This window comes from Ensifer meliloti (assembly GCF_030064585.1).
GTDB classification, from domain to species: domain Bacteria; phylum Pseudomonadota; class Alphaproteobacteria; order Rhizobiales; family Rhizobiaceae; genus Sinorhizobium; species Sinorhizobium meliloti.
In genome coordinates this window covers 796657-909299 of record NZ_CP120366.1, presented here as the reverse complement: position 1 = coordinate 909299, position 112643 = coordinate 796657, and the positions used below count along the sequence as shown (strand labels likewise).

110 protein-coding genes and 7 pseudogenes (2 of these 117 only partly in view) are annotated in these 112643 nt (G+C 61.1%); 45 read left to right on the top strand and 72 right to left on the bottom strand.

Features of this window, described 5'->3' with window-relative positions; all coding sequences use genetic code 11:
• The 7 genes from PZL22_RS28905 to PZL22_RS28875 form a co-directional block, all read right to left on the bottom strand.
• Positions 1–456: the 5' portion of a DUF2161 domain-containing phosphodiesterase gene (locus PZL22_RS28905; RefSeq protein ID WP_010967136.1), read on the bottom strand. The gene continues 225 nt to the left of window position 1, outside the view; the window shows 456 of its 681 coding nt (coding positions 1–456); it begins with the start codon at positions 454–456; its stop codon lies off the left edge, out of view.
• A gap of 163 nt (positions 457–619) precedes the next feature.
• Positions 620–1624: a TRAP transporter substrate-binding protein gene (locus tag PZL22_RS28900; protein ID WP_013845082.1), complete on the bottom strand. Its 1005-nt coding sequence runs from the start codon at positions 1622–1624 to the stop codon at positions 620–622.
• A 51-nt stretch (positions 1625–1675) separates the two neighbouring features.
• Positions 1676–2953, bottom strand: a complete 1278-nt coding sequence (locus PZL22_RS28895) for a TRAP transporter large permease (RefSeq protein ID WP_013845083.1) — start codon at positions 2951–2953, stop codon at positions 1676–1678.
• Positions 2953–3486, bottom strand: coding sequence for a TRAP transporter small permease (locus PZL22_RS28890; protein WP_003535253.1), 534 nt, complete (start codon positions 3484–3486; stop codon positions 2953–2955). The genes PZL22_RS28895 and PZL22_RS28890 overlap by 1 nt, the downstream gene beginning before the upstream one ends.
• A gap of 18 nt (positions 3487–3504) precedes the next feature.
• Positions 3505–4683 carry a fumarylacetoacetate hydrolase family protein gene (locus PZL22_RS28885; RefSeq protein WP_013845084.1) on the bottom strand — a complete coding sequence of 393 codons (1179 nt, stop codon included), beginning with the start codon at positions 4681–4683 and terminating at the stop codon, positions 3505–3507.
• A 155-nt stretch (positions 4684–4838) separates the two neighbouring features.
• Positions 4839–5564 (bottom strand): FadR/GntR family transcriptional regulator, encoded by a 726-nt coding sequence (locus PZL22_RS28880; protein ID WP_284718727.1) that lies wholly within the window; start codon positions 5562–5564, stop codon positions 4839–4841.
• 14 nt (positions 5565–5578) lie between these two features.
• Positions 5579–7024, bottom strand: coding sequence for an FAD-binding oxidoreductase (locus tag PZL22_RS28875; protein WP_127641160.1), 1446 nt, complete (start codon positions 7022–7024; stop codon positions 5579–5581).
• 194 nt (positions 7025–7218) lie between these two features.
• Between PZL22_RS28875 and denD the strand changes: the two genes are divergently transcribed.
• The 4 genes from denD to otsA all read left to right on the top strand — a co-directional run bounded on the left by denD (position 7219) and on the right by otsA (position 12673).
• Positions 7219–8202, top strand: a complete 984-nt coding sequence (denD, locus tag PZL22_RS28870; RefSeq protein ID WP_013845087.1) for a D-erythronate dehydrogenase — start codon at positions 7219–7221, stop codon at positions 8200–8202.
• The gene (locus tag PZL22_RS28865) at positions 8199–9080 is read left to right on the top strand and encodes an NAD(P)-dependent oxidoreductase (protein ID WP_014532061.1); all 882 of its coding nucleotides are present in this window, start codon (positions 8199–8201) and stop codon (positions 9078–9080) included. The genes denD and PZL22_RS28865 overlap by 4 nt, the downstream gene beginning before the upstream one ends.
• Before the next feature lie 8 nt (positions 9081–9088).
• Positions 9089–10867 (top strand): IlvD/Edd family dehydratase, encoded by a 1779-nt coding sequence (locus tag PZL22_RS28860; protein ID WP_127700924.1) that lies wholly within the window; start codon positions 9089–9091, stop codon positions 10865–10867.
• A gap of 414 nt (positions 10868–11281) precedes the next feature.
• Positions 11282–12673 carry an alpha,alpha-trehalose-phosphate synthase (UDP-forming) gene (gene otsA / locus PZL22_RS28855; RefSeq protein WP_013845090.1) on the top strand — a complete coding sequence of 464 codons (1392 nt, stop codon included), beginning with the start codon at positions 11282–11284 and terminating at the stop codon, positions 12671–12673.
• Positions 12674–12694: 21 nt separating this feature from the next.
• On the opposite strand, the gene PZL22_RS28850 is transcribed toward otsA, so the two are convergent.
• The 5 genes from PZL22_RS28850 to PZL22_RS28830 form a co-directional block, all read right to left on the bottom strand.
• The gene (locus tag PZL22_RS28850; protein ID WP_164843027.1) at positions 12695–13216 is read right to left on the bottom strand and encodes a GreA/GreB family elongation factor; all 522 of its coding nucleotides are present in this window, start codon (positions 13214–13216) and stop codon (positions 12695–12697) included.
• Between the two features lie 249 nt (positions 13217–13465).
• A complete protein-coding gene (locus PZL22_RS28845) occupies positions 13466–13798 on the bottom strand; it encodes a GreA/GreB family elongation factor (protein ID WP_324280230.1) in 333 nt (110 codons plus the stop codon).
• A 408-nt stretch (positions 13799–14206) separates the two neighbouring features.
• Positions 14207–15553 (bottom strand): NADP-specific glutamate dehydrogenase, encoded by a 1347-nt coding sequence (gene gdhA, locus PZL22_RS28840; RefSeq protein ID WP_010967123.1) that lies wholly within the window; start codon positions 15551–15553, stop codon positions 14207–14209.
• A 166-nt stretch (positions 15554–15719) separates the two neighbouring features.
• On the bottom strand, positions 15720–16712 hold the full coding sequence (locus PZL22_RS28835) for a PQQ-dependent sugar dehydrogenase (RefSeq protein WP_127700928.1): 993 nt from the start codon (positions 16710–16712) through the stop codon (positions 15720–15722).
• A gap of 199 nt (positions 16713–16911) precedes the next feature.
• On the bottom strand, positions 16912–18378 hold the full coding sequence (locus PZL22_RS28830) for an MFS transporter (RefSeq protein ID WP_013845095.1): 1467 nt from the start codon (positions 18376–18378) through the stop codon (positions 16912–16914).
• Between the two features lie 128 nt (positions 18379–18506).
• On the opposite strand from PZL22_RS28830, the gene PZL22_RS28825 reads away from it, so the two are divergent.
• The gene (locus PZL22_RS28825) at positions 18507–19121 is read left to right on the top strand and encodes a TetR/AcrR family transcriptional regulator (RefSeq protein ID WP_164843028.1); all 615 of its coding nucleotides are present in this window, start codon (positions 18507–18509) and stop codon (positions 19119–19121) included.
• A 73-nt stretch (positions 19122–19194) separates the two neighbouring features.
• On the opposite strand, the gene PZL22_RS28820 is transcribed toward PZL22_RS28825, so the two are convergent.
• Entirely contained in the window at positions 19195–19896 is a 702-nt protein-coding gene (locus PZL22_RS28820) for a GntR family transcriptional regulator (RefSeq protein ID WP_013845097.1), read from the bottom strand.
• Between the two features lie 118 nt (positions 19897–20014).
• On the opposite strand from PZL22_RS28820, the gene PZL22_RS28815 reads away from it, so the two are divergent.
• From PZL22_RS28815 to PZL22_RS28785, 7 genes and pseudogenes are all read left to right on the top strand, one after another.
• Positions 20015–21529 carry an aldehyde dehydrogenase family protein gene (locus PZL22_RS28815; RefSeq protein ID WP_014528221.1) on the top strand — a complete coding sequence of 505 codons (1515 nt, stop codon included), beginning with the start codon at positions 20015–20017 and terminating at the stop codon, positions 21527–21529.
• Between the two features lie 120 nt (positions 21530–21649).
• Positions 21650–22600: a sugar ABC transporter substrate-binding protein gene (locus PZL22_RS28810; protein WP_014528220.1), complete on the top strand. Its 951-nt coding sequence runs from the start codon at positions 21650–21652 to the stop codon at positions 22598–22600.
• A 69-nt stretch (positions 22601–22669) separates the two neighbouring features.
• Entirely contained in the window at positions 22670–23689 is a 1020-nt protein-coding gene (locus PZL22_RS28805) for an ABC transporter permease (RefSeq protein ID WP_013845100.1), read from the top strand.
• Positions 23689–24426 (top strand): ATP-binding cassette domain-containing protein, encoded by a 738-nt coding sequence (locus tag PZL22_RS28800; RefSeq protein WP_003525223.1) that lies wholly within the window; start codon positions 23689–23691, stop codon positions 24424–24426. Before PZL22_RS28805 ends, PZL22_RS28800 begins: the two co-directional genes overlap by 1 nt.
• A 31-nt stretch (positions 24427–24457) precedes the next feature.
• Positions 24458–25299: pseudogene (kduI, locus tag PZL22_RS28795) on the top strand (5-dehydro-4-deoxy-D-glucuronate isomerase).
• A gap of 235 nt (positions 25300–25534) precedes the next feature.
• Positions 25535–25711 carry a hypothetical protein gene (locus PZL22_RS28790; RefSeq protein ID WP_013845102.1) on the top strand — a complete coding sequence of 59 codons (177 nt, stop codon included), beginning with the start codon at positions 25535–25537 and terminating at the stop codon, positions 25709–25711.
• 142 nt (positions 25712–25853) lie between these two features.
• Complete coding sequence (locus tag PZL22_RS28785; protein WP_010967112.1) at positions 25854–26120, top strand: hypothetical protein; 267 nt, start codon at positions 25854–25856, stop codon at positions 26118–26120.
• Between the two features lie 95 nt (positions 26121–26215).
• Here PZL22_RS28785 and PZL22_RS28780 read toward each other — a convergent pair whose 3' ends face one another.
• The 3 genes from PZL22_RS28780 to PZL22_RS28770 all read right to left on the bottom strand — a co-directional run bounded on the left by PZL22_RS28780 (position 26216) and on the right by PZL22_RS28770 (position 29390).
• Positions 26216–27301, bottom strand: coding sequence for a nucleotidyltransferase family protein (locus tag PZL22_RS28780; protein WP_164820602.1), 1086 nt, complete (start codon positions 27299–27301; stop codon positions 26216–26218).
• Positions 27302–27423: 122 nt separating this feature from the next.
• Positions 27424–28146: a response regulator transcription factor gene (locus PZL22_RS28775; RefSeq protein WP_014528217.1), complete on the bottom strand. Its 723-nt coding sequence runs from the start codon at positions 28144–28146 to the stop codon at positions 27424–27426.
• Entirely contained in the window at positions 28143–29390 is a 1248-nt protein-coding gene (locus PZL22_RS28770) for a GAF domain-containing sensor histidine kinase (protein ID WP_010967109.1), read from the bottom strand. The genes PZL22_RS28775 and PZL22_RS28770 overlap by 4 nt, the downstream gene beginning before the upstream one ends.
• A 273-nt stretch (positions 29391–29663) precedes the next feature.
• Here PZL22_RS28770 and PZL22_RS28765 point away from each other — a divergent pair, with 273 nt between their 5' ends.
• The 8 genes from PZL22_RS28765 (at position 29664) to PZL22_RS28730 (ending at position 36549) form a co-directional block, all read left to right on the top strand.
• Positions 29664–30680, top strand: a complete 1017-nt coding sequence (locus PZL22_RS28765; protein ID WP_010967108.1) for an ABC transporter substrate-binding protein — start codon at positions 29664–29666, stop codon at positions 30678–30680.
• Between the two features lie 62 nt (positions 30681–30742).
• Positions 30743–32203, top strand: coding sequence for a sugar ABC transporter ATP-binding protein (locus PZL22_RS28760; RefSeq protein ID WP_164780862.1), 1461 nt, complete (start codon positions 30743–30745; stop codon positions 32201–32203).
• The gene (locus tag PZL22_RS28755) at positions 32200–33147 is read left to right on the top strand and encodes an ABC transporter permease (RefSeq protein ID WP_014528214.1); all 948 of its coding nucleotides are present in this window, start codon (positions 32200–32202) and stop codon (positions 33145–33147) included. The genes PZL22_RS28760 and PZL22_RS28755 overlap by 4 nt, the downstream gene beginning before the upstream one ends.
• On the top strand, positions 33144–34091 hold the full coding sequence (locus PZL22_RS28750) for an ABC transporter permease (RefSeq protein WP_014528213.1): 948 nt from the start codon (positions 33144–33146) through the stop codon (positions 34089–34091). Before PZL22_RS28755 ends, PZL22_RS28750 begins: the two co-directional genes overlap by 4 nt.
• Before the next feature lie 14 nt (positions 34092–34105).
• Positions 34106–35020 carry an SMP-30/gluconolactonase/LRE family protein gene (locus PZL22_RS28745; RefSeq protein ID WP_014528212.1) on the top strand — a complete coding sequence of 305 codons (915 nt, stop codon included), beginning with the start codon at positions 34106–34108 and terminating at the stop codon, positions 35018–35020.
• A gap of 297 nt (positions 35021–35317) precedes the next feature.
• Complete coding sequence (locus PZL22_RS28740; RefSeq protein WP_003525245.1) at positions 35318–35644, top strand: ArsR/SmtB family transcription factor; 327 nt, start codon at positions 35318–35320, stop codon at positions 35642–35644.
• The gene (locus PZL22_RS28735) at positions 35641–36171 is read left to right on the top strand and encodes an SRPBCC family protein (RefSeq protein ID WP_014990344.1); all 531 of its coding nucleotides are present in this window, start codon (positions 35641–35643) and stop codon (positions 36169–36171) included. The genes PZL22_RS28740 and PZL22_RS28735 overlap by 4 nt, the downstream gene beginning before the upstream one ends.
• A gap of 72 nt (positions 36172–36243) precedes the next feature.
• A complete protein-coding gene (locus PZL22_RS28730) occupies positions 36244–36549 on the top strand; it encodes an SRPBCC domain-containing protein (protein ID WP_201271826.1) in 306 nt (101 codons plus the stop codon).
• A gap of 239 nt (positions 36550–36788) precedes the next feature.
• Here the strand turns inward: PZL22_RS28730 and PZL22_RS28725 are convergent, their stop codons facing one another.
• From PZL22_RS28725 to PZL22_RS28710, 4 genes are all read right to left on the bottom strand, one after another.
• The gene (locus tag PZL22_RS28725; protein WP_014528210.1) at positions 36789–37418 is read right to left on the bottom strand and encodes a TetR/AcrR family transcriptional regulator; all 630 of its coding nucleotides are present in this window, start codon (positions 37416–37418) and stop codon (positions 36789–36791) included.
• A gap of 88 nt (positions 37419–37506) precedes the next feature.
• A complete protein-coding gene (locus tag PZL22_RS28720) occupies positions 37507–37950 on the bottom strand; it encodes a hypothetical protein (RefSeq protein ID WP_010967100.1) in 444 nt (147 codons plus the stop codon).
• Between the two features lie 426 nt (positions 37951–38376).
• Positions 38377–39330, bottom strand: a complete 954-nt coding sequence (locus PZL22_RS28715) for an SDR family oxidoreductase (RefSeq protein ID WP_010967099.1) — start codon at positions 39328–39330, stop codon at positions 38377–38379.
• A gap of 140 nt (positions 39331–39470) precedes the next feature.
• Positions 39471–41015 carry an MFS transporter gene (locus tag PZL22_RS28710; RefSeq protein ID WP_014990345.1) on the bottom strand — a complete coding sequence of 515 codons (1545 nt, stop codon included), beginning with the start codon at positions 41013–41015 and terminating at the stop codon, positions 39471–39473.
• A 255-nt stretch (positions 41016–41270) separates the two neighbouring features.
• On the opposite strand from PZL22_RS28710, the gene PZL22_RS28705 reads away from it, so the two are divergent.
• Together PZL22_RS28705 and PZL22_RS28700 are read left to right on the top strand one after the other, a co-directional pair.
• A complete protein-coding gene (locus tag PZL22_RS28705; RefSeq protein ID WP_010967097.1) occupies positions 41271–41474 on the top strand; it encodes a cold-shock protein in 204 nt (67 codons plus the stop codon).
• 280 nt (positions 41475–41754) lie between these two features.
• Positions 41755–42588, top strand: coding sequence for an IS5-like element ISRm4-1 family transposase (locus tag PZL22_RS28700; protein ID WP_013851057.1), 834 nt, complete (start codon positions 41755–41757; stop codon positions 42586–42588).
• A 19-nt stretch (positions 42589–42607) separates the two neighbouring features.
• On the opposite strand, the gene PZL22_RS28695 is transcribed toward PZL22_RS28700, so the two are convergent.
• Positions 42608–43480, bottom strand: coding sequence for a PhzF family protein (locus PZL22_RS28695; protein ID WP_127508545.1), 873 nt, complete (start codon positions 43478–43480; stop codon positions 42608–42610).
• Positions 43481–43597: 117 nt separating this feature from the next.
• Between PZL22_RS28695 and PZL22_RS28690 the strand changes: the two genes are divergently transcribed.
• Entirely contained in the window at positions 43598–44515 is a 918-nt protein-coding gene (locus PZL22_RS28690) for a LysR substrate-binding domain-containing protein (RefSeq protein WP_127524818.1), read from the top strand.
• 24 nt (positions 44516–44539) lie between these two features.
• Here the strand turns inward: PZL22_RS28690 and PZL22_RS28685 are convergent, their stop codons facing one another.
• Complete coding sequence (locus PZL22_RS28685) at positions 44540–45082, bottom strand: c-type cytochrome (protein WP_028005041.1); 543 nt, start codon at positions 45080–45082, stop codon at positions 44540–44542.
• A gap of 173 nt (positions 45083–45255) precedes the next feature.
• Here PZL22_RS28685 and PZL22_RS28680 point away from each other — a divergent pair, with 173 nt between their 5' ends.
• Positions 45256–47100: an adenylate/guanylate cyclase domain-containing protein gene (locus PZL22_RS28680; RefSeq protein ID WP_127641163.1), complete on the top strand. Its 1845-nt coding sequence runs from the start codon at positions 45256–45258 to the stop codon at positions 47098–47100.
• A gap of 120 nt (positions 47101–47220) precedes the next feature.
• Here the strand turns inward: PZL22_RS28680 and PZL22_RS28675 are convergent, their stop codons facing one another.
• Positions 47221–47547, bottom strand: coding sequence for a GYD domain-containing protein (locus PZL22_RS28675; protein WP_014528207.1), 327 nt, complete (start codon positions 47545–47547; stop codon positions 47221–47223).
• 384 nt (positions 47548–47931) lie between these two features.
• Here PZL22_RS28675 and PZL22_RS28670 point away from each other — a divergent pair, with 384 nt between their 5' ends.
• Positions 47932–49011, top strand: a complete 1080-nt coding sequence (locus PZL22_RS28670) for a mechanosensitive ion channel domain-containing protein (protein WP_127641164.1) — start codon at positions 47932–47934, stop codon at positions 49009–49011.
• Positions 49012–49406: 395 nt separating this feature from the next.
• Here the strand turns inward: PZL22_RS28670 and ppk2 are convergent, their stop codons facing one another.
• A complete protein-coding gene (gene ppk2 / locus PZL22_RS28665) occupies positions 49407–50327 on the bottom strand; it encodes a polyphosphate kinase 2 (RefSeq protein ID WP_010967093.1) in 921 nt (306 codons plus the stop codon).
• A 215-nt stretch (positions 50328–50542) separates the two neighbouring features.
• On the opposite strand from ppk2, the gene PZL22_RS28660 reads away from it, so the two are divergent.
• Positions 50543–51379, top strand: a complete 837-nt coding sequence (locus PZL22_RS28660; protein ID WP_014532083.1) for an alpha/beta hydrolase — start codon at positions 50543–50545, stop codon at positions 51377–51379.
• A gap of 107 nt (positions 51380–51486) precedes the next feature.
• Here PZL22_RS28660 and PZL22_RS28655 read toward each other — a convergent pair.
• From PZL22_RS28655 to PZL22_RS28615, 9 genes and pseudogenes are all read right to left on the bottom strand, one after another.
• Positions 51487–51666, bottom strand: a pseudogene (locus tag PZL22_RS28655) (methyltransferase); the annotation flags it as partial.
• A 127-nt stretch (positions 51667–51793) separates the two neighbouring features.
• A complete protein-coding gene (gene istB, locus PZL22_RS28650; RefSeq protein WP_010967560.1) occupies positions 51794–52531 on the bottom strand; it encodes an IS21-like element helper ATPase IstB in 738 nt (245 codons plus the stop codon).
• A gap of 12 nt (positions 52532–52543) precedes the next feature.
• A complete protein-coding gene (istA, locus tag PZL22_RS28645) occupies positions 52544–54073 on the bottom strand; it encodes an IS21 family transposase (RefSeq protein ID WP_284718813.1) in 1530 nt (509 codons plus the stop codon).
• Between the two features lie 192 nt (positions 54074–54265).
• A pseudogene (locus tag PZL22_RS28640) lies at positions 54266–54877 on the bottom strand (class I SAM-dependent methyltransferase); the annotation flags it as partial.
• Between the two features lie 60 nt (positions 54878–54937).
• Positions 54938–55750 (bottom strand): class I SAM-dependent methyltransferase, encoded by an 813-nt coding sequence (locus PZL22_RS28635; protein WP_010967090.1) that lies wholly within the window; start codon positions 55748–55750, stop codon positions 54938–54940.
• 83 nt (positions 55751–55833) lie between these two features.
• Positions 55834–56364, bottom strand: a complete 531-nt coding sequence (locus tag PZL22_RS28630) for a tetratricopeptide repeat protein (RefSeq protein WP_010967089.1) — start codon at positions 56362–56364, stop codon at positions 55834–55836.
• Positions 56365–56385: 21 nt separating this feature from the next.
• Positions 56386–56682, bottom strand: coding sequence for a hypothetical protein (locus tag PZL22_RS28625; protein ID WP_127637470.1), 297 nt, complete (start codon positions 56680–56682; stop codon positions 56386–56388).
• Positions 56679–58079, bottom strand: a complete 1401-nt coding sequence (locus PZL22_RS28620) for a type II and III secretion system protein family protein (RefSeq protein ID WP_010967087.1) — start codon at positions 58077–58079, stop codon at positions 56679–56681. Before PZL22_RS28620 ends, PZL22_RS28625 begins: the two co-directional genes overlap by 4 nt.
• A 233-nt stretch (positions 58080–58312) precedes the next feature.
• Entirely contained in the window at positions 58313–58987 is a 675-nt protein-coding gene (locus PZL22_RS28615) for a GntR family transcriptional regulator (RefSeq protein ID WP_010967085.1), read from the bottom strand.
• 128 nt (positions 58988–59115) lie between these two features.
• Between PZL22_RS28615 and PZL22_RS28610 the strand changes: the two genes are divergently transcribed.
• The 5 genes from PZL22_RS28610 to PZL22_RS28590 all read left to right on the top strand — a co-directional run bounded on the left by PZL22_RS28610 (position 59116) and on the right by PZL22_RS28590 (position 65028).
• Positions 59116–60120 carry a TRAP transporter substrate-binding protein gene (locus PZL22_RS28610; protein WP_010967084.1) on the top strand — a complete coding sequence of 335 codons (1005 nt, stop codon included), beginning with the start codon at positions 59116–59118 and terminating at the stop codon, positions 60118–60120.
• A gap of 66 nt (positions 60121–60186) precedes the next feature.
• On the top strand, positions 60187–60756 hold the full coding sequence (locus PZL22_RS28605) for a TRAP transporter small permease subunit (protein WP_010967083.1): 570 nt from the start codon (positions 60187–60189) through the stop codon (positions 60754–60756).
• Entirely contained in the window at positions 60753–62069 is a 1317-nt protein-coding gene (locus PZL22_RS28600; protein WP_013845125.1) for a TRAP transporter large permease, read from the top strand. Before PZL22_RS28605 ends, PZL22_RS28600 begins: the two co-directional genes overlap by 4 nt.
• The gene (locus PZL22_RS28595; RefSeq protein ID WP_013845126.1) at positions 62066–63505 is read left to right on the top strand and encodes a malonyl-CoA decarboxylase; all 1440 of its coding nucleotides are present in this window, start codon (positions 62066–62068) and stop codon (positions 63503–63505) included. Before PZL22_RS28600 ends, PZL22_RS28595 begins: the two co-directional genes overlap by 4 nt.
• Positions 63502–65028 (top strand): malonate--CoA ligase, encoded by a 1527-nt coding sequence (locus PZL22_RS28590; protein WP_010967081.1) that lies wholly within the window; start codon positions 63502–63504, stop codon positions 65026–65028. Before PZL22_RS28595 ends, PZL22_RS28590 begins: the two co-directional genes overlap by 4 nt.
• A 33-nt stretch (positions 65029–65061) precedes the next feature.
• Here the strand turns inward: PZL22_RS28590 and greA are convergent, their stop codons facing one another.
• On the bottom strand, positions 65062–65544 hold the full coding sequence (gene greA, locus PZL22_RS28585; RefSeq protein WP_010967080.1) for a transcription elongation factor GreA: 483 nt from the start codon (positions 65542–65544) through the stop codon (positions 65062–65064).
• A 183-nt stretch (positions 65545–65727) separates the two neighbouring features.
• Here greA and PZL22_RS28580 point away from each other — a divergent pair.
• Both PZL22_RS28580 and PZL22_RS28575 read left to right on the top strand, forming a co-directional pair.
• Positions 65728–66440 (top strand): annotated as a pseudogene (locus PZL22_RS28580) (DUF6065 family protein).
• A 251-nt stretch (positions 66441–66691) separates the two neighbouring features.
• Positions 66692–67081 (top strand): hypothetical protein, encoded by a 390-nt coding sequence (locus tag PZL22_RS28575; RefSeq protein WP_015242659.1) that lies wholly within the window; start codon positions 66692–66694, stop codon positions 67079–67081.
• 5 nt (positions 67082–67086) lie between these two features.
• On the opposite strand, the gene PZL22_RS28570 is transcribed toward PZL22_RS28575, so the two are convergent.
• Together PZL22_RS28570 and PZL22_RS28565 are read right to left on the bottom strand one after the other, a co-directional pair.
• Positions 67087–67872 carry an anti-sigma factor family protein gene (locus tag PZL22_RS28570; RefSeq protein ID WP_010967077.1) on the bottom strand — a complete coding sequence of 262 codons (786 nt, stop codon included), beginning with the start codon at positions 67870–67872 and terminating at the stop codon, positions 67087–67089.
• Positions 67869–68411, bottom strand: coding sequence for an RNA polymerase sigma factor (locus PZL22_RS28565; protein ID WP_010967076.1), 543 nt, complete (start codon positions 68409–68411; stop codon positions 67869–67871). The genes PZL22_RS28570 and PZL22_RS28565 overlap by 4 nt, the downstream gene beginning before the upstream one ends.
• A gap of 142 nt (positions 68412–68553) precedes the next feature.
• Here PZL22_RS28565 and PZL22_RS28560 point away from each other — a divergent pair, with 142 nt between their 5' ends.
• The gene (locus tag PZL22_RS28560; protein ID WP_127701467.1) at positions 68554–69954 is read left to right on the top strand and encodes a S8 family serine peptidase; all 1401 of its coding nucleotides are present in this window, start codon (positions 68554–68556) and stop codon (positions 69952–69954) included.
• A gap of 279 nt (positions 69955–70233) precedes the next feature.
• A pseudogene (locus PZL22_RS28555) lies at positions 70234–70721 on the top strand (VOC family protein).
• A 75-nt stretch (positions 70722–70796) separates the two neighbouring features.
• Here PZL22_RS28555 and PZL22_RS28550 read toward each other — a convergent pair.
• Both PZL22_RS28550 and PZL22_RS28545 read right to left on the bottom strand, forming a co-directional pair.
• The gene (locus PZL22_RS28550; RefSeq protein WP_284718812.1) at positions 70797–72998 is read right to left on the bottom strand and encodes a putative bifunctional diguanylate cyclase/phosphodiesterase; all 2202 of its coding nucleotides are present in this window, start codon (positions 72996–72998) and stop codon (positions 70797–70799) included.
• A gap of 91 nt (positions 72999–73089) precedes the next feature.
• Positions 73090–75102, bottom strand: coding sequence for an AI-2E family transporter (locus tag PZL22_RS28545; protein ID WP_010967072.1), 2013 nt, complete (start codon positions 75100–75102; stop codon positions 73090–73092).
• Positions 75103–75349: 247 nt separating this feature from the next.
• On the opposite strand from PZL22_RS28545, the gene PZL22_RS28540 reads away from it, so the two are divergent.
• Complete coding sequence (locus tag PZL22_RS28540) at positions 75350–75664, top strand: PepSY domain-containing protein (protein WP_010967071.1); 315 nt, start codon at positions 75350–75352, stop codon at positions 75662–75664.
• 40 nt (positions 75665–75704) lie between these two features.
• Positions 75705–76310 (top strand): general stress protein, encoded by a 606-nt coding sequence (locus tag PZL22_RS28535; RefSeq protein WP_010967070.1) that lies wholly within the window; start codon positions 75705–75707, stop codon positions 76308–76310.
• Positions 76311–76419: 109 nt separating this feature from the next.
• Here PZL22_RS28535 and PZL22_RS28530 read toward each other — a convergent pair whose 3' ends face one another.
• The 4 genes from PZL22_RS28530 to PZL22_RS28515 form a co-directional block, all read right to left on the bottom strand.
• Positions 76420–76707 carry a hypothetical protein gene (locus tag PZL22_RS28530; protein WP_003525305.1) on the bottom strand — a complete coding sequence of 96 codons (288 nt, stop codon included), beginning with the start codon at positions 76705–76707 and terminating at the stop codon, positions 76420–76422.
• Positions 76707–77774 (bottom strand): fatty acid desaturase, encoded by a 1068-nt coding sequence (locus PZL22_RS28525; RefSeq protein WP_010967069.1) that lies wholly within the window; start codon positions 77772–77774, stop codon positions 76707–76709. The genes PZL22_RS28530 and PZL22_RS28525 overlap by 1 nt, the downstream gene beginning before the upstream one ends.
• A gap of 85 nt (positions 77775–77859) precedes the next feature.
• Positions 77860–78240 carry a DUF6481 family protein gene (locus tag PZL22_RS28520; RefSeq protein ID WP_013845131.1) on the bottom strand — a complete coding sequence of 127 codons (381 nt, stop codon included), beginning with the start codon at positions 78238–78240 and terminating at the stop codon, positions 77860–77862.
• A gap of 120 nt (positions 78241–78360) precedes the next feature.
• On the bottom strand, positions 78361–78570 hold the full coding sequence (locus tag PZL22_RS28515; protein ID WP_010967067.1) for a cold-shock protein: 210 nt from the start codon (positions 78568–78570) through the stop codon (positions 78361–78363).
• A 613-nt stretch (positions 78571–79183) separates the two neighbouring features.
• Between PZL22_RS28515 and PZL22_RS28510 the strand changes: the two genes are divergently transcribed.
• The 5 genes from PZL22_RS28510 to PZL22_RS28490 all read left to right on the top strand — a co-directional run bounded on the left by PZL22_RS28510 (position 79184) and on the right by PZL22_RS28490 (position 82117).
• Positions 79184–79501, top strand: coding sequence for a co-chaperone GroES (locus PZL22_RS28510; RefSeq protein ID WP_010967066.1), 318 nt, complete (start codon positions 79184–79186; stop codon positions 79499–79501).
• Positions 79502–79548: 47 nt separating this feature from the next.
• Positions 79549–81183 carry a chaperonin GroEL gene (groL, locus tag PZL22_RS28505; RefSeq protein WP_010967065.1) on the top strand — a complete coding sequence of 545 codons (1635 nt, stop codon included), beginning with the start codon at positions 79549–79551 and terminating at the stop codon, positions 81181–81183.
• Positions 81184–81262: 79 nt separating this feature from the next.
• The gene (locus PZL22_RS28500; RefSeq protein ID WP_010967064.1) at positions 81263–81646 is read left to right on the top strand and encodes a hypothetical protein; all 384 of its coding nucleotides are present in this window, start codon (positions 81263–81265) and stop codon (positions 81644–81646) included.
• 70 nt (positions 81647–81716) lie between these two features.
• A complete protein-coding gene (locus PZL22_RS28495; protein WP_010967063.1) occupies positions 81717–81884 on the top strand; it encodes a hypothetical protein in 168 nt (55 codons plus the stop codon).
• Positions 81885–81973: 89 nt separating this feature from the next.
• Positions 81974–82117 (top strand): hypothetical protein, encoded by a 144-nt coding sequence (locus tag PZL22_RS28490; RefSeq protein ID WP_003525318.1) that lies wholly within the window; start codon positions 81974–81976, stop codon positions 82115–82117.
• A 51-nt stretch (positions 82118–82168) separates the two neighbouring features.
• Here the strand turns inward: PZL22_RS28490 and PZL22_RS28485 are convergent, their stop codons facing one another.
• From PZL22_RS28485 to PZL22_RS28475, 3 genes are all read right to left on the bottom strand, one after another.
• Positions 82169–82696 carry a c-type cytochrome gene (locus PZL22_RS28485; RefSeq protein WP_284718726.1) on the bottom strand — a complete coding sequence of 176 codons (528 nt, stop codon included), beginning with the start codon at positions 82694–82696 and terminating at the stop codon, positions 82169–82171.
• Positions 82697–82922: 226 nt separating this feature from the next.
• Positions 82923–83261 carry a chaperone modulator CbpM gene (locus tag PZL22_RS28480; RefSeq protein WP_010967061.1) on the bottom strand — a complete coding sequence of 113 codons (339 nt, stop codon included), beginning with the start codon at positions 83259–83261 and terminating at the stop codon, positions 82923–82925.
• Positions 83258–84175: a DnaJ C-terminal domain-containing protein gene (locus tag PZL22_RS28475; RefSeq protein ID WP_010967060.1), complete on the bottom strand. Its 918-nt coding sequence runs from the start codon at positions 84173–84175 to the stop codon at positions 83258–83260. Before PZL22_RS28475 ends, PZL22_RS28480 begins: the two co-directional genes overlap by 4 nt.
• Before the next feature lie 198 nt (positions 84176–84373).
• Between PZL22_RS28475 and PZL22_RS31705 the strand changes: the two are divergent.
• Positions 84374–84585 (top strand): annotated as a pseudogene (locus PZL22_RS31705) (serine endoprotease DegQ); the annotation flags it as partial.
• A 135-nt stretch (positions 84586–84720) separates the two neighbouring features.
• On the opposite strand, the gene PZL22_RS28470 reads toward PZL22_RS31705, so the two are convergent.
• Both PZL22_RS28470 and PZL22_RS28465 read right to left on the bottom strand, forming a co-directional pair.
• Positions 84721–85083, bottom strand: coding sequence for a response regulator (locus PZL22_RS28470; protein WP_010967059.1), 363 nt, complete (start codon positions 85081–85083; stop codon positions 84721–84723).
• 27 nt (positions 85084–85110) lie between these two features.
• The gene (locus PZL22_RS28465) at positions 85111–87645 is read right to left on the bottom strand and encodes a PAS domain-containing sensor histidine kinase (RefSeq protein ID WP_014528201.1); all 2535 of its coding nucleotides are present in this window, start codon (positions 87643–87645) and stop codon (positions 85111–85113) included.
• Positions 87646–88161: 516 nt separating this feature from the next.
• Between PZL22_RS28465 and PZL22_RS28460 the strand changes: the two genes are divergently transcribed.
• Positions 88162–88572 carry a GFA family protein gene (locus tag PZL22_RS28460; protein WP_013845134.1) on the top strand — a complete coding sequence of 137 codons (411 nt, stop codon included), beginning with the start codon at positions 88162–88164 and terminating at the stop codon, positions 88570–88572.
• A gap of 170 nt (positions 88573–88742) precedes the next feature.
• Here PZL22_RS28460 and PZL22_RS28455 read toward each other — a convergent pair.
• The 7 genes and pseudogenes from PZL22_RS28455 to PZL22_RS28425 all read right to left on the bottom strand — a co-directional run.
• Positions 88743–89035 (bottom strand): annotated as a pseudogene (locus PZL22_RS28455) (PIN domain-containing protein); the annotation flags it as partial.
• Between the two features lie 83 nt (positions 89036–89118).
• Positions 89119–90081 (bottom strand): ATP-binding cassette domain-containing protein, encoded by a 963-nt coding sequence (locus tag PZL22_RS28450; protein WP_010967055.1) that lies wholly within the window; start codon positions 90079–90081, stop codon positions 89119–89121.
• Positions 90078–90992, bottom strand: a complete 915-nt coding sequence (locus PZL22_RS28445) for an ABC transporter ATP-binding protein (protein ID WP_013845136.1) — start codon at positions 90990–90992, stop codon at positions 90078–90080. The genes PZL22_RS28450 and PZL22_RS28445 overlap by 4 nt, the downstream gene beginning before the upstream one ends.
• Positions 90989–91810 (bottom strand): ABC transporter permease, encoded by an 822-nt coding sequence (locus PZL22_RS28440; RefSeq protein WP_010967053.1) that lies wholly within the window; start codon positions 91808–91810, stop codon positions 90989–90991. Before PZL22_RS28440 ends, PZL22_RS28445 begins: the two co-directional genes overlap by 4 nt.
• Positions 91811–91815: 5 nt before the next feature.
• Entirely contained in the window at positions 91816–92751 is a 936-nt protein-coding gene (locus PZL22_RS28435) for an ABC transporter permease (RefSeq protein WP_010967052.1), read from the bottom strand.
• A gap of 87 nt (positions 92752–92838) precedes the next feature.
• Positions 92839–94431: an ABC transporter substrate-binding protein gene (locus PZL22_RS28430; protein ID WP_013845137.1), complete on the bottom strand. Its 1593-nt coding sequence runs from the start codon at positions 94429–94431 to the stop codon at positions 92839–92841.
• Between the two features lie 56 nt (positions 94432–94487).
• Positions 94488–96113, bottom strand: coding sequence for an amidohydrolase (locus tag PZL22_RS28425; protein ID WP_013845138.1), 1626 nt, complete (start codon positions 96111–96113; stop codon positions 94488–94490).
• Between the two features lie 181 nt (positions 96114–96294).
• Here PZL22_RS28425 and PZL22_RS28420 point away from each other — a divergent pair, with 181 nt between their 5' ends.
• The gene (locus PZL22_RS28420) at positions 96295–97236 is read left to right on the top strand and encodes a LysR family transcriptional regulator (protein ID WP_127702026.1); all 942 of its coding nucleotides are present in this window, start codon (positions 96295–96297) and stop codon (positions 97234–97236) included.
• Positions 97237–97252: 16 nt separating this feature from the next.
• Here PZL22_RS28420 and PZL22_RS28415 read toward each other — a convergent pair whose 3' ends face one another.
• The 18 genes from PZL22_RS28415 to PZL22_RS28330 all read right to left on the bottom strand — a co-directional run.
• Positions 97253–98290, bottom strand: coding sequence for a DmpA family aminopeptidase (locus PZL22_RS28415; RefSeq protein ID WP_127702025.1), 1038 nt, complete (start codon positions 98288–98290; stop codon positions 97253–97255).
• Positions 98291–98340: 50 nt separating this feature from the next.
• On the bottom strand, positions 98341–99192 hold the full coding sequence (locus PZL22_RS28410; protein ID WP_013845141.1) for a D-amino-acid transaminase: 852 nt from the start codon (positions 99190–99192) through the stop codon (positions 98341–98343).
• A 257-nt stretch (positions 99193–99449) separates the two neighbouring features.
• Positions 99450–100145 carry a BA14K family protein gene (locus PZL22_RS28405; protein ID WP_014532115.1) on the bottom strand — a complete coding sequence of 232 codons (696 nt, stop codon included), beginning with the start codon at positions 100143–100145 and terminating at the stop codon, positions 99450–99452.
• 126 nt (positions 100146–100271) lie between these two features.
• Complete coding sequence (locus PZL22_RS28400) at positions 100272–100670, bottom strand: RidA family protein (protein ID WP_003525348.1); 399 nt, start codon at positions 100668–100670, stop codon at positions 100272–100274.
• 304 nt (positions 100671–100974) lie between these two features.
• Positions 100975–101307, bottom strand: coding sequence for a putative antibiotic biosynthesis monooxygenase (locus PZL22_RS28395; RefSeq protein ID WP_127641176.1), 333 nt, complete (start codon positions 101305–101307; stop codon positions 100975–100977).
• A 16-nt stretch (positions 101308–101323) separates the two neighbouring features.
• Complete coding sequence (locus tag PZL22_RS28390) at positions 101324–102232, bottom strand: 2-hydroxyacid dehydrogenase (protein ID WP_164833649.1); 909 nt, start codon at positions 102230–102232, stop codon at positions 101324–101326.
• 62 nt (positions 102233–102294) lie between these two features.
• A complete protein-coding gene (locus PZL22_RS28385; RefSeq protein ID WP_127641177.1) occupies positions 102295–103074 on the bottom strand; it encodes an amino acid ABC transporter ATP-binding protein in 780 nt (259 codons plus the stop codon).
• A gap of 15 nt (positions 103075–103089) precedes the next feature.
• Entirely contained in the window at positions 103090–103887 is a 798-nt protein-coding gene (locus PZL22_RS28380) for a transporter substrate-binding domain-containing protein (protein WP_041169943.1), read from the bottom strand.
• A gap of 47 nt (positions 103888–103934) precedes the next feature.
• Positions 103935–104591: an amino acid ABC transporter permease gene (locus tag PZL22_RS28375; RefSeq protein ID WP_010967040.1), complete on the bottom strand. Its 657-nt coding sequence runs from the start codon at positions 104589–104591 to the stop codon at positions 103935–103937.
• Between the two features lie 10 nt (positions 104592–104601).
• Positions 104602–105270 carry an amino acid ABC transporter permease gene (locus PZL22_RS28370; RefSeq protein ID WP_127641178.1) on the bottom strand — a complete coding sequence of 223 codons (669 nt, stop codon included), beginning with the start codon at positions 105268–105270 and terminating at the stop codon, positions 104602–104604.
• Positions 105271–105394: 124 nt separating this feature from the next.
• Positions 105395–106417, bottom strand: a complete 1023-nt coding sequence (locus PZL22_RS28365; RefSeq protein ID WP_127641179.1) for a LacI family DNA-binding transcriptional regulator — start codon at positions 106415–106417, stop codon at positions 105395–105397.
• A 241-nt stretch (positions 106418–106658) separates the two neighbouring features.
• Positions 106659–107546 carry an aldose 1-epimerase gene (locus PZL22_RS28360; protein WP_010967037.1) on the bottom strand — a complete coding sequence of 296 codons (888 nt, stop codon included), beginning with the start codon at positions 107544–107546 and terminating at the stop codon, positions 106659–106661.
• The gene (locus PZL22_RS28355; RefSeq protein WP_284718725.1) at positions 107546–108307 is read right to left on the bottom strand and encodes an SDR family oxidoreductase; all 762 of its coding nucleotides are present in this window, start codon (positions 108305–108307) and stop codon (positions 107546–107548) included. The genes PZL22_RS28360 and PZL22_RS28355 overlap by 1 nt, the downstream gene beginning before the upstream one ends.
• 7 nt (positions 108308–108314) lie before the next feature.
• Complete coding sequence (locus PZL22_RS28350; protein WP_014528188.1) at positions 108315–109046, bottom strand: ATP-binding cassette domain-containing protein; 732 nt, start codon at positions 109044–109046, stop codon at positions 108315–108317.
• Positions 109043–110026 carry an ABC transporter permease gene (locus tag PZL22_RS28345; RefSeq protein WP_127701662.1) on the bottom strand — a complete coding sequence of 328 codons (984 nt, stop codon included), beginning with the start codon at positions 110024–110026 and terminating at the stop codon, positions 109043–109045. The genes PZL22_RS28350 and PZL22_RS28345 overlap by 4 nt, the downstream gene beginning before the upstream one ends.
• Positions 110027–110211: 185 nt before the next feature.
• Positions 110212–111186: a sugar ABC transporter substrate-binding protein gene (locus PZL22_RS28340; protein WP_127701661.1), complete on the bottom strand. Its 975-nt coding sequence runs from the start codon at positions 111184–111186 to the stop codon at positions 110212–110214.
• A 45-nt stretch (positions 111187–111231) separates the two neighbouring features.
• Complete coding sequence (locus PZL22_RS28335) at positions 111232–111924, bottom strand: GntR family transcriptional regulator (RefSeq protein WP_014532122.1); 693 nt, start codon at positions 111922–111924, stop codon at positions 111232–111234.
• A gap of 73 nt (positions 111925–111997) precedes the next feature.
• Positions 111998–112643, bottom strand: partial view of a mandelate racemase/muconate lactonizing enzyme family protein gene (locus tag PZL22_RS28330; protein ID WP_014532123.1) — the 3' portion only. It continues 545 nt past the right edge of the window; only the last 646 of its 1191 coding nucleotides appear in the window; the start codon falls outside the window, past its right edge; it ends in the stop codon at positions 111998–112000.

Sequence of the window (112643 nt, the reverse complement as noted above, 5' to 3'; positions counted from 1 at the left end):
GTACGCCGTCATGACAGGCGCGCGTGTGCTCCCGCCTATTGCGGGATCGCCGCGTCGCCTCCGGTGTTCGCGCATGAGCTTCGAACGCCGTTTCGGATTGGTTCGCGGCATCGGCGTCACGGAGCCGACGATCACGCTGACGTCGCCGGCGTCGGAAATGCCGAGCATGCCGACCCCGAGCCTGCGACAGAGATCGCGGTAGCGTTTGTCGGCCTCCCGACCCTTTCCCTTGGCCGAAACTCGCGCCGCGATCCAGACCTCGTCCGCGACAGCGGCGCGATCTACGGCCTGCAGTATGAGCTCCAGATTGAAGCGCAGCTTCAGCTCGCAGATCACGACCACGGGCGGATCGTCGTCGCTCAGGCCGACGAGATCGCAGCCGTCAACCTCGCCCTTGACGACGTAACCTGCCTTTTCGAGAAAGCCTTTGACGGGGAGATAAAGCGACGTTTCCATGTGCCTGCAGGTTTAAGCGAAGAATCGCTGTGTAAACTATCTCGATCCGCCCGTAGGAGACAATCGTCCTACGGAATCGATAAAAGCCCACGGCCGGTCGACCGTGGGCTTCCTGGAAGGCATAGAGCATGGCCACGTTCCGTGACCTAGCCAGTTCTTTTGTTTACTTGCGGATCTCTTCCAGCTTGGCGAGAATGGCGTCTACCACCTCGGCACCGATCTCAGCCTTGTGCTTTTCATAGACGACCATGGACTTCTCGCGGATGCGAGCCTGTTCTTCAGCAGACAGGGTGTTCACTTCGAGACCAGCTTCCTTGATTTTCTCCAGCGACTTCTTGTTGAGGTCCTGGATGACCTTACGCTCCTCGTCGCGACCGACGACTGCGCATTCACGCAGTGCTGCCTGCTCTTCCGGCGTATAGCTGTCGAAGATCGGCTTCGAGAACAGGAAGAGGAAGGGCGTGTAAGCGTGGTTCGTCTCGGTCACGTACTTCTGCACTTCGAAGAACTTCGACGTATCGATCGTCACATAGGGGTTTTCCTGCGCGTCGATCGCCTTGGTTTCGAGTGCCGAGAAGACTTCGCCGAAAGCCATCGGAGTGGCGTTGGCGCCGAGGTTCTGGAAGGTGTCGAGGAAGATGTTGTTCTGCATCACGCGAACCTTCATTCCTTCGAAGTCTTCCCACTTGGTGACCGGACGAACCGAGTTCGACAGGTTACGGAAGCCGTTTTCCCAATAGGCGAGATTGACCAGGCCGGCAGCTTCCAGCTTCTCGTTCATCATGTCGCCGAAATCGCCATCGAGCACCGTGTAGGCTTCCTGAGCGTTGGCGAAGAGGAACGGCAGGTCGAATACGCCGAGTGCCGGGATGATGCCGACGAGCGGCGAGGACGACGTGACGACGGCCTCCTGTACGCCGGAGCGCAGGGCCTGCGTCGCCTGAAGGTCGCCGCCAAGCGCGCCGCCCCAGAAAGCGGTGAGCTTTAGCTTGCCACCGGATTTCTGATCGAGACAGGCCTGCATCGCCTTGATGCCGTTACCGACCGGATGGTCTTCGTTGATGCCGTTCGACACGCGGATGTTGCGGTCGTTGAACTCGGCGAAAGCCGGCGCCGCGGCCGAATAACCGAAAGCGATGGCAGTCGTGGCAAGAAGCAGTTTTCTCACGGGGTATCCTCCCTTGGATTTGTTGGTGAGGGGTTGCGGGTTAAAGCCCTTCTAATGCAGCCAGCGTGCGGGCACGATGACGATGTCCGGAAACAGGACCAGAAGGAAAAGCACGAGAATCTGGGCCACCAGGAATGGTGTCACGCCGACAATTACCTTCCCAAGCGGAACCCGGCCGACGCCGCTGACGACGTTCAGTACGACGCCGACAGGGGGGGTCAGCAGCCCTATGCAGGTATTCATGATGAACAGGACACCGAAATAGACAGGATCGATTCCGGCTTGCTTGATAATCGGCATGAGCACTGGCGTCAGGATCAGGATCGTGGGCGTAAGGTCGAGTGCTGTGCCCACCACCAATACGACCAGCATGATGACGAACATCAGAAGCGTCGGGCGGTCGATCAGCGGAGAGATGAAGCCGGTGATTTCCGCTGGTATATTCGCTGCAGTTATCAGCCACGAGGAAACAAGCGCAGCGCAAACGAGGAACATGATCACAGCGGTGGTCTTCGCCGCCTGGAGGATGACACCCGGCAGGTCACGCGGCTTGAGTTCTCGATAAATGACCATGCCGACGAAGAGTGCATAGACTGCGGCGACCACAGCGGCTTCGGTCGGCGTCACGACACCGGCCTTGATGCCGCCGAGGATGATCACCGGCATGCCAAGAGCCCAAAGCGCCCGCCCGGTGGCGCCGACCCGCTCCTTCATCGGCGTGCGTGGAAGCGGCTGGATATCATCCTTCCGCACGACCAGCAGCCACGTTGCGACAAGGGCAATACCCATGATGAGGCCGGGCACGATGCCTGCCATGAAGAGCTGCGTAATCGAGACGTTTGCCGCCACCCCGAACACAATGAAGGCCATGGATGGCGGAATTACGGGGGCGATGATACCACCCGCAGCGATAAGGCCCGCGGACCGGGGAACGTTGTAGCCAGCCTTCGCCATCATCGGGATCAGGATTGCCGCAAGTGCCGCGGTGTCGGCTGCCGCCGAACCCGAGATACTTGCCATGATCACGGCCGCCATGATGGCAACGATGCCGAGGCCGCCGCGTATATGACCGACACAGGCGATTGCGAAATCGATGATGCGACGCGACAGTCCGCCGGCATTCATCAACTCACCGGCTAAAATGAAGAACGGAATGGCGAGGAGCGTGAAGGTATCGGCGCCCGCGATCATGTTTTGAGCGATGATCTGGGTATTGAACATGCCCATGTACCACATGAGTATGACGCCGCAGAACATCAGCGAGAAGGCAACCGGCACGCCGATTGCCATGGCGCCAAGCAGCGAAACGATGAAGACGACAAGGGTCATTAAGTGCGCTCCGCCAGCTGCTCGAGAGACATGTTTTCACCGGCGAAGGCGGCGATTTCTTCTTCCGTGACGCGCCCCGTCAGCAAGCGGAAAAGGCGCTCGAGCGCGATCAGGACCACGCCCGCTCCGGTGAAGAACCCGATCCCGTAGACCCACAGCATCGAGATGCCGGTGACCGGTGCGGCCATCGAGGCGTTGATCGGCGACTGCTTCCAGGTGCCCCAGAAGAAGATCGCCGAGACGGCGATGACGACGATATTGGAGAGGATCATACAGATGATGCGGCCCTTGCGGCCGAACAACGTGACCAAGGTCTCGACCCCGACATGCGAATTTTCGCGGAAGGTGACAACCGCACCGATGAAGGTGAGCCACACGAAGAAATACCGCGACATCTCGTCTGACACGTTGATGCCGGAGTTGAAGCCGTAGCGCATCACGACGTTCAGGAACACCATCACGGCCATGCCTGCGAGCAGCACGATCAAGAGCAGCTCGAGCAGTTTGTAGAAAGTATCGATCGCTTTTTGCATCTATCCCTCCCGTTTCGCCTACAAGAGCCCACGCTCGGCCAGGTTTTTCATCAGAGCGCCGAGGCCGAAGCTCCATTTCGGGCAGCGGTCGCTATGATCGACCCAATTTACGAGGCGTCCGAGGCGCGGCGTCGAGATCTCGACCCGGTCTCCAATTTCATGCGTGAAGCCGAGCCCGGTGCCCCTACGGTCCTTGACTGGCGCAAACATCGTTCCGAGGAAGAAGACCACGCCATCCGGATACTGGTGGTTGTCGTTGAGAAGCTGCGAGACGAGGTCTTCCGGGCTGCGGCTGATCGCCGACATCGGGCTGATGCCGGTCATCCTGAAACCTTCTTTGCCGTCGACGACGAGCGAGACTTCCGCCTGCTTCACGTCCTCGATCGTGAAAGCACCGTCGAAGAGCCGGATGAACGGGCCGATCGAGCATGACGCATTATTGTCCTTCGCCTTGCTGAGAAGCAGTGCGGAGCGGCCTTCGAAGTCCCGAAGATTGACGTCGTTGCCGAGCGTCGCACCGACGATCTTGCCCTTCGACGTGACGGCCAGCACCACTTCCGGCTCCGGATTGTTCCAGTCGGATTTGGGATGGATGCCGATATAGGCACCACAACCGACCGAAGACATGGGCTGCGCCTTGGTGAAGATTTCAGCATCCGGACCGATGCCCACTTCGAGGTACTGCGACCAAAGACCGAGCTCCTGGAGCAGCTTCTTGACCTCGGCCGCCTTGTCGGAGCCGGCGACGAGGCCTTTGAGATTGTCGCCGAGGACGGGGGCCAGCCGGCCGCGAATTTCCTGCGCGCGCAGCGGATCGCCCTTGGCCTGCTCCTCGATCACGCGCTCCAGCATGCTGTCCGCAAAGGTGACGCCGGCCGCCTTGACGGCCTGCAGATCGGCAGGCGCCAGAAGATCGCCCGCCTCGCCACGGAGGAATGCATCGAGAGAGCCGAGACTTGCAAAGCGCGACGGGTCGCGCAAAGCGTCGACAAGGCCGTCGATCTCAAGAAGCGCGGAAATCGTTGCCGCGAGCGGGGTCAGGTCGAAGACCTCTCCTTCCGAGATCAGGACCGGGCAAGGTCCGCCGGCGGTTTTGGACCAGACGCGCCCGACGAGCATCGCGCTGGATGCATCCGCGGGTTGGATTGATTCGGCGCTTAGTGCCTGTTCGAAACTCACGAGAAATCCTCCGCTCATCTCGTACCTCGAAGGTACGGGTCCTCTATTGTCAGGATGTCTGACAACGAGATGACCTGCTTCTAGTATGACTTTTTGGCCATGTCTAGGCCGTCGGTAAGTAAAGTCTGATACGCCACCAAGACCTCACAGGCTGCGCCGTCCGACCCGAAAATTCAGGACGAGAAGCTTTCGATCGTCAGGTCCAGGCGGGCCGCCGCCCCGTTCAGATGATGGCGCATCGCCTCCTCGGCCTTGACCGGATCTCGCGCCGCCACGCCATTTCGGATGGAGACATGTTCCGCAATCGTGACTTCGACGATCTCCTCCAGTATTGCAGCGGCGCGTGCCGCGTTGATCGCCAGGCTGATCCGCTCCGCGATGAATCCGATGAAAAGCAGGAAATATTCGTTATGGGTGGCCGCCGCAATCGCGCGATGAAAAGCGAGGTCGGCGACGATCCCCTGCTCCGTCCATTTTTCCGCGCCGGTCATATGCTGCAACGCCTCGTCGATCTTGCCCAAATCCTGCGGTGTATGATGGATCGCCGCAAGTCGAGCCGCCTCCACCTCAAGCGGAATACGGAGTTGAAACAAATCACGGAAACTTCCGCGATTAGCGAGATCTCCCTGCTCTATCCGGAGCGATTGCCGTCGCTCGATTTCCGTGGCGAAGGCGCCGACGCCCTGGCGGGTTTCCACCAGGCCTTCATTTCGCAATTGAGCTATAGCCTCCCGCACCACCGAGCGGCTGACCCCGAAGGTCGTGGCGAGCAGATGCTCCGTCGGTAGTTTCTCTCCGGGGGCGATACGTCCTTCGGTGATCTCCCTGCCGATCTTCGCCGCGATGCGCGCGGGCAAATGCTCGCTCCTGCTGATCTGGCCGAAATCCATTGTCGCCAAGATTGCACTCCCTTTTAGAATCTCAGTTGACAACCAGGATTCATGATCATTTCCGGGTCAACGGCATGCTTGAGCGCCGTCAACAGTTTTCGGCGGGTCGCGGGCAGCCTGGCGTCGAAATCCGGTCGCTTCAAGCGCCCAATGCCGTGCTCGGCGCTGATGCTTCCGGTATAGCGATCGAGCACCTCGTTCACGACCGTCTTGGCCCTGTAGATCAATTGGATCCGCTCCTCGGGCGTACTGCCGGCCGGCGGCAGGACGTTAAGATGCACATTGCCGTCGCCGACATGGCCATAGGAAACGCTGACGGCGCCCGGAAGCGCCTCGGAGACTGCCTTTTCCGCCTCCTCTACGAAGGAGGCCAGCTGTGAGAGCGGTACGGAGATATCGGTGCGCATATGAGTGCCGCGTTTCGCCTGACCTTCGTTCATGCCCTCGCGGATCAACCAAAGATTGCGCGCCTGCGTCTGCGAGGCGGCGATCGTTCCGTCAAGGACCAGCCCTTCCTCCATCACACCTTCAAGGAAGCGCTGCATCAGATCGTCGACATCGACGAGGCCGGAGCCGGAAATCTCCATCAGCACATAGGCCGGATATTCCGCCGAGATCGGGATCGGCAGATCGGGCATCGCCTCCTGCGCCAGGGTGAAGGCGAGCGGCGGCATGAATTCGAAAGCCGACATCAGGTCGCAGCAGTCCCGACGCGCCCGGCGATAGAGCTTGATGGCATCTTCCAGGGAGGCAAGACCGAGCAGCGCCGTGGCTACGTGGTCGGGATAGGGCGTCAGCTTGACGGAGACGGCGGTGATGATGCCGAGCGTGCCTTCTGCACCGATGAACAGCTGCTTCAGGTCGATGCCGCGATTGTCCTTTCTCAACGTCGACAGGCCTTCGAGGATGCTGCCGTCCGGGAGGACCACTTCAAGGCCCAGCACCAGTTCGCGGGTCATGCCGTAGCGGAGCACATTGACGCCGCCGGCATTCGTCGAAACATTTCCCCCGATCTGACAGCTTCCCTGCGCGCCGAGCGCAAGCGGAAAGAACATGCCCATCTTCGCTATCGCGTCCTTGAGCTCGGACAGGATGCAGCCGGACTCGACAACCGCCGAAAAATCGGCCGGATCGATCTTGCGGATGCGGTTCATGCGGGAGAGAGAAAGCACGACCTGCCTCTCCGGAGCATCGGGGATCGCGCCGAGCACGAGGCCGGTATTGCCGCCCTGCGGCACGATCGAAAGCCCAAGTTCCCGGCAGGCTTTCACGGCCGCCGCCACCTGCTGCGTCGAGCGCGGGCGAATCACCGCCACGGTGCCGCTGGTTACGTCGCCATGCCAGTCGCGGCAGAAACGGAGCAATTCCTCCGTTTCGCTCAGCACGATATCTTCACCAAGCATCTGACGTAGCGCCAGGCGCTGTTCCGCAGGGCCTTTCGCATCCTCTATCGTGCCTGCGCTCGTCATGCTGCTTGCCCCTCCTCGCGCGCCTCTCAGAAAGCGCCCGCCATGCCTGCACGCGACCGAGAATCTTTCGCTCGAACCGCCACTATCCTGTTTTCAATCGGACCATATAAGGTTATCAGACAACCGTACAAGACAAAATTTCGACCCGCATGAAGACCTGATCGCATGCGGCCTCACTCAAGGAGGAGACATTCATGCATATCCTGATCATCGGCGCTGCCGGCATGGTCGGCCGCAAGCTCACGCAGCGGCTCGTCAAGGACGGCACTCTCGGCGGAAACCGGGTGGAGAAGCTGACGCTCGTGGACGTAGTGGCGCCGGAAAGGCCGCAGGGCTTTGCCGGAACGGCCGTTGCACGCGAAGGCGACCTTTCCGCTTCCGGCGAAGCCGAGAAGCTCGTCGAGGGGCGCCCGGATGTCATCTTCCATCTGGCGGCAATCGTCTCCGGTGAAGCCGAACTGGATTTCGACAAGGGCTACCGGATCAATCTCGACGGCACGCGCTATCTCTTCGATGCGATCCGCCTTGCTCACGATCAGGACGGCTACAAGCCTCGCCTTGTCTTCACCTCATCGATCGCCGTGGTCGGAGCGCCGCTCCCCTTCCCCATCCCGGACGATTATCATCTTACTCCGCTTACGAGCTACGGCACCCAGAAAGCGATCTGCGAGCTGCTGCTCTCCGACTACAGCCGCCGCGGCTTCTTCGATGGCATCGGCATCCGCCTGCCGACGATCTGCATCCGCCCCGGCAAGCCCAACAAGGCGGCTTCCGGCTTCTTCTCCAATATCCTGCGCGAGCCGCTGGTCGGCCAGGAAGCCGTGCTGCCTGTTTCGGAGGATGTCCGCCACTGGCACACCTCGCCGCGCTCGGCGGTCGGCTTCCTCATCCATGGCGCGACCATCGACCTTGAAAAAGTTGGCCCGCGTCGCAACCTTTCCATGCCGGGTCTCAGTGCCACCGTGGGCGAGCAGATCGAAGCGCTGCGCCGCGTTGCCGGCGAAAAGGCCGTGCAGCTGATCCGCCGCGAACCCGACGAGATGATCATGAAGATGGTCGCCGGCTGGGCGCCGGGCTTCGAGGCCAAACGCGCCACCGAACTTGGCTTCACTGCCGAAAAGAGCTTCGACGAGATCATCCGCGTTCACATCGAGGATGAACTGGGAGGGAAGCTGTGAGCGGGAAGACGAAGATTGCCTTTCTCGGCACGGGCTTGATGGGGGCACCGATGGCGCGGCGCCTGCTCGGTGCCGGTTTTTCGGTTACGGTGTGGAACCGTGACGCCGCCAAAGCCGAGCCGCTGGTCGCCGACGGTGCTGACATCGCTGCCTCGCCGGCCGATGCTGTTGCCGGCGCAGCTATCGTCTTCACCATGCTGACCAACGGCCAGGCCGTATCCGAGGTCCTGTTCGAGCGCGGCGTCGCCGATAGCCTGGCGGAAGGTACGATCGTGGTGGATTGCAGCTCCATAGCCCCGCAGATCGCCCGCGAACATGCGCGCAGATTGGCGGAAAAAGGCATCCGTCACCTCGACGCACCGGTTTCAGGCGGCGTGGTGGGCGCGGCCGCCGGTACGCTCGCCATCATGGCCGGCGGCGATGGCACCGCGGTCGAAAGCCTGAAGGAAGTTTTCGCGTGTCTCGGTCGCGTGACCCATGTGGGCCCGAGCGGTGCCGGCCAGGTCTGCAAGCTCGCCAACCAGCAGATCGTCGCCGTCACCATCGGCGCGGTGGCCGAAGCCATGGTTCTGGTGGAAGCCGGCGGTGCCTCGCGCGCGGCCTTTCGAGACGCAATCCGCGGCGGCTTTGCCGAAAGCCGGATCCTTGAACTGCACGGCGCCCGTATGGTGGAGCGCAACTTCGCCCCCGGCGGCGCATCGAACAACCAGCTGAAGGATCTGAACGCCGTCATGGCCATGGCGGATGAACTCTCCCTCGAGCTTCCCCTGACCAGGCAAGTGCGGCAGGAATTTGCCGATTTCGTTGAGTCCGGCGGCGGCGAACAGGACCACAGCGGACTGCTTCTGCAACTCGAAAAGCTCAACCCAAGGAATTAGGTCCCGCCATGACTGACAAACCCCAGCGCCGCCTGCGCTCACAGGACTGGTTCGACAATCCGGACCATATCGATCTGACGGCGCTCTATCTGGAGCGCTTCATGAACTACGGCGTGACGCCGGAGGAATTGCGTTGCGGCAAGCCCATCATCGGCATTGCCCAAAGCGGCAGCGATCTCACTCCATGCAATCGGGTGCATATGGATCTGGCGAAGCGCGTGCGCGACGGCATCCGCGATGCCGGGGGCATTCCGATCGAGTTCCCGACGCATCCGATTTTCGAGAACTGCAAGCGCCCGACGGCCGCCCTCGATCGCAACCTCGCCTATCTCGGCCTCGTTGAAATTCTCTACGGCTATCCGCTGGATGGCGTGGTGCTGACCACCGGCTGCGACAAGACCACTCCCTCAGCCCTGATGGCGGCCTCCACGGTCGACATTCCGGCGATCGTGCTCTCCGGCGGCCCCATGCTCGACGGCTGGCACGAAGGCGATCTCGTCGGCTCCGGCACGGTGATCTGGCGCATGCGCCGCAAGCTCGCGGCAGGCGAGATCGACCGCGAGGAGTTCATGCAGGCAGCACTCGATTCGGCTCCCTCCGTCGGCCATTGCAACACGATGGGCACGGCTTCGACAATGAACGCGATGGCCGAAGCGCTCGGCATGTCGCTCACCGGTTGCGGCGCCATCCCCGCTGCCTATCGCGAGCGTGGGCAGATGGCCTATCGTACCGGACGCCGCGCCGTGGAACTCGTTTTCGAGGACCTGAAACCCTCCGACATCCTGACCCGGGAAGCCTTTCTCAATGCCATCCGCGTCAACTCGGCGATCGGCGGATCGACCAACGCCCAGCCGCATCTTGCGGCCATGGCGAAGCATGCCGGCGTCGAGCTTTACCCGGACGACTGGCAGGTCCATGGTTTCGATATCCCGCTGCTCGCCAACATCCAGCCGGCGGGCGCCTATCTCGGCGAACGCTATCACCGCGCGGGCGGCACCCCCGCCATCATGTGGGAGCTCCTGAAGGCCGGAAAGCTCGACGGCGGCTGTCGCACCGTCACGGGAAGGACGGTGGCCGAGAACCTCGAAGGGCGCGAACCCACGGATCGCGAAGTTATTCGCCCCTTCGACGAGCCCCTCAAGGAAAAGGCAGGCTTCCTGGTGCTGAAGGGCAATCTCTTCGACTGCGCCATCATGAAGATGAGTGTCGTCTCCGACGATTTCAGGAAGCGCTACCTTCAGGAACCGGGCCGCGAGGGCGTTTTCGAGGGCAAGGCCGTGGTCTTCGACGGCTCGGAGGACTACCACAAGCGCATCAACGACCCTGAACTCGACATCGACGAGAACACCATTCTGGTGATCCGCGGCGCCGGCCCGCTCGGCTGGCCGGGGTCGGCGGAAGTCGTGAACATGCAGCCGCCGGATCATCTCTTGAAACGCGGCATCAGGAGCCTGCCCACCATCGGTGACGGACGTCAATCCGGCACGGCCGACAGTCCCTCCATCCTGAACGCCTCGCCGGAGAGTGCGGCTGGCGGCGGTCTCGCCTGGCTGCGCAGCGGTGATGTGATCCGCATCGATTTCAACCTGGGTCGCTGCGACATGCTGGTTTCCGACGAGGATATCGAAAGACGCAAGGCGGACGGCATTCCCGCCGTGCCGGCCGATGCCACGCCCTGGCAGCGCATCTACCGCAAGTCCGTCACCCAGCTTTCCGACGGCGCGGTGCTCGAAGGCGCAGCAGACTTCCGGCAGATCGCCAAGAATATGCCCCGCCACAATCACTAGAGCACTTGCAGGAAAAATGTGTAACGGTTTTCCGTCTGGAAGTGCGTTGGATCAAATGCTCAAGCGCAATTCCAGGAAGCGTTCGTAGCTTCCAAATCCCTGATGATGGAAGGGCGGCTCCGGCCGCCCTTTTGTATTCAGCGGGCAGCTGCCACCCGGGGCATGAAAGTGCGGCTGCGCGGAAATCATCACCCACCGCCGACAAACCCGCCATTTATCCAAGTTCGTCCACGCCCCCCGAATCACAAGCGCTTGAAACGGCTTCGACACCGGAGCGGCCGTCGCGGCTCCACGCGCGAGTTGCACCCTCTCGACGATTTTCGCGTCGGTGGGATCGTCTGCGTCGGAAACGCGTTCCCCCTCCTGAACGTTTGAGCGCCAAGTGTATATTTTCTTGAATGAAAGGAATTCGGCATGAGCCGTCTCGTCATTGTTTCCAATCGTGTGCCCGTCCCTGACAAGGGAGGCATTGCGCCTGCCGGTGGGCTGGCGGTCGCGCTGAAAGTCGCCCTTGAAGAGCATGGCGGCATCTGGATGGGCTGGTCGGGACGATCGAGCGGAGAGAACGAGCCGGAGCCGCTTGCTCAGTTGCACCAGGGCAATATCACCTATGCGCTCACGGACCTGACTGATACCGACGTCGGAGAATATTACCACGGCTTCGCCAACCGGGTTCTTTGGCCGATCTGCCACTACCGGCTTGATCTTGCCGAATACGGTCGCAAGGAGATGGCCGGGTATTTCCGCGTCAACCGCTTCTTCGCCCATCGGCTGGCGCCGCTCGTCAGGCCCGATGACGTGATCTGGGTGCACGACTACCATTTGATCCCTCTCGCCGCAGAACTCCGTCAAATGGGCTTGAAGAACCGGATCGGCTTCTTTCTCCACATTCCCTGGCCGCCTGCCGACGTACTCTTCACGATGCCCGTTCACGAGGAGATCATGCGCGGCCTGTCGCACTACGATGTCGTCGGTTTCCAGACCGATCATGATCTTGAGAACTTCGCCGGCTGCCTCAGGCGGGAAGGCATTGGCGATGAACTCGGTGGAGGCCGCTTCAGTGCCTATGGCCGCGTATTCAAGGGCGGCATCTATGCAATCGGCATAGAGACTGCGGCCTTTGCCGAATTTGCCAAAAAGGCATTGACCAACAAGACCGTCAGGAAAGCGCGTGAAAGCATCGAGCACCGGAGCCTGATCATCGGTGTCGATCGCCTTGATTACTCAAAAGGGATCACGCAGCGCATCGACGCGTTCGAGCGCTTCATCTTGGCCAATCCGGCCCAGCAGGGGCGCGTCACCTATCTGCAGATCACGCCGAAGTCGCGGTCCGAAGTGCCGGAATACGAAGCCATGCAGCGAACTGTGGCCGAACAGGCCGGCAGGGTGAACGGCGCGCTCGGCGCTGTTGATTGGGTGCCCATACGCTATATCAACCGTTCGGTAGGCCGGCATATTCTTGCAGGGCTTTACCGGCTTGGCAAAGTCGGCCTGGTGACGCCGCTTCGAGACGGGATGAACCTGGTTGCGAAGGAATATGTGGCCGCGCAGGACCCGGACGATCCGGGCGTGCTCGTGCTTTCGCGTTTCGCCGGGGCCGCCCGCGATCTAAGAGGCGCCCTGCTGGTCAATCCCTATGATATTGAGGGTACCGCAAACGCTATGGCGCGCGCGCTCAGCATGCCGCTCGAAGAGCGGAAGGATCGCTGGAAGACTATGATGGATCACTTGCTGGAACACGACGTCTCGCGCTGGTGCCGGGATTTTCTCAATGATCTGGCGACATCACCGGATCCGTCGGGTTAGATTGCTGGCTGCCTGCCAGCATCATGCGGCACTGGGACCTGGATCATCATCATGTGGAATGGCCGCTTTCCTGGGCCGCGGCCGGAAATTGACCACTTGCGGAGCGTGGTCGATCAGTTGCACGGGTTCGGTGCTCGTCTGTTTCAGGCGAGCCTCTGACTCGGGTTGAAAGACGATTCGCTCGACCGCCAGGGTTTCAGGCCAGCCGTGCTCTCCGAGGATCTCGGTCCTCTCGCCGACGGCCAGCCCAAGCAGCGCCAAACCGCGCATCGTCCGCACGGAGATGGCGGAGTTGGCAGGTCTACCCGCGGCGTTGCGGACCAGAAGATGTGGTCCGGTGCGCACGCCGTTGACGGTGTAGCCCACCTGCGTGTCCAGAGTGACTACATTCTCAGGTATGTCTTCGCGGAAAAACACGCTGGCATAGTTCAACTTCTCGCGCAGTAGGATCGTGAAGGATTCCGTGTGGCCGGTTTCGTCCAGCATGGACATCAGGATGTTCAGGTCTCCTGCAGTCAGTTGGCAGAAAGCTTCTCTCGACATGGCGCATCTCTCCAGCTTCCGTCGGGTCATGGACCTGCCCTCTCGAGCAAGTATGGGGCACGAACGGCCGCGACCATCACAGTCGGCCTTTGCTCGTGCTGACGAGACAGGAACTCCCTGCGCCGACCGCGAGCGGTTCGGCACAGGGCTACGAGCCTGCGGTGAGGCGACCTCCTCTGGCTTTCCGCTTTCTGCTATCGAGCAAATGCATGGGGTCCTCGGCGGAGACTGTCTGGGTTCGGCGAAGCATCAAAGGGCGAGTTCGTCCTTCACGTCGTCCTCGACCCGAACGACCATCAGATGGTTTCTCTGCCCATCTCGAGAGAACCACTCGACCGCCTGTCCGGGCCGAAGACCCAGGAGCGCCACTCCGACCGGCGTGAGGACGGAAATCCTTCCCTTCTCGGCATCGACGTCATCGGGGTAGACGAGAGAGAAGGTCCGGCAGGGGCCGTCCTCGACCTCGCAAGTGACGATAGACCCTATCTTGACGACATCGGGCGGCACCTGGTCGTCTGGCAGAACACAGGGGCGCTCCAGCTTTTCGATCAATTCAGCGGCGATGTCGAAGTCCCTCCACAAGGCCTAGTAGGCAAGGCGGCTAAGCAGACGGTAGTCCGTCGCTCCAATGAAAGGCAGGGGCAGATTCGAGGAGACCATGATGCTGGACATCGTTCGCAATACCTCCGGAACAGGCACGGGATTTCCGCGTGCATGCAGTTGAAATATTCGGGAAGATTGTCGCGCATGTCAGCGAGAATTTGTGCTGAACGCGTTCACCCAGGATCCGGCGGGCGACGAGGCCGGATCCGGGTTACGATCCTGCGATCAGGCGAATCCCAAGAGCGTTAAGCGGATATATGTCGCGGTTGGTCAACATGGCCGCATGATCGCCCGCGGTATCGGGGAAGTCAAGTCGCCCGGGTCAGTGCCGCTAGTGCGGAAGCACCGCGGCACGCACCCCGAACGGCTTGATCGCCTCCGGCGCGCTCAGATCACGCCGAGGGCATCCATTGCCTCGGCCACTCTGACGAAGCCCGCTATGTTGGCTCCGAGAACATAGTCTCCAGGGGTGCCATACTCCTCTGCGGTCTCGGCGCAACGGTCGTGAATCGCCTGCATGATGGTTGCAAGGCGCGCCTCGGTCTGTTCGAACGTCCAGCTGTCACGTGAGGCGTTCTGCTGCATCTCGAGAGCGGAGGTGGCAACGCCCCCTGCATTCGCGGCCTTGCCCGGGGCAAACAGTACACCCGCCTCCTGGAAGATGCGGACCGCCTCCGGCGTGCACGGCATGTTGGCGCCCTCACCCACCGCAAGAACACCGTTCTTCACCAATGTTCGTGCATCCTTGCCGGTAAGCTCGTTCTGAGTCGCTGAAGGCATGGCGACATCGCATGGAACGTCCCAGACCGAGCCCGCTTCTATATAGTGAGTCCCGGCGCCTTTCAGTCGCGCGTACTCCGAGATCCGCTCGCGACGCACTTCCTTGATCTCCTTGACCAGTTCAAGGTCGATGCCGTCCTCGTCGACCACGTACCCGTTCGAATCGGAGCACGCCACGATTTTTCCTCCGAACTCGATCACCTTCTCCATCGTATAGATCGCTACGTTGCCGGATCCGGAGACGGTCACCCGTTTGCCCTCGAAGTCCAGACCCTTGGTTGCGATCATGCGCTGGACGAAATAGGTCGCCCCGTAGCCCGTCGCTTCCTTTCGGGCCCGCGAACCGCCGTAGAACAATGCCTTGCCCGTGAGCACACCGGCTTCGTAGCGGTTGGTAAGCCGCTTATACTGACCGAACATGTAGCCGATCTCCCGGCCTCCCACACCGATATCACCCGCGGGAACGTCCGTGTATTCGCCGAGATGCCTGTGAAGCTCGGTCATCAACGACTGGCAGAAGCGCATGATCTCGCCGTCCGAACGGCCCCTGGGATTGAAGTCGGAGCCACCCTTCCCCCCGCCGATCGGCATCCCGGTCAGTGCGTTCTTGAAGGTCTGCTCGAAGCCGAGAAACTTGATGATTCCGATGTTCACCGAAGGATGAAAACGGATTCCGCCCTTGTACGGCCCAAGTGCGGAGTTGAACTGAACCCGGAACCCCCGGTTGATCTGGACCTGGCCCTTGTCGTCCACCCAGGGCACGCGGAAGATGATCTGACGCTCTGGTTCGCAGATCCTCTCGATGAGCGCGTTTTCGGCGTAACGGGGATGTTTGGCTATCACGCGCCCGAGGCTCTCGAGAACCTCGCGCACTGCCTGGTGAAACTCGTGTTCACCTCCGTTACGCCTCAGGACTTCCGCTAGAATGGGTTCCAGTTTCTCGTCGACATTCACAATGATTCTCCTAGTGCCATCTCACCTCAATCGGCACCGGCGCCATATCTGAAAGGTGTGCTTCAGGGAACAGCAATTTTCGGTTGTTCAACCAACAGCAGGCGGAAACGCACTTCGAAGCCACCGGACCTCGAATAGGGCCGCAAATTCCTGTCCGCGGGAGACGTCACCGCCTGAAGATGTGAATTGCGCCACCGGCGTCGTCGGATACGAGGATGGCCCCGTCGGGCGCCTCCTTGACGTCCACCGGACGACCGACGTTTCTGAGGAAAGTGGCCGCCGAGGCCGGACGGCCGCCACGGAAGCGGACCCGCACGACCTGATAGCCGACCGGTACCGACCTGTTCCAACTGCCGTGCTGCGCCACCAGAGCATCGCCGCCCAGGCTGCGGAAGAAATGAATCCCAAGCGCTGCGACATGGGCCTGAAAATTGAAGACAGGGGGAATTTGGCGCGCGGGCGGCATCGCGTCTTCGAACCCTGTGAGCGGCACCTGGCCGCCGAAATAAGGAAAGCCGTAAAAGCCGCCCGGCCGAAGCGCGTTCAACTCGTCGGGCGGGACATCGTCTCCCATCCTGTCGGCGCCGTTGTCGGTGAAGAACATTCTGCCGCCGCGCCAATCGAAGCCGACCGAGTTGCGCACGCCCCAGGCCACTCTGCGAAGGTCAGACCCGTCCTGGTTCATGCTGACGATCGTGCCTTGCAGCCCGCGGGGAACGCAAATGTTGCAGGGTGATCCCAATGAGACATAAAGCCGGGCATCCGGGCCGAGGGCGATATAACGAAAACTGTGGGCCCCCGAATTCGGCAGGTCGCGCCGGATGTCGCGTCTGCCGCTCAACGTACCGCCGCGGCCGATCTCGAACGCCGTTATGCTGCTTCTTGAAGCCACGAACAGTCGACCACGTGAGCAGGCGACGCCGTTCGCATTGGAAAATCCGGAGGCGACCCGCCGGGCGCGGCCGCCGGGTAAGGACACGGCGTAGACCGAGGAGCCCTTGGTTCCGACGAACAATCTGTCGCCGCAAACCGCCATCTCGCGCGCGGCCGGCACGCGGGCGAGCAGTTCCCCCCGCGCCGCATCGAAGGGCACGCCGAAGGCGAGCGCCACGACCATGACTAGCGCGAGGAAACCGGCCCTCGGGAATGAGACGCTCATCGCCACTCCTCCGAATGCACCCTGAATTGCGCTGGAGCGGATTTGGAGCGGCGTTAGTCCCGTTTCAAGCCGGCGCCCGAGCCTCACGGCGAAGTGATCTCCTTCAGCCCCTCGTCAAAATGAAAATGCGCAGATCAGCGTCGGTGGCACGAGGCATCTGGAGCGCTGGCGGGACCTTCATCCTGCGCGTTGGGAGTAATTACTCCGGCAATTTGCTCGGCAGCCAGAGCCACGCCACCATCCCGACTGCGAGTGTCAGGAGACCGCCCGTGCCGATCGCGACATGCATGCCGGTGAGGAACGCTTCTTGAGCCTGAATCAGGCTTTGATGTGCAAGTCCGGGCTGATCGAGCGTTTCGTCGAGCGTCCCTGCCACGCCGGGGCCGAATAGCCGGAAGCTCAGTGTCGCTAACGATCCGAGCAGGGAAATACCTAGCGCGTTGCCCAGTTCGTTGCTGGTCTCTGCTATCGAACCCGCCGCACCCGCCCGGTTCGCAGGAACCGCCGAAACCGCGATATCGGCTACGAGGCTGAAGGACAGTCCATATCCGATGCCGGCGATCATGGTCGAGGCGATGAAGACAGCAATCCCTGTCTCGGTCGTCGTGAACAGCAGCAGGAAGACGCCTGCGCCGATCAGCAGATGTGTTGCCACAAGTGCGGTCTTCCGACCGATCCGTTCTACGATGCGAGCAGTGGCCACGCAGGTGGCCGTCAGCACGATCGCGCCCGGCAGGGTTAACAGCGCGGCGGCGAAGACATCGATGCCCAGCACCGATTGCAGGTAGACGCCCGACAGATAGCCGGCAGCAGACCATACGACCAGCGACAGAAGGCCGGTCAGAATAGCGATAGAGAAGATACGGTCGCGGAAGAGACCGAGGTCGAGCAGCGGATATTCAAGTTTCGTCTGTCGGCGAGCGAATAGCGCCAGTGCAAATATGCCGGCGGCTCCGGCGACGATTTGTGTTGGAGTGAAGCCATAGGCGGCCGCATTCTTGAGCGAATAGGTGAACAGCAGGATGCCGGCAAAGGACAGCACGAGGCTTGCCAGGTCGATGCTGCCGCCGACGGTAGATCGCACCTCCCGCAACAGGATCGGCGCGCCGATCATGAAGCCGATGACGACGGGGACATTGATGAGAAACACGGCGCCCCACGCGAACTGCCGCAGCAGCATGCCGCCAATCAGCGGGCCGATCGCAAAGCCGGCTGCGAAGGTGGCCGCAAAGATGCCGATAGCTTGGGCGCGCAGTCGCGGATCGGGGAACAAGGCGCTGACGATTGCCAAGCCGGAAGGCAGTAATGTTGCGCCGCCCAGTCCCATCAGGGCACGCGACGCGATCAGCTGCTCAGGCGTTTGCGAATAGGCCGCGCCGAGCGACCCTGCGCCAAAGACCGCCGCGCCGGTTATGATGAGTTTCAGCCGGCCGTAGCGGTCGCCGATATTTCCGAAAGCGATCAGCAGCGATCCGACCACGAAGCCGTAGATATCCAGGATCCAGAGCGCCTGATCAGCGGTCGGCATGAGGGCCGAAGTGACATGCGGCATAGCGAGATAAAGGATCGACCCGTCCATGGCCACAAGTAGGACCAGGGGTAAAATGGCGATCAGGCCCAGCCATGCGGTGCGATCGACGGTGCGGGGGAGTGAAGTATCGGTCATGGGCACAAATCCTCTGCGAACGGCATGCGAAGGCATGCCGCTTCGGCCGCCGGCGCGAGGCCGGTGGATGGTTGCGATTGAAGGCTAGCTCCTATATACTTCAAGTAAGTTACTTTTGGTATATAGTGATGTCAAGCAGGCCGAACAAAACGCAGCCTCCCGCCAAGCGCGTCCGTCTCAGCCGCGAGCAGCGGCGGCGCCAGCTTCTCGACCTAGCGTGGCACCTTGTGCGCGAAGAAGGTTCGGATGCCCTGACGCTCCCGAGGCTCTCGCAAGAAGCTGCTGTCGCCAAGCCGTTGGTCTATGACCATTTCGGCACGCGCAATGGCCTGCTGATAGCCCTTTATCGGGATTTTGATGCGCGACAGACGGAGATGATCGACGCCGCACTCGCGGGGAGCGGCCCGACCCTCGAAGATCGAGCCAGGGTCATCGCAACCTCCTACGTCGACTGTGTACTCGCGCAGGGCCGGGAAATGCCCGGCGTGCTCGCGGCCCTTGCGGGCTCTCCCGAGTTGGAGGCGGTAAAGAGAGACTATCAACTGGCTTTCATCGAGAAGTGTCGAAGGGCACTGGCGGCTTTCGTGGGGCGGCGAGGCATCGAACCGGCGGGCTTCTGGGCTATGCTCGGCGCTGCTAACGCCCTGTCGGATGCGGCCTCGACGGGAGAGATCACGGCTGAGCAGGCGCAAGACGAGCTTTTCGAGACCATTGTCGCGATGATCGAAAGAAGCCATCCTTGATCATGGGTGGAATATCAAGTCCGAACGGGAACGTGGGTCGAGCACGGCTCCACACTTAACCGCCAGAAAACGGTCATTCGAACAGGTCTGGATTGTCGGCCTCGATCTGCGGCAGGTCGGCCAGAATGCCGTTGAGGTGGCTGCGCATGGCGGCCGCAGCCGCGTCGGCATCCCGCGCGTCGATGGCGGTGATGATCGCCTCATGTTCGGCAATCAGTTTCTTCATCGAGTCCGGATGGCGCAGCTGAAGGTTGCAGACCCGATCCATGTGTGCCTTGATATCGGAGACGGCGTTCCAGGCGAGGCCGCAGCCTGCACCCTCGGCGATCGCAATATGGAACTGCTCGTCCTCCCGGCGAAAAGCATTGTGGTCATGTGCTTCATTCGCCGCCTTTTGCCGAGCTAGGATCGTGTCGATCTTGCGCCGTGTCCAGCTATCGAATGTCTCGCTGGCCCGGCGCGCCACCGCGACTTCGATCGCCTCGCGCACGAAGCGCGCTTCCATCATTTGTCTGGCTGAAATCCGCACGACGACTGTGCCCCTGTTGGGCCGGATATCCACCAGTTTCGATTTGCCGAGGGCGATGAGCGCTTCGCGCACGGGTTGACGCGACACGCCCATGCGCGTGGCGATTTCCTGTTCGGAGAGCCGCATTCCGGGGGCGAGCTCCAGCCGGATGATGGATTCGCGCAAGTCCCGCTCGACTTGGGCCGCGGCGGTTTCGCCGGTGTCGATCTTCAGGGATTCGAGGTTCATGTCTTTCGCTGCCGTCATCCGTTGACATCCAATTTGAACCACCATACAGTACCATACAATTCAGGCGCAACAGAAATCCGGCAAACCGGATGAACAGGGAGGGGCTGGCACCGCGCGGGCCGGCCTGAGAACGCTATTGCTGTCCAATTTCATCGCACCCGATTCCAATGATCCCCGCCTCCGCATTAAATCCCGCTACCAGATGCTTGTCGATGGCAAGTCGGTCGATGCCGCTTCAGGCAGCACGATCGATCGGGTGAGCCCCGGCCACGCCGGCGTGGTGGTCGGCACCTGGCCGGAAGCCTCGGCCGACGACGTGCGCAAGGCCGTCGCGGCCGCCCGGAAGGCTTTCGATGCCGGCCCGTGGCCGCGCATGTCCGGCGCAGAGCGGTCGCGCCTGATGCTCAAGGTCGCCGACCTCATCCTCGCGCGGCAGGAGGAACTGGCGCTGATCGAGAGTCTCGAGGTTGGCAAGCCTATCGCTCAGGCGCGCGGCGAAATCGGTTTCTGCGCGGATCTCTGGTCCTACGCCGCCGGCCAGGCCCGCGCGCTGGAAGGACAAACCCACAACAATATCGGCGACGATCGCTTGGGCCTTGTCCTGCGCGAGCCGGTCGGGGTCGTCGGCATCATTACGCCCTGGAACTTCCCCTTCATCATCGCGTCTGAACGCGTGCCCTGGGCTATCGGTAGCGGCTGCACCGTCGTGCTGAAGCCCTCCGAGTTCACGTCGGGCACGTCGATCCGTCTGGCGGAGTTGGCGCGCGAAGCTGGCATTCCCGATGGCGTGTTTAACGTCGTCACCGGTTATGGCGATCCCGCCGGCCAGGTGCTGGCCGAAGACCCGAACGTCGACATGGTCGCCTTTACCGGCTCTGTCCGCGTCGGCACGAAGCTTGGCGAGATCGCGGCGCGCACCGTCAAGCGCGTCGGGCTGGAGCTTGGCGGCAAGGGGCCGCAGATCGTCTTCGCCGATGCGGATCTTGACGCGGCGGCAGACGGCATCGCCTATGGCGTCTACCACAATGCCGGCCAGTGCTGCATTTCCGGCAGCCGGCTTCTGGTGCAGGAGGGCATCCGCGATGCGCTGATGGAGCGCCTGCTCGACATATCGCGCAGGGTCGCCTTCGGCGATCCGCTGAACGAACGCACCAAAATCGGCGCGATGATCTCGGAGGCCCATGCCGAAAAGGTGCATTCCTATGTGACGGCCGGCATCACATCCGGCGCGGAACTGCTGCTCGGTGGCGAAAGGATCGGCAGGGAGGCCGGCCTTTACTATGCACCGACGGTGTTTGCCGGCGTCACGCCCGACATGTCGATCGCACGCGAAGAGATCTTTGGTCCCGTGCTTTCAACGCTGACCTTCAAGACCGCGGACGAAGCCGTAGCGCTGGCGAACGCCACCGAGTTCGGTCTTTCGGCCAGCGTCTGGTCGACCAATCTCGAAACGGCCCTGCAGAGCATCCGCCGCATCCGCGCCGGCCGATGCTGGATCAACAGCGTGATCGACGGCACGCCGGAGCTGCCGATCGGCGGCTACAAGAAGAGCGGCCTTGGCCGCGAGCTCGGCCGCTACGGCTTTGACGAATATTCCCAGTTCAAGGGCGTCCATGTGACGCTCGGGCGTCCCGCGCCCTGGTTCACATAACCGGCCGCAGACTGGGGTCAGGAGGAGGAATATCTCGGCTGGCGTGATCTTTGGTCGGAGCCCGCCAGCCGAGACTTGGGTCTTGCGACCCGCAATGCACATCCAAAGGGAGGATACGCAATGAAACTGACCAGGCTCAGAACCGCAGCTCTGGCTGCGGGCCTTGCCACCTTGTTGACGTCGACTGCGCTCGCCGCAGATGTCAAGGCAACGATGATCATCTATCTCGATCCGAGCGTGCAGTTCTTTAATCCGGTGGTGAAGGGAGCGCAAGACGCCGCCGCTCAATTCGGTGTCGACCTCGACGTGCAGTATGCCAACAACGATCCGGTGCGCCAGAACGACCTGATCGAGAGCGCGACGGCCAGCGGTGTCGACGGCATCGCCGTAGCGATCTCCAGTTCGGATGCTTTCGACGAGAGCATCTGCGCGGCAGTCAAGGCCGGGATCATCGTCATCGGCTTCAACAACGATGACCTCGACGGCGCCAAGGGCAACTGTCGCCAGGCCTATGTCGGCATGGACGAGCTTGCCTCCGGCTATGAGCTCGGCAACCGCATGATCAAGGAATTCGGCCTCAAGTCCGGCGACGTCGTCTTCAATCCGCGCGAAATTCCGGAAGCGAGCTTTGCGGTCGCCCGTGGCGGCGGCATCGAGAAGGCGATGACCGAAAACGGTATCAAGGTGGAGACGGTTCGTGCTGGTCTCGACCCTGCCGAAGCGCAGAACATCATCGCGCAATTCCTCATCGCCAACCCGAACGTGAAGGCGCTGTTCGGCACCGGCTCGGTCACCTCGACCGTCGGCGCCGGCGCCATCAAGGACGCCGGCGTAGACATTCCATTCGGTGGTTTCGACCTTGCGGTCGAGATCGTAACCGCGGTGGAATCCGGCGCGATGTACGCGACCATGGACCAGCAGCCCTATCTGCAGGGCTATTACCCGATCGCCCAGATCGCGCTTGCCAAGAAATACGGGCTGACACCGACCGACATCGACACGGGTCAGGGCGCCTTCCTCGACAAGTCGCGCATCGGTTCGGTCAAACCGCTGATCGGCAGCTACCGCTAACCGTGTTCCGTGGGAGCCCGCCGGCGCGCCCGGCCGGTTCCCCGTTCCCCAACGATCGAGTGCCAGACCGTGACACCTGTCCTAGCCGAAAGTGCCGCGCCACGCTCGCGGACCCAGAGACAATCCATCCTCAAGCAGATCATGGGCATGCCCGCGGGAGCGATCTTTCTCGTCTTCATGACCCTGCAGATTGTCTGCATCGCCGGCGCGCTCCTCTATCCGGACGAGTTCCGCTACCTCTCGCCGCAGAACCTGACGATCCTGATGAAGGCGATCCCCGTGCTCGGGTGCCTCGCGCTCGGAGCCGGCGTATTGATGATCGCCGGTGAATTCGACCTTTCCATCGGCTCCGTCTACACGTTCACGGCCGTGCTGATGGCCTCGCTCGTCAATGCAGGGCTGAGCGCCTTCATCGCAGCACCGATCGGTATTCTGACCGGCCTGCTGATCGGCTCGCTCAACGGCCATATCACCCTGCGCTTCGGCCTGCCGTCCTTCATCGTCACGCTCGGTGGGCTCCTCTTCTGGCGCGGCGCGGTGCTGCTCTACAACGGTGCCGTCCAGGTGCGTTTCGACCCGGAGCCGGTCTTCACCAGCCTCTTTTCCGGCACTCTGTTCGGCGTGAACGCCGCCTTCATCTGGATCGTCCTCTTCGTCATAGGCTTTCACCTGCTGCTACACCGCCACCGCTTCGGCAACCACGTCTTCGCGACGGGTGGAAATCGCGGTGCGGCCGAGGCGATCGGCATCAATACCAGCCGCGTCAAACTGATTGCCTTTGCGATTGCGGGCGGCATGGCTGCGGTCGCGGGCATTCTTGCCACGGCCCGCGTGGGCAGCGTGCAACCCGGGCAGGGTGCGGGTCTGGAACTCCAGGCGATCGCCGCCTGCGTCATCGGCGGGCTTTCGCTACGCGGAGGACGCGGATCGATCATCGGCATCTTTCTCGGCGTGCTGCTCATCCACACGATAACCGACGTCCTGCTTCTCCTGCGGGCACCCGGCTTCTATCTCGACATGTTCATCGCCACGCTGATCGTGCTGGCCGCCATTTTCAACCATCTAATCGAGCGGCGAGGTCTTGCGTGATGTCGACCCCCAATCTTCTCGAACTGCATAACATCTCGAAGAGCTTCGGTGCGCTGACCGCGCTTCGCAATCTGAGCTTCCATATCGGCGAGGGTGAAGTTGTCGGCCTTTTGGGCGACAACGGCGCCGGCAAATCGACGACCGTCAATCTCATCTCCGGCATCCACAAGCCGACGGACGGCTATCTCAGCGTCGACGGCAAGAAGACGACCTTTTCCTGCCGCTCGGATTCCGCCGATGCCGGCATCGAAACGATCTACCAGCATACCGCGCTGGTCGATTCGCTCTCGATTACCCGCAATATCTTCATGGGCCGTGAACTGACCGATCGCTTCGGCTTCCTTAGGCAGCGCGAGATGCGCGACATCGCCATGGAAGTCTTGCAGAACGCCGTGCACATCTCCGGCATCGATTCCCCGGATACGCTCGTCGGCAATCTCTCCGGCGGGCAGAAACAGGCGGTCGCAATCGCCCGCGCCGTCTATTTCAAGAAGCGCGTGCTGCTCCTCGATGAGCCGACCTCGGCGCTCTCCGTACGCGAGACGGAAGCGTTGTTGAACCAAGTGCTGAAGCTCAAGGCGGAGAATGTCTCGAGCGTGCTGGTGACGCACAATCTCTACCACGCCTACCAGGTCTGCGACAGGTTCGTGATCATGAGCCATGGCACGAAGGTCTTCGACGTGCAGAAGGCCGATACGACGATCAGCCAACTGACCGAATATGTCGTGCTCACCTGATGCCCATCCTCGAAAGCAAGAGGCAGATGCCGTGACTATTTCCGTATCAGTTCGCCAGGTGGTCGGGCCTGAGGATGCCGCAAGGCGCAACACGCAGGCCTGCGCGATGGCTTCGTCATCGAAGCGCTTTTCCAGCCGGGCCGAGCCAACCTCACCTATAGCCATCTTGACCGCATGATCGTCGGCGGCGTGGTGCCGGCGGCGGACAGGCTCGTGATCGACCGGATTGCCGAGACAGGCACGCAGCGCTTTCTGGACCGCCGCGAAGCGGCGATCATCAATATCGGCGGCTCCGGCACGGTCAGCGTCGGGGACAAGGATCATGTGCTCGGCTTTCAGGAAGCGCTCTATGTCGGGATGGGCGGTGGTGCGCTCGGCTTTGCCAGCGACGATGCGAACGCGCCGGCCTTGTTCTACGTCCTGAGCGCGCCCGCGCACCGCTCCTGTCCGACCGTGCACATCACCCGCGACATGGCAAAGAAGTTGAGCCTGGGTTCGGCAGAAGAGTCCAACGCTCGCACCATCAACCAATATGTTCATCCGGATGTCTGCGAGAGCTGCCAATTGCTCGTCGGCCTCACGATGTTCGAGCCGGGTTCGGTCTGGAACACCATGCCGGCGCATGTGCATGACCGGCGAATGGAAGTCTACCTCTATTTCGGTATGCAGGAGGCGACGCGAATCTTTCACTTCATGGGCGAGCCGGGCGAAACCCGCCATGTCGTCCTGAAGAACCATGAAGCCGTGCTCTCGCCGGGTTGGTCGATCCACTCCGGCGCGGGTACCGGGCGCTACGCCTTCATCTGGGCGATGGCTGGCGACAACATGAGCTTCACCGACATGGACAAGGTGCCGATGGAAGCGCTGCGGTAAGTAAGCCCCCAAGTCCAACCAAAAAAATGCGATCCCCGACCCATCCTGGGAACAGCCGGTATGGGCGTAGGACCTTTGGCGCTTTGGTGTCGGACCAATGTCCCATCGTCGTAAACAGACGGCATGCTAGATTCCGCACTCGGTTTGGTGCCTTGCAAGACTGAGGTCCTGTGATTTCCACGGCAGACCTTAACTCGCGAGGCTATGCAACCACCCGTTGCTTGGGGATTGGGACATGGACGACCGCGATACGAATCACAACGGCGAGAAAAATTCTGCTTCCGACCTTTTGGAAATAGCGGCACAGCTCGCCGCGCTGGCCGAGGACATCAAAACCTTGGCTGCAATGCCGATCGAGCAGATTTCAACATTGATCGAACCCGGCGATAGACCTGAAGCAAGCTCGGAATGACGGTGCTTCCCGCACGAGTGGGTACGGCCCTCGTTGTTTTGCCGGCCGTGATCGAGAAGCCGCCGCCTCGGTGCACTCATGGAACCATTTTTCAGCAACAGCCATTGCGCATTCACCTCGTCGATGGATACAGGGCGTAACAATGGACGTGCAGAAGGCTGGAATGGCTCGGCTGCTGTTGGCGGCACCTGATGTTCGCGACAGTGCCTGGATGATCCATGACCTCACTTTCTTGAAGCTATGCGAGGTCTACGAGCATGCGTGCCTACGGCGCGACGTTCTGCGATGTGCAGCATCAATAGACGACGCCGCCCTGCTCAAATCCGAGGAGGAGTGCAAAAGCCTCGAAGCGGCCGCCATCGCTTACATTCGCGAACGCCAAAAGTTCTCAGGCCTCGGGAGCCATTGAGGCAGCAGCATCACAATCATCAAGAAAGCCGCGCTGCGATGGTCCCTGATGATCGCTGGCCAAATCACTACTCCCCCTTTCCCCACTCCATGCAATTAAAACGGTAGGGAGACGTCTTCATCGATCTCGACGGCTCCTGTCCTCAGACAGGCCTTAAGGTGCTTCCTGCCTTCGTCCGGCAGCATGGCGGCTCCTGCTCGGATGCCTGCCCTCCATGCGTCGCCGCGTTGCCATGCTTCATTGTATACTAGCGCAAGGTCGGAGCTTCGGCGGGTCTGCAGAATAGCTTCGAACAGTATCCCAGCCTGCCGGATGTCCTTGTCCCTCTTGACCGCACTTTGGCCGTCGTTGTGGCGGCGCGAGGCCACGATCAGCTTGTGAACGGCATACCGAGACGGATCAGGGACCGTTACTGGGATTCCGCTCTTGTGCAGCACGACCGTTCTGACCGGATCGCGGATCAAGAAATCGAGAAATCGAAGTGGATCCGCACTGGCGCCGCCCAGCGCCGGCATTCTTGCCGGCTGGTCCATGTAGTCATCGGAGGACCGGTTCGTCAGGAATTCGACCTTATAGCTATTCTTGTTTTGAAAGCTCGAGAAGGCGGCTTGTCCGGATCGATGTGGGACAGGCCGAAAGGTCGGGTCGACCGACTGCAGCAATTGTAGGATCGGCGGCATGCTGTCGCCGACTTCGCGGCTGACAGCGAAATCCTGCGCGACGTCCGCGTCGCCCGTCATGATCGAATGACCCGGGAGGCGCACTGACAGGACTCCGGCGTAAGTCTGAAATGCGATTGTGCCGATCAGGATACCCCGGAGCCGGAACAGGCCCCCGGATGCAAGCGCCTCAATGACATCCCCCGACATTCTATCCGGCGCAACCATTCCGCCTTCGCGGGTGAGGGTGGACACCATTCGACGCCGTGCCCGAAGGTCGTCCTTTTGCGCTTTGAACTCCTCGACACGTTTTGCGATTTCGGGATCGCTCGCAGGACCTACATAGTCGCGTGTCCTACCACTTTTACCGTCAGGCCGATCGAAATACCAATATCGTCGCTGCTTCACCGTAAGGGGAGTGAAGCGACCATCCGAGGGAAAGTCCGCAGACCATGCCGCGTCGAGCGACCGCTGCCCCAGTTCCGCGAGCATCGCCTGATACATGAGATCGATCGACTTCAGCATGGAGGCGTCCTGCCGTTATACCTTTTTTGTGAAAAGGCATAACACAGCAGGAAATAGAGCAAGGGAATACGGTTCTCCAGAGCGGTTCACCAAGGCCAGACTGAAGCAACGCCTGGAGACTATTTTCCGTCCAACCACTCCTGCAGTTCCACTTCCGCCCGCTCCAGCGCGCTGTAGTTCAGGAGTTTGCGCAGGAAGGCGATCGTGATGGCGCGGGCACGCAGATTGAAGCGGCCGTCGTCATTGTCATCGCTAGCGGCCTGGTAGACGTCGAGCTTGTCGTAAAGCTGCTGCAGGCGATTCTGTACGCTGCGCAGCGACAGGCCGCGGCGCCTGGCAATAGCCCTGTCGGTAAGACCAAGTGCGATGTCGACGAGGATCTCGTATTCGGAATCGTTAAACCCGTTCGTCTGGCCGAGGCTCTTCTGCTGAAGACCCCGCACCTCCCGATCGATGACGCATTGGCTCTCGATGAAGATCGAGCGCAGTGCAAGCTTCAGCCGCTCGTCGGACGCGGATTTCAGGACGTAGCCATAGGCAGCTCCATCCGGAACGATGCGCGAGACGCCGCGCACATACGCCTCGTCCGAGTAATTCGACCAGAACAGGATGCGGGTCTCCGGCCGTTCCTTCCAGATCGTGCGCGCCGCCTCGATGCCATTGCGGCTCGCCATCTGCAGATCCATGACGATATGCGCTGATTTATGCTCACGGGCGAGCTTCTCGCCCACCGTTCCATTTTCCGCCTCGATCACAGTGTCGCATTCCGGCAGGGCGGCATTGACCGCCTCATGCAGGTAGGAGCGATGCAACGGGTCGTCCTCGACGATCAGAACCTTCATTCCGCCCTCTCCTCAATTGAGCCCGAGTCGTGCGGCGCGAGCGGCAGCACCACGCGGACCACGGTGCCGCGATTATTGTGGCCCGGACCGATCGTGAAACGCGCGGAAATCAGTCGCGCCCGGGTCTTCATGTTGTCGATGCCCTCGCCGATCCGTCCCCGCGTTTTGGCAAGTCCGGTTCCATCATCCGAAATCTCGATCGACAACCGGTCGTCGTCGGCGTCGAGCCGCACCTTGACGGCAAGCGGAGCAGCGTGGCGCACGGCATTGTTGATCGCCTCCTGAGCGATGCGGAACAGCGCGACAATGACGGTCGGCTCCAGCCGTTCCAGCGCGCCATTCGTCTCGTCGGCAAGGCCCCATTCGATGATGGAGCCCGTGTCCCGGGTCGAGCGGTCCAGGTGGTGCTCGATCGCCTGGGTAAGTCCGAAGAGCTGGAGAACGGAAGGCTTTGCCTGCTCGATGATCTGCCGCAGGTCCTGCATGCAATGCTGCAGGGAGCGGGAGACGGGCTCCAGTGCCTCCGGCGCCACCTCGCCGTTGCGCGACAGCCGATCGATCCTGCGGGCGAGACGCGTCAGGTCGGCGAGGGTCTGGTCGTGCAGGTCCATGCCGATGCGCTGGCGCTCCTGCTCCAATGCTTCGGTGAGTTTCAACGCACCCAGCCGCAGGCCCTCCTCGCGGGCCCTGGCCTCTGCCTCCACGATCGCCGACCGTTGCGCTTGCTCGGCCGCCCGCAGCGCGAAGAAATAGGGCGTAAGCAGGTCTGCGATGATGCGGGCCCGCTCGACGTCCTCCATCGTATAGGCACCCGCTTCCTGCGAGGAACATGAAAGCGCCGCGATGATCGCGCCCTGCACCTTCATCGGTACATGCAGACGGCTCCTCAGCGACTGTTCGACGATCGGCCGCTTGAACGCGCCGTCGAAATGGAAGCGCGGGTCGGTCATTGCGTCGTCGGCCAGCAGGAAGTCCACTTCACCCCATAGAAGGGAGCGGATCGGACTGTTGACGACAGGTGCGCCGGCGAGGTCGCCCCAGGCGGTCTCAATGCCCGTCTCATAGGCGGTGTGATAGTTGCCGTCCTCGAGGAGCACACAGACATCGAGATGGTCGTGCGGGATGATGTGCGCGACCTCCGCTGCGACGGAGCGAATGGCCGAGCGAAAGTCGAGCTGGCCCGCAAGCAGCCGGGAGATGCCGAGATAATGATCAAACATGGCTGCGGGTGCGGAATGCAGCATGGTGGGTTCCTCCAGAAACGGCAGGCTCCTCAACCCGCCGCAATCGCTTTGCCAGTAAGCGCCCGCGGGAGCGCCGCCGTCTTGCGTAAACCCGCAGCTTGTACCGCAAAACCCGCAAACATCTTGCCGCCTTGCGCCTGTACAGGTCCGCCGATCTCCCGCATCCTGCCCTTACTGAGAGGAGGAAGCTCAGTGCAAGAACAATCTCACTCGAACCGATTGGCCGGGACGGGTGAAGCGATCGCCTGCCAGGCGATCATGAGGGAGAGAGACATGACCATCCGTAAGATGCTTCTGGCATCGGCCGCGATCACTTGCGCCGCGATGCCCGCCTCCGCATTTGCCGACACCTCGGCCAAGAAGATCGCCCTTTCGAACAACTATGCCGGCAATTCGTGGCGCCAGGCCATGCTGACGAGTTGGGAAAAGGTGACGGGCGAAGCCGTGAAGGCCGGCATCGTCGCCTCGGCCGACGCCTTCACCACCGCCGAGAACCAGGCAACGGAACAGGCCGCGCAGATCCAGAACATGATCCTGCAGGGCTATGACGCGATCGTGCTGAACGCCGCCTCCCCGACAGCGCTGAACGGCGCGGTCAAGGAGGCCTGCGATGCCGGCATTACCGTCGTCTCCTTCGACGGCATCGTGACCGAACCCTGCGCCTGGCGCATTGCCGTCGATTTCAAGGAAATGGGCCGCAGTCAGGTCGAGTATCTTTCGAACAAGCTTCCGGACGGCGGCAATCTGCTCGAGATCCGCGGCCTTGCCGGCGTATTCGTCGACGACGAGATCTCGGCCGGCATCCATGAGGGCGTCAAGCAGTTCCCCCAGTTCAAGATCGCCGGCTCCGTGCACGGAGACTGGGCGCAAGACGTGGCGCAGAAGGCCGTTGCCGGCATCCTGCCGAGCTTGCCTGACATTGTCGGCGTGGTGACGCAGGGCGGAGACGGTTATGGTGCCGCGCAGGCCATCGCCGCGACCGACCGGAAGATGCCGATCATCGTGATGGGCAATCGCGAGGATGAACTGAAATGGTGGAAAGAGCAGAAGGATGCGAACGGCTATGAGACCATGTCGGTCTCGATAGCGCCTGGTGTCTCCACTCTCGCCTTCTGGGTCGCCCAGCAGATCCTCGACGGCAAGGAGGTAAAGAAGGACCTCGTCGTTCCCTTTCTGCGCATAGATCAGGACAATCTCGAAGCGAACCTCGCAAATACGCAGGCCGGTGGCGTCGCCAATGTGGAGTACACGCAGGAAGACGCGATCAAGGTCATCGAGTCGGCAAAGTGAAAATCTCCCGGTGGCTGCCGCGTGGCCCTAGATGACCGCGCGGCAGTCTTGTTGAGCAGATGATGGCGAGCAGTATGGACGACGTAGCGAAGGCGATCATTGCGGTCGACGGCGCCAAAGTGAGCTTCGGCGCAGTCAAGGCGCTCGACGGCGTCACGCTTCGTGTCATGCCCGGCGAATGCGTTGGGCTCGTCGGACATAATGGGGCCGGCAAGTCCACGATCGTCAGCGTGATCAATGGCGGCCTCACGCCGCACCACGGAATCGTCACGAGTGACGGCGAGCGGCAGGAACGCTACGGCATCAATGCCGCCCGCGACCGAGGCGTGCGTTGCGTCTTTCAGGAGCTGTCCCTCTGCCCCAACCTCTCCATCGTTGAGAACACCCGTCTTGTACATCGCACTCTCGGCGGATTCGGCTGGCGTTTGCGGGCTGCGAAGATCATCGAGAAGAGCCTCGACGCGGTCTTCCCCGGCCATGGCATCGACAGCGGCCGGACTGTGGGAGATCTTTCGATCGCCGAACGGCAGATGGTCGAAATCGCTTTGGCCTTTTCCGATGCCGGCACTCCCGCGCGGCTGGTGATCCTGGACGAACCGACATCGTCGCTCGATGCAAGCCTCGCCCGTCAGATGCTCGACCATGTCCGCCGCTTCATCGCCGCGGGCGGATCCGTCATCTTCATCTCGCATATCCTGCACGAGATCCTCGAGACCGCCGACCGTATCGTCGTCATGAAGGACGGCCGCGTCGTCGCCGAACGTCCGGCGCGCCGCTTCGACCATCATGGGCTCGTGGAGGCAATGGGGAGCGTAGCGAAGGCGGAAACGCGGCAGCGACCGGTGCGCGACCAATCCGCGACACCAGTCATTCTGTCCCATCAGGCAGCGGGTATTCCATTCACGGCGCGCACCGGCGAGATCATCGGCCTCGCTGGCCTGGCTGGCCACGGACAGACCGAACTCCTCCTCGCGCTGCATGCCGCCCGGTCCGGCAACTGGCTGCCGCAGGGTAATCCGCTCGTCACCTTCGTCGCCGGCGACCGCCGCCTCAATGGGGTTTTCGAACTGTGGAGCATCCTGCGTAACTTCTCCATCGCCTCGCTCGGTGACATGTCCCGCCGCGGTCTCGTCCTCGAGGCCGGCGAAAAGACGAGGGGAACGGCCTGGAAAGAACGGATCGAAATACGCACGCCCGATTTGAATAACCGCATCCTGTCGCTTTCCGGCGGCAACCAGCAGAAGGTGCTCTTCGCCCGTGCACTCGCCACGCGCGCACCAATCGTTCTGATGGACGATCCGATGCGCGGCGTGGACGTCGGGACCAAGCAGGAAGTCTATGCGATCATACGCGAGGAGGCGGCGGCCGGCCGCACCTTCATCTGGTACTCGACGGAAATGGACGAGGTTTGCCTCTGCGACCGGGTCTATGTGTTCCGCGAGGGCCGCATCACGGCCGAACTCGGCGGCGATGCCGTCGACGAAGCGAACATTATCTCCGCCTCCTTCGAGGGGACCGCATGACGTTCCGCCTGTCCTCCGACGCCATTCGCCTTGTCATTCCCGCTCTATCGCTGTCGCTGCTGCTGGCCGCGGTGTTCTGGCTGCAACCGCGCGCCATGAGCTATATCGGCCTTAACCTGCTGTTCAACCTGGCCGTGCCGATCGCGCTCGCGACGGTCGCGCAGATGCTCGTGATGGCGGTGAACGATCTCGATCTCTCGATGGGCGCCTTCGTCAGCTTCGTCGCCTGCGTGACCGCGACTTTCCTGCGGGACGCGCCGGCAATCGGCATCCTGATCCTCGCCGGCGCGGTCGCAGCCTATGCGGCGATCGGCGTCGTCATCCATTTGCGCAACCTGCCGTCCATCGTCGTCACCCTCGGCATGAGCTTCGTCTGGGGCGGCCTTGCGGTGCTGTTGCTGCCGGCACCGGGCGGGCAGGCGCCCGACTGGGTGCGGTGGCTGATGACCGTCAAGCCGCCCCTGGCCCCGATGGCGATCGTCGCCAGCATCATAATCGCCGTCATTGCGCATTTCATCGTCAAGCGGTCCTCGCTCGGCGTTCTGATCCGTGGCGTCGGCGGCAACCAGCGCTCGGTGGAGCGCGCCGGCTGGTCGATCGTCGCTGCGCGCGCGACCGCCTATGCCCTCGCCGGCCTCTTTGCGGTTCTAGCCGGCATCGCCCTCGTCGGCTTGACCACTTCGGCCGATGCCAATATCGCGCTGCGCTACACGCTGCTGTCGATCGCCGGCGTCATCCTCGGGGGCGGTGAATTCACAGGCGGCCGCGTCTCTCCCATTGGCGCCGTCATCGGGGCGCTAACTCTGACGCTTGCCGGCTCGTTCCTCTCTTTCCTGCGCATCTCACCGGATTGGCAGATTGGGGCGCAGGGTGCGATTCTGATCATCGTGCTCGCGCTCCGCCTGATGCTGAACCGCCTCGAGAGGCGGGAGAAACGCCGATGAACGCGCTTATTCGCCAGTTCGGCAAACCCTGGGTCTGGTCGTGGCTTGCCGCCTTTATCGTCTGGTTCCTGACGATCATGGTGACGGGCGGCGCCGGCACGCTCGGACTGTCGCAGGCAGCGCTCACCTTTGCGGCCTTCTCGGTGATCGTCGGCATCGGGCAGATGTTCGTCATCACCCTCGGCCCCGGAAACATCGACCTCTCGGTTCCCGCCACCATGACGCTCGCCGGCACGGTGGCACTGAAGCTGATGAATGTCGAAAACGGCATGGTCCTGCCCGGCTTTCTCCTTGCCGTCTTCATTGGTCTTGGCGTCGGCCTTTGCAACTATACGCTTATCAAGGCGCTGCGCATCCCGCCAATTATCGCAACGCTCTCCATGAGCTTCGTCGTCCAGTCCGGCGCGATCTGGACGAACCGCGGTCTTCGTATCAAGCCCCCGAGCGTGCTTGCGGAATTTACCACCACGAATACGCTTGGCGTCCCGAACGTGGCGATCGTCGCTGTCCTGATCTCCATCCTCGCCTGGATCCTGCTCGAGAAGACGATCTACGGCCGCTGGATCTCGGCCATCGGCCAGAGCATGCCGGCCGCGCGCATGGCAGGCATCCCGGTCGACGGCACGCGCTTCGTCACCTACCTGTTCTGTGCCATGCTCGCTTCGATCAGCGGCTATCTGCTCGCCTGCTTCTCCGGCGGCGCGGCGCTCAACATGGGCGCGGAATATCTTCTGATGTCGATCGCCGTCGTCGTGATCGGCGGCACAGCGGTCGCCGGCGGCGATTCCAACGTGCCCGGCATCTGGGGCGCATCGCTCTTCATGTTCCTCGTGGTGTCCATGCTCAACACCTATGGGCTCGGCGCAGGCATTCGCCTCATCATGACCGGCCTCATCATCATCAGCGTCATCATGCTCGCCGGCGGTCGCCGGGGCATGCGATAAACGGAAAGACTGCCATGGCCGAGGCCTCCATCTACGAAATCCACGACCCGCGCTTCCGGCAGATGATCGTGACCAGCGCTGGGCTCGACGAGCTCTATTCCGGCTGCCGCTGGGCGGAAGGTCCCGTCTGGTTCAACGACGCGAACCAGCTCCTGTGGAGCGACATTCCCAATCAGCGCATTCTGCGATGGACGCCGGAGGGCGGCGTTTCCGTCTATCGGCAACCGTCGAATTTTACCAATGGACATACGCGCGACAGGCGGGGGCGGCTCATCTCCTGCGAGCACGGCACGCGCCGCGTCACGCGCACCGAGGTGGACGGTTCGATCACCGTGCTCGCCGATCGCTTCGAAGGCAGGCGGCTCAATTCGCCGAACGACGTGGTGGTGAAGTCGGATGGCACAATCTGGTTCACCGATCCCACCTACGGCATCATGTCCGACTACGAAGGCTATCACGCCGACCCGGAGCAGCCGACACGCAACGTGTACCGGCTCGATCCGAAGACCGGCGAGCTTTCGGCAGTCGTGACGGACTTCACCCAGCCGAACGGCCTCGCCTTCTCGCCCGACGAAAAGATCCTCTACGTGGCGGATTCATCGGCGAGCCATGACGACCGCCTCCCTCGGCACATACGCGCCTTCGACTTGACGGATGGCGGCCGGCTTGCGAACGGCCGCGTCTTCTGCGTCATCGACAAAGGAATTCCGGACGGCATCCGGACGGACGCGAACGGAAATCTCTGGTCGAGCGCCGGAGATGGCGTGCACTGTTTCGACACTGCCGGCAAGCTGATCGGCAAGATTCTCGTTCCGCAGACCGTCGCCAATCTCACATTCGGCGGTCCAAGGCGCAACCGCCTGTTCATTGCGGCAACCCGCTCGCTTTATTCAGTTTATGTCGCCGTGACGGGATCCCAGGTGCCTTAGAGCAATTCGAGGAAAAGTTTGTGACGGTTTTCCGCGAAACGGCCAAAGGCCGTCAATCGTCTGACCGGAGGGTCGACCTCCTTTCAGCGATAGATTTCCGGCGGAGATAGCGAAGTTCGTCGTCGAGCACGTCTTCTGCAATCTCGATCACCAGGATTTCGGCCGGCCATCGGTGCCGCCCGCGGCGGACCTTCGAACGGTCCTTCATGTCGAAGGAGCTGTTTCCCCGCGAAAATGCGAACCGGTAATGCTCAACCAATCGGTTGACATTTTTCCGTTTCAGCAATACTAAACCATATGGTTGACGAAAAGCTGACTCTGACATTCGCTGCCCTTGCGGATCCCACCCGGAGGGGAATGCTTGCCGCTCTGACATCTGGTGAGAAGCCTATCAGCGAACTCGCCCGGCCCTATCAGATGACGCTCGCTGGCGCTGCAAAACATGTCGCGATCTTGGCGCGAGCCGGCCTCATCGAACGACGCAAGGTTGGCCGCCAGAATATCTGCCGGCTGAACGCCGGGAATTTGAAAGAGGCGAATGACTGGCTCGCCCAGTGGCAGCGGTTCTGGAACGTTCGCCTTGACGCGCTTGAACAGGCCCTAAAGGAGGAGCTGAATCAATGACTGCAGACAAGATCTCGCCCGACATGCTTCGCTTTGAACGAATCCTCGCGGCACCTGCCGCTACCGTTTGGCAGTACCTGGTTGATCCCGAGCTCCGCGCGCGCTGGTTCATGTCGGGTCCAACGGACCTGCAGGTTGGCGGCGCCTTCGGGCTGACCATGGATCACGACCGTCTCTCGGACGAGGTCGTTCCCACGCCGGACCGGTACAAACCGTATGTTGGCCATCGCTGGCACGAACGCATTACTCGCTATGAACCACCTCATCTCCTGGCCTTCACATGGGAAGACGGCAAGGCGGGGGAAGTCACGTTCGCGCTGACCGAGATAGACAGCGGAACAACACGCTTAGTCCTGACCCACACGGGTCTTCGTGGATCTGAGGATGCGCTCAACTTCGGTGGTGGCTGGCACGCGCATCTTGCAGTCCTTGAGAAACGGATCGCTGGAATAAGCATTCCTGACTTTTGGGCCCTTCATGCCGTGGCTGAGCGTGAAATGGAAATCGCGCTAGGTTCTGAGGCGTGACAAACTCCGGCTCCCGCTGAATACCACCGAAAGGAACCGGGCGATGAGGAACGTTTCACATATTCCACCTACATCCGCTGCAGCCCCGACGTTCCTTGGCAAGCCCTCGCGATCCAGGAGGTTACCAGGCAGTATTGGGCGGGCACTTGGCAAGAAAGCGATTGGTCGCGGGGCTCTCCATGGCGGCTGGTTGCTCCGGATGGGCGGCCAGCGGATTCCGGAGACGTCATTGAGGCGGATCGACCGAATAGGCTTGTGATTTTCTGGCGCGACGAGCTTCACGAGGAGCTCCGCCAGGAGGGGCATTCCGAGGTTAGCTACGTCATCGAAGATGATCGACACGTCGGCAAAGCTGACGGTCCTCCGGTCCTCCAATAATCCGAAGTGGAAAACTCCCGTTGCCATCGCTGCTATGTCGAAGGGATGGCCGCATCTCATTGCTAGCGTCAAATCTCTTCTGGAGACGGGCTACCCGTTGGAAGAAACAATGGCGGGGCGCGTAGACCTTTGATGTCGGATCACGATGTCGCGCCCGCCGCAGCTACGTAAGCTATCTCGGGCCGACGACCAGAAGGCGGCTTAGCGATCAGATAGCGAAGCAAAATTGCTTCACGTGTTTAGATGTCTGGCTCAAGCCTGCTTTTCGCCGCGCTGACTTCGGTCGAGTGAGACTGTATCTGTGCAGCGTCGAGCGCGATCCTCACGGCGGTCAGATATGATTGCTCGTCGGCGAGCTCCGGCGTGTATTGGCGAACCGTATAAAGCCCCAAGAGCGCCAGGTAGATGGCTTTCGCAAGTTGTTCCGCCAACGGGTGCGGCGCGCCAAGAAGTTTGAACTCCTCCGTGAGGTGTTTGGTGCGTATCGCATCCACCTCCCGCACTGCCGCCCTTGGCAATGGGTCCTGTGCCGCCCACGCCCGAAGCGCGCACTCTGTTTTCGCAACGTCCAAAGCACCAGACGTCGATACGGCGGCGAGTTCTGCCAACGCCTCCAAGCGTTTACGCGGTGTGTCGAAGTGACTAGTCTGTTCGATTAGATCGGCGGTGAAGTCACGCTTCCAAAACTCTATGATTGCCTCGAGAAGCTCGCCTCTACTCTTGAAGCGCCAGTAGAACGGGCCTTTGCTCACGCCAAGAATCACGGCCAAACGTTCCACCCTGACCGCCTCAATGCCTCCGGCTGTCAGAGCAGATAATCCGGCCGCGACCCAATCGGCCTTTGTTGGACCACCTTGTTTATCTGCCATTCGACCCGCCTCACGCACCGCCCCGTCTGCCGAAGCTAGGCACTTCCAGAAAAGTGTGTAACGGTTTTCCGTTCGGAAGTGCGTCGTTTCAAAGGGTTGGAGCGCCGGCTCTTTCCGCCGGACGGGCGGCCGCCCAAAATATGATGAGGCCTACCGGGCCGAAGATCGCCCATTGAATAAGGCCCCACGGGTTTCCGAACCAGACAAAGGTGAAGAACAGGCAGATACCCGAAACCACCAGGAAATGGCCTCCGATTATCCAGGCTACCGGCCAGCGCCAGTCGCTACGGAATGCCGCCACCAGCGTGGCCACAGCACTGCCCACTATCAGCGCCGCCATCTGGTACCACAAGATGTCGAGCACACCGGCCGAGGAGGGTGGCAGATTGGCCGAGTAGACGGGGTACATCACCTCGGGCGTCCCGCCAATGATGTGGTAAATGGCGGCAACGGCATTGACTGCGGATGCCACCAGAAGTGCGCTGCGGCCGGCGCTCCCATCTTGAGGGCGATTGACTAAGTCCGTTCTCATCGTGATGATCCATCCGTACTATACGGCGGCGTATACTACACCGTTGCAGATACGTCAATATACGGTGGCGTATAGAACATCGCGACAGAGACCGCCGGGCTTCCGCTCAACCGTCCAACGGGGCTATCGGGACCGGCAAACGATCGCCCGGATATCACTGCTGGTCCCGTGACTTGGAGAAAACGAACCGCCGAAAGCCGCCCGAGAAATTGGGGAGGACAATCGCCCTCCCGCCTACTCGGTCATGCATGGCAAGAGGCCTGCCTGGACTCCCCAGGCTGACCCGCAGCGCCTACCAAAGTACCGAAGCGGCATTCCCGCCGCTACGGTCCTTCGGGAATTCCGCACTTAGCCGACCGTGAGACAGATAGTTCTCCCCTCACCCTGAGGCGATTTGAACCAGAGCGCTGAGATTATAAGACGAGATCAATAACCGCCGACGATCGGAAGAATCTCGCCCGTGATGTAGCTCGACATTTGCGGAGAGGCGAGGAAGACGTAGGCCGGAGCAATTTCCTCTGGCTGCGCTGCCCGCTTCATTGGCGTTTGGGAACCGAACTTCTCCACATCTTCAGCCTCTTTGTCCGATGGATTGAGAGGCGTCCAGACGGGGCCGGGGGCGACGGCGTTCACGCGGATACCTTTGGGCACGAGATGTCCCGAAAGTGCACGGGTGAAGGCATGAATTCCCCCCTTGGTCATGGAGTAGTCCAGAAGTTCCTTCGAGCCGGTAAGGCCCGTGACGGATCCAGTGTTGATGATTGCCGAGCCGTTCTTCAAATGCGGAATAGCGGCCTTTGCCATGTAGAAGTAGCCGTAGAGGTTCGTCTTCAGCGTTTCGTCGAAGTGCTCGTCGGTCAGGTCCTCGATGTCACGAGTGTGAACCTGGAAGGCGGCGTTGTTGATGAGGATGTCGAGGCGACCAAGCTGCATCACCGTTTTTTCCACTGCCTTTCGGCAGAAGCTCGCATCCTTGACGTCGCCTTTGATCACAAGGCACTTGCGTCCCTCCTTCTCAACAGCAGCCTTTGTGTCATCTGCGTCCTGAGATTCATCGAGATGCACGATGGCGACGTCCGCCCCTTCACGGGCAAAGAGGACTGCCACCGACCGACCGATGCCGGAGTCACCCCCCGTGATCAGCGCCACCTTGTCCTTCAGCTTGTCTGAGCCCTTGTAAAACGGTGCATCATACATTGGCGCGACGGGGAGATCAGCCTCTGAGCCTGGCTTGTCCTGATGCACCTTTGGGAATGGCGGCTCTGGATAACGTCGAGCGCCCGCCTGCATGGCTCCTGAGGTCTTCGGCTTTTCCTTCTTGTCGGCCCCTTCAACCTGTTTCTGGATATCGCGCTGCTTCTGCCCGGTTTCGGATTTCATTGGTACCTCCTTCGATTAAGGAGGTAGAACGTTGGCGAGGCCAAAAGGTTTGGGCGAGACCGGCTCAATCCATTCTATCCGCCGACTCCGATGAGGACACTACCCGCTCCTCTCTGCCTGCCATCCTAAATCATCGTGGTCTAATGAGGGGCCAATGTGCTCTCGTCGATGTGTGCGGTGGCATATACCCGCCGGGCGACGATCGCGAGAAGAAGGAGCGTCACCGTTGCAACGACGCAACAGATGGCAAAGCCAAGTGAGAAGCCGCCTTTCGCTGTCTCCAGCCAGACAGCGGAAGTTGAACCTGGCATCGACCGAGCTGTCTCGACTGCGCCGGCAAGAGTCGCAGAAACGGCCTCGGCTTGCACGGGATTGAGGCTGCTCAGGTCGGCGCGGTTCATCGCCATACGATAGATCAGGGTCGCCAAACTGCCGAGCACCGCGATGCCCAATGCGCCTCCAAATTCAGCGCTCGTCTCCGATATGGCCGAAGCCGAGCCTGCCCGTTCGGGCGGTGCAGTCCCGACGATCAGGCCGGTCGTGGTAAGGACGACCGGAACGAAGCCGAAGCCGATGATCATGCTGGAGCCAAGGATCCCGATCAAGCTCTCGGCGTAGGCGGCGATAGCCATGGCGGCAGCTCCCGCTGCATTGACCAAAAGCCCGCCGAGCACTGTTCTGACGGGTCCGAAGCGGTTGGTGAAGCGGTAGGCCTGGAAAGACATGACAGCGAAGACTAGGGCCGATGGCGCAGACCAAAGTGCAGCTTCCAATGGTGACAGACCAAGCACAAGCTGCAGGAAGAGGTTCTGAAACAGAAAGACGCCGAAGACGAAGAAGACACCGGCGAGGTTTACCATCAGAGAGGCCGTGAACGCTGGTACCCGGAAGAGCGCGAGGTCGACCAACGGATCGCTGAGGCGCCGCTGGCGCCTCACAAACAGGAGGCCGACCAGAAGCCCCAAGCCGATGTAGACGATTTGGGCAAGCTGGAAGCCGTCGGCAGCCATATGCTTGAAACCGTAGATGATCGGCAGAACGGTGGCGAGCGAAAGCACGACACTCAATAAGTCCAGTCGGCCGGCATCATTGTTCTTGTATTCCGGCAGCAGAAACGGGGCGACCGCCAGAAGCAGGAGCATGACTGGTATGTTGATCAGGAACACCGATCCCCAGTGGAAATACTGTAGCAGAATTCCGCCGATGAGGGGGCCAACGAGGCCGCCCAGCGCAAAGGCCGTGCCCCAGATGCTGATCGCCCTGTTCCGCTCCGCCTCATTTTTGAAGAGATTGACGATGAGCGACAGAGTGGAGGGAGCGATCGTCGCACCGGCGATGCCAAGCAGGGCCCGTGCCAGAATAAGTTGCCCCGGGGTATTTGAGAAAGCCGCGAAGGCGGATGCGACGCCGAAAGCAAAAGCGCCCATCAGCAACACCCGCCGGCGACCGATCCGGTCTCCCAGCGTTCCCATGGTCACGAGAAAGCCCGCGACCATGAAGCCATAGATGTCATTTATCCAGAGCAGTTGCGATGCGGACGGATCGAGGTCCGCAACGATCGCCGGCACCGCGAGGAACAGCACCGACAAGTCCATCGAGTAGATCAGGCATGCGATGGACAGGACGCACAGGCCAACCCACTCGCGGCGGCTTGCCTGCTCAGGCGTGTGAATGTTCTCTGCCATGGTCGTCCTCCCGGAAGCCGGCGGAGATTTCCCTGAATCGCATCAGTTGACAAGTATCAATTTCCAGGATGACCGGCTTTGATCCCAAGGAACGCTTTCATGGATTCAAGCTCAGCCTAAACGAGACCGTCATCCCTCGTCACCGAAGTAATCACACGTGGGAATGATCATAAAGGCTGCTGACATTGATCGGAAAGCATTCGCGCTGTAGGTTCGGCACGCGAGCCAAAAGTGCGCGAGCAAGGAGGGACTATCATGCCTAAAGGTACTGTTAAATTTTTCAACGACGACAAGGGTTTTGGCTTCATCACGCCTGAGGATGGCGGAACGGACGTCTTCGTTCACGTGTCTGCCTTGCAACACGGCGGTTCGCTGAAAGAGGGTGACAAAGTCAGCTACGACGTCGGTCAAGATCGCAAGACCGGAAAATCGAAGGCGGAAAACGTATCCGTGCTTTGATCGATGGACGATCTCAATGAGCGTGCGTAAAAGCGCTTTTGAGAGCACGCCGAGTTCCTGTCGTTCAATGTGACAGATTCGACGGCAGAATTCCGGCAAGACCAGAGCGCCTCAGTGTTTCATTGAAACACTGAGGCGCTCTGTCCATGAGGCTACGCGTGTCACGGAAACCGCTACACACTTTTCCTGGAAGATCTCTAAGAGGCTGCCTCAAAAAGAATTGAGTGATTTCAGCCAGTTGTGATTCCGTCGGATTTGCAAAGATTCGATGGAGATCACGATGGCCTGGACTGAAACCACCCGGCGCAATTATGTCCGGCGGACGAGCGGATATGCAAGCGATGTCACGGATCGCGAATGGGATTTTGTTGCACCGTTCATGCCTGCGCCACGGCGTCTGGGTCGTCCGCGCAAGACTGATTTGCGCGATGTTTTAAACGCCCTTCTCTATATCGCTTCGACAGGCTGCCAGTGGCGGATGCTGCCGAAGGACTTTCCGCCCTGTTCGACGGTGCAGCGATATTTCTATGAATGGCGGGCAATGGGTCTTTGGCCACGGATCAACCATCACCTCGTCATGGAGGCGCGGGAACTGGAGGGGAAAGAAGCCTCGCCGACAGCGGGCGCGATCGACAGCCAAAGCGTTAAAACGACGGAAAGCGGCGGTATTCGTGGCTTTGATGCAGGCAAGAAGATTAAGGGCCGCAAGCGCCACATCATTGTCGACACGCTCGGGCTGATGGTCGGCCTCATGGTGCACAGCGCCGATATTCAGGATCGCGACGGCGCTCCCGATCTCCTGAAATCCATCAAAAACCGGTGGCCGTGGTTGCTTCATGTCTTCGCTGATGGCGGCTATGCGGGCGACAAGCTCAAAAAGCGGCTGCAGAAAATCGGGAAATGGACACTCGAAATCATCAAACGTTCCGACAAGGCCAAGGGTTTTGAAATCCTGCCACGCCGCTGGGTCGTCGAGCGGACCTTCGCCTGGCTGGGTCGATGCCGCCGACTGGCCAAGGACTTCGAAAAATCCGTCGCTTCAGCAGAAGCGTGGATCACCATCGCCCACATCCGCATGCTCACCAGACGCCTTGCAAGATATGGATATCGTTGAAACCTTTTCGAGTCCGACTCTAAAGCCGGATCACTCCTTTGACCACGACGATCCCGGCGCCGGAGAGTTCCGGCAGGGGAGCAAGTCGGATACGCAGAATGCTGCGGCGGCCCATTTTGGTGCCTTGCTCGATTACCAGTTCGTTGTTCGTGAGGTTTCCCGTGGCGGCAAGATAGGCCGCCAGAGGGCCGGCTGCGGTCCCGGTTGCAGCATCCTCCCAGAGGCCGACGGAGGGATTGAAAAACCGAGCGTAAGCGGTATCCGGCGCATCAGCATCGAGGGCATAGATGTAGCAGCCCTCCGCAGGCGTCTTCTCAAGAACGGCGAGCAATTTGTCGGCGACCGGCAGCGCTCTGTCCACGGAATCCACATTCAGGACGCGCACCATAAGGTGCGTGGCTCCGGTATCGGCCGGACGTGCAGGCGGTTCGGGCAAAATGTCTCTGGGATCGAGGCCGAGGGCGTCAGCCAGAGGCGCGACGTCATCCAGCGGATCCGACAAGCGCAAAGGCATCTGGCGCATGCGGCCGTGGATGCGACCGCCGACCGACTCGAGCTCAATCGGCAGAACATCTCTACCGATCTCCTGCTGAAAGGTTCGGGCCGCGGTCAGCGAACCGAGGTCGCCATTCTCTGCGAGCCAAAGCCACGCCCCAAGTGCATTGTGACCCGCACCGAACACCTCTGCACCGCTCGCAGTGAATGATCGCAGTTTCCAGTCCGCCCGTGTGCTCCGCATGAGGAATGTGGTTTCGGCTTGATTGAACTCGCCTGCGATCCGTCGCATCTGGTCATCCGTCAGGCCGTCCGCGTCCTGTACCACGGCCAGCGGATTCCCCGTCAGCGGCGCATCCGCAAATACATCGATGAGACCTGCGATCAGTTCTACCATTTTGCACCTCGACTTTAATGAGTTAGATTTGGTGTATCGTAGCCTTCATCACTGTAGCCCATTCTTATTAAACGATAAAAATCCGAATCCTCAGCTCTAAGATGAATTGGATTCAGCATGCACCGCCCGCGTTTGCCTCCCCTGTCCGCGCTTCGCGCTTTTGAAGCCGCCGCGCGCCTCGCGAGCTTCAAGGCCGCAGCCGAAGAGCTTTTGGTCACCCCCACGGCAATCAGCCATCAGATCAAACAGCTCGAAGCCTATATGAGCCTGCGCGTTCTGGACCGGACGCCCAGAGCCGTGACGCTGACGCCGCGGGGTAAGGCGCTTTACGAGGCGACGGCCGCCGGTTTTGGCGAAATCGAGCGGGTCGTCACACGACTGCTGGCTGAGACGGCGCCGACAACGGTCACCCTGACCTCAACGATAGCGTTTCTGAGTCACTGGCTGGTGCCGCGGATGGATGCGCTGCGCCAAACCATCCCGAATATCGACTTACGGTTGCACGCATCGAATAAGGTCGAGGAATTGCGCTCCGGGGGCATCGAGACCGCGATCCGTTACGGGCGTGGTCCATTCGCTGGCACAGCCAGTATGCAACTTTGCAGCGACGCGATGACGCCGGTTTGCAGCCCGAGCCTCGGTCTATCGCAACTTGGCGATCTGCGGCGCGTCACATTGATCCACATCGACGGGCGAAGCCGCCCGGCGCCGAAACCCGATTGGAATCGCTGGTGTGAACAGGCCGGCATCACCGACCTTGATACCAGTGCCGGCCCCCGATTTCCCGATAGCATGCTAGCCGTCCAGGCGGCCATTGCCGGCCAAGGCGTGGTCATCGCCAGTCGAGTGCTCGTAGCCGATGCACTTGCTGCTGGTTTGCTAGAGGCCCCATTCACGCAATCACTCGCCGGCGACGCCTATCATTTTGCCTGCGCCTTGGGGCTGGAACAGCGCACTGACATCGCAGCACTTCGGATGTGGTTTCAGAACTGCTTTTCCGCAGCTGAACCGGATCCCGCACACCGGTTACCGTGAGCCCAAGTCTCACGAGTGCAACGGCTATTTTGGCGCTGCGGCCGCAGTTTCGCCCGGCGGCAAGATCCTGAACATAAAGGTCGATACCTTTTCTCCTGGCTTGAACGGGCCCGGCACCTGATGGCTTACCGGCTTCAGGCTTTGAAGGAATGCTGCAATTGCGCCTGCGTCTTCTTTTGTGAGTTGCGCAAATGCGTGCCACGGCATGATCGGCGCCAGCATGCGGCCGTCGGGGCGCTGCCCCGTCTGAATGGCAGTCACGATCTGCTCCCTGTTCCAACTGCCGATGCCGGTCTCCTTGTCGGGCGTGATGTTGCGACCGACGAAAACACCCTCCCCGGGGATTTCGAAGCCTACATCCGACCCGCCGAGAAAGCGTGAGCTGTCCGGTTTTCCAAAAAAATATCCCAGTGTGTGGCAATCGATGCAGCCGCCCATTGTGACGAGATATTCCCCCCGCGCAATTTCGGGATCGTCGGCAGCAGCGGCCCCGAGCGGCAGTAGCCCAAAAGCAGAGGTGGCGAAACATGCGAACCCAATGCCCAGCGGGAGCGCCTGCGCTCTCATCCGGTTCGGAGAAGAGTTTCATTCGTCTGCAGCCAACATCTCGAGGTTGGCTACCTGAGGGCGCATATGGCTCGCCAAAGTGCTCTGGTCAAAAGCACCTTTATTAGCTTCCCGTGAAATATTCGGCCGAGTCATGTACAGTGCTCGGCGGGAATTCATGTGGGGACTAGCACATGGAACGCAGGTTATCTGCAATCGTGGCCGCCGATGTGGTCGGCTACTCCGCTTTGATGGAGAAAGACGAAGCAGCGACGTTTGAACGCCTTCGAACGCGACGCACCGAACTGTTTGAACCGGAGATTGCGAGGCACCATGGGCGCGTCTTCAAGCTCATGGGCGATGGCCTTCTGGCGGAGTTTGGGAGTGTCATCGATGCCGTCGAATGTGCCGTGTCTCTCCAGCGCGGAATGACAGAGCGCAATGCTGCAGTCCCCGAGGAGGAACGGTTTGACGTTCGGATCGGCATCAATACCGGAGAAGTAATCGTTGACGGCGAGGACCGGTACGGTGAAGGCGTGAACGTCGCAGCTAGGCTTGAGCAACTCGCGCTTCCAGCCGGCATCTGCGTTTCAGGTAAGGTGGCGAAGGAGGTCGAGAAGAAGCTCGCGTTTGGCTTCGACTTCGCGGGGCGGCAGAAGGTCAAGAACATCGAAGAGCCTATCGACGTCTACCACGTGCGCATCGACGCGCAGCCACGCCGACGGTTTTTGCGCAGGCGACTATGGCGGCCACTTGGCGTCGCGGCGACTATCATGGCGGCCCTAGCGGCCGTGTGGATGGCGCTCTATGGCCCGTTGACAACGTCGTCTCCTGGGGTTTCCAGTACAATCCCGTCTGTCGCCGTGCTTCCATTCAAGGATCTGAGTGCCGACAAGAGCCTAGGCTATTTGGGAGAAGGAGTGGCGAACGACGTCATCGCTATCCTATCGCGCTTTTCCGACATTGCGGTCGTATCGCGAACCTCGTCCTTTGCTTACCAGGGGAAGGAAGGCGATATCCGCGAAATCGGCGAGGAGCTGGGCGTTGGCTATGTTGTCGAGGGTAGTGTGCGCAAAGAAGGCGACAGGGTCCGCATTGTTGCGCAGTTGGTCAATGCCAACACGGGCGACCATGTCTGGGCAGACCGCTTCGACAAGGCCGGAACCGACCCGTGGGCGCTCCAGGATGAGTTGACCGGCAAGATCGTGGGGGCGATGACGGGTGAATTCGGAGCCATTCGCAAGGCCGACTACAGTCAGGCCTGGGGTAAGGACAGCACCAATCTCGCTGAATACGACTACTACCTGCGCGCGGAAAGCCAACTGAACCTCTACACAAAGGAAGGTCTCGAGCGATCCGGCGAAATTTCACGGCAGGGTCTGAAGGTGTTTCCCGGCTCCTCCCTACTGACCGTGGAGCTGGGGTGGTCTCATTGGCTAAAGGTTGGGCTGCTTTACAGTTCTGACCCGCAGAAAGATCTTCAGGAGGCGGAGCGGTTGGTCAATCAGGTCCTCGCTGACAAGAACTTAAGCCCGCAGGTAACGAGACTGGCAAATTGGCTCAATGCTTGGCTCCTGACGCTCAAGCGGGACCATGATGGCGCTATTGCGGCAATGAACAAGGCCATCGCGGCCGCACCCTACAATGCCTTCACCCTCACCGATGCAGGAAGTATCTTCCTACAGGCCGGTCAGCCCGAAAAGGCGCTGGAGCTGACAGACACGGCAGCTGCTCGGGACCCGGGACTGTCCTGGTTTTTTAACTACGTGCGAGGTTTCATCTACATCGTCCTTGGCAAAAACGAAGAAGCCGTCGAGGTACTCAAGACCACGGAATTTGCCGACGCTCCGTTGCAATTAGCCATCGCCTATATGCGTCTTGGGCGCGACGCCGAGGCCCAAGCTGCCGTGGCGAAGATGCTGAAGTCGGCTCCGGCTGCGACGATCCAGTCCTGGCGGCAGGCTTGGAACTTCCGAGACAACGCTATTCTGGATCAGGCATCGGCCGACCTTGCGCGCGCCGGCCTTCCGTCTCAATAAGCAAGAGACGTGGCACATTAACACACGACCTTCGCGGCCAGTGACTGTTATTCCTATCCTTGAAGGGAGCAGAACCGCGGACCCCCCGACCTTCAATATGGGTGAGAAGAGTGCACCAGTCTAGGATCCTGGGGGACGATAACTAATCGACTTTGCCTTTCCAAGTGCTCCCATCGTATCCTCAACGCTGAGGAGGACAGTGGTTTCGATAGAGCTGAGCGCGCCTCCTGCGCCGATGGCAAGGGCGACAGCCGCCATCGATACGTTGTCAGGCGCTTCCCACAGATTCCAACCATCATGCTCACCAAAGGCGTACCAGAACCCATGGAGCTTTCCTCCTACGGATTCGATATACGCACGTGCCGCCTCACGGCGATCTTCGGGGTTTTCAATCATTCGCGCCCATGTCTCGGGCGTGTAGCTGAAGCGCGTGAGATACATGGCCATGGTTTGCCTCCTCTGTCACAACAACTCAGTTAACGCTCAGTCCCGAGAGAACGCGAGTCATTTCCAACGTTCGGGATCGGCCTGCGAATGGCTTCAACCTTGCCGCCTAGGATGGCCGCTTGCGTCTCATTGCGGACTGTCGCCATCGGCCAGCAATGCTGATCATGGACGGTGCCCCACATTGATCTGAACGATGATATAATGGATTACTCGCTGTCTTAGACCGTGTGGACGAAGTGGCTCAAGAATGGGCCTGCGAAACGACGACGGATTGCCCTGACTATTCATTCAAACCTTGCCATATGGCGAGACATCACCGGAATGGCGCCGTCGAGGAACGAAAAGGCACTGGTTGGGCGTGGATGGCCACACCGGGGTGAACCCATGGAACGACGCGACAAGGAACAGGAGAACCTTTCCCGGCTCGAACAGGCCGCGCAACAGACTGCTGATCCAAAAACTATGCAACAGAAGGCGAAAAGGCCCGAGGAAAAATTCCGCTTCAGTCTTCGCAAGAAAGACGTCTGGTGGACGGTTGGCTTGGCTGCCGCTGCCTTGCTGCTTTTTGGCATCCAAGTCCTGATTAATTGGCGCTTGGATTGGCTTGACGCGCCCTTGCGCCTCCGCGTGACGAACTATGTTAAGGGCGGCCTGCTCATCTTTATTATGCTTACCGTTGCGAATGTTATTGAAGTCTTTCTTATTGGCCGAATTCCCAATCGTGTCTCGCGTTTCAACCTGAAACGTATTTTTCGATTGGTCGTCGTGGTCGCCATCGTCTTCGTGGCGATTTCGGTCTTATTTGTAAATTGGTACGCAGCGTTCGTTTCGCTCGGCCTGATTTCCCTGATTCTTGGCTTTGCGCTGCAAATGCCGATCTCCAGTTTCATCGCGTGGATCTATATCCTGGCCAGGGCGCCTTATCGCGTTGGCGATCGAATTCGCATCGGCGATGCCCATGGCGATGTCATTGACGTCAGCTATCTCGATACGACGCTGTGGGAATTCGGCGGCGAGTACCTTTGGACCGATCATCCGAGCGGACGCATCATCAAGTTTCCGAACTCAACCGTGTTTGACACGCCGGTCTTCAACTATTCCTGGCCGCTGTTTCCCTACGTCTGGAACGAAATCAAGTTCCAGCTCGCCTATGAGAGCGATCTGGAGTTTGTGGCGCGGACCATGAGAGAGGTCGTGGAAGAGCAGGTCGGCGACATCATGAGCCAGAAGGTGAAGATATATAAGCATATCCTATCGAATACGCCGGTGGACGAGCTCGAAGTGAAGGAGCATCCCGTGGTTCATTTTCGCGTCAGCGAAAACACCTGGCTCGAGGCCATCGTACGTTATCTTGTGCCGCCGAAGGAAGCGGGGCGCACCAAAACACGCTTGATCAAGGAAATGCTGGCGCGAATGAACGCAGAGCCCGATCGCGTGCTGTTTCCGAAGAGCAATTTGAGGTGAACTTCCCTACGCCAGGCTTGTAAGGGGGCCCCCCGCGTCGCGGCAGGCAAGTCCGGGATACCTCCAGCATCCTGACCCGCGATCTCCGACTAAATCCAGGCAGCGACGGCGGCTATCACGAGCGAGAGGACGCCCAGCAGCGCGCCACTGGAAAACTGCGGCAGCGGCCGTGTCGGCGGCTTCGGTCGCCTGCTGCTTGGCGCGTTCCACCGACGCCTTGTAACCTTCCTCGATCCACCGGAATATTCTGCGCCTTAGTATATCGTATGGGGCGCCTGGTTCGATATGCCTTCTGAGAAATTTGCATCGTCGCCCAGATTGCACCAGACACCTGCCGAACACATTCTGCCCGATGGCGTCTCGCCGGATGTCTTCGCGCGTTTGTATTCGAGATGTCAGTATTTCGCAGGAACGTAAAGCTCCGGAGGCAGGACCTTCCGCTCGTAGTTGGGATTGAAAATGCGCTCCGGCAAGGTGATATCCTCGTGCGGCACATCCTCATAGGGGATTTGCTTCAAGAGATGGTCGATGCAGTTGAGCCGGGCCCGCTTCTTGTCGTTGGCCTCGACGATATGCCATGGCGCTTCGCGAATGTTGGTACGGGCGAAGGTCTCTTCCTTGGCCTTGGTGTACGCTTCCCAACGGACGCGCGATTGCAGGTCCATCGGCGAGAGCTTCCACTGTTTCAACGGGTCGTGGATGCGCGTCAGAAAGCGCAGCTGCTGTTCCTCGTCGGTGATCGAGAACCAGTACTTAACCAGCCGAACGCCGGAGCGCACCAGCATGCGTTCGAATTCCGGCACGTCGTCGAAGAACTGCTCGACCTCCTCCTCGGTCGCAAAGCCCATGACGCGTTCGACGCCGCAGCGATTGTACCAGGAGCGGTCGAAGAGGACGATTTCGCCGCCCGCCGGCAGATGTGGTACGTAACGCTGGAAATACCATTGGGTCTTTTCGCGATCGGACGGCGCCGGCAGCGCCACCGTTCTAACGATGCGCGGATTGAGTCGCTGGGTGATGCGCTTGATGACGCCGCCCTTTCCAGCCGCGTCGCGTCCCTCGAAGATCACAACGACCTTCTGCTTGTGGTAGACGACCCAGTCCTGCAGCTTGATTAGCTCCGCCTGCAAGGCCAGGAGCGCGCGGAAATAATCCATGCGGGGAAGCGCCGGAGGATGCGCTTTACGGTAAATCTCGCGGATTTTCTCGGATAAGGTCGGTTCTGAAAGCTCAAGCTCGTAATCCTCGTCGATTGTGTCAGCAAGCTCCGCTTCGAGCCAATCGATGCGTTCTACCTCGTCTTTCGAGTTACTCATGTTACGCCCTCCGCAGTTCACGCCAACAATCTTGATCGCAAGATTGGCTTATTCAATGTCGGAGTGAGGAAAATTCACATTCCTCGGGACGCATGCCGCCGGCGTAAGCAGGGTCGAGACTCACCGGCGACACAAGAGCGTTGTGATGGCAGCTCCCATTTGGGCATACTAACCGACGATCTCAATGGATCGGACGAGCGAGCGAGCATGATACTGTGAATGCCACTAAACTCCTGCTGATCTTGCCGCTATTGGCGGCTTTCGCATACATCTCGCTTGTTGGCTTGACGTATCTGTCACAGCGCGCGCTCCTTTACCCTGGGGCAAGCGCAACGCCGGCGCCCGAGCGCGCGAGCTGGGGCCAGAATGCGTCCATCCAGACACCCGATGGAGAAACACTTCATGGCCTCTATAGCCGGGGTGAGCCCGGCCAGCCTTCGGTGTTGTTCTTTCTCGGAAATGCCGACCGGGTTAGCAACTATGGCTTCTTCGCCCAGGCCCTCGCCGCACGCGGCATCGGCCTGCTCGCGCTTTCCTATCGCGGCTATCCGGGATCAAGTGGGACGCCGAACGAGCATGGCTTATTGATCGATGGCATTGCCGCCTTCGACTGGCTTGCGGCACGTTCCGGAAACGAGATCGTCGTGCTGGGCCAGTCGCTGGGAAGCGGTGTGGCGGTCGATACGGCTGGGCAACGGCCGGCAGTCGCGGTCATCCTCGTGTCTGCCTACCTGTCGGTCCTCTCGCTCGCTCAGACCTACTATCCATTCTTTCCGGTTGCCCTCCTCACCAAGGATCCCTTCCGCTCAGATCTGAAAATCGCAGGGGTGAGGCAACCGAAGCTGTTTATCCACGGCCGGCACGACACCATCATCCCATTGTCTTCGGGCGAAGCTCTGTATCAGATCGCTCCCGAGCCCAAGCAGATGCTCATCTACGATGCCGGCCACAACGATCTGTGGGATGCCCGCATGGTTGACGACATCATCCGCTTTGTGCAGTCGCAAAAAGGAGGCACCGCGATTCCACCGCCTCGAACGGACCGGAACTGACGAGCCGCTAAAGCTCAACGCGATCATGCGTTATTCCAGCACGATATGTGGCTCGATTGACCCATACCTGCCTTCCACAGTGCTGATCGGCGACTTTCGCGGCGTAGTCAGCCTCCTCCGCCTGCCCGGCGGGCAGTGATGATCCACGCGCGAGAGTCGAAAAACACGCCCTCCGGGGTCATATGCCCCTCCAGCAAATCGCGCAGCCGCTGCAGTGGTTTGTCAGGCGGTTCATTCGTGCTCGCGAGAGCGTCCTGAACAAGATAAAGGCTGGTTAGCGCATCGAACTGCCGATTCCGATGAAGCCGCCCCTTTGTTCCGAGATGATTGCGCCCCCGGTTTCCGGGATGATCTCGCCCCCTGTTTAGTGGGGTCTGCAGGCGATGATTGTTGTCAGTTCATTCAGGCGAGGTGTCAAGCTTTGCGCGGTAGATTTCGGCGCAGACTATCGCCGCTCAATTCGATGCGGTGGGCATTGTGGACCAACCTGTCGAGTATGGCATCGGCGTAGGTTGGGTCGCCAATGACGCCGTGCCATGCGGACACGGGAAGTTGGCTGGTAATGATCGTTGATTTGCGTCCATAGCGATCTTCGAGGATTTCCAGCAGGTCGTGGCGGGCCTGTTCGTTGAGCGGCTCGAGCCCCCAATCATCCAGTATCAGGAGCTGAACATGGCCCAAGGTTCGTTGCAGGCGGGCGTAGCGGCCATCACCACGCGCGAGCGCAAGCTGGGCAAACAGCCTTGGGACACGCTGATAGAGAACTGAGCGATCGTCTCGGCAAGCCTTGTGGCCGAGAGCGCAAGCCAACCAACTCTTTCCGACACCCGAGGGTCCGCAAATGGCCAGATTGTCATGAGCGTTGATCCAGTCGCCACCGAGCAGTTTCATGAAGAGAGCACGGTCGAGGCCGCGTTCGGCGCGATAATCGACATCTTCCGGGGTCGCCTGGTGGCGAAGCTTGGCAAACCTGAGGCGTGCCGCAAGCTTCCGATCGTAACGGGAGCTCCATTCGCGTTCGAGCAGCAGTCCGAGCCATTCGGCGTGCGAGAGATGTTCGCTTTCGCCGTTGGCAACGAGTTCACTGAAGGCCTTTGCCATGCCGGCCAGGCCCATGGCATTCAATTTATCCAGTGTTGGATGAGCAAGCATCTTTCGTTCTCCTTAGTGGTAATAGCGAGGTCCGCGGATGTTGGCGTGATGGATCGGTTCATGCGACGCCGCTCCATTTGAGGCAGCCGTTCGATCAAGGTGATTGTCGAGGATGGAGCGCACCGAGCCATAGGTTCGTGCGCCAATCTCCAGCGCACGCCCGCAAGCTGCATTGACCCTGTCGCGGCCGAAGCTCTTGTTGAGGCGGATGATGCCGAGGCAAGCTCGAAAGCCCTGCTCGGGATGAGGCCTGTCGGCAAGAATGCGCTCGCACAACAGCGCAACATCCGGCCCCATCGCAGAGGCTTCGCGTTGAATCCGTTCAATCGTCCAGTCGGCAAAGCGGCGATGCGCAGAGGGCATATGATCGGGGATCGTCGTGTGCTTGCCGTTGCCGCTGGAGCGCCGGTGAGCGGCAATTCGCTCGCCCTTGTGGAAGATCTCGATCGTATTGGCGGTGATACGAGCCTCGACCTGCTCGCGGGCAAAGCGATAGGGAACGGAATAATAGTGCCGCTCGATCTCGACGTGATAATCCAGCCCGGCACGCCGGATACGCCACTCGGCAAAAATATAGCGTTCGACAGGCAGTGGTCGCAAAGCCGGACGATCAAGCTCTTCGAACAGTTGACGGCGGGTGACGCCAACGCGGCGCAGGACTCGTTTGTCATTGAGGTCATGAAGCAGTTCGCCGATCGCGGCATTGACCTCGGCCAAACTATAGAAGATGCGATGGCGCAGCCGGCCCAATAGCCAGCGTTCGACGATACGAACCGCAGCTTCCACTTTCGCCTTGTCCCGCGGGCGTCGCGGCCGCGTCGGCAAGACGGCGCTGCCATAATGGGCCGCCATCCCGCAATACGTCCGGTTTACCTGGGGATCGAAGTGGCAGGCCTTGATGATCGCTACCTTGGCATTGTCGGGAACCAGCAAGGCTGGCGCACCGCCAAAGAACTCCAGCGCCAGGATATGGCATTCAATCCAGTCGGGAAGCGTCTCGCTCCAACGTGCCTGCGCATATGAAAGGCTGGATGCTCCCAGAACCGCCACGAACAGGTGCGCCTGCCGTGTCTTGCCGGACAGCCGATCAACGACAACCGTGACCGTGTCGCCGGCGTAGTCGACGAACAGCTTGTCGCCGGCCGCGTGATCCTGCCGCATCGTCACAGGCAACTTCATCGCCCAGCCGCGGTAGAGGTCACAGAAGCGACTGTAGCGATAGCCCTCCGGATAACGGCTGATGTATTCGTCCCAAAGGATCTGCAGCGTCATATGCTTGCGCTTGAGTTCGCGGTGGACCTGCGTCCAGTCCGGCTCAGGGCTCCGACGATGACCCGTCTTCGTCCCGGCTGCCTTGTAAAGCGCCGCTTCCAGGACTGCATCGCTGACGTCGTCACCCAACGGCCACGATAGCTCCGCAATGGCCGCACGCCGAAGCGTCTCGCGCACCGTCGATGGCGCAGCTCCAACCCGAACCGCGATCGACTTGTGGGCAAGTCCTTGTTCGAAGCGATATCTCAATATCTCGCGGACACGCCGCATCTCCAGTCTCTCCGCAGGCATCCCGTTCCTTCCTCGTCACGTCGAAGGAAGAAACTTCACACCAGCAGAACACCCACGCCAGATGCTTTCCGATGGGGGCGGCATCATCTCGGAATCAGGGGGCGACTATTTCTCGGAATTGGGGGGCGAGATCATTTCGGAATCAGGGGGCGGATTGCCTCGGAATTTGCAATCGAACGCCGCATCGACATCTGATCCATAGAAGACCGGCTCTTGCACGTCCGCAAAGTCGATCGACGTAAAGCCTGCCGCGCTCAGAAGGTCGGTGGCAACCGGAGGGTCGCCAAGTGAAAACGGGTTGGCAGCACCTGCGGAAACCGCAATTGCCGGCGCCAGCGCTTGCCGGATAGCACGTGACCACTCGTTACGCTCCCGGCTCTGCCACACCATCCACACAAGGCGCGCGCCGGGGCGCATTGCCCGGCCGATATTGGCAAATGCCGCCGCCGGATCGGCAAAGAACATCACGCCAAACCGGCTGATGCAAAGGTCGAAACTGCCCGTCGGGAATCCGTGAAATTGCGCGTCGCCCTGCTCGAACATCGCATTCCGCAGACCCTCGGCGGCACTCCGTCGCCTTGCCTCCTCAAGCATCTCCGCGGAAATATCCACACCGATCGCTTCCCCTTGCGGCGCGGCGCGGGCGGCCTCGCGCGTCGTTTGTCCTGCACCGCAGCCGATATCGAGCACCCGATCATCTGCGCCAAAGTCGGCAGCAACCCGTAGCTGGCGATTGTGTCGCGCCAATTCTGCGTCGTAAAAGTCGGCACGATCCAACGCCATAACATCACCCTCTTTGTTCGAGCTGGTACGGGAGTTTGATTTTCCGTCCCCTGCACCGCGTTACTCTCGTCTTCCCGTGTAAACCGACGTCGTCATGTTTCTGGTGACGACGCCTGCGAACTCGGTTTCGGCTATTTTCTCCAGTCCGCTGAGTAACCTTTCCCGTTCGTCCGCTGGCAGTGCCGTGACATTCGAATAGGTCGCATAGAGGCGTCGAACAGCGGGTGGGTCCAGTGCCAGAGTCCAGTCTATGAGCTCCGGCTCGTCGGCCGTGAAACCAGCCTCCGCCAACTCACCCAGTCGCGCACCGACATTGAGGCCGTATGGCGTTTTAGTCGTTCCACCACCGGATGGGCTCGTACGATGGCCTGAGAACAGGTGAGCCGTCGCCCGATGAAATGGATCAGGCCTGACACCGTCCCCGAAGACATTCCAAAAGAGAGCGACGGTGCCGCCGGCTCGCAGCAGTCGATGAATGCGCCGCAGAGCAGGAGCGGCATCAATCCAGTGAAACGCCGTCGCACTGACGACGAGATCGAAACTCTTCTCCGGAACTTTCAATTTTTCGAAGGGAGTTTCCACCACTTCGAGCTCTTCCTTGTCCAATCGACCGCGAAGAAACCTGGCTAGCCGTCTGTCGGGCTCTACTGCCAGAAGCCGGTGGGGCCGATCTTCAAGAAGGCGTTCGGTGGCCAGCCCAGTTCCGGCTCCAATCTCGAGGATGGAGATACCGCGGCGGAGTCCTGCGCGATTTCGTAACGCGTCCCAGACGAGCTCCGGATAGGCGGGCCGGGCCGTGTGGTAGTTCTGCGGGTCGAGCCCAAATGCTTCTTTGCCGAAGGAACGGGCAAGGACGTCACTGGCCATAGCCATCACCGAGTTGCTGACCGCCGAAGCTAACTGCGAAGACGAAGCGGATCAACAACGCCCGGCGGCGGGAAACCGACGCCATTCCCTCAACTGCGGTCCAACAAGGCAAGATTGGCCTCGATTGTCTCGTCCCCCGGTGATGCCGCACGAGCTTCGAGCAGCAATTTGCGGGCCTTTGCCTTCTCGCCTCGGAGATATTGCGAGTATCCCATGTTGTTGACGATGCGTGGCTGGCGCCCGGCCACCTTGAGCAATTGATTGTAGGCGCGGTCCGCCAGATCGAACCGGCCGAGGCGGTCATAGCAGGCCGCCAATCCCATCAGCGCCTCGGCGTTATCTTGCCGCAGCTCTACCGCCTTTCGAAAGTGCTTCTCGGCGAGCCCATAATTGCCGTTCATGAATTGAAGCTTGCCCTGATCGAGATCGGACTTGCTCACGTCTCCGGATGACGCGAGAGCGGATGTCGGGTCGAATTCGGCACCCGACAACACCTCCGACGTCTGACAGCTCGAAAGAATCACGGTGGCGACGATCGCCATGACCAGTTCCGTGGGCCGGCGTCCTCCTCCCGAACGGCCCAGCACACTGCGGCCGGACGCGCCTGTTGTCATCTCCATTCGCTGATCGCCGCCCTCTTGCTACTGTGTCGTGGTGTCGTTCGGATAAGTCTCACCATTCCCCCCGTTTTGCTCCGCGTTCGGCTGCTGCGGCTTATACTGTTCCAGGTCGGCCGGCGTGGCCAAGCTGGTCTGCTTGACCCGTGGCGGCCACGGATCGACCATCTGCATCACGCTGTTTGCCGCGATTGCATCGCCTGCGGACAGAGCAATCGTTTCGCTGCGGACGAGCTCATGATTCTGGCAGCCGGAAAGCAGGATCGACGACGCAAAGAGAAGACCGGGAAAGCCTCTGGGCCTCCTGCTCCTCCGGATCATTGGAGCTCCAGAAAATGGCCGGAACTCGGTGCGCGGACGACACGCGCCTGCCTCGACGCTGACCGACCCCTGCCGTTGACCTCCACTTCATCGATATTGCCGAGAAAGAATTCAGCTTCGGTCGGGCGTTTTGTTCGATCCGACGGGCTGGCGACCTTCTTGAGCGGATCGATCGGTTTGACGAGATGAGGCGTGACGATGATCACCAGATCGGTCTCGCGGCGCTGGTAAGCCTTGGACGAAAACAACGCCCCGAGAATGGGAAGTTGCCCGAGGCCCGGCACGCGCTGGGTGATGAGATTGTTCTCGCTCTGCAGGAGGCCGGCGATCATGAAGCTCTGGCCGCTCTTGAGATCGACCGATGTCCGGGCACGGCGGACGGAGAAACCCGGGATCGCGATATTTCCCACCCGGTAGGAGGCGGTATTGTCGATCGCCGAAACTTCCGGCTCGATATCGAGGGCGATGAGGCCGTCGCTGAGCACGGTCGGCGTGAAATCCAGACCGACGCCGAACTTCTTATAGCTGACGGTAATGGTCCCGTCCTGTTCCGAGATCGGGATGGGAAATTCGCCGCCGGCCAGAAAACTTGAAGTCTCACCGGACCGCGCTATCAGGTTCGGTTCGGCCAGGCGCCGGGCCATGCCCCGGTCTTCGAGCGCATCGATCGCCACATCGACCGAGTAGCCCTCTCCGATGAGGCTGCCGATAAGGGAGCCGGCCGGCGTATTGGATGTCGCGCGCGGGGAGGAGTTGAACTCGACACTCCCGTTCGACCACGCATAAGCGGCACTGATCTGGGTTCCAAGCTCCTTGCCGACGTCGCGGTTGATCTCTACGAATCTGACATTCAGCTGTACCTGTTGGGACGACGTGATCTTAATGGAGTTGATGACCTCCTCGTCTCCGGCAAAGCGCGATGCGATCTGCTCAGCCTGGGTAGCTGCGACCGCGTCCGTGGCAGAGCCGGAAAGAACGATCCTTCCGTTCGCCGAGGTTACCTTTACGCTCGAGCCCGGCACCGACTGCCGGATCGTCGAGGAAAGCAATTTCGTATCGAGCGTCACCTCTATATCGATAATGCCGACCGGATTCTTTTCCGCATCGAAAATGGTGACGCTCGTCGAGCCCAGTTCATTGCCGAGGATATAGAAGGAGCGGTCGGTCAGAGGGGTTACGGTCGCAATCTCCGGATCCCCGATGACGATCTCATCGAATCGCTGCACGGCTCTGATCGTTACCGTCTTGCCCTTCGCAACCTTGATCGACCGCGAAAAATTCGACGAGATTTCCACGGAATCGCCGTTTGCCGACGCCGGAGGACTGACGCCAATGCCGGTACACAGAGCCACAACGAAGCAGAAGAACGCAAAAAGGGAGCCTCTTGACCTTGTCATGGTTCCTGTGTTCCTCCACGACACTCGGCACAATGTCGCACTCTCGTGACGCTACGTGTTGGCCGTAACCGCTGGGAGTTTTTCGGGAACCTGCCGCGAGGTCAACCAAGAATCCCCCCAAGCCACAATAAACACCCAGGAATTTTAAATAAAACCGTCAATTTTTAGTGGCCTGCGAAGCCTGTTATTCTCAAGTACTGTATTGGGCCGGAAAGCCTCGACCCTCCGGTTTCCTATCCGAGGCGGCCGCTGCGCCGCTCACGGTTCGAGAGGTTTGCTACAAGGTCACCGAAGCGGTCTCCTTGGACCGCCACATGGCTGCGCAAACCCTCCCGCGCGCCATCCGTATTGCCGGAAAGAATGGCTTCGACGATCTCTCCATGTTCCCTGAACGAGACCTTCATGCGGTTACGAACTCTGAGCTGCAGGCGACGATAGGGGCGAAGGCGGCGATGCAAGGTCGTGCATTGCTCCTCGAGAAAGCCGCTATGGCTCGCCGTGTATATCGCACGATGGAATATCTCGTTTTCATAATAGTAGCGATCGGTCTCCTCGCTGAGGACCGCCTCCCGGCATTTCTCGTGGGCAGCCAACAGAGCCGCACTGTCTTCCTCGGTATGCCGGCGAGCGGCAAGAGCACCCGCCATGCCTTCCAGTTCAGCCATCACCTCGAACATTTCGTAGACGCGCTGAGGTGCCGGGTCCACGACGACTGCGCCGCGCCGCGGTCTGATCTCGACAAGCCCGATCGCGCTCAATTGCATCAAGGCTTCGCGGATCGGGGTGCGGGATACGCCGAAGCGCATGGCGAGTTGCGTCTCGTCCAGGCGTTCACCCGGCTCGAACTCGCCCGTTACGATGCCGTTCTCGATATCGTCCCGCAGCTTGTAGAAAATGTTTTCGCTCATTCCTTATCCGACCAGTCCCGGTATGCAGCAACCATTTCTCTTGTATACAAAAATCTTGACACGGTACGCAAGATGGCTCCACTCTTATTACCAAGCCGGCGGGAGGCTGGCATGTCAGGGAGGAAGAAATGAGCAGTTTTCGACGGAAGTTGACGACTTCCGCTGTCGCGGCCATCTGCAGCTTGGTTGCTTCCACAGCGGGCGCCCAGACGGTGTTGAAGGCGTCGCACCAATTCCCGGGGGGCAAGGGCGACATTCGCGACGAGATGGTGCAACTGATCGCCCGCGAGGTCGCCGCCGCCAATGTCGGCCTCGAAATCCAGGTGTTCCCGGGGTCGTCTCTTTACAAGCCGAACGATCAGTGGAATGCGGTTACACGTGGCCTGCTCGATATGACTTCGTTCCCCTTGGACTATGCTTCCGGCCGCCACCCGGAATTCTCCGCGACGCTGATGCCCGGCCTCGTGGGAAACTTCGACCGCGCCATGCGGCTTAACGACTCCGAGTTCATGGGGGACATAAAGAAGGTCATCGAGAATGCCGGCGCCTTGGTGATCGCCGATGCGTGGCTCTCCGGTGCCTTCGCCTCCAAGAAGAATTGCATCACTTCCCCCGACACGATCAAGGGACAGGTGATCCGCGCCGCCGGGCCGGCCTTCGAGGAGATGCTCGTGGAAGCCGGCGCTTCGATCTCATCCATGCCTTCGTCGGAAATCTACACCGGCATGCAGACGGGCGTCCTGGATGCGGCGAACACCTCGTCGGCGAGTTTCGTCTCCTATCGCCTGTTCGAACAGGCCAAGTGCCTCACGGCGCCGGGAGAAAATGCCCTCTGGTTCATGTACGAACCGGTGCTGGTATCGAAGCGCGTCTTCGATGGCCTGACGGAAGAGCAGCAAAAGGCAATCCTCGCTGCCGGCGAGAAAGCGGAAGTCTATTTCAACGAAGAGGTCCGCAAGGGCGATCAGGTCATGATCGACACCTACAAGAAGGCAGGCGTCGAAGTCGTCGAGATGTCGAAGGAGGATTACGATGCCTGGCTCGAGCTCGCCAAGGCGTCGTCCTACAAGAACTTCGCCGCCAACGTTCCCGGCGGCGACAAGCTGATCGAAAAGGCGCTCGCCGTGAAGTAAGGCGGACCGGCAGAACGGCGCGCTCCGGCGCGCCATTCCCTTCCAGCGCAACTCGGGGATGATCTGATGCTCAAGGCCTATTCACGGGCTGTCGGCAATGCTTCGCGTGGCCTCGCGGCCGTTGCGACGGCCCTGCTCATTGCGGCGATGCTCGTCGTCTGCCAGATGATTATGCAGCGCTATGTATTTCGTCAGGCGACGATCTGGCAGACGGACTTCGTCGTGTTTTCCGCAACCGCAGCCATGTTTCTCGGCGCGCCCTACGTCTTGCTCAAGGGCGGCCATGTGGGCATCGACGTCGTCGAAATGGTGGTGGGCGAACGTACGCGATACGTTCTGCGCATCATTGCGGGCCTGCTCGGGCTCCTGTTCTGCGCCGTCATGCTGATTGCCACATGGATTCAGTTTCATGACGCGTGGGCGGGGAACTGGAAACACTCCAGCGTCTGGGCGCCGCCGCTTTGGGTGCCGCTCGCTGCCCTGCCCGTCAGCTTTGCCATGCTGTGCCTGCAATATGTCGCGCAGATTCTGACGCTCCTCACCGCCCCGGCAGTCCCGGCAGCCATGGGCCACGGCGCGGCCGAACCGGGTTCGGCCCCTGGCGCCGACCGTCATCCACAGGAGATCATTCAGTGAGCCCGACTGTCTCTGGACTGATGATCGTTGCGTGTCTTTTCGTGCTGCTGGCAACGGGAATGCCCATCGCCTTCGCCTTAGGTCTCGCCGCCTTCGCAGCGCTCTACATGCAAAGCGGCGCCGGCATTTTCTACGTGCTCGGCGACACGATGTTTTCCGGCATCGCCAATCTGGCCTATGTGTCGATCCCGATGTTCGTCCTCATGGGCGCGGCTGTTGCCTCTTCGCCGGCCGGATCTGATCTCTACACCTCGCTCGACCGGTGGCTGAACCGCATCCCGGGGGGGCTCATTCTGTCCAATATCGGAGCTTGCGCCATCTTTTCCGGCATGACTGGCTCTTCGCCCGCGACCTGCGCGGCGATCGGCAAAATGGGCATTCCGGAAATGATGCGGCGCGGCTATCCCGCTTCGGTCGCGAGCGGCTCCATCGCCGCCGGCGGCACGCTGGGCATTCTCATTCCCCCTTCGGTGACGCTGATCGTCTACGGAATAGCGACCGAGACCTCCATCGGGCGGTTGTTCATGGCGGGGATCCTGCCGGGTATTTTGCTGACGATCATGTTCATGACCTGGGCGGTCATCGATTGCAAACGCAAGGGCTACGAATTCGAGGCACGCCTCGTTCGCTACTCGATGAAGGAACGGCTGGCCGTCCTTCCGCGCATCCTGCCGTTCCTGCTGATCATCGCCGGCACGCTCTACGTACTCTATGGCGGTATCGCCACGCCTTCTGAAGCAGCCGGTGCGGGCGCGTTCCTGACATTGGCAGTCGTGATCGTCGCCTATCGCTTGTTCCGCTTTCGGCCCGTCGCTGGCATCTTCGGGTCGGCAATGAAGGAAAGCGTCATGATCATGATGATCATGGCTGCTGCCGAGCTCTTCGCCTTCGCGCTGTCGTCGCTGTTCATCACACAGACCGTCGCCGCAGCGATCGCGGACATGGAGGTCAACCGTTGGGTGCTGATGGCGGTCATCAACGTCTTTCTGTTGATCTGCGGCATGTTCCTGCCCCCCGTCGCCGTCATCGTGATGACCTCGCCGATGCTCTTCCCGATCGTCACCCAGGCGGGTTTCGACCCCTACTGGTTCGCGATCGTGCTGACGATCAACATGGAGGTCGGCCTGATCACGCCTCCGATCGGCCTCAACCTTTTTGTGATCAATGCCATCGCGCCGCAGATTCCGACGAAGGACATTCTCTGGGGCTCACTGCCTTACGTGCTCGTTATGTTCCTGGCGATCATTCTCCTCTGCGTCTTTCCAGACGTTGCGACGTGGCTGCCGAACCAGATGCTGGGGACCGTCCAATGAACACGACGTCTTTTTTCAGCGACATGCTGCAGAGCATTGCCGAGCGCGGCCGGCGATTCCTGTCGCTCGGTCCGGCCCGAAACGGCGATGTCAATCCGGTCGGCACCATGGAAGCGCTCTGCGACACGCTGCTGTCGAGCCGGGGCGAGGCGTCGGGCATGGCGCTGGCCAAGAACATTCTGGATCGCTGGCAAGGCTTCGATCAGGACAAGCGGCGCGATTTCATGTTGGCGCTGCTCTCTCGTTTCGGCCCTGATATCGAACGGCTGGAGCGGGCGATCGACGCCTATCGCGCCGATCCGACGCCGAAGGCGCTGCTCGAGATGAGCATGGCGGCAGAACCGCGCCGCCAGGAATTGATCCGCAGGCTCAACCTTGCGCCGAACGGCATCGCGACCCTCGTCCGCATGCGGGCGGACCTCCTCGAACTTAAAGCCCAAAACCCCGATCTGGAGGCGGTCGATACGGACTTCGCGCATCTCTTCGGATCCTGGTTCAATCGGGGCTTCCTCGTGCTGCGGCCGATCAGCTGGTCGACGCCGGCCGACATTCTGGAAAAGATCATTCGTTACGAGGCCGTCCATCATATCGGCGGCTGGGACGAGTTGCGCCGGCGGCTTGCGCCGGAGGACCGGCGCTGCTTCGCCTTCTTTCATCCGCAGCTGGTCGACGACCCGCTGATCTTCGTTGAAGTGGCGCTGACACGCGAAATGCCTCCCAACATCGCGGACCTGCTGAAGGAGGATCGTGCTCCGATCCGCGCTACTGACGCGACGACAGCCGTCTTCTATTCCATTTCGAACTGTCAGGAAGGCCTCAGGGGCATCTCCTTCGGCAACTTCCTGATCAAACAGGTGGTGGAGGATCTGCGGCGCGACCTCCCTCGCCTCGACACCTTCGTGACGCTGTCGCCGGTGCCGGGCTTTGCCGATTGGTTGTCGCGCGAACGCCAGGCGGAAACGTCCAACGCCCTGTCGGCCGCCGATCGCAGCAGGCTCGCGGCGCTCGACGAGCCTGATTGGGCCGATCAGCCGGAGATCGCGGCAGCCATCCAGCCAAGCCTTACCGCTGCGGCCGCCTGGTATTTCCTCAGGGCTCGCAACCGCAACGGCAAGACAGTTGATCCCGTTGCCCGGTTCCATCTCGGCAATGGCGCGCGGCTGGAACGCATCAATTTCCTAGGCGACCGGTCCGAACGGGCCATGCGCCAGGCCCACGGGCTGATGGTCAACTATCTTTACAAGCTCGACGACATCGAGACGAACCACGAGGCATTTGCAACCCGTGGCGAGGTCGTCGCCGCACCCGCGATCCGCCGGCTGATCCCGGCCGACAGAAGTTCACGTAGCCTCGTTCCGGGTCCGAACGTGTTTCCCCCGGGCGTCCGATCAGCTGACGCACCAGGAAGGAAGGGTGACAAGGAGTTCACTTCATGAGCAACCATCTGTTCGACGCCATACGCCGGGCAGCGCGCCCCGACTCCGCCTTCATCCTGACGGCCGATGGCCGTGTCTGGACCTATGGCGACATGTTGGAGCATTCGGGACGCATCGCTTCCGTGCTCGACGCCCTGGGGGTGCGGCCGGGCGATCGGGTGGCGGTCCAGGTGGAAAAGAGCCCCGAGGCGCTGATGCTCTATCTCGCCTGTCTTCGCACGGGCGCCGTCTATCTTCCGCTCAACACGGCCTATACGCTTGCCGAGTTGGACTATTTCTTCGGCGATGCCGAGCCGCGGCTTATCGTCTGCGCCCCAGGCGCGAAGGAGGGGATTGCGAAGCATGCCGCCGATTGCGGCGCCGAGGTCGAAACGCTCGACGAGAAGGGTGGCGGCTCGCTGATCGACCTTGCCCGGGGCAAGGCACCGGATTTCCCCGACGCCGATCGCGGTCCGGATGACCTCGCCGCCATCCTCTACACGTCCGGCACGACCGGCCGGTCCAAGGGCGCGATGCTGACGCATGACAACCTCCTGTCGAACGCCACCACGCTTCGCGAGTATTGGCGCTTCACGGCCGACGACAGGCTGATCCACGCCCTCCCGATCTTTCACACGCATGGCCTCTTCGTTGCATCGAACGTCATTCTTCTGGCCGGCGCCTCGATGTTTTTCCTGCCAAAATTCGACGCGAACGAAGTCCTGCGTCTGATGCCGCAATCAACCTCAATGATGGGCGTTCCGACCTTCTATGTGCGCCTAGTTCAGAATCCTGGGCTAACGCACGAGGCAACCGCCGGGATGCGGCTTTTCGTGTCTGGCTCGGCTCCGCTGCTTGCCGAGACTCACAGGACTTTCGCGCAGATGACCGGACATGCCATTCTAGAGCGCTACGGCATGACCGAAACCAATATGAACACCTCGAACCCCTATGACGGCGAGCGCATCGCCGGAACCGTCGGCTTCCCCTTGCCGGGGGTTTCGCTTCGCGTCGCCGATCCGGAGAGCGGCAGGCCGCTCCCGAAAGGCGAAACGGGGATGATCGAGGTGAAGGGCCCGAACGTGTTCAAGGGCTATTGGCGCATGCCCGAAAAGACGCAGGGCGAGTTCCGCGCCGATGGTTTCTTCATAACCGGCGATCTCGGCAGGATCGACGAGCGCGGCTACGTCCATATCGTCGGGCGAGGAAAGGATCTCGTGATCTCCGGCGGTTACAACATTTATCCGAAGGAGGTTGAAACCGAGATCGATCAGATGCCGGGCGTCGTGGAAACGGCTGTGATTGGGCTGCCGCATCCGGATTTCGGCGAAGGCGTCACGGCTGTGGTCGTCCGGAAGCCCGGTGCGGCCATCGACGAACGCGCCATTCTCGATGGTCTGGAAGGTCGCCTCGCGCGCTACAAGCAACCGAAACGGGTGATCTTCGTGGACGACCTGCCGCGCAATACGATGGGCAAAGTCCAGAAGAACGTACTTCGCGAAACATATGCCCGTCTTTACGCAGGAGCCGAAGCGCGTGTGTAGGCGTCGCGCCCGTATGCCGGAGACATCGGCGCTTTATGAGATGGCTAGGATTTCGAGCTCCTGATCGCCGACACTGGCGACGTCCCCGACAGATTTGCCCATGAGAACCCTTGCCACCGGGGACACGTAGGAGATCGACCCGGCCTTTGGATCGGCTTCATCCTCTCCGACGATCCGGTATTTCTGCACCCGCCCGTCATCACGGCTGAAGGTGACGGTGCTTCCAAAGGCGACTACATCAAAAGAAGCCGGATCGGGGACAAGCTGAGCCGTTCGAACTCTTTCCGCGAAGTAGCGCAGCTCACGCAAGGGGCCGGCCGACTGCCGCCGCCGCTCGTTCACGTCCTCGATCGTGCTTGTGGCATCGAAGGCTTCGCGAGCCTGTTGGAGGTGCAATTCCAGAGCCTTCAATCCCGTTTCGGTGACAAGGTTCGGATGGGGTGAGATCGGCCGGTCAGGCAACAGTGTTTCCGAGGCCGTTTCGGCACTTTCTTCCTTGATGAAGGCAACGCTCATCGGCGAACTCCGTTTAGACGTGGCGCTCTCTTCGTACGGAGCGATCGCACGTTATTTTCTCGGAACTATATACGGCGATGATAGGAGCCGACAGTGTCGAGTTTCTGCTCATTCTCCCCCCCCCCGACGGAATAGAAGCCTCTCCGTTCCGTTACTCCCGGGCCATTCAACGGGAGAAGCGGGATGTTAAGTTTCCTGAAGAAAGATCCGCAGGTCATTCGGTTTGTCTGCCATCCGGAAGACGATGGCGTCATCGCGCCGCCGCTACCGGCCAAATCGGTTCTGCCGGATTGGTTCCGCCGGCTGCCGGCGGTCGACAAAGGGCACCTGTCGGCAACCAACAACGGTCTGACCGTCAAACGCTGCATGCCCTTTCTCGATGCTATGACCACCGGCTGGATTCTGCCGATCGCCGCTACGGTGCGCCTTGACGTCAAGGATGACGGCCGCAGCGTCGATGCAGGCTGGGAGTTCGACCGGGTGATGGTCAGCAACCACGGCGCCCACCAGGTGCGGGCAATCCGAAAGAGCCCTCCCCGCCCTGCAAGTTTCACAATTACTGGTCGATCCGCACGCCGCCGGGATGGAGTTGCCTGTTTCTGCCGCCGCTAAACCGCCCCGGACAGCCCTTCGAATGTGTAGCGGGCATTGTCGATACGGACAGCTATAGCGCTCATATCCATTTTCCGTTCTTCGCGACGGCGCCGGATGGCCTTCACGTCGTCGAAAAGGGAACGCCGCTTGTACAGGTGATACCCTTCCGCCGTGCCGATGCGGCGGTCACGGCAGAAATCCGCGCCGAAACCCGCGCGGAAGCTACCGAGCGCGAGGCAATCCATCGGAACACCCTCGCCGGAGAAGGCTGGTATCGCAAGTCGGCGCGCGCCGCGCGCTAGAGCACTTCCAGGAAGGTACGTGGCGATTTTCCGTCCACAAGTGCATAACTTCAAAGGGTTAGAGGGCTAGAGCGTTCCATGTCTCGATGAACAGGGAAACACTCTAAACGGTCCGATCAGACAAGAGAGCGGGGGCCGGAATGTCCGGCCCCCGCTCTCTTGTCGCACCTTCAACTTTTCCGCAATCTCAGCGCCCTGTGTGCCACAGCTTGCCTGGACGGTACGACCGGTCTGACCGGTTCGAGCTCGAATTGGACGAACGATTCGAGGAGGAGTTCGACGAGCTGTTCGAGGATGAATTAGAGCTCGAATTCGAGGAACTGTTGGACGAAGAGTTGGAACTCGAATTGCTGGAGGAGTTGGAACTCGAATTGGATGAGCTGTTGCCGGCGACTATGATCTCGCCGTCGGTCCGGCCCGTCTGGGCGGTTTGCGTCGAAGTGCGATCCACGCCGGGAAATAAGGGGGCATATTCCCTTGCTTCGGCGGCAGAGCCCACGAATGCCGCCAGGCCGGCAGCGATTGCCTTGTTCGTCCAGTTCTTTGCCATCTCATCTACTCCTTGTGAAAACCGGACCGGTTCTTCGGTCCGCAGGAGTAACGGCCGGTGCGCGCCTCTATTCCATGATCGCAATTTTTGATGCACTTACCGTTGCGCACCTTGGAGTTCGCTGAGGGCTCTGGCCTCTTCCGCTGCCTCGAGCGGCGCCCCTGCATCGATCGCGGTCAGATAGGCGTCGAGCGTTTCCGTGGAAGATGCAGGAGCATAACCGCCGGTGGCTCCGGGTGCGATGACGGCGAACGTCACGCGCCACTCTGACCCGGCGCGGCAGGCAACCGAAACCACTGTTGAGCGATCGTCCGAGTCCAGCTCGAACTCGCGGCACAGCGCCTGCGCATTGTCACGGAATGTCGCAATCGCCCGGAAACGTTGGTCGGAACCTGGCAACCGCCGTTCCTCGCCTGCGGCGACCGTGGCGAGCGCCTCGTCAAGCGCAGGGCTGCCGATGGCGGCAACGCCCAAGCCACCCTCGATCGGCGCCTCGACACTTCCCCGCAGCCAATATCCGCCGAACCCCGCAACGACAGCCGCCAGAGAGGCGGCGACGGGAGCGAGCCATCGACTTCTGTGAGATTCGTTCGCAGCGCGGCGCGGGAAAGGCAGGATGCCCGCGCCCGATACCGAAGGTGGCGACGTCTTCTCCATCACCATTCTTTCGACCGCACGCTTGAGCTCGGAAGGTACCGGCTCATCGAGCAGCGGCTCCATAGCGGCCTTGGCCGCATGACGCGTTTCGATGAAGAGTGCCACCCGCGCGACCAGCGCATCATCCGTTTCCATCGCTCGTTCTACTTCGGCAGCAGTCCCGGTATCGAGCTCGCCGTCGGCGAACCGCATCAGTATCTCATCCGAGAAGTCGGCTCTTGTCATTCGTTTGCGCCCTTCATTGACTGAGAACGTCCGGTCGCCTGTGTTATTCCGGCAGCCTCGGCCAAACTCCTGCGTGCCCTCATCAGTCGGCTCATGACCGTACCGATTGGAATACCCATCACATCGGCCGCTTCGCGATAGGATAGCTCCTCGACGCAGACCAGAAGAACCACCTCCCGCTGCTCGTCCGGCAATTCGGTGATCGCCTCCGCGACGGTCTTGAGGGTCAGCCGCGCTTCGGTTTCACGCTCGCCAGATGAACCGGCGATGTCATGACGCTCGGTGATATCGTCCTGCACGCCTGCGGTCTTCTGTCGGCGCACCTGGTCGATCCAGAGATTGCGCAGGATACGGAATATCCAAGCATCAAAGCGCGTGCCCGGCTCGAAGCGCTCGGCACTGGCGAGTGCCCGCTCGCAGGCCGACTGCACGAGATCATCGGCAACATCACGCGAGCCGCAGAGCGAGATGGCGAAGCGGCGCAGATTGGGCAGGAACGCCATGAGGCGTTCGCCGACATCTTTCACCGCATTGCTCATCTCCCGAAACTCCGCAATTTGGCTAGAAGAGGGAATAGACCGACGACTCAGCCGTTCTGACACAATCTACAGGTAGCGGTCTCATCGTCCAATGAATGCGCTATCCTCCTATGAGCCTGACCTAGCCGATTGAGGTTTTCGGATGCTGACCAAGTTGAAACTGGCTCTGATCGCTCCCATTGCTGCAATCGCACTCCTATCCGGCGACATCCTGGGTCCCGGAAACATGATTGTGCGTGAAGTGATCGGGACCGGTCTCGCCCTGGCCGATGACGACGACGATGACGGTGGGAGTGGCGGCAACCGCGGATCGGGTGGTTCCGGCCGCTCCGGCTCCTACGGCGCCGGCGCCGGATGGAGTGGCGGCAAGAGCCTGTTTCCATTCCGAGAGTTCCTGCCACGTCGAAGCATCCCGCGGCGCTCTCGCGCAGCCGCACCCGCTGCGCCGATACGAGCGCCCGATGAGATCGTCGGGCTGGGTTTCAGTCCGACGGAACTCGGCGAGTTGACAGCCACGGGCTTCGAGGTCCTCGAACGAAACACGATGACGTCATTCAACGCCGAGGTGATCAAGCTTCGCATTCCCCGCGGGCTGACTCTGGAAGCCGCTCGGCAGCGGGCGCGCGCCGCGGCCCCTCAGGCGGTGATCGACTTCAACCATTATTTCCGGCCGGAGCAGCATCCCGATGCCCCGTGCGTCACGAGCGACTGCCTGGCACGCGACGTGATCGGCTGGCCCTCCGCTCAGACCGGGCTTAGCAATTGCGCGGCCGGCGTGCGGATCGGCCTTGTCGATACAGCGATCAATCCCGATCACCTCGCATTCGAGGCTCGCAACATAGAGATCGTCCGTCTCGTCGAGGAAGAATTGCCGGAGTCGGGCAGACAGCACGGCACCGCTGTCGCGGCTTTGCTTGTCGGCTCAGCCAGCAGCCGCACGCCGGGCCTGATACCGGGTGGCAAGCTCATCGCCGTGGACGCGTTTCACCGGGGGGAACGGCAAGACGACCGCTCCGCCGCCTTCGATCTCGCGCGCGCACTGGACCTCCTCACTCGGCGTCAGGTTCAGGTTATCAATCTCAGTCTTGCCGGCCCGCCCAATCTCCTGCTCGAACAGGCGGTCATGAAGGCGGGGGAGCGCGGCATCATAATGGTCGCCGCCGCTGGCAATGACGGTCCGAAAGCCGAGCCCGTCTATCCGGCTGCCTATGAAGAGGTCATTGCCGTCACCGCGACCGATAGACGCAAACGGCCTTACAGGCGCGCCGGACGCGGGGAGCATATCGACTTCGCTGCCCCTGGTGTGGCCGTCTGGACAGCAGCCTCGGTCAGCGGCGCGCGTCCGAAGACGGGAACCTCGTTCGCGGCACCTTTCGTGACCGCGGCGGTGGCGATGATGAAGGCATCTGAACCGGACCTCGCTCCGGAAATGATCCACAGCAGGCTGTCAGGACACGCCGAAGATCTCGGAGATCCGGGAAAGGATGCGGTCTTCGGCTGGGGCCTTTTGAACGCGCGAGCGATTTGTAAAACGAAGTCCTGAGTTAAGCAGGTTTGGTCTGGTGAAAGGCGGTGACCCTCACGATAAGGACCATTCGGCGCCTGCCTGCCGGGCCACTGCGCAACAGCGCCATAGCGCTGCTTGACGATACTGGCAGCGTTGCGGGGCAATGCCCGGCTTTTCTTGCGGGCGGATTGAATACTTTATGTACCCGTGCGACTTTCGAAACGCATAACGAGAGCATCTTCCTGAGGTATCTCTGCGCATCAGCGGCCCGGGCGGGTGATTTCCGAACGTTCGCGGCTTGCGACCCGAAGCCCTATGTTTTCAAAGCGAAAGGACCACGCAATGGCAAAGAATACGATTTGCCTCTGGTATGATAAGGACGCCGAGGCTGCCGCTCGTTTCTACTGCGAGATCTTTCCTGACAGCATGGTGAGTGCCGTGCACCCGCACCCGGTGAATACCCCGCGGGCAAAGAGGGCGACGTGTTGACGGTCGACTTCACCGTTGCGGGTATTCTCAATGGGGGTCCCGCGTTCAAGCACAACGAGGCCTTCTCGTTCCAGATCGCCACCGACGATCAGGAGGAGACCGATCGCTACTGGAATGCCATCGTCGGCAATGGCGGCCAGGAAAGCGCCTGCGGCTGGTGCAAAGACAAGTGGGGGATCTCCTGGCAAATCACTCCGCGCGTGCTGGCTGAGGCGATGGCGGCCGGCGGCGACGAAGCAAAGCGCGCGTTCGAGGCCATGATGACCATGAAGAAGATCGACGTCGCCGCGATCGAGGCGGCGCGGCGCGGCTGATGCTCCATCGCGACTGCGGCCCAGTTTGCGGCAAGAGCGTGTCCGCTCGTCCCTTTAGGGACGCTCGGGCCAAAATCATGAGCGTGAGCTAGAAGAGGTTCCTTGAGCCTTATCTGCGCCAAGAAGTTGACGAAGTGAATTCTTCGACATCGGCCTGGACAAATGGAATCCCTGCAATTCGTCACAGCCCAGCTTGCGCAGGATCTCGCTCTGCTCCTCGGTTTCCACGCCTTCGGCGGTGATGCGCAGGCCTTTCGCATGTGCGATGCCGACGATGGACTGCACGACCGCCACACCACCACCGGGCCGGTCGAAGGCGTGGACGAAAGAGCGATCGATTTTGATCCGGTCGACCTCCAGGCGCTGCAACCGCCCAAATGAAGAGAATCCCGTACCGAAATCGTCAAGTGCGAACTTGACGCCGAACTCGCGTAGTGCCGTGATGTTTTTTTCGCAGACGCCGGCTTCGTCAAGGAGAGCAGTTTCGGTGATCTCGAGCTCCAGTCTCGACGGCTCGATCCCGAACTGGCGCAGCAGTGAGAGAACTTGAGCAGCATAATGGCGCTGTGCAAGCTCGACCGCCGAGACGTTGACTGCAATGTCGAGACCCGGAAATTCACGCGCGGTAGAACAGGCTTCCTTCAGCACGAACGCGCCGAGCCGATCGATGAGGCCGGCAGTCTCCGCAAGCGGAACGAAGGCATCCGGTGCTATAGGGCCTTTGCTCGGATGCCGCCAGCGAATGAGAGCTTCCAGCGAGCTTATCTCGTGCGACTGCGCAGAATATACGGGCTGATAGAAGACTTCGAGCTGATTGCCGGCGTCCAGCGCCGCACGCAGATCCTGTTCCAGGTCCCGTTTCGTTCTGATCAGTTCGTCCATATGAGGACCAAAGACTGCGTAGCGGTTCCGCCCGGCCGATTTGGCGTGGTAAAGCGCGATATCGGCCTTCCGCGTGATCTCGATGGGGTCGGCGTCATTTCCGGTCGCGACCGCCACACCTATCGAAAGCCCGATGAGAATGGGCTGTCCGTCTATCTCGAAAGGTCGGCGGATTGCAGCGATCAGCGCGTCACAGAGTTTCTCCACCTCGTCCTGGCGGGTACGCGCGACGATGATGGTAAACTCATCACCACCAATTCTGGAAATAGCGGCACCAGCAGCGGTTTCCTTAAGCCGCTTCGCGACCTCGACCATCAGCCGATCGCCAACGGGATGGCGGAGTGTGTCGTTCACTTGCTTGAAGCGGTCGAGATCGAGATACAGAAGAGCATTGGCTTGATCGATTGTCGACGTCGCGACGACCCGCGCCAGCAACCGGTTGAAAGACGCACGGTTGGCGAGCCCGGTCAACGGATCGTGACGCGCCAGATGGTCGAGCTCCGCCTGGCTTTCCTGCAGGCGTCTCGACCGCCTCCGCAGTACGACACTGAGCGCGCTCGTGAGGGCAAAAAGGAGGGCGCCGGCGACGAGAAGCACAGGCGCCGTGGCCTTCATCACATCGGCACCGGGTCTGAACGGGAGCCAGGAGAAATATCCTATCGTTTCTCGGGATGATGAAACGATCGGAGCATAGGACCGCTGTCGACCGAGTTCCGGCAAAACAGAAAAGCGCAGGTCCTCAAAACCATAATCGTCACCGAGATGCGTCAGGAAATCGCCGTCGAGAAAACGGGCCGCTAAGTGGAGATATTCCCTGCCGGGCTCCTGAACAATATCACCGGTGTCCGACACGATCGGCTTCACGCTGATAATCGCCGGGCGGCCCCCGATGCGAACCAGATCGCTCTCGCCGATGGACAGCACCTGCTCGCTCGTTCCTCCCTCGTCGCCTGCTGCGAGCCGCTCTTGCAGCTTGGCGATGAGCGGCATTGCTTCGGGTCCTATCTCGCTGAAAGCTTCCTGCTCGTTGGTCTGGCCGGCAAGAAAGGCGTATAACGGCTTACGATCCGGACTGATCACGAATGCGCCGTCGTGTCGGAAATAGCTGTTCATCCAGCTACCCAGGTTAGAATCGACCCACCGCGGATCCCATTCCTGCGACACTTTTCTGACGGCGTCATCCCAAACGGTGACACTCTCCTGATCATGGGCGATGCTACCTTGCATCTTCGAGATGACAAGCTCGACGAGGTGTTGCTGCCGCTTCACCGCCACAGCGTCCGATTGCTGCGCCGACCAGCGGACGGCCAGGTATATGCCTCCCATCAAGGCCATTGCGATGGCCAAGGGCAGCATCCACCTGAAAACCGCGACTTTGCCAGCCACAAACCTCATCCGCACTCCTCCTGATAGGCTGCTCATCAATGAGCTGAACGTCTTAAAACGCCGTAAGTAAGCTCCGCACGTGCCGGCGGCATCTTATGATCTAGTCCGCTTTGACCGTGCTTTCCGTGTCCGTACGTTTGCTTCTCCGCATGGCGTATCCCGGTGCGATCTTTGGATGGGCGAGTTTCAAAGATCGAGGCAATTCGTCTGAAAGCGCCTCGCGGACGGCGTCGCCCATCCCGAATACCACGAAGTCTGCCTGCAGCGATTCAATAAGTTGGTCTCTTTCGGTTGTTCCCGGCCGGCCATCCTCTTTCCAAAGAACAATCCCGACGCGCGCCGCTGGCGCAATACGTTTCAGTCGACGTACGGTAAACTTGGCATGTCTCATGAAATCCTGGTCGAGAACGCTCAAGACGACCGCGTTGCGCCCCTCGAGCTGCAGTGCCTTTATGTTGCCCGCCTTGAGGACTTCGTGAGTGGCATGGGCCGCATCCGCGCCCTGAATCCAAAGGGTCTGGGCGAGCATTGATGCGGTAACGTCATCGAGATCACTGCGCCCTCCGACGCACAGGACGGACTTTCCGTCGCCGGGGGGAAGATCATATTCCTCTGCATCATCATTATCATCATCACTTTCCTGCGCTTCCGTGCTCGTTTCCTCCTCCCCTTCCTCTTCGCCGGCAATCTCCTCGAGATTGGCGATGAGGGTGTTCGCACTCTGGGCAATCTGAGCCGCCTGGGTATTCGTCAGGGCGCCCCGGGCGCGGTCCCGCTCTGCCAGGAGCAGTGCGGGGATAGCAACCGTGTCGTAGAACTCGACGAGATACTTCTCCTGCAGCATGTCTTCCGCATTGTCCGTCGCCTCATCCGGATCTCCGGCGAGCAGACGCTGATAGAGGCGCTCCTTCGGATCGAGCACGGGCTCATTGCCCAGCAGAATCTCCAGAAATTCGAACTGCGGGACGTGACGACCGAGAACGACAAGGCACACCGTCAGCGGCGTCGACAGCACCAATCCGACCGGCCCCCAGAGCCATGCCCAGAAGATCGCCGCGACGATGATCGCAAGCGGCGACAGTCCGGTGCGGGAACCGTAAAGCCAAGGCTCGACGACATTGTTGCTCAAGAGTTCAAGGACAATGAACAAGGCTGCCGTCCAAACGAGCAGACTCCATCCAGGTGCGGCGGCAAACGCGAGGAACAACGGCAGAGCCGCAGCGATCACAGGTCCGATATAGGGGACAAAGCGCAGTACGATGGCGAGCATCCCCCAGAGGACCGCATTGGGTATGCCGAGAAGCGAGAGGCCGATGGCCAGCGGAATGCCGTAGGTGATGTTCACGACCAACTGCATGAGCAGATACCGGCCGACACGAGCACCCGCGTCCTGAAGTGCCTCGGTCGTTCGATGCAGGTCACCGTAGCCGACCAGCCGAATGAAACGGTCGCGCAGCTCCTCCCTCTCGAGCAGCATGAAGATGACCACGACGATGACGAGGCCGGTCGTTGCCAACGGGCCAAGCAGAGGATTGATGATGTTCTTCAGTGTCTCGATCGGCCGCTGTGGAGAGAAAATCTCCACGAGCAGCGGCTTGGTCTCCGGCGTCGGTTCGGGTGAGGCGCGCACCTCGGGTTCGGGCCGGCTGATCTCCGTGCTGATCCTCTCTATGACGCGGCCAATGCGCTCAAGGATCTGGCTTTCCGATCCGGTCTCCTTCAGCGTCCTGACCTTCTCGACGATGTTGTACTGATAGGTCGGCAGGTTCTGAGCCACCTCGCTCACCTGCATCGCTATGACCACACCGAATGCGGACAGGAACAGAAAAGCTGTCGTCACCGTGCCGATGACGGCCACCGAACGGGGACAACCGACGCGACGCAGCCTCGAAACCAGCGGCGCGAGAGCAAAGGTGAGCAGAATGGCGATAGCCAGCGGCAGGAACACGTCCCGGGCGAAATAGAGCACGGCAACCGCGGCGGCGGTCGCGACGAGCGTCGGTAGACGTGACGGCTGCGCCGCGGCTGCTGAGCCGCGCGCGAAGGCGATTTGCTGCAATCCGCCTGCGGTTGCAGCACGATCCTGGTCAATGCCACGCGAGAACTTCAGCACCGCACCCTCCACCACATCACCCAACGGTCGACCTGGTTGCGACCAGCAGGCAAGAAACTTGTTCGCAAGTAGGTAGGGCAGTGTTGGACGCCGCCCAGCAGATGCTCCGTTGCAAGGAACCGCAGCGGTTGCCTTTTCTCCAAGCCGCCCACCAGCATGGTAGCCGTAGCATCGCGGGGGAACCAATCTCCGTCCGGCGTGTTTCTGGGACGGGGGATCAATCGCGGTCTTCTGAAGAGGTAACCACATGAAAAACATAATCATTGTCGCGGCAGCACTAATGAGTGCCGCGACCACGGCATCACTCGCGCAAACGACACCTTCATCGGAAGGAGAAACGCCTGCAGTAGCAACGCCCGATTCGCAGAACCCGACGGCACCGGTCGAAGGGGCAAACAGCTTCACCGAAGCGCAAGCCAAGGAACGGATCGAAGAGGCCGGATATACCGACGTCAGCGGATTGAAGCTCGATGACAAGGGAGTGTGGCAGGCAACTGCGATGAAGGAGGGCAAATCCGTTTCGGTCGCGCTCGACTACCAGGGCAACGTAACAGCGCAGTAACACCCCACAGGCTTCCTCCAAACGCAAAGGGAGAACGAATATGAGAACTGTAACAGGGCTCTTTGATGACTATGGCGATGCTCGCGAAGCCGTAAGCGATCTGGAAGCGGCAGGCGTACCTTCGGATGACATCAGCATTGTCGCGAACAACATTGGCGATCGATACTCGACCGATGGCTCGAACGCGGCGGAAGGCGCGGGTACCGGAGCCGGCCTAGGCGCTGCCGGGGGCGGCGTTGTCGGTCTTCTGACGGGGCTCGGTCTGATGGCCATCCCTGGGGTCGGCCCCGTAGTGGCTGCCGGGTGGCTTGCCTCCACTGCGGCCGGCGCTGCGGCGGGCGCAATCGCCGGTGGGGCAGCCGGAGGCCTGATCGGTGCACTGACGGAATCCGGGGTTGATGAAGAAGACGCCCATGTTTACGCCGAGGGCGTTCGCCGGGGGGGCACGTTGGTCACAGCAAGGGTCGAGGACAGTGTTGCACCACGAGCAGAAGCGATCCTGAAACAGCGGAAAATCGTGGACCCAGCGGCCCGCAGGAGCATCTATGCCCAGGAAGGATGGTCGCGATTTGACGAAAATGCCGACCCGTACACGCTCGATCAGGTCGATCGAGAGCGGGAGCGGTACCGCAGCATGATGCCGTAACGGCTGGCTTACGTCCCGCCGATGCGAGGGCGCGAGGACGGCCCGCCCTGCCGCCAGCGCTGAAGCATCGACTCAAATGGTGGCGCGCCCATGTCCCCTTGGGGCGTGCTTATTTGATCTTCAGAAGTAGCATCTTGCCGGCCATGGTGATGCCGTGAGCCGACTCCTCTGGCGGAACATCCGTATTCAGCGCTTTCACGAGCCTGTGGTCGCGCAGCTCGTTGAGAGTTGCGGTCGTCAGGAACTTGATCTTCTGAGGCCGTTCCTTGAAGCGGTCCTGTTTTGCATAGGTGACTTGAGCATTCAGGTGCGTCCATCTCTTCCCCGCCTGAGGATGGACGTCGCCGTCCTTAGCGAGCTTCAGACCGCGGATCTGGGTTGGCGTCAATTCAATCATTACTTCGTCTTTCGTCCATCTTCAGTAAGGGAGCGGCGCAGCGACCCAGCGGCGTCGTGGAATGAAACTAGCCTCCGGCGCCGGTCGTCCCAGAGCACGAGCCTGACGCATTTGAGGCTGTCCCACAGGGTGATCCGACCGATGCCGGCAAGTTGCGGATGGTCACGCAGTACTTCCGGCAGACGGTAGTACGGAATCCGGCTGGACAGGTGGTGCACGTGATGGATGCCGATATTGCCAGTGAGCCACCGCAGCACCGGCGGAAGATCGTAATGCGAGGCGCCATGCAGCGCCGCCTGGGGAAACCGCCAATCCTCGCCCGCCGACCAGTGGGTCTCCTCGAACTGGTGCTGCACATAAAAGAGCCAAACGCCGGCTGCACCTGCGAGCAGCACGACCGGAAGATGGATCAGGAGAAACGTTCCCAAACCGACGGCCCAAACCATCAAGGCGGCCAGCGTGACGATCGCAAAATTCGTCGCCATGGTCGAAATCCATGGCAGAGCACCCGAGTTCATCATTCCGAACGGCAGGCGCTGCTTGAACAGAAAGAGCCAGGCCGGCCCGATCCCGAACATGACAAGCGGGTGCCGGTACAGCCGGTAGCCGAGGCGTTTGATCGGCGAAAGGGCACAGTATTCGGTAATCGTCAGCGTGGTGATGTCACCAACCCCGCGTTCGTCGAGATTACCTGCAGTCGCATGATGGGCGGCATGCGCACGCCTCCAATAATCGTAAGGGGTCAGGGTCAGGACCCCGAGCAGGCGGCCGGTCCAGTCATCGAGCCCACGACGGGAGAAAAACGAGCCGTGGCCGCAATCGTGCTGGATCATGAACAATCGGAGCAGAAAGGCGCTGGCAGGAAGGATTGCAATCAGCCCGGGCCAGAAGCCGTTGGCCAGCGAAAAGCAGGCCGCTGCCCAGAAGATGGCGAAAGGGACGAGAGTGACGAACAGTTCGAAGGCGCTACGCCCCAGGCGGGGCTGCCGGTATTTAGCCAGCGTCTTCAACCACGCTCCAGCATTGTCTTCAACGAGTGAAGCGGGTGGATAGACATGTGCGCTCATTATAACCGGTCCGTTTTTCGCTCGCCCCGCGATCCTCCGCCAGGGCAACAGCTGCGCCCGTGGATCGGGTGCAGGTGTTGAAGTGTTACGCCCTACGGGCCTTGCGGGCGGCGTAACGGCGATCACGCTCTGCCTTGCGGGCCGCCTCGTCCGCCACGACGCGCGAGACCCGATTGGCGATTTCTGCCTGGCGGGCTTCGGCTTCAGCCCTTTGCTCGGCCTCGGCGGCCGCGGCCGACGCAGCGGCTTCTGCTAGGATTCGCTCGTTCTCGGCGGTCTTCAGCGCTTCGCGCTCGGCACGGCGGGCATCCCTGGCACGGCTAGCCGCTTCACGAGCAGCCAGTTTTTCCCGCATTTCAGGGTCGGTCGGCTTGGGAGCGGATGCAAATTTTGTCAGGAGCTGACGCTTTGCATCTGCTGCGGCATTGCGTCGTTCGGCAAAGCCGTTGTCGCTCGGGTGTCTCAATCGTTATTCCTTCGAATCGGTTGGTCGCGTAGAATGGGAAAAGGCCAGACATTCGCCTGGCCTCTTCGAACCTCTTGCCGCGATGCCAGTACATCCGTGGTCATCAGCGGCGAAAAAGCATCAGGCAGCGCGCAGCTGGCCTGCGGACATCTTGCCCGACTTATTGTCGCGCTCGAGCTCAAAGCCGAGCTTCTGACCTTCGACAATCGAATTCATGCCGGCGCGTTCAACAGCAGAGATGTGAACGAACACATCGGCGCTGCCGTCGTCAGGCGCGATGAAACCGAAGCCCTTGGTGGAATTGAACCATTTAACTGTGCCAGTGGTCATAACGAACCCTTTCTTAGCAACATAGATCACCGCTGGGCGACGCACAGCGGGGTTTCGACTTTTGAGAGAGGGAAGTTCGTCAAGAGACGCGCAAAGCGCAGCAAAACAAATATCGGCAAACAAAGTATCGATGCCCTTTCATAGACGAGAGCGGCGGCCACGTCAACTTTTTGTTTCCAGAAAAGTCGAATACAACTAGGGATAGCAGATCCGAAGGGTTACGTTCGTTCCCTGCCGGGGCATGCGCGATTAGAGCACTTCCAGGTGTAACGGTTTTCCGTCCGGAAATGCAAAGCTTCAAAGATTAGAGCGTTCCTTGTTAGATGAACGCGGCGTGCGTACCGAAAGTCGGCAAACGAGCTGAGTATACCGCTACGCTTCGACGCTTTTTCAACTAACTAACGTCACAGTCTCCTATCCGGCGTAAAAAGGAAATTCAGGTATGTCAAAATATTCCTTGTATTTTTACCCAACGGTTTGCGCGAAGTTCGGACACTAATTTCACGTCACGCCCAGCTTCGAATAATATTTCTTGGCACCTCTATTAATCGCGCGCTGGCGATGCTATTTAGGAGTTGCAGCCGCCCTATACGCTGGCCGCAGAAAGAATCCCATGACATTCCGCCCGCTCCTCGACCGCGTCGTCATCCGACGCGCCGAAGGTAACACTCAATCCAAGGGCGGGATCATCATCCCCGACACCGCCAAGGAAAAGCCCCAAGAGGGCGAAGTGATCGCCGTCGGTCCCGGCTCCCGTGACGAAAGCGGAAAACTTATCCCGCTCGACGTCAAGATCGGCGACACGATCCTGTTCGGTAAATGGTCCGGAACAGAGGTCAAGATCGATGGCGAAGACCTACTGATCATGAAGGAATCCGACATCATGGGCATCGTCGCGAACACCGTTCCGACCGCCGCCAATGCTGCCTGATCCGTCGGATTCCGACCCTTATCTCAAGCCCGAACTGGCCAAAAACAATGTCCGCCAAACAAATAGTCTTCTCCACTGACGCCCGCGATCGCCTGCTTCGCGGCGTGGAATTGCTCAACAATGCCGTCAAGGTGACACTCGGCCCAAAGGGCCGCAATGTCGTTATCGACAAGTCCTATGGCGCTCCACGCATTACCAAAGACGGCGTCTCTGTCGCCAAGGAAATCGAACTTGAAGACAAGTTCGAAAATATGGGTGCGCAGATGGTGCGCGCGGTAGCCTCGAAGACCAATGACCTTGCCGGCGACGGCACCACGACGGCGACCGTGCTCGCCGCGTCCATCTTTCGCGAAGGCGCCAAGCTGGTTTCGGTGGGCATGAACCCAATGGACCTAAAGCGCGGCATCGATCTTGGGGTTGCCGCTGTCCTCGCGGAAATCAAGGCGCGCGCGACGAAGGTCATCTCGTCGAGCGAGATCGCTCAGGTCGGCACGATCGCCGCCAATGGCGACGCCGGCGTCGGCGAGATGATCGCAAGGGCGATGGAGAAGGTTGGCAACGAGGGTGTCATTACCGTCGAAGAGGCCAGGACGGCCGATACCGAACTCGACGTCGTCGAGGGCATGCAGTTCGACCGCGGTTATCTCTCGCCGTATTTCGTGACCAATGCCGAGAAGATGCGCGTGGAACTGGAGGATCCCTACATCCTCATTCACGAGAAGAAGCTCGGCAGCCTGCAGGCTATGCTGCCTATCCTGGAGGCCGCGGTGCAGAGCGGGAAACCGTTGCTGATCATCTCCGAAGACGTCGAAGGCGAAGTGCTGGCGACGCTCGTCGTCAACAGGCTGCGAGGTGGCCTGAAGATCGCGGCAGTCAAGACGCCAGGTTTCGGCGACCGCCGCAAGGCCATGCTGGAAGACATTGCCGTTTTGACGGCCGGCCAGATGATCTCCGAGGATCTCGGCATCAAGCTTGAGAATGTCACGCTCGATATGCTTGGCCGCGCCAGGCGGGTGCTGATCGAGAAAGACACGACCACAATCATCGACGGCTCCGGCGACAAAGCCTCCATTCAGGCGCGCGTCAGCCAAATCAAGGCGCAGATCGAGGAGACGGCGTCCGACTACGACAAGGAAAAGCTGCAGGAGCGGTTGGCGAAACTCGCCGGCGGCGTCGCGGTCATCCGCGTCGGCGGCGCGACCGAGCTTGAAGTGAAGGAAAAGAAGGACCGCATCGACGATGCCCTGAACGCTACGCGCGCGGCGGTCGAAGAAGGCATCGTTCCCGGCGGCGGGGTGGCGCTGCTCCGAGCAAAATCGGCCCTTGTCGGTCTCACCGACGATAACGCCGACGTAACGGCAGGCATCTCGATCGTGCGCCGAGCCCTGGAAGCACCAATCCGCCAGATCGCCGACAATGCCGGTGTGGAAGGTTCGATCGTTGTCGGAAAGCTTGTCGACGGCAGGGATCACAACCAAGGGTTCGACGCACAGACGGAAACCTATGTCGATATGATCAAGGCCGGCATCGTCGATCCCGCCAAGGTCGTACGGACAGCATTGCGGGACGCTGGCTCGATCGCGTCACTTCTGATCACCGCCGAAGCCATGATCGCCGATATTCCCGAGAGAGGGTCTCCCCAAAGCACCGGAAACGGCGCCGTGGATAGTATGGGATACTGAGAGCAGCGCCTGAACCGTCCGGCCGGGTGGCCAGGCGGCGAAACTCGAACAACGACGGACGGGGAGACTTCCAGTGGCCATGCAGAACAGCAAGACGTCAATCACCCAGCAATTTGGCAGCTACAAGCCATCCAAGGCGATCCTCGTATGGGCGTGCGTCGCCACGGCAGCCGCGACGATGATCGTCGGCTTCAACTGGGGCGGGTGGGTGACCGGCGGCACGTCTCGCACAGCGGCAGCGGCCGCAGCCGACATTGCACGCGGCGAACTGGCATCCGCCATATGCGTCGAGCGGTTTAACGCCGCCCCGGACGCGGCCGCAAAACTGATCGAGTTCAAGGCAATCACTGACGGTTACAAGAAGCGTCAATTCGTGGAGGCCGGCGGTTGGGCGACGATGCCGGGCGAGACCGCACCCGACAGCCGCAGCGTTCAAGGTTGCGCCACCGCTCTCGCCATCTGAGGGCAAAGCATGAAAAGCGCTCCGGTGTTGGTTTGGAGCGCTCCCAATTATCAGATCAGGAGAACGTCAAATGATTCGTTTCGAGAGAAAGCCCGATCCGCAGCCCTCGCTGAAGGAAGCCGAAAACAAACGTACCAAGCAAATAAGCGAAGCCGCGAAGGAAGAGAACAAGAAATCGGGCACAACTGGAGCGCCGCGTCGCGCGCCTCAAGCGGCTGATGACGACCGGCTCATTTGAGAGCATATTGGACGCCTCGGCCGTTTCTCATTGGCCCGCCCCTATGGCGGGCCAGCTTCATCAAATTCAACGTCAAGAGGATCGCATCGATGGCTAAAGGACAAGTGAGAGGCAACCGCGAGGCGCGGAAGCCGAAAAAGGAAAAGGCGCCGGTGAAGGTAGAGACGAGCTTCACCAATCAGCTCAAGAATGCCGAGAAAAGCAGCCCACAGGGTGGCAAACACAAAGGCTGAGCCCAAGGGAACGGCGGTGGCGCTGGAAGACTTCGGAGCCGAGTGCAACGGCTATTTTGGCGCTGCGGCCGCGGTTTCGCCCGGTGGCAAGATCCTGAACATAAAGGTTGATACCTTTTCCCCTGGCTTAAACGGGCCCGGCACCTGATGGCTTACCGGCTTCAGGCTTTGAAGGAATGCTGCAATTGCGCCTGCGTCTTCTTCTGTGAGTTGCGCAAATGCGTGCCACGGCATGATCGGCGCCAGCATGCGGCCGTCGGGGCGCTGCCCGGTCTGAATGGCAGTCACAATCTGCTCCCTAGTCCAGCTGCCGATGCCGGTCTCCTTGTCGGGCGTGATGTTGCGACCGATGAAAACACCCTCCCCGGGAATTTCGAAGCCTACATCCGACCCGCCGAGAAAGCGTGAGCTGTCCGGCTTTCCGAAAAAATATCCCGGTGTGTGGCAGTCGTTGCAGCCGCCCATTGTGACGAGATATTCCCCTCGCGCAATTGCGGGATCGTCGGCAGCGGCCCCGAGAGGCTGTAGCCCAAAAGCAGAGGTGGCGAAACATGCGAACCCAATGCCCAACCGAAACATGCTTACCTCCCTGAGGCTCGCTGCTGAAGCAAACTGAATATCATAACGGCGTTGCCCTATATATTAGTCATTTTGAATTATCGGGAAGTCGACGAATCTTCCCTTTGGCTCATACTGACGGAGGTCGCACCAAGCGGCGACCACCTCCTCGGAAAGTGTGGCCAGTAGGGCGCTCCTGAGCCAGCGCCCTGCAGCGCCTTTGCGATAACAAATTACGATGTCGTAGCTAATGTTGCTGGCCAATAGGCGACAAGAGCGCCTGCTTCAATTGCTGGCGTACCTCATCAGGCTGCTCCAGCAGCGCAGTCGCGATTGTTCTAAGCTCCCGCCTCAGCCCATAGAGCTGATCCAGCAGCGCAAGGATGATCGGCACAGCGTCATCGTTGACGTTCATGTCGCGCCGGAGTTCACAAACCAGGCGGATGCGAGCGACGTCGACGTCGTCAAATGAGGGCCCGCGCTCGCCTTGAGCCGGCACGATCCAGCCGCTGTGCACCCACTGGCGCAGCTGTTTGCGGGTTACAATGTCGAACTGTTCAAGGACTTGCCTCTCCGTCAATTTCATGTGGCCCTCCCTAGAGCCTCGCGCGGGTCATAAGCGTGGCTCCGCCGCCACGTTTCCATGAATCGCTCGAGATCGGGATCGGTCGCCGTCGGCAGAACGACCTTCAGCGTAACACGCTGATCCCCGGCGGGGCCGTGTTGCGACTTCACCCCTTTGCCCCTCAGACGCAGGATGTCGCCCGTATTTGAACCCTTAGGGATGGTCATCGATACGCGGCCGGAGATCGTCGGCACTTCGATCTTTGCACCAAGCACAGCTTCATAAAGCGTAATTGGCAGATCTATTTCGATGTCGTTGCCTTCACGGCGGAAGACCGAGTGAGAACGGACACTAATTTCGATTAAGGCATCTCCGGGTTCCCCGCCAGCAATCCCCGGCGTCCCCTTGCCCCTCAGCCGCAGCGTGCTGCCATCACGTGTCCCAGCAGGAATGGCTAAGTCGAGCGTGTTACCGTCGGGAAAGGTGATGCGGCGTCGGGCGCCGTTTACCGCGTCAAGGAACTCGAGTTCGAGGTGATAATGACGGTCCTGCCCACGCGCCTTGAAACGGCCCCCTGCCCCGCCCTGCCCGAAAAGATCCGCGAAGATGTCCGACACATCTTCGAATTCACCAGTTCCGCCCGCTGATCCATACCGCCGTGCGTGGTCTGCATCGGCGTAGTGCCTGTAAAAGTGCTGCTGCGGCCGTTCAGCCCCCGATGCATCGATCTCGCCCCGGTCGAACCGGGCCCGCTGCTCGGGATCGCTCAGCAAATGGTAGGCTGCGGAAAGCGCCTTGAATTTGGTTTCCACCTCCTTGTCGCCTGGATGGAGATCTGGGTGCAGCTCCTTTGCGCGCTTGCGGTAGGCTTTGCGGATCTCATCCGGTTTGCCGGTACGCGGAACGCCGAGTATCTGATAGGGATCATCAGTCACCGAACACCTCCACCAATTTAACGGGCACGTCGAATGCACGGCCGCGGCAAACTGCGCGTCAACATTTCTGTTTAATTTAGCCCGCAGGAAAAGGTGCGCAAGATTGAGACGACGGCAGCGTAGCGGGTCAAAGGGTTTGGCGGCCTGAGGAGTACGCCAGGCCCGAGAGCTCGCTGGTCTACTCTCCACTAAGGAGTTCGCTATACGGCCGAGCTGGTCGGCAACGACGAGCCAACCGACATCGCCGGGGATCCACTCGGCCGCGGCCCGTGACCTCGGGCATTGTCAGTGCGCTTGACCGCAGCGGCATCAACGTCGAGGGCTACGACATAGTTTATCCAAACCGACGCCTCGATCACCACGGCAATTCCGGCCGTGCACTCGTGGCGACGGATGTCCGTCTGGTGGGTAGATGCGGGATTGGTTCCCGCGGTCGACCGATACTTGCTCCCACGCTCAGGCTGCAGCGCGAGGTCTCGACGCCAAGACGCTGTGGCCGAGCCGACATGGGCGAAATCCGGCTGTGCCTGAGGAAGATCCGTTCGCTAAACTTCCTTTGAGATCTGCACGAGTACGGCTTCCAGTTCGCTGTCCAAAAACGGCTTCGTCAGCAAGGGGATGTTCGAATACCTTGTATCCAGGCCTTTGCTGCCATAACCCGTGGCAAAAATGAAGGGCACGTTGCGCTCCGCCAAAATGTCCGCGACGGGATAACTGGGCTCCCCGTCCAGGTTGACGTCGATGATGGCGATGTCAAACTGCCCTTTCCGCGCGATATCGAGCGCCTCCTGCATCCGAGAGGCTGTAGCGGCGACCTCATGCCCGAGTTCGCATAGTGTATCTTCAATCAGCATGGCGATCATGGATTCGTCTTCGACCACGAGAACCCGAAGTCTGCGCTCTGTCATGCGTCAAGCCCGTAAAAGCATTGGACGTCATGTGAGTGGCGCTTCGATGTGAAAGCGCACGCCACTCGGTGCAAACACAAGGTCAACTTTGCCGCCCAGTTCGCGGGCCAAAGCACGTTCCAGCAGACGAGTGCCAAAACCGGTCCGCGCTGGGACCATGACAGATGGACCACCAATCTCCTCCCATTGTAAATGCAGGTGAGATACGCTCTCAATATTGCTGACATGCCAGTTGACCTTGATCAGACCACCGTCGTTCGTGAGCGCCCCGTATTTTGCAGCGTTTGTGCAAAGCTCATGAAAAGCCATCGATAATGCCAACGCCATTTTCGGCCGCAACCGGAGCGGCGGACCAGAGGCCTGAACGCGCTGCTGGGGTTCCACGCAAATCGGATTGATCGTCGCGTGAAGAACCTCTCCAAGATCCGCACCCTGCCAGCTCTCCCGAGTAAGCACGTCGTGCGCCCTCGCCAATGCTACGAGCCGGCTTTGGAACCGGCCAAAATCTTCGCTTGCATTTACACCACGGAAGGTTTGCGCAGCCAGCGATTGAACCGTGGCGAGCGTGTTCTTCACGCGGTGGTTCAGTTCGTTGACCAGGAGCTTGCGGTGTTCTTCGCTGCGTCGCCTTTCAGTAATATCGCGCGCGATCTTCGACGCGCCGACGACGCGACCGAGGGCGTCTTTCAAAGGGGAAACCGTTAAGGAGACATCGATCAGGCTTCCGTCCTTTCGAATACGTACCGTCTCATAATGGTCGATGTGCTCGTCTCGCCGAATCCTTTCAAGGATGCCGGGTTCCTCGCCCTGGCGGTCGGGCGGAATGAGGATGTTTATAGGTTTTCCGATCACTTCCTCGGCGCTATAGCCGAACAGGCGTTCGGCACCTTTATTCCAAGTCTGGATAATGCCTTGCGTGTCCTTGCTTACGATCGCATCATCCGAGAATCTGACAATTGACGCGAGCCGTTCTGCATATTCCGCAGCTTTCTCGCGATCGGAGATGTCCACCAGCATATTGACCGCCCCAACAAGCTTGCCGGCGACATCGTGCAGCGGAGTGGGATAAGGTATGAACGGCACACGGGTACCATCCGGTCTTTCGGCCACGGCTTGTTCGCCACGGACCGGTCGATCTTCTTTGAGCGTCACGGCCATTGGACATTGGTCGTGCGGCAGGTAGGTGCCGTCCGGCCTATAGAGACGCCAGGTGACACACCATTTATCTCCGATCTGTGGGGTGCGGCCGGCCATTTCGACAGCCGCCTTATTGAAGAAGGTGATGCGACCTTCGGCATCTGTGGTGTAGACGGCGGCGGGCAGCGCCTCGAGCAAATCACGCATATGCTGTTCGCTTTCGCGGCGGCGGTCGTCCATGCGTTTGGCTTCGGTGACATCAAGCAGAACCCGCACGCCATAACGGAATCGACCGGTGCGATCGCGCACCGTCGAGCTGTAAACGTCGAGATAGATCACCGTACCGTCCGCCTTCACGGCGCGCTTGCGGATAGCATAGGTATCAGTCTCTCCGCTGACCTGCCGCGCGTAGCAACGGGCCTCCTCGTCGCGGTCATCCTCGTGCGTGTAGTCGAGGAACGTCATGTTCAGGAGTTGTTCGCGCGAGCGGCCCAGCATGGTGCAAAATGCATCATTCACCCGCAATAGGCGCCCATCCGCATCGGACTCGGCGATCCCGATCGTGGCCGCCTGATACGTGGCCGCCAAGCGTTCCTCAGTCTCGCGCCACGCGTTTTCGGTTTCGTGCAGGCTCGTTATATCGGTCGTGAAGCACCGCGTATTGACGAATTTCCCATCCTCGAAGCGACTGTTGGAGGTGATCAGCACATGCTTGATCGAGCCATCCCGTGCGCGCAAGCGGGCGGGATAGCGATCAAGCTTTTCGCCGCAGGAAAGACGGTCAAGAATATCGCCGATAACCGGTGCATCTGCGTGGAATTCAGCAATGTGCCGGCCTACATACTCGTCCGCCGGATACCCCAGGAGCTCCAGCTCTGCCTTATTTGCCCGCAGGATGATCCCCGCGGCGCTGACGATGTGCAGCCCGATGGCGCTGTTCTCGAAGAAGTCCTCCAGGTCCTTGCTCTTGCAGTTAACCTCCGCCTCGATCCGCTTTTGTTGCGAAATATCCTGAAAGCAATTGATCGCCCCTTGAATTACTCCCCGATGGTCTCTGAGCGGACGAATGTTCACGAGCGCAAAAATGCGGGATCCGTCGGGTCTTTCGATGATCACTTCGGCGTTGCGCGTCGAGACACCGGTCTTGATCGCCTCAGCCATGGGGCATTCCTGGTGGTCCATGGGCGAGCCGTCCGAGAGGAAAAGACGCTGGGAACCACAAAATCGCTCTCGCGGTGCGCTAAGCGACGGCTGTCTACCCCAAAGTTCGGCAGCCTCCGCGTTGTAGCCCACGAGCCACCCCTCGTGATCACAGACATAAACGGCTCCCGGTATAGCATCAAGCGCAGTTGGAGCTGACGTAATCAGCGCTTCGTATTCGGTCAGTACGCGACCGGTGAGTGGAAATTCCTCGACATTCGACATGTAAACAGGGCTCTCGCGGCTCTTCAAGGGATCGATTGAATCTCAACCGGAGTCATGGAGGGACAACTCTGCTCGACACGCGACCCCCGGGTGCGCAATCTCGGTTAACGTGCATGAACGTACCAGACGCGGTTTTGTTCCCGCCATTTTTTGACTCGCGCATTTTCGGACCGGCAGCGTCATCCAAGGAGTACCGTTGATCGCACGCGCGCCGCAGGTTGGTCACGGCGTCCTTCTTGAAGGATATGGCGAGAAGCTGCCCAGCTCCTTCGCCGTTCGCTAATGAGGACGCGACTTAGAATCGTGAGACGCGGGATGCGGGAGGAAAATCGCACGCACTTCTCCTCATCCCGCTCTAGACCCCGGCGCTTTAGAGATCTACACTCAAGCTTCTGTGAACCTGAAATTGCATCAGGTCCAGCCCCCTCGCATCGCCCACCGCAATGAATTGCGGTTCGGGCCCGCGCTTCAGCCCTCAATATACGCAATCTCACCGTGCAAGCGGGAGGAGTATCCATGACCAATGCCCAATGCGCCTGCGGCGCTTTAAGACTGATGCTTAATGAACCGCCACAATTGACCGCGCTGTGTCACTGTTTGGCTTGCCAGCGAAGAACTGGTGCACCGTTCAGCGCTAATGCGTTCTACTCGATTGACTGTGTCGAAATATCTGGAGTGTCTACAGAATACATTCGTACGGCCGAGAGCGGTCGCAAGGTCCGAATGCATTTTTGCCCAACCTGCGGCTCGACCCTCTTTTGGAAAGCCGACGCTTCGCCGTCCTGGATCGGGGTAGCGGTAGGTTCATTTGCCGATCCGGCCTTCGCGCCACCTGCCATGTCAGTATTCGAACGGTCGAAACATAAGTGGGTGCAGCTTGAGGGAACGGTAGAGCATTTCCAAGACCTTCCAATCGGGCAATATTAGCAGCAATAGACGCGGTGAGGCAGCAGCCGGTGGGCGCGCACCGAACCTCGGCTTTTCACGCGTTGCAGACGCTGGGTGACTGCTGAATGCAGACGGCCCGCGCCGCTCGACCTGCTGCTCTCTACCCGCCGCCCGAAACGATCCGAAGACCAGCGGATGAGGTTTCTGATTCATCGGTAGTGCCAAGGATTTACGACGGTAAGCTCTGCCGAGCCGGTATCGCCTGTCGCGACGATAAATCCCCTGGAGGCGGCAATGGCGGCAATATATCCGTTGGGCGCGTCGGAAATTCTTTGCCGGCCGCTCGAGCGGTCACCGCAAGCTTGGCATAGCAGCGCGCAGCTCCAATGTCGAACGGCAATACGCGATCGCCAAACAGTTCGAGCACGCCGTCAAGCATTTCGGTCAGAGCCTTCTTGCGCCGACCGTCCGGCAGCACACCGATGCCGAACAGCAGTTCGCTTTCTCCGAATCGCGGAAACTCTCTAACCCTTTGTTTCCGCAATCCCAGACGGAAAACCGCTCCGCACTTCTCCTGGAATTGCTCTAGACGGCTGGCACCAATCTCATACGATGACCAGGCGCGATCTCGACGAGTTCGGAGGGCGGGGGCGCGGAAAAGACGTCCGGTGCGGTGCTGCCGTCAACTGCGAAGCTGCGACCGTCAGGAAGCGGCACATCGGCAAAGTGGTCTTTCGTCCCCGGGTTCAGGGCTGCATCCGGATCGGGAATGGCGGCGATGAGCCGACGCGTATAGGGATGGGCGGGCCTTTCGAAGATGTCCCGCCAGCCGCCCTCCTCCACGACCTGTCCGAAGAACATCACCAGCACCCGGTCGCTCATATGCTCCACCACGCTCAGGTCGTGGCTGATCATCAGGTAGCCGAGGCCGAGCTTTTCCTGCAGGTCCAGCAGCAGGTTGATGATCTGTGCGCGTATCGACACGTCGAGGGCGGATACCGGTTCGTCTAGCACGACGATTTCCGGTTCGAGGATGAGCGCGCGGGCAATGCCGATGCGCTGGCGTTGGCCGCCGGAGAACTCGTGCGGATAGCGGTTCGCCTGCTCGGGCGTCAGCCCCACATTGGCGAGCATGACCTCGATCCGGTCGGCGATCTCCGATGCCGCCGTGATGCCGTGCAGCCGCAGCGGCGCAGCCAGCGAGGTGCGTACCGACTGGCGCGGGTTCAGCGAGGCATAGGGGTCCTGGAAAACCATCTGCACCGCCTTGGCGCGCTGCATGCGTCCGGGCGCCCCCGGCCCGGTGAGCGGCTGACCGCGATAACGGATCGTGCCTTCGGTCGGCTCCTGAAGACCGAGAACCGAGAGCGCCGTCGTGGACTTGCCGCAACCGGATTCGCCGACGATCGACAGGCATTCGCCCTTGGAGAGCGAGAAGCCGATGCCGTTGACGGCATGCAGCATGCGCCGACCGGTTCCGAGCAGTCCTCCGCCGGAAACGGAGAAGCGGACATGCAGGTCGTCCACTTCCAGCAGGGGGTCGGTCATGGCTGGCCCCCCTCTTCCGCACCGCGCGGCGCGATGAAGCGGGTCTCGATGAGCTTCGAGCGGTCGGCAATGATGCTGTCGATGTCGACCAGCCGCTGGCGGCCGTGCAGACTGCGGCTGCCGAAGCGCGGCAGGGCGCCGAGGAGCCCGCGGGTATATTCGTGCCGGGGTGCCGCGAAGAGCGCCCGCGTCTCGTTCTCCTCGACGAGGCAGCCGGCATACATGACGCCGACCCGTTGGCAGATGCTGGCGATCACGCCGAGATCGTGGCTGATGAAGAGAACCGCCGTACCGCGCTCGGCGCAGAGTTCTTTAATCAGCCGTAAGACCTCGGCCTGCACGGTGACGTCGAGCGCCGTGGTCGGCTCGTCGGCGATCAGGAGGTCCGGATTGCAGGCGAGCGCCATGGCGATCATTACGCGCTGGCGCAAGCCCCCCGACATCTGGTGCGGATAGTTGCGCGCCCGCCGGTCGGGATTGGGCACGCGCACGCTGGCGAGCGCTTCGATTGCGAGTTTCTGCGCCTCGTCCCAGCTCTTTCCCTGATGCAGCACGAACATTTCGGCGATCTGCCGACCGATGGTCGAGAGCGGGTTCAGTGCCGTCATCGGCTCCTGAAAAATCATGGCGATGCGGTTGCCGCGCAGGCGCCGCATTTCGCGCTTCGGCAGTTCCAGCAGGTTCTGGCCCTTGAACAATATCTCGCCGCCGGAGACGGCGAGCGGCTTCTTGAGAAGGCCCATGACGGCGAGCGAAGTCACCGACTTGCCCGAGCCGGACTCGCCGACGAGGCCATAGGCCTCGCCCGGCATGATTTGGAACGAGACTCCTTTGAGGAGCGGGCGATTGACGGAGCGACCGACCGCGATGCCCAAGTGGAGATCCCTGATGTCCAGAAGCGGCTCGATCATGGGTTGCGCGTCCTCATATGCGGGTCGAGGCTGTCGCGCAGGCCGTCGCCGAGAAGGTTGAAGCCGAGCACCGAGAGGAAGATGGCAAGGCCGGGGAAGATGGCCACCCAGGGCGCGAGCTGGATGAGCTGGCGCGCATCCGTCAGCATCGAGCCCCAGCTCGGGAACGGCGGCTGGATGCCGAGGCCCAGAAAGGAGAGCGCGGCTTCCGAAAGCACCGCCGAGCCCATGCCGAGCGTCGCCATGACGAGGATAGGCCCCATCATGTTGGGCAGGATCTGCGTGAACATGATGCGAAGGTCCCCGTAGCCGAGCGTCTGAGCCGCCTGCACATAGCCCAGCGATTTCAGGGAGAGTGTGGAAGAGCGGGCGATGCGGCAGGTCCAGCTCCAGTTGGTAAGACCGAGCGCGATGAGCAGCGACGGCAGGCCGGGGCCGAGCACCGCCATCACGGCGAGTGCGAAGATCAGGGATGGAATGGCGAGCATGACGTTCGTGAAGCCGTTCACCAGATCGTCCCACCAGCCGCCCCAGTAGCCGGCGGTCATGCCGAGCGTGACGCCGATGATCGAGTTGATCACCTGCGAGACGATGCCGACCGTCAGCGATATCTGCGCGCCGTAGAGGATGCGGGTATAGACGTCCCGCCCCTGCCCGTCCGTGCCGAACCAGAAGGTGGCGTCCGGCGGCAGTTCGGAGTTCATCAGGTCCGCATCGAGCACCGGGTCGAAGGGTGCGATCCACGGCGCGAGGATACCGGCGAGGATCACCAGCGTCGTCAGTCCGGCACCGAGCCAGAAGTTGAAGCCGAGGCGCATTCCCGTCACTCCTGCTTGATGCGCGGATCGATCGCGGCATAGATCAGATCGACGGCCGTGTTGATGACGAGGAACCAGAGCACGATGACGAGGATCGTGCCCTGCACCACGGGAATGTCGCGGCTCGCGACGCTGTCCACCAGAAGCGAGCCGATACCGGGCCAGGCGAAGAGCTTCTCGATGACCACGGCCTGGCCGATCAGCGAACCGAATTGCAGGCCGACGGTCGTGACGATCAGCACCAGCGCGTTGCGCGCCACATGCCAGCGCACCACCTTGGCCTCGCTCATGCCCTTGGAATGGGCGGTGCGGATGAAGTCGGCGTTGAGGACATCGAGGACCCCGGCCCGCGTGGTGCGCGCGAGAAGCGCAAGCGGCGTGACCCCTAGCGTGACGGCGGGCAGAATCAGGTTCCGGAAGGACCCGTCGCCGTAGCCGAAGCTCGGCAACCAGTTCAGCTGCAGGGCGAAGAGATACATCATCAGGAGGCCCAGCCAGAACTGCGGCATGGAGAGGCCGGACACCGCCCCGATCATCGTCACCGTATCGAGCACCGAGCCGGGCCTCAGCGCCGCAACGAAGCCGAGCGGCACACTGATAACGAGGGCGAAGATCATGGCGGCGATCGCCAGTTGCAGCGAGGCCCACATGCGGTCGTTGATGAGGTCGATCACCGGCTGACGGGTGCGGAAACTGGTGCCGAGATCGAATTGCGCAAGGTCCGTGACATAGGTCACGAAGCGCTCCATCAACGGCTTGTTCAGCCCGAATTCCTCGTTGAGGCGGGCGATCATCTGCGGGTCGGCGGCGCGCCTGCCGTCGGCGAAGAGGCTTGCGGCGAAGGTTCCCGGTACGACGCTGAAGATGACGAATATAAGCAACGCAACGACCACGACCGTGGGTATGATCTGCAGGACGCGGCGCAGGGTGAAACGAAGCATGAGCGGTTCCGTTCTGGCCGCCCTGTACACGGGGGCGGCGACAATCGATGAGGGGGCAGCCGCAGCTACCCCCTCCCCCTCAAGGTCTTACTGGCGCGATGACGGCGCCGTCTCGTCGATCCAGATTTCGTCATAGGGCTGGATGGCCAGTTCCGTCGCGTTCGGAACGAGGCCGTGGATCCACGGCTGGTAGGCCATCACCGCCTTGTTGTAGTTGAAGAACCAGACCGGAGCGTCGTCCTGCACGATGTTGTTGGCCTGGCGCAGGAGATCGTTCTGCTTGGCCGAGTCGCGTTCCTGCTGCGCCGCCTCGTAGAGCTTGTCGAATTCCGGGCTTGCATAGCTGGTGTAGTTGCAGGCCGATTGCGCCGTCTTCGAATAGTAGCAACGCAGTGCGTTCAGCGGGTCGGGGCCAGAAAGGTTCGACCAGATGAAGGCCTGGAAGTTGTTGGTCGTCACCGCTTCGCCGAGCGTGGAGCTTTCGACCGGCTTCGGCTTCACCGTGATGCCGACCTTCTTCAGCATCGGCAGGATGGCTTCGACGATCGGCACGCCCCAGCTTTCGTTCGGGCTCGCCGTCACCTCGAATTCGAAGCCGTCGGCATAACCGGCCTCGGCGAGCAATGCCTTTGCCTTCTCCGGATCGTAGGCGTAGGGCGCCTTGTCCTTGTCGAAGGCGGGCGAGGAGATCGGCAGCCAGCCGGAGGCCGGGTAGGCCTTGTTCTTGACCAGGCGTTCGATGATCAGCGGCGCATTGATGGCATGGTTGATCGCCTGGCGCACCCGCTTGTCCTTGAAGGGCTCGAAGGCGGGGTTGAAGCCGATATTGCGGGTATAGACCTCGGCGACTTCCAGGAGGTGATCTTTCAGCCCCTCCTCGCCCTGATAGGCCTGGTATTGGGTAGGGCCGAGGATCGAAACGTCGATTTCCTTGTTGCGGAAGGCGACGTCGCGCGCGGCGTCCTCAGCCATCAGCACGATGTTGATGCGATCGAGATAGGGCCTGCCCTCCTCGTAGTACTTGTCGAATTTTTCCACGACGACCTGCGAACCGGGTACGTGCTCCTTGAAGACGAAGGCGCCGAGGCCGACCGGATTCTTGCCGAAGGTGGATTCGTCCTCGACATTCGACGGATAGATGACCGTCGTGTTCTGCATTAGCGGGAAGCCGGGATTGATTGTGCCGGTATAGGTGATCTCGAGCGTGTGGTCATCGATCTTCTTCAGCCCCGAAATCTCGTCGGCCTTGCCGGCGATATAGTCCTCGGCGCCCTTGATGACGGCGATGAAGCTCGCGCCGGGGAAGGCGTTTTCCGGGTTGGCGATGCGCTTGTAGCTGTAGATGATGTCGTCGGCCGTCAGCGGCTTGCCGTTGTGGAACACGGCGTTTTTACGCAGGTGATAGGTGTGGACCTTGCCGTCCTCGGAAACCTCCTCCGATGTCGCCAGTTCCAGGACGGGCTTGTTCTGGTTCGAATCCCAGCTGTAGAGCGCACGGTGGATGGCCTGCGTGATGAACTCTTCCTGCGTGTTAGGGCTCGACTGCACGTCCAGCGTGGCGAAGCTCGAGCCGTAGGGCGCGGTGAAGACGAGCGTTCCGCCATGGCGCTCGCCCGCGGCAAGCGCCCCGGCAGCCACGCCGAGGCTGAGCATTGCGGCCAGTGTCAGTCTCTTCAGCATTTCGTTCTCCCTCTCGTGCCGTTCTCGGCATCGTTTCGGTTCAGTTCGTCAGGTCGTCAGCGCGCATCATGCACGACGCGGCCCGCAAGCAGGGTCAGCACGCAGCTTGTGTCCGAAAGGATGGTTTCGGGCGGGGCGGCCAGAAGGTCGTTGTCGAAGACGGCGATGTCCGCCCACTGGCCGGGCACGAGCCGCCCTTTCACCCCCTCTGCTTTCTGCGAATAGGCGCCGTATTCCGTATAGGTCTGCAATGCCTCCTCGCGGCTCAGCCGTTCGGATGCCTCCATCACCGTGCCCTTGCCCGTCTGGCGCGTGAGCATCGCGTGCAGGTTCGGGAACGGATCGGGCGAGCAGACTGGCGAATCCGAGCCGGTCGACGGTTTCAGGCCCATGCGCATCCAGGTGCCGATCGGGTAGGACAACCGGCCGCGCTCCTCCCCGAGCACGGATATGTAGCTGTCGCCGAAATCGTGGATGAAGGCCATCTGCGGCGCAGGCAGAATACCGGCCGCCTTCATGCGCGCATTCTGATCCGGTGTGGAAAAGCCGCAATGCTCGACGCGATGGCGGCGGTCGGGATCGGGATTTGCGGCAAGCGCCTTCTCGTAGGCCGTGATGAGCTGCTCGATCGCGCCGTCGCCGATGGCGTGGCAGACCATCTGATAGCCGCGGTCGTGGCAGGCCTTGACGACCGCCTCGACCTCCGCATCCGGCAGCATCTGCACGCCGATATTGTCCGGCTCGCCCCTATAGGGCCTCGTCATCCAGGCGGTGCGCCCGCCCGCCGAGCCGTCGAGGAAGACCTTGACGCCGCCGACGCGCAGCATGTCGTCGCCGGCGCCGGAAAGAAGGCCCGCGCGCCAGCAATCCTCGACGATGGAAACGCCTGGATCGCCAAGCAGGGTCAGCCAGACGCGCACCGGCAGCCGGCCGGAAAGCTTGGCCATCTCATAGGCCTGGATTTCGGCAAAACCGGAGACCTGCCCCACGGCCGCATCCATGCAGCTCGTGATTCCGAAGGAGAGCAGATACCGCCCTGCCCGCTCGATTCCGTCGATCAGGTCCTCGGTCGTTGCCGGCGGCATGGCGGCCTTGACGAGGTTCTGCGCGTTTTCCGCGAGGAAGCCGTTCAGCCGGCCCTCCGTGACGCCGATCACGCCGCCTTCCGGCACGGCCGTCGCCTCAGTGATGCCGGCAAGCTCCAGAGCGCGGGAGTTGGCGATCGAAACATGGCCGCAGGCCCGTGTCAGTAGGACTGGGTGATCGGGGGCGACGCGATCGAGATCGTCGCGCGTCGGGTGCCGTCCGGTGTCGAGCTTGACCTGATCATAGCCGCGGGCGCGCACCCAGCCGCCCTTCGGCGTCGTGGCTGCGCGGTCGGAAATCCGGCCCATCAGGGCGGCGAGCGTCGGCGCGCTCGCGGGCGTAGCGTCGACCCAGCCCATGGCCATGCCGGTCGCGATGAGGTGCAGGTGGTTGTCGATGAGGCCGGGGGTGGCGAAGCGGCCTTCGAGATCGATGACCTCGGTGCGCGGCCCCTTCAGGCCCAAGATGTCCGTATCGCTGCCGGTTGCAAGAATCTTGCCTTGCCACACGGCGAGAGCCTCGCTGATGCCCTCCTCCCGGCCGCGCCAGATCCGGCCATTGATGAGGATAAGATCGGCTTTTATTCCGAACGCCATTCACAACTCCCCCTGTCGGCACCGGACGGGCCGGCACCTATTTCCTCCAGGCGCAAGGTGAAAGGTTGCAGTTGGCTTGGCCAATTCGCTTTTGGCACCAACCCATGCAGAAACGACATACCTATTTCGATTGAATGACTTATGATCGGCCGCAGCAGACGCGCAGCAAAGGGAAGCGGACATGGAGATCAAGTGGCTGGAGGATTTCGTGACGCTTGCCGACACGTCCAGCTTCTCGCGCGCGGCCGAGCTGCGCAACGTGACTCAACCTGTCTTCAGCCGCCGGATCAAGCAGTTGGAGAGTTGGCTGGGCGCAACGCTGATCAGCCGCGCGACCATGCCGGCCGAACTCACGCCTGCGGGGCGCAATTTCCTGCCGGTCGCACAGGAAGCGATCCGCACCTTCTATGCGGCGCGCGAAGTGCTGCGTCTCCCGCACGAGCCGGGCCTCATCCGCTTTGCCGCGCTGCATACGCTGACGGTCACCTTCTTCCCCCGCTGGCTGAAGACGCTGGAAGCGGCGGGTGGATCGTTCAGCACCTCGCTCATTCCGGACCGCGGCGGAATCGAAGCGAACCTCGACGCGCTCGTCGGCGATGAGGCGGATTTCTTCCTCACCTATGCGCATCCGGAAGTGCCGTTTCATCTCGATAGCGGGCAGTTTTCCTCGCTGACCGTAGCCCATGACCGACTGATTCCGCTGGTCGCGGCGGAGATCGTACTGTCCGGCGATCCGCAGCCCGGACTGAACCTCCTCGACCGCGCCATCGCGCAGCCGCGGCTCGCCATCCCCTATCTGAGCTACGGCTTCAATTCCTTCTTCGGGGTCGCCCTGTCGCGCCTGCTGCTGCGCCGCCCGCCCTTCCGGCGCCGTACGACGCACGAAAACACAATCAGCGCCGGCCTGATGAACATGGCGGTGACGGGTGCGGGCGTGTGCTGGCTGCCGGAGAGCCTGGCGCGCGAGGAAATCGACGCGCGCCGCCTCGTGCCTGCCTCTGCCGACGAGGGTTGGAACCTCGACCTCGAAATCCGCCTTTACCGCCACGCAGCGAGCCGCAACCGCAAGGTCGAGGAACTATGGGCGACGGCGCAGCGACTCCTGGAACCCGCACCGGCCTGATCAGACCTTCACTGGATCACGGGGACGGGTTCTCCATCAACCAGTCGGCAAGGCAGGGATAGATGCGGCCGTTGCGCGCCGGCATGGCGGGGGCCATGCAGAGCGCGTTCAGGACGGCCTCCTGCGTCGTATCAGCGGCGGCGCGGAAGGCGATGTCGATGTGGCCGTCGGCGAGCCGCTCCTGCGTGGTGAACGCTGTGGCAGGCTCATGTTCCACCGGGTCGGCGGTGGTGAAACAGAGGGCGACATCGCCGCTGCCATGGCCCCAGAATGCGCCGAGCCGGGCAAGGCCCGCGCCGGCACGCCGCGCGACCCGCTGCAACTGGCGATCTGCCAAGGGAAGATCGGTCGCCATGACGACGATGACGGAGCCGCGCTCGGGACCGGCCGGCACGCGCGGATCGGGCCGGCGCCCGTCCGGCAGGACGAGGTCCCCCGCCGCGCCGAAATTGGCAAGGACCAGCGTGCCGAGCGTGAAGTCGCGCTTGCCGACTCGCATGCGCCGCGAGGCCGTGCCGATGCCGGCCTTGAAGCCGAAGGCGGTCATGCCGGAGCCGGCGCCGACCGCACCCTGTTCCACCGGCCCCGTGCGCGCGGCGTCCAGCGCCGCCTCGGCGTCGGCGGGCGTTACCGCCAGCGCCTGAATGTCGTTTATGCTGCCGTCATTGCACTCGCAGACCAGTGCATTGACGGTCGAGGTCTTTCGCCCGATCGCCGGGTTAGCGGAGATGGCGCGGCGGACCAGCGCTTCGGTGCAGGCGGCAACGCCAAAGGTGTTGGTGAGCATGATCGGCGTCTCGATCGTGCCGAGTTCGGCCACCTGCATCAGCCCCGCCGACTTGCCGAAGCCGTTGATTACCTCCACCGCCGCCCGCGGCTTCACGCGGAACACGTCGCCTGCATGCGGGAGGATCGCCGTGACCCCGGTGAAGAGGCCCTCGCCGCGCAGCGACCGGTGGCCGACCGAAACGCCCGCGACGTCCGTAATGGCATTGCCCGGCCCCGGTTCCAGCCTGCCCTGCGGGATCAGCCCCAGTTCCCGTGCGGTCTTCATATCGCCCCTCCCTACATCGCTTTTCCGTTTCAGTGAAACAGTCGACGGATCTAGACCGGAACGCCAGCCGCTTCCAGGTAGAGGGCCTGGAGTTTTCGGGTCATCGGACCGGGCTTGCCGTTGCCGACCACCCGGTCGCCGATGCGCACGACGGGCATGACGAGGCTCGAGGCGGAGGTCTGGAACGCCTCCGCGGCGGCCTGCGCCTCGTTGGGCGTGAAGGCGCGCTCCTCGATCGCGAGATCTTCGGCGGCACAGAGCAGTGCGAGGGCGCGCTGCGTGCAGCCGGGCAGCGTCGCGCGCGACGCGGCGCGGGTAAGGATGCGCCCGTCACCGGTGATGACATGGGCCGTGGAGGATGCGCCCTCCGTCACCAGTCCGTTCTCCACCAGCCAGACATCGTCGAAACCGCGGGCGCGGGCCGCCTGCTTCGCCATGACCTGACCGAGCAGCATGGCGGTCTTGATGTCGCGACGGTGCCAGCGCGGATCGTCGGCGAGATCGACCGAGATGCCGTCCTGCTGGGCCTTCGTGCCGGTCAGCGTCTTCGCCTGCGTGAAGCCGACGAACCGCGGCGCCAGTGCGTCGGAATAGAGAAAGTCGCGATCCGCCTCGCCGCGCGAGACCTGCAGATAGATTGTGCCGTCCCGCAAGGCGTTGCGGGCGATCAATTCCGCCTGGACGCCGGCAATCTCCTTGCGCGAGAGGCCGAGCGGAATGGCGAGTTCCCTCAGCGAGCGTTCGAGACGGTCAAGATGCAGGTCGTTGTCGATCATCCGCCCGCCGATAACCGCCGTCACTTCGTAGACGGCATCGCCGAACAGGAAGCCGCGATCGAAAAGCCCTATGCGGGCCTCCTCTTCCGGTACGAATTGACCGTAGACATAGACGATCCTGCCCATCTGTTCCCCTTGCTGCGCGCGTTGCCCTACAGCGCCGCGCCCTCTTTCAGACGCGCAAAGGTCGCTGCAAAATCGTCAATTTGCCGCATGTTTCTTCTTTCATCGGATCCGATGAAACGAGACATGCAGTCGGAACATAGGAACGACTCGCCGCGGCTGACCAATTCAATTCGGGCAGCATCCTATGCAAAATTTGCCTGAGATTTTGTTTTCAATCGGTTGATGCCGTCTCCCGGCGCAATCGACCAGGCGCCTCGTTACCGGCACTGCCTGCGCGGGCCGCCGCGGTAAGGCTGGTAACTGTTGTCTTCGGGGCGGTAGGAGCGGTAGCGGCTGAAGCAATAGGCAACATGCTCCTGCGTCAGTCTGATTGCCTCGCCATCATCGGCCGAGTATTCCATCTGCGTCGAGGGGTCATCGGCATCTTCCGCATCGATACCGGGCGTTTCAGGCCAAAGATCCTCCGACGGCCCCCACGCCGCATCCATGTAGGGTGAGTTGCAGGTCCGCCGTCCGCCACTGAAAGATCTGTAGCTGTTGTCGAACGGACGATAGCTGCGATAGCGTTTTGCACACCATTCGGCATGAGCGGCGGGCACTGTCGACGCCGTCGGCTGCTCCTGCGCGGGCGGCGGTTGAGTTGAAGCGGTGGCCATCCTGTCCAAAGGCTCCGGAGAGCGTTCCTTTTCGGCCTCATTGGCCATTGCGGGCGTCTCAGGCTCTTTCGAAGCGTTGAGGTCGGACGGTGCGGGGCGGGCGGGCAGCCGCTCGAATTGCTGGGCCGCCCTGTCGACTGCTCGCGGCTGCTTGGTCCATATCTCTGACTGATTCACGTCCAGCTGCGGCTGGCGCGCAGGCTTGCCGGTTAGGAACAAGACTGCGACGACCGCCCCGCTCAGGAACAACGCGAGAGACAGGACGAACCCGCCAAATACCGCCAACGCCGTTTTCACCTAAGCCTCCTTCGTCCTTCCACGAAGAAATGCAAGGGCACGGTCTCAAGTTCCGACAATGCCTCAGAATGCTTGAGTGCTTTCGGGATAGGGGGCTGCGGGGCCGGTGTTCCGGTCGAAGAAATCCTATGCCGCCTCGGGAATGCGCGCGATGACCTTGATCTCGAAATCGAACCCGGCAAGCCAGTTTACGCCCAGCGCGGTCCAGTTGGGATAAGGTGGAGTGCCGAAGATCTGATTCTTGACGGCCATGATGGTTTCGAACTGGTTCTCGGGGTCGGTATGGAACGTGGTCACATCGACTATATCGTCGAAGGTGCAGCCGGCCGCATTCAGCGTCGCCCGTAGATTGTCGAAAGCCAATTGGACCTGGCGCCCGAAATCCGGTTCCGGAGTACCATCGGAACGGCTGCCGACCTGCCCGGAGACGAACAGGAGGTCGCCGGAGCGGATCGCGGCTGAATATCCGTGAGCTTCGTACAGGGCATGCCGATTTGCGGGAAAGATTGCGTCGCGTCGCGTCATCTGTTCATTCCTTTTCAACGTTTCTGCCGGCACCGGCTGATTGTGACATCAGCCCGGGATCGCGCCACCAGCTCTACATACGCAGCGTATGTGAACCAGCATCCGCAGCGCCTGTCAACTCACATATACGCTACGTATGTGAAACGCGGCGTGCCGCCGGAGTTGTTCGGATGAACTTGGAATATCAAATCGACGGCCTGCCACCCTGCGCAGACACTCGCCGCAATGTCACGAGCATGGCCTGTATCCATCGCCTAAAACTGGGCAGGTGCTACGTATTGGCGGCCTGGGGAGCAGCGCACATTCAAGCCGTCGATCGGGCGTCCAGCTCGAACACATGGTGGTGAATGTGCCCTTCGAACATCTCCAGCAGACCCTTCGTCAATTCACGGCTTTCGTAGCGCACGGGCGACGCCAGGGCCCGCGCCAAAGCCTCGCGGTCGTCATAGGTCGTGGAAAGGATCATCGCGAAGGCTGGTGCCCCCTCGTCCCGGTCGACAGCATGGAGCACCCGAACTTCCCTGACGCCTGGAAAGGCCCGCCACAGGGGCACCAGCGTCTCTTCGACGTATCCACGGAATGCCTGCTCCCGGCCAGGACGGATGGTTCCCTCGAACAGGGCCTGACGAACGATCATGATGTCTTTTCCCGCTTCAATTGACGGTGTTCGGCGCTTTTTCGCCGGCAAAGTGGGCGGCGAGATTTGCAAGCACGAGCTTTCCCATGGCCATGCGCGTCTCAACGGTCGCGCTGCCCTGATGCGGCATGAGCACCGTATTCGGCGTGGTATGGAATTCGCTTCGGATTGCGGGTTCGTTCACGAAGACATCGAGCCCGGCACCCGCGATCGTTCCGGACTTCAACGCTTCGATCAGGGCGTCCTCGTCGACGACGTTGCCACGCGCGACGTTTACCACGATACCCTCGGGACCGAGCGCCTGAAGAAGGGACGCGTCGACGATGTTCTGCGTCGCCGCACTCGCCGCCACGCAGACGGCCAGAACGTCGCTGTCGCGCGCGAGGTCGACCGGGCTCTGATGCGCGATCCAGTCGACGCCGGAAAGGGTGGACCGGTTCCAGTATCGCACCGACATGCCGAAGGCCTCCGCGCGCGACGCCAGTGCCCGCCCGATCTGACCGAGGCCGAGTACGCCGATCCGCTTTCCCTTCGGGCTATGGCCGAGCGGTAGTTGTTCGCCAGCGGCCCAGCGGCCTTCGCGCACCAGCCTGTCGCCATCGCCGACCCTCCGCAGGACGGCGAGCATGAGCGCGATACCGAGGTCAGCGACGTCGTCCGCGAGGACACCCGGCGTCGTCGTCACATCGATGTTGCGACGGCGCGCCCGGGCGAGATCCACCTTGTCCGTCCCGACCCCGTTGATTGCGATGATCCCCAGTGATGGAAGCTTCTCCATCCATTCATTGGAAAGGCCCGCGCCGCCGCCCGTGGCAACCGCGCGGATCGATGGGAGTGCCGCTTCGAGCGCCGGCCGATCGGCGGCCTGGTAAAGCCTGTGAACCGTATAATTCCGCTGCAGTTCGTCCATGACGAACGGCATCATCGGCTCTACGAGCAATAGATCTGGTTTCACGTTTCGAAACTCCAATTACCTGGATGTGGCCATCAGGAGATCTGGCCGAGGAAGAAGCGCGTGCGCTCGTGTTGCGGGGCGCCGAAGAAGGCATCGGGCGGCGCGATCTCCAGGATCTCGCCGCGGTCCATGAAGACGACACGATCGGCGACGCTTCGTGCGAAGCCCATCTCATGCGTGACGCAAAGCATGGTCATGCCTTCGTTGGCGAGATCCACCATCGTGTCCAGGACCTCCTTGACCATTTCCGGATCGAGGGCCGAGGTCGGTTCGTCGAAGAGCATGATCTTGGGGTTCATGCACAGTGCCCGCGCGATCGCGACGCGCTGCTGCTGCCCGCCCGAAAGCTGCGCCGGATATTTCACCGCCTGCTCGGGGATGCGCACCCGTTTGAGATATTTCATCGCCGTCTCTTCGGCCTCTGCCTTGGCGAGTCCCCGAACCTTCATGGGAGCCAGCGTGCAGTTCTCCAGCACCGTCATGTGCGGGAAAAGGTTGAACTGCTGGAAGACCATGCCGGTCTCCTGCCGGACCAGATCGACGTTCCGCCCGCCGGCGGTCAGGTGGTGGCCGTCCACGACGATCCTGCCCGAATGAATGGTCTCGAGCTGGTTGATGCACCTGATCAACGTCGACTTGCCGGAACCCGATGGTCCACAGATGACGATCCGTTCGCCGCGGCCGACCGTCAAATCGATGTTCTTGAGCGCGTGAAAGGCGTCATACCACTTGTTTACGCCCTCCATGCGGACGGCCGGGTCCAAAGCCTCGCGCGAATCCGGGGGCGAGGCGTGTTCGCGTTCCGTGTTCATCGCGAGGGCTCCATTCTATTTCGCTTCAGTGACGAATTCCGGCAGCGGAGAACCGAGCCACTTCTCGTGGATGGCATTGAGCTGTCCGTCCGCCTTGACCTTGTCGAGGAAGCCGTTGACGAACTTCAACATCTCGCTCGATCCCTTGCGAACGGCGATACCCTGAACCTGCTGGCTCAGCTGAAGCTTCTGATTGAACCGCCCAGGGGCGGCGGCTTCGATCTGGGCGGCGACGACATTGGAAACGCCGATCAGCTCGACCTGTCCGGAAAGGAGCGCTTGCACCGCACTGGCGTCGTCGTCGAAGCGTTGAATGTTGGCGTCCTGCGGGGCAATCTTTGTGGTCGCGGTGTCCTGCGTGCTGGCGCGGGCGACGCCGATCGTCTTGCCGGCCAGATCTTCAGGCTTTGTGACGGCCAGGTCCGCGGCGCCGAACACGCCGATCGAGATACCTGCGTAAGGCTGCGAGAAATCGACGTTCTTGGCGCGCTCCTCGGTGATGCCTAGCGAGGCGACCAGCAGATCCACCTGATTGCTCTGCAGGTAGGGTATGCGGTTAGGCCCCGTCACCGGCACGATCGTCACTTCGACTCCGAGCTCCTTGGCAAGCAGCTTTGCAACATCGGCATCGTAACCATCCGGCTGGTTGTTCGCGTCCATGATCCCGAACGGCGGAAAGTCGACCAGCATGCCGACCTTCACCGTACCGGCCGATTTGATCGTCTCTACCGTCTGCGCTGCTGCGGGCGCCACCAGGCCCGCGACAATCGCAGCGCCGAGGACAGATATTGCTATGCGTCTAGAGATATTCATTAGCCCTTCCCTTCTCATATGCCGGCCCTCCCGCCGGCGGAGGCCCGTCAACGTGCCGTTGCCCGGGAAAAACGTGTTTCCATTCGGCGTGCGATCAGCGACAGCGGCCAGCAAAGCAGAAAATAGACGGCGGCGACGGTACCGAACACCAGGAACGGACTGAACGTCGCATTGTTGATGATCTGCCCTTGCCGGGTCAGCTCGGTAAAGCCGATGATCGATGCGAGCGAGGTGCCCTTTATGAGCTGCACCAGGAAACCGACGGTGGGTGCGACGGCGATACGGGCCGCCTGAGGCAGGATCACATGACGCATCGACCGGAAATAGCGCAGGCCGAGCGCAGTCGCCGCCTCGCGCTGTCCCTTCGGCACGGCCTCGATGCAGCCGCGCCAGATCTCGCCCAGGAAGGCGCTGGCGTGGAGCGCGAGCGCAATGGTCGCGGCAATCCAGGGATTGATCGCAAAGCCGAAGATGTTCATGCCGAAGAATACCAGAAAGAGCTGCATCAGAAGCGGCGTCCCCTGGAAGACGCGGATGAAGCCCGTGGCGAAAAGGCGCAGCGCTCGCGTCTCGGAGACGCGCATCAATGCGACCAGCAGTCCGCCGACGCTGCCGCCGGCAAAGGCGATCGCGGAAAGGGCGATCGTCCACTGTGCCGCGGCGACGATGACGAGAAACTCGTTCCAGCCGAAGGCTCTGATCATGACAGTGCTCCTAACGGCCGAGGGGATATTTGAAGGCCGCTTTCTCGAGCGCGTAAAACAGCGCGGAGAAACCGACCGACAGGGCAAGATAGATCAGAGTGACTGCGATATAGACCTCGAAGCTCGCAAAGGTGGCGGACTGGAGGTCGTTGCCGGCAGCAGCCAGGTCATCCGCTGAGATGACCGACACGACGCTGGTATTCAGCATCAGGTATATGAACTGACTGGTGAGCGCGGGATAGACGGTACGCAAGGCGGGCTTCATGACGACATAGCGGAAAATCTGGGGCCTCGACAGCCCAAGCGCCCAGCCGGCCTCTACCTGCCCCTTATGAATGGATTCGATCCCGGCGCGGATGATCTCCGTACCGTAGGCGCCGAAATTGACGACAAGCGCCAGCAGCGCCGCGCTGTTCGGCGAAAGCCTCAGGCCAAGCGAAGGCATGCCGAAGAAGATGAAGAATATCTGCACCAGGAAAGGCGTGTTTCGGATGATCTCGATATAGCCATCGATTACGTGACGCAGGATCGCCGGTCCTGCCGTCTTTCCCCAGGCGCAGAAGACTGAAACGACGAGGCCGATCAACATGGCTGCACATGACAGGCGAACCGTCAGCCAGGCGCCGACCAGCAACTGGTCGACAGACGCGAGTACAGGCGCGAAGTTGAACTCGTACATGCCGGGACCTCCTCCCACACTACCGGCGCCGCATGCCGCGCTTCCCGCGATCTGCGTCAGTTAGATCGATCTAAAATGTTTCCTGACATGCGTCAACCGCAAATGACGGCAGGAACGGGCGCGATCAGGCGGGCCGGCCGCAGGACTGCCGAACGCTCAGCGTCGTATCGTTCACCACGCGCCGCGGCGGCAAATCCGGATTGGCGATGCGCTCGACAAGGAGCCGCGCCGCCATTTCGCCGATCGCGGTGGGGCCGGTCGAGACCGAGGTCAGTCGCGGCCGGATGGCCTCGGCGTCAGCCACGTCGTCGAAGCCGATCAGCGAGAGATCGCGTCCGATTGTGAGCCCGCAATCGTGAAGTCCTGCTGCAAGGCCGAGAGCGACAAGATGATTGAAGCAGATCACGGCAGTTGGCTGTGTAGCCTTTGCGAACAGAAGGTGGGTCGAGTCGGCGATTTCTCCGAGCTGTGGCGGCAAATGGATCAGGATCTCGGGATCGAACGCCTTTGCCAGCATGGCGTCACGGAAGCCGTCCACGCGCTCGCGATAGGCAGAATGAAACGGGCCGTGTACGGCAAAGGCAATCTTCTCATGACCGAGCGAAGCGAGATAATCCACCGCCTGACGCATGCCGCCGGCATAGTCCACGCCGACATAGTCCATATCGACGGAAATGTGGCGCAATACCTGGACGACGGGCATACCCCACGCGGCTAACTGCTCGGACAGGTCAGGTTCGGTGCCCGCGGCGGGGCAAAGAACGACCCCGTCCACCCCATGTTCGCGCATGCGCTGGAGCAGCATCGACTGCCGCTCCACCCTCTCCCCGCTATTGGCGAGAATGACCACCTTGCCGGTGGCTCCGATAGCCTCCTCGATACCTGAAAGGAGTTCCGCGAAGAATGGATTGGTGAGATTCGGCACGATTGCGCCGATGATCTGGCTGCGTTCGACGCGCAGACGGGCTGCGCCGATGTTGTAGACATAGCCCAAATCCCGCATCGCCTGCTCGACGCGAGCGCGCGTCTCACTGCCGACCAGCGGGCTCTTGCGAAGAACAAGGGAAGCGGTCGCACGGGAAACGCTGGCGTGTCGCGCAACGTCGAGAAGCGTAACGCGAGACTTCTTTCGTTCTTGGGAGGACATTGACTACCGATCGGAACAGAATGCGTGGAGGGATTATAGTCGACGGTCAATCGCTAGAGCAATTCCAGGAAAAGTGCGCACCGATTTTCCGCACAGCAGCAAACAGGAGTTAAAGCAGGAAAAGCGGAAATTCTCTGCTCTCTCCGCGATCAGAACACTTCAACCTTGCGGCTGCAGCATCTGAGCTCACCGGGCATTCTGCAACTGGCGCTGCGCCGGGAACCCGTGGCTGACGACATGCTCAGCCAAAGTCTGCGGCGACACGGGCAGAGACGGCCAGCGATTCATCCGGTTCGAGAATCTTGAGCCCGTGGGCTTCGGCCTTGCCGGGCAGATTGAACGCATCGACAGGGTGCGTTACCGGCTCGAAGCAGAAGAAATCTGCAGCCGCAGCGGGCGAGAAGACGACGTACTGGCGGAGCCCCTCGCTCGCATCCACGTCCACCGCGAGCCCCCGACTCGGCCAGTGGATGCGCGCCTTGCCGTCCCAGCCGTCGAACCAGTTGTTGATCCAGCGCGCCGGCAATGGCTTCGGCCTGTTGAAATCCAAATCCGCTTGTGCGGCTATGGCATCATGGGCCTTTGGCAGGTGATCGGATTGCTCGAGCCAAACGCCGCGGGCCGGCGCGTGCAGCGTCGTATCCGGCTCGCGCACGAACCAGGGATGAAAACCCGCGCCATAGGGCAGACGGATCCTGGCGCGGTTGACAAGGCTCAGCTCCATGAGCAGGCCGGCGCCCTGTAGGCGGTAGGACATCGTCGCATCGTAGCGGAAAGGCCCTGGTCCCTCGGCGGATAGGGTGAGCGTGAGCAGATCCGCGCTCAGGGAGGCGACGTCCCAGGCGGCCGAAAAGCCGTTCCCGTGGATCGGGTATAGCTCCGTTTCCACGTTCCGCGGCAGGGCATGAAAGGTTCCGTCAAACGTGAACCCGCCGCCGGAAACACGCCCGGAAAAAGGAACAAGCAGAATGTTCGAAAGCGCGAAGGGATGCGCGGTCGACGGATCGACCCTTCGGAAGATCGCTTGCCAGACGCCATCGTGCAGCACGTCGAATGCCGTCAGCCCGGCGCCAAGGTCGGGCCGCGCGAGGAGGCGGGCCTCGCCGTTGGAGAGCTCGATCGCCGGCATCACCAGCCGCCGTCGATCGCGATGTTCTGGCCGGAAATCATGTCGGAGGCCGGCGAGACGAGGAAGTGGACCAGGTCGGCGACGTCCGAGGGCTGGATGCGCGCCTTCAGCGACTGGTTTTCGACGATCCAATCATTGTATTGTTGCAGGCGGTCGGCAAAGACCCGCTCTTCCGCCTCCGAAACCACCGCGCCCGGCGACACCGCGTTGACGCGCACGCCGTGGGGGCCGAGTTCCCGCGCAAGCGCCTTCGTCAGCCCCAGCATCGCGCCCTTGGACGCTACATAGGGCACATAGCCGTCCCAGCGGCCGTTCAACGTGAGGGAGCAAAAGTTCACGATCTTGCCGTAGCGCTTCTGCTTCATCCCGGGCGTTACGGCTCGGGCAAGCGCGAAAGCCGCCGACGAGTTGACGCGGACCTGGTCTTCGTATTCCTCCAGCGAAAATTCCTCGAAAGGCTTGTTGATGATGAGCGCCGCATTGTTGATGAGAATGTCGATGCCGCCATGCTCGCTGGAAAGCGTAGCTGCGCGCTTTTCCGCCGAAGCTAGGTTATTCAGGTCTTCGCCGACATAGATCGCCATGGTTTCGTGAGCCGCGGCGAGGCTCGCCGCGAAGCCCTCCCCGGCTTCCGCGCCCGGGCGATCCAGCAGCAGCAGCAGCAAACCGGCGCCGGCGCGCCCCAGCCGCTCGGCCTGGGCGCGGCCGAGCGTGCCGAGCGCGCCGGTAATGAGGATGGTCTTTCCGGAAAGCTCTGTCATCGTTACCTCACAGAAGCGCGTGAACCTCGTCTATCGAAGTGTCCGCGGTCGGTTTATCGAACACGATCTCGCCGCGGGCCATTGCGACGATGCGGTCGCAGGATTGGAAGACGTGCTGCATGTTGTGGGAGATGAAGATTCCGGTCAGGCCCTGCGCCTTCAAGCCGCGCACGAAGCCGATCACCTTGTCGGTCTCCTTGACCGAAAGATGGTTTGTCGGCTCGTCCAGGATCAGCACCTTCGACTTGAAGTGCATGGCGCGCGCGATCGCAACGCCCTGCCGCTGGCCGCCCGAAAGCTCTCCGACCAGCGCATCCGGCGAGCGCAGATGCAGGTCGACATCGGCGATGGCCTGGATGCTTTCGACACGCATGCGCTTCTGGTCCATGATGCCGACGCCGAAGACCGACCATTTCATCGGCTCGCGGCCGATGAAGAGATTGCGGGCGATCGACATGGTCGGAACCATGGAATTGTACTGATAGATCGTCTCCAGCCCGTAGCGCATCGCATCCTTTGGGCTGCGAAGAGCTACCTTGCGGCCTTCGATCAGAACGTCGCCGGAATCCTGATGGTGGACGCCCGAGAGAATCTTGATGAGCGTCGACTTGCCGGCGCCGTTGTCGCCGACCAGGCCGACGGTCTCGCCGGGGTGGATCGTGAGATCGACATTCTTCAGCGCATGCACGCCGCTATACCATTTCTGAAGGTTGCGGCATTCGATGATCGGTGTGGTCATTTGTGCGCCTCCACCTTGATCTTGCGGGACATCTTGCCCATCCAGGCATTGGCGATGACGGCAAACATGGTCAGAACCCCGATCGCGAACTTGAACCAGTTGGCATCGACACGGGAAAGGACAAGGCCGTTGTCGATCGTGCGGATCAGAAGCGCGCCGATGATGGCGCCGAAGACCGTGCCGATCCCTCCTGCGAGCGCCGTACCGCCGATGACGGCCGCGGCGACCGCCTGCAATTCCAGCCCTTCGCCGATCGACGGCAGCGGCGAGCCGAGACGCAGCACCTGAAGCAGGCCTGCAAAGCCCGCCAGTACGGAGCAAAGCATGAAGCAGACGATCTTCACGCGCTTGACCGGAATGCCCATCGAGGCGGCGGCCTCGTTAAAGCCGCCGGTCGCCCGAATCCAGTTGCCGAAGTTGGTGAGCGACAGCAGCGCCGCCACGAGTGCGGCAATGACGACGAACCAGAGGAAGGACATGCGGAACGGCGAGCCCTGCCAGATGTAGTCCGTGAAGAGCCAGGTCGGCAGGTCGGGCGGCAGAAGCGGCGGGAAACCGCCTGATATGACGATGGTCAGCGAACGCGCGATGAAGAGCATCCCCAGAGTCGTGATGAAGCTCGGTATCGAGAATTGCAGCGTCACGTAACCATTGATGAAACCGATCGCCCCGCAGATCATGAGACCGAGCAGCACCGCGACGGGGAAGGGCACGCCGGAATTCAATAGCACCGCCATCGACATGGGCATCAGCGCAAAGACGGACCCGACCGACAGGTCGAATTCGCCGCAGATCATCAGGAGCGTCACGCCGATGGCGACGAGCGCCATTTCCGGCAGAAGGCCCATCACGCCACGCATGTTCTCGAAGGAAAGAAGAATGCCGTTCGACTTCGCCTGGAAGACGAGGACGAGGACGAACAGCAGTGCAAGGCCGGCTAGCTCGGGCTTGTCGAGATAGATTTTCAGAAACCGCTTCATGGGCTGTCATTCATGGTTCGGCGTCGTGCCTGCCGGATCACGGCGATCCCAGGTCGGGTGCCTGAGATCGTCAACGTGATCGAATCCGGAGAGCCGGAGCGGGATGCGGACGGAAAGCCGCGCATCCCGCTCCAGTCTCGAAGTCGCTCGGGCAAGACGCCTGTTTGCTTATGGGGAGCGCCGGGTTAGCGCAGACCCTGCTTCGCCAGTTCGAGGATCGTCGGCACGTCGTTCGGAGTGACGATGCCCTGCCCCGTATCGACGTCGGAGGGTGTCAGGCCCGCGGTTTTCCAGAGATAGGCCTGCATGACCGGGATGAAGCCCTGCATGTAGGGTTGCTGGTCGACCTGCACCTGAACATAGCCGGCCTCCATCTGCTGCAGCACCTCGGGCACGAGGTCGAAACCGCCGAGCAGGACCTTGCCGGGCTCGATGCCGCGGTCCTTCAGAACCTTGGCGACACCGGCATGCCAGTAGCCGGTATCGAAATAGGCGGTCGTGTCCGGGTTGGCATTGAGATAGGCGCCGATACGGTCGGCGGTCAGCGCGAGGTCGGTCGCCGAATCGATGCGGGTGATGTTCACCTCGCGGTCGGAATGCTCGGCCTTGTACTCCTCCAGAAATTTCGTGACGCCGCCGGCGCGCTGCTCGGACCAGGTCTGGCCCGGCGCGTTGACGCCGACCAGCAGGTTGAGCGGGCCGTCCTTCGGGAAGTTTTCCGACTGGGCCTTGGCGAGCGAGTAACCGGCCGCGGTGAAGCCCTGGCCGATGAAGGCCTTACGGGCGTTGCCCTTGGCGCCTTCGCTGTCGTCGACATTGACGGCGAGCACCAGAATGCCGGCGTCGACGGCTTCCTTGATCACGTTGTCATAGGCATTGTTGTCGACGATCGCGACGAAGATCGCGTCCGGCCTCGAGGCGATCGCCGCCTGCAGATTGGCGACGGCCTGCTCAACCGCGCCTTCCGTCTGCGTGAGGATCAACTGGCACGAGGCCCCGACCTTTTCGCAGGCGTCGTCATAGCCCTTCTTGACCGCCTGCCAGAATGTGTTCGAGGCCGACGAGTGGCTGATGAAGGCGATGCTGAGACCTTCCGCGCTGGCGGCTGGAGCCATCAGCGTCAGCCCGAGGGCCGTTCCTGCTATCAATTTCCTGATCATGATGCGTTACCTCCCGTTGAACATCGATCATATTGCGGCGGCCGGTTACCCGGTGCCGTCGAAGAATTCCTCCCGCGATCGCGCGATCTCGGGCAGTGATTTCAAAATCTCGCGCAGATGCATGCGCAGCGCCTGCTCGGCCCCGCCGACATCACGTGCCGCGATCGCGTCTACGATGCGCTCGTGCTGTTCGATCAGACGGCCGATCTGCAGGTCGTCGACGCTCAGGAACCGGACGCGGTCCATCTGCGCCTTGACGCTTTCGATGACGCTCCAGGCATAGGCGCGGCCGGCGGCCGTTGCGAGCGTGTGGTGGAAGAGTTCGTCCAGTCGCAGGAATGCAGCGCGATCGTCATGCGGCACCTGCTTCTGGCGAGCGATCTGTTCGCGCAGTTCGTCGACGATCGCCGCCGGATGCTCGCCGGCGACCTGGCGCACGATGTCGGCCTCGATCGCCTCGCGCACGAAGCGCACGTCCATGACCGATGCCGTCGAAATTCGCGTCACATAGGTGCCGCGTTGGGGCAGCACCTGTACCAGCCCCTCCTCTGCCAGCTTGATGAAGGCTTCGCGAACCGGTTGGCGGCTGATCGATAGGCTTCTTGCTATCTCCGCTTCGGAGATACGCGCGCCGGGCACCAGCTCCGCCTGGATGATCTGCTCGCGCAGGATGCGATAGACCTGCGGACCGACAGCCTCGATCGCGGACAGAACGCGCTGCGGTTTGATGTTCTGCATTCAGCCCCCCTTCCAAGCTCCCGGCGGCTATTGGCCTACTACCATACAAGTCAGTCGAACTTCAATCCTCGATCTAGGAACTGCGCCGCGACACCTCGAATTTCCGGTCGAGATCGGGAGCGAGATCGACCCCGTGCCCCGCCCCCGGCGGGATGGTGATCATGCCGTTCGTCACAGTGGGCAACTGCGTCGTAAGGTCGGCGTACCAGGTCTTGTAATAGGCACGCACGCTTTCCTGGACGAGAGCGTTCGGCGCGTTGAGCGAAAGGTGCGTCGACGCGGCGAGCACCACCGGTCCGGTGCAATCATGCGGCGCGACCGGCAGGTGCCAGGCTTCCGCCATGGTGGAGATCTTCTTTGCCTCGGAAATCCCGCCGCACCAGGAGAGATCGAGCATTACGACCCCGGCCGCATCCGTTTCCATGAGGTCGCGGAAGGCCCATCGCGTCGCGAGCGTTTCCGACGCGCAGAGCGGCGCGCGGCTTGCCGCCGCGTAGCGCTTCAGACTGGAAAGCGAGTCCATCTTGATCGGGTCTTCGTGCCAGAAGGTGGCATAGGGTTCGAGTGCTCGGGCGATCTGGATGGCGGGCGTCAGTTGCCACATGGAGTGGAACTCGACCATGATGTCGATGCGGTCGCCGACGCGCTTTCGGATCTTCTCGAAGGGCTCCAGCGCCTTGCGCAGGTCCGGTCCGGAAATATACTGACCGCCGCTCTTC

What these genes read in the sequence shown, in the direction of transcription:
- PZL22_RS28605 (WP_010967083.1), top strand. Translation starts at nt 60,187, where the DNA reads ATGCTCAAGGCCTATTCACGGGCTGTCGGCAATGCTTCGCGTGGCCTC.
- PZL22_RS28355 (WP_284718725.1), bottom strand. Translation starts at nt 108,307, where the DNA reads ATGACAGAGCTTTCCGGAAAGACCATCCTCATTACCGGCGCGCTCGGC.
- istA (WP_284718813.1), bottom strand. Translation starts at nt 54,073, where the DNA reads ATGCGGCGTGTCCGCGAGATATTGAGATATCGCTTCGAACAAGGACTT.
- PZL22_RS28515 (WP_010967067.1), bottom strand. Translation starts at nt 78,570, where the DNA reads ATGACCACTGGCACAGTTAAATGGTTCAATTCCACCAAGGGCTTCGGT.
- PZL22_RS28735 (WP_014990344.1), top strand. Translation starts at nt 35,641, where the DNA reads ATGACTGCAGACAAGATCTCGCCCGACATGCTTCGCTTTGAACGAATC.
- PZL22_RS28770 (WP_010967109.1), bottom strand. Translation starts at nt 29,390, where the DNA reads ATGCTGCATTCCGCACCCGCAGCCATGTTTGATCATTATCTCGGCATC.
- PZL22_RS28425 (WP_013845138.1), bottom strand. Translation starts at nt 96,113, where the DNA reads ATGGCGTTCGGAATAAAAGCCGATCTTATCCTCATCAATGGCCGGATC.
- PZL22_RS28890 (WP_003535253.1), bottom strand. Translation starts at nt 3,486, where the DNA reads ATGCAAAAAGCGATCGATACTTTCTACAAACTGCTCGAGCTGCTCTTG.
- PZL22_RS28860 (WP_127700924.1), top strand. Translation starts at nt 9,089, where the DNA reads ATGACTGACAAACCCCAGCGCCGCCTGCGCTCACAGGACTGGTTCGAC.
- denD (WP_013845087.1), top strand. Translation starts at nt 7,219, where the DNA reads ATGCATATCCTGATCATCGGCGCTGCCGGCATGGTCGGCCGCAAGCTC.
- PZL22_RS28415 (WP_127702025.1), bottom strand. Translation starts at nt 98,290, where the DNA reads ATGAAGACCGCACGGGAACTGGGGCTGATCCCGCAGGGCAGGCTGGAA.
- PZL22_RS28800 (WP_003525223.1), top strand. Translation starts at nt 23,689, where the DNA reads ATGTCGACCCCCAATCTTCTCGAACTGCATAACATCTCGAAGAGCTTC.
- PZL22_RS28630 (WP_010967089.1), bottom strand. Translation starts at nt 56,364, where the DNA reads ATGGAGATGACAACAGGCGCGTCCGGCCGCAGTGTGCTGGGCCGTTCG.
- PZL22_RS28560 (WP_127701467.1), top strand. Translation starts at nt 68,554, where the DNA reads ATGCTGACCAAGTTGAAACTGGCTCTGATCGCTCCCATTGCTGCAATC.
- PZL22_RS28710 (WP_014990345.1), bottom strand. Translation starts at nt 41,015, where the DNA reads ATGGCAGAGAACATTCACACGCCTGAGCAGGCAAGCCGCCGCGAGTGG.
- PZL22_RS28610 (WP_010967084.1), top strand. Translation starts at nt 59,116, where the DNA reads ATGAGCAGTTTTCGACGGAAGTTGACGACTTCCGCTGTCGCGGCCATC.
- PZL22_RS28755 (WP_014528214.1), top strand. Translation starts at nt 32,200, where the DNA reads ATGACGTTCCGCCTGTCCTCCGACGCCATTCGCCTTGTCATTCCCGCT.
- PZL22_RS28825 (WP_164843028.1), top strand. Translation starts at nt 18,507, where the DNA reads ATGTCAAGCAGGCCGAACAAAACGCAGCCTCCCGCCAAGCGCGTCCGT.
- PZL22_RS28720 (WP_010967100.1), bottom strand. Translation starts at nt 37,950, where the DNA reads ATGAGAACGGACTTAGTCAATCGCCCTCAAGATGGGAGCGCCGGCCGC.
- istB (WP_010967560.1), bottom strand. Translation starts at nt 52,531, where the DNA reads ATGCTTGCTCATCCAACACTGGATAAATTGAATGCCATGGGCCTGGCC.
- PZL22_RS28445 (WP_013845136.1), bottom strand. Translation starts at nt 90,992, where the DNA reads ATGATCGAGCCGCTTCTGGACATCAGGGATCTCCACTTGGGCATCGCG.
- PZL22_RS28590 (WP_010967081.1), top strand. Translation starts at nt 63,502, where the DNA reads ATGAGCAACCATCTGTTCGACGCCATACGCCGGGCAGCGCGCCCCGAC.
- PZL22_RS28675 (WP_014528207.1), bottom strand. Translation starts at nt 47,547, where the DNA reads ATGGCCATGTATCTCACGCGCTTCAGCTACACGCCCGAGACATGGGCG.
- PZL22_RS28485 (WP_284718726.1), bottom strand. Translation starts at nt 82,696, where the DNA reads ATGTTTCGGTTGGGCATTGGGTTCGCATGTTTCGCCACCTCTGCTTTT.
- PZL22_RS28700 (WP_013851057.1), top strand. Translation starts at nt 41,755, where the DNA reads ATGGCCTGGACTGAAACCACCCGGCGCAATTATGTCCGGCGGACGAGC.
- PZL22_RS28495 (WP_010967063.1), top strand. Translation starts at nt 81,717, where the DNA reads ATGATTCGTTTCGAGAGAAAGCCCGATCCGCAGCCCTCGCTGAAGGAA.
- otsA (WP_013845090.1), top strand. Translation starts at nt 11,282, where the DNA reads ATGAGCCGTCTCGTCATTGTTTCCAATCGTGTGCCCGTCCCTGACAAG.
- PZL22_RS28395 (WP_127641176.1), bottom strand. Translation starts at nt 101,307, where the DNA reads ATGATCGTTCGTCAGGCCCTGTTCGAGGGAACCATCCGTCCTGGCCGG.
- PZL22_RS28740 (WP_003525245.1), top strand. Translation starts at nt 35,318, where the DNA reads ATGGTTGACGAAAAGCTGACTCTGACATTCGCTGCCCTTGCGGATCCC.
- PZL22_RS28775 (WP_014528217.1), bottom strand. Translation starts at nt 28,146, where the DNA reads ATGAAGGTTCTGATCGTCGAGGACGACCCGTTGCATCGCTCCTACCTG.
- PZL22_RS28625 (WP_127637470.1), bottom strand. Translation starts at nt 56,682, where the DNA reads ATGATCCGGAGGAGCAGGAGGCCCAGAGGCTTTCCCGGTCTTCTCTTT.
- PZL22_RS28620 (WP_010967087.1), bottom strand. Translation starts at nt 58,079, where the DNA reads ATGACAAGGTCAAGAGGCTCCCTTTTTGCGTTCTTCTGCTTCGTTGTG.
- PZL22_RS28565 (WP_010967076.1), bottom strand. Translation starts at nt 68,411, where the DNA reads ATGAGCAATGCGGTGAAAGATGTCGGCGAACGCCTCATGGCGTTCCTG.
- PZL22_RS28835 (WP_127700928.1), bottom strand. Translation starts at nt 16,712, where the DNA reads ATGAGCGTCTCATTCCCGAGGGCCGGTTTCCTCGCGCTAGTCATGGTC.
- PZL22_RS28340 (WP_127701661.1), bottom strand. Translation starts at nt 111,186, where the DNA reads ATGATCAGGAAATTGATAGCAGGAACGGCCCTCGGGCTGACGCTGATG.
- PZL22_RS28635 (WP_010967090.1), bottom strand. Translation starts at nt 55,750, where the DNA reads ATGGCTATGGCCAGTGACGTCCTTGCCCGTTCCTTCGGCAAAGAAGCA.
- PZL22_RS28375 (WP_010967040.1), bottom strand. Translation starts at nt 104,591, where the DNA reads ATGATCAGAGCCTTCGGCTGGAACGAGTTTCTCGTCATCGTCGCCGCG.
- PZL22_RS28410 (WP_013845141.1), bottom strand. Translation starts at nt 99,192, where the DNA reads ATGGGCAGGATCGTCTATGTCTACGGTCAATTCGTACCGGAAGAGGAG.
- PZL22_RS28460 (WP_013845134.1), top strand. Translation starts at nt 88,162, where the DNA reads ATGACCAATGCCCAATGCGCCTGCGGCGCTTTAAGACTGATGCTTAAT.
- PZL22_RS28360 (WP_010967037.1), bottom strand. Translation starts at nt 107,546, where the DNA reads ATGCCGGCGATCGAGCTCTCCAACGGCGAGGCCCGCCTCCTCGCGCGG.
- PZL22_RS28430 (WP_013845137.1), bottom strand. Translation starts at nt 94,431, where the DNA reads ATGCTGAAGAGACTGACACTGGCCGCAATGCTCAGCCTCGGCGTGGCT.
- PZL22_RS28435 (WP_010967052.1), bottom strand. Translation starts at nt 92,751, where the DNA reads ATGCTTCGTTTCACCCTGCGCCGCGTCCTGCAGATCATACCCACGGTC.
- greA (WP_010967080.1), bottom strand. Translation starts at nt 65,544, where the DNA reads ATGAGCGTTGCCTTCATCAAGGAAGAAAGTGCCGAAACGGCCTCGGAA.
- PZL22_RS28500 (WP_010967064.1), top strand. Translation starts at nt 81,263, where the DNA reads ATGCAGAACAGCAAGACGTCAATCACCCAGCAATTTGGCAGCTACAAG.
- PZL22_RS28440 (WP_010967053.1), bottom strand. Translation starts at nt 91,810, where the DNA reads ATGCGCCTCGGCTTCAACTTCTGGCTCGGTGCCGGACTGACGACGCTG.
- PZL22_RS28745 (WP_014528212.1), top strand. Translation starts at nt 34,106, where the DNA reads ATGGCCGAGGCCTCCATCTACGAAATCCACGACCCGCGCTTCCGGCAG.
- PZL22_RS28390 (WP_164833649.1), bottom strand. Translation starts at nt 102,232, where the DNA reads ATGATGCCGTTCGTCATGGACGAACTGCAGCGGAATTATACGGTTCAC.
- PZL22_RS28525 (WP_010967069.1), bottom strand. Translation starts at nt 77,774, where the DNA reads ATGAGCGCACATGTCTATCCACCCGCTTCACTCGTTGAAGACAATGCT.
- groL (WP_010967065.1), top strand. Translation starts at nt 79,549, where the DNA reads ATGTCCGCCAAACAAATAGTCTTCTCCACTGACGCCCGCGATCGCCTG.
- PZL22_RS28540 (WP_010967071.1), top strand. Translation starts at nt 75,350, where the DNA reads ATGAAAAACATAATCATTGTCGCGGCAGCACTAATGAGTGCCGCGACC.
- PZL22_RS28765 (WP_010967108.1), top strand. Translation starts at nt 29,664, where the DNA reads ATGACCATCCGTAAGATGCTTCTGGCATCGGCCGCGATCACTTGCGCC.
- PZL22_RS28550 (WP_284718812.1), bottom strand. Translation starts at nt 72,998, where the DNA reads ATGAGGTTTGTGGCTGGCAAAGTCGCGGTTTTCAGGTGGATGCTGCCC.
- PZL22_RS28725 (WP_014528210.1), bottom strand. Translation starts at nt 37,418, where the DNA reads ATGGCAGATAAACAAGGTGGTCCAACAAAGGCCGATTGGGTCGCGGCC.
- PZL22_RS28535 (WP_010967070.1), top strand. Translation starts at nt 75,705, where the DNA reads ATGAGAACTGTAACAGGGCTCTTTGATGACTATGGCGATGCTCGCGAA.
- PZL22_RS28830 (WP_013845095.1), bottom strand. Translation starts at nt 18,378, where the DNA reads ATGACCGATACTTCACTCCCCCGCACCGTCGATCGCACCGCATGGCTG.
- PZL22_RS28380 (WP_041169943.1), bottom strand. Translation starts at nt 103,887, where the DNA reads ATGAATATCTCTAGACGCATAGCAATATCTGTCCTCGGCGCTGCGATT.
- PZL22_RS28370 (WP_127641178.1), bottom strand. Translation starts at nt 105,270, where the DNA reads ATGTACGAGTTCAACTTCGCGCCTGTACTCGCGTCTGTCGACCAGTTG.
- PZL22_RS28470 (WP_010967059.1), bottom strand. Translation starts at nt 85,083, where the DNA reads ATGACAGAGCGCAGACTTCGGGTTCTCGTGGTCGAAGACGAATCCATG.
- PZL22_RS28895 (WP_013845083.1), bottom strand. Translation starts at nt 2,953, where the DNA reads ATGACCCTTGTCGTCTTCATCGTTTCGCTGCTTGGCGCCATGGCAATC.
- PZL22_RS28595 (WP_013845126.1), top strand. Translation starts at nt 62,066, where the DNA reads ATGAACACGACGTCTTTTTTCAGCGACATGCTGCAGAGCATTGCCGAG.
- PZL22_RS28365 (WP_127641179.1), bottom strand. Translation starts at nt 106,417, where the DNA reads ATGTCCTCCCAAGAACGAAAGAAGTCTCGCGTTACGCTTCTCGACGTT.
- PZL22_RS28350 (WP_014528188.1), bottom strand. Translation starts at nt 109,046, where the DNA reads ATGACCACACCGATCATCGAATGCCGCAACCTTCAGAAATGGTATAGC.
- PZL22_RS28400 (WP_003525348.1), bottom strand. Translation starts at nt 100,670, where the DNA reads ATGACGCGACGCGACGCAATCTTTCCCGCAAATCGGCATGCCCTGTAC.
- PZL22_RS28785 (WP_010967112.1), top strand. Translation starts at nt 25,854, where the DNA reads ATGGACGTGCAGAAGGCTGGAATGGCTCGGCTGCTGTTGGCGGCACCT.
- PZL22_RS28790 (WP_013845102.1), top strand. Translation starts at nt 25,535, where the DNA reads ATGGACGACCGCGATACGAATCACAACGGCGAGAAAAATTCTGCTTCC.
- PZL22_RS28345 (WP_127701662.1), bottom strand. Translation starts at nt 110,026, where the DNA reads ATGAAGCGGTTTCTGAAAATCTATCTCGACAAGCCCGAGCTAGCCGGC.
- PZL22_RS28885 (WP_013845084.1), bottom strand. Translation starts at nt 4,683, where the DNA reads ATGAGCGGAGGATTTCTCGTGAGTTTCGAACAGGCACTAAGCGCCGAA.
- PZL22_RS28385 (WP_127641177.1), bottom strand. Translation starts at nt 103,074, where the DNA reads ATGAACACGGAACGCGAACACGCCTCGCCCCCGGATTCGCGCGAGGCT.
- PZL22_RS28820 (WP_013845097.1), bottom strand. Translation starts at nt 19,896, where the DNA reads ATGACGGCAGCGAAAGACATGAACCTCGAATCCCTGAAGATCGACACC.
- PZL22_RS28760 (WP_164780862.1), top strand. Translation starts at nt 30,743, where the DNA reads ATGGCGAGCAGTATGGACGACGTAGCGAAGGCGATCATTGCGGTCGAC.
- PZL22_RS28420 (WP_127702026.1), top strand. Translation starts at nt 96,295, where the DNA reads ATGGAGATCAAGTGGCTGGAGGATTTCGTGACGCTTGCCGACACGTCC.
- ppk2 (WP_010967093.1), bottom strand. Translation starts at nt 50,327, where the DNA reads ATGAGTAACTCGAAAGACGAGGTAGAACGCATCGATTGGCTCGAAGCG.
- PZL22_RS28810 (WP_014528220.1), top strand. Translation starts at nt 21,650, where the DNA reads ATGAAACTGACCAGGCTCAGAACCGCAGCTCTGGCTGCGGGCCTTGCC.
- PZL22_RS28465 (WP_014528201.1), bottom strand. Translation starts at nt 87,645, where the DNA reads ATGTCGAATGTCGAGGAATTTCCACTCACCGGTCGCGTACTGACCGAA.
- PZL22_RS28875 (WP_127641160.1), bottom strand. Translation starts at nt 7,024, where the DNA reads ATGACGAGCGCAGGCACGATAGAGGATGCGAAAGGCCCTGCGGAACAG.
- PZL22_RS28705 (WP_010967097.1), top strand. Translation starts at nt 41,271, where the DNA reads ATGCCTAAAGGTACTGTTAAATTTTTCAACGACGACAAGGGTTTTGGC.
- PZL22_RS28510 (WP_010967066.1), top strand. Translation starts at nt 79,184, where the DNA reads ATGACATTCCGCCCGCTCCTCGACCGCGTCGTCATCCGACGCGCCGAA.
- PZL22_RS28570 (WP_010967077.1), bottom strand. Translation starts at nt 67,872, where the DNA reads ATGACAAGAGCCGACTTCTCGGATGAGATACTGATGCGGTTCGCCGAC.
- PZL22_RS28615 (WP_010967085.1), bottom strand. Translation starts at nt 58,987, where the DNA reads ATGAGCGAAAACATTTTCTACAAGCTGCGGGACGATATCGAGAACGGC.
- PZL22_RS28530 (WP_003525305.1), bottom strand. Translation starts at nt 76,707, where the DNA reads ATGATTGAATTGACGCCAACCCAGATCCGCGGTCTGAAGCTCGCTAAG.
- PZL22_RS28850 (WP_164843027.1), bottom strand. Translation starts at nt 13,216, where the DNA reads ATGTCGAGAGAAGCTTTCTGCCAACTGACTGCAGGAGACCTGAACATC.
- PZL22_RS28685 (WP_028005041.1), bottom strand. Translation starts at nt 45,082, where the DNA reads ATGAGAGCGCAGGCGCTCCCGCTGGGCATTGGGTTCGCATGTTTCGCC.
- PZL22_RS28450 (WP_010967055.1), bottom strand. Translation starts at nt 90,081, where the DNA reads ATGACCGACCCCCTGCTGGAAGTGGACGACCTGCATGTCCGCTTCTCC.
- PZL22_RS28670 (WP_127641164.1), top strand. Translation starts at nt 47,932, where the DNA reads ATGGAACGACGCGACAAGGAACAGGAGAACCTTTCCCGGCTCGAACAG.
- PZL22_RS28750 (WP_014528213.1), top strand. Translation starts at nt 33,144, where the DNA reads ATGAACGCGCTTATTCGCCAGTTCGGCAAACCCTGGGTCTGGTCGTGG.
- PZL22_RS28480 (WP_010967061.1), bottom strand. Translation starts at nt 83,261, where the DNA reads ATGAAATTGACGGAGAGGCAAGTCCTTGAACAGTTCGACATTGTAACC.
- PZL22_RS28690 (WP_127524818.1), top strand. Translation starts at nt 43,598, where the DNA reads ATGCACCGCCCGCGTTTGCCTCCCCTGTCCGCGCTTCGCGCTTTTGAA.
- PZL22_RS28715 (WP_010967099.1), bottom strand. Translation starts at nt 39,330, where the DNA reads ATGAAATCCGAAACCGGGCAGAAGCAGCGCGATATCCAGAAACAGGTT.
- PZL22_RS28680 (WP_127641163.1), top strand. Translation starts at nt 45,256, where the DNA reads ATGGAACGCAGGTTATCTGCAATCGTGGCCGCCGATGTGGTCGGCTAC.
- PZL22_RS28490 (WP_003525318.1), top strand. Translation starts at nt 81,974, where the DNA reads ATGGCTAAAGGACAAGTGAGAGGCAACCGCGAGGCGCGGAAGCCGAAA.
- PZL22_RS28695 (WP_127508545.1), bottom strand. Translation starts at nt 43,480, where the DNA reads ATGGTAGAACTGATCGCAGGTCTCATCGATGTATTTGCGGATGCGCCG.
- PZL22_RS28335 (WP_014532122.1), bottom strand. Translation starts at nt 111,924, where the DNA reads ATGCAGAACATCAAACCGCAGCGCGTTCTGTCCGCGATCGAGGCTGTC.